General features: G+C 68.7%; 96 protein-coding genes (2 of these 96 cut by a window edge). 25 read left to right on the top strand and 71 right to left on the bottom strand.

Features of this window, described 5'->3' with window-relative positions; translation table 11 throughout:
- The 6 genes in view from sufD to KF684_07380 are tightly spaced (at most 35 nt apart) and all read left to right on the top strand, a layout consistent with a single transcriptional unit that may run on beyond the window.
- Nucleotides 1-5, top strand: the 3' end of a protein-coding gene (gene sufD, locus KF684_07405; GenBank protein MBX3352746.1) for a Fe-S cluster assembly protein SufD. It extends 1366 nt beyond the left edge of the window; the window shows 5 of its 1371 coding nt (coding positions 1367-1371); its start codon lies beyond the left edge, outside the window; it ends in the stop codon at nt 3-5.
- A 20-nt stretch (nt 6-25) separates the two neighbouring features.
- On the top strand, nt 26-898 hold the full coding sequence (locus tag KF684_07400) for a sulfurtransferase (protein ID MBX3352745.1): 873 nt from the start codon (nt 26-28) through the stop codon (nt 896-898).
- Between the two features lie 8 nt (nt 899-906).
- Complete coding sequence (locus KF684_07395; GenBank protein MBX3352744.1) at nt 907-1362, top strand: SufE family protein; 456 nt, start codon at nt 907-909, stop codon at nt 1360-1362.
- A 35-nt stretch (nt 1363-1397) separates the two neighbouring features.
- The gene (locus KF684_07390) at nt 1398-2618 is read left to right on the top strand and encodes a cysteine desulfurase (protein ID MBX3352743.1); all 1221 of its coding nucleotides are present in this window, start codon (nt 1398-1400) and stop codon (nt 2616-2618) included.
- The gene (locus KF684_07385; protein MBX3352742.1) at nt 2615-3064 is read left to right on the top strand and encodes an SUF system NifU family Fe-S cluster assembly protein; all 450 of its coding nucleotides are present in this window, start codon (nt 2615-2617) and stop codon (nt 3062-3064) included. The genes KF684_07390 and KF684_07385 overlap by 4 nt, the downstream gene beginning before the upstream one ends.
- A complete protein-coding gene (locus KF684_07380; protein MBX3352741.1) occupies nt 3061-3453 on the top strand; it encodes a DUF59 domain-containing protein in 393 nt (130 codons plus the stop codon). The genes KF684_07385 and KF684_07380 overlap by 4 nt, the downstream gene beginning before the upstream one ends.
- Here KF684_07380 and KF684_07375 read toward each other — a convergent pair whose 3' ends face one another.
- Both KF684_07375 and KF684_07370 read right to left on the bottom strand, forming a co-directional pair.
- The gene (locus tag KF684_07375; protein ID MBX3352740.1) at nt 3454-6666 is read right to left on the bottom strand and encodes a protein kinase; all 3213 of its coding nucleotides are present in this window, start codon (nt 6664-6666) and stop codon (nt 3454-3456) included.
- Nucleotides 6663-7283 (bottom strand): sigma-70 family RNA polymerase sigma factor, encoded by a 621-nt coding sequence (locus KF684_07370; GenBank protein MBX3352739.1) that lies wholly within the window; start codon nt 7281-7283, stop codon nt 6663-6665. Before KF684_07370 ends, KF684_07375 begins: the two co-directional genes overlap by 4 nt.
- A gap of 154 nt (nt 7284-7437) precedes the next feature.
- On the opposite strand from KF684_07370, the gene KF684_07365 reads away from it, so the two are divergent.
- The 3 genes from KF684_07365 to KF684_07355 all read left to right on the top strand — a co-directional run bounded on the left by KF684_07365 (nt 7438) and on the right by KF684_07355 (nt 11007).
- Entirely contained in the window at nt 7438-7890 is a 453-nt protein-coding gene (locus tag KF684_07365) for a hypothetical protein (protein MBX3352738.1), read from the top strand.
- A 265-nt stretch (nt 7891-8155) separates the two neighbouring features.
- Nucleotides 8156-10222 carry a hypothetical protein gene (locus KF684_07360; protein ID MBX3352737.1) on the top strand — a complete coding sequence of 689 codons (2067 nt, stop codon included), beginning with the start codon at nt 8156-8158 and terminating at the stop codon, nt 10220-10222.
- A 128-nt stretch (nt 10223-10350) separates the two neighbouring features.
- Nucleotides 10351-11007, top strand: a complete 657-nt coding sequence (locus tag KF684_07355) for a hypothetical protein (GenBank protein ID MBX3352736.1) — start codon at nt 10351-10353, stop codon at nt 11005-11007.
- Here KF684_07355 and KF684_07350 read toward each other — a convergent pair.
- Together KF684_07350 and KF684_07345 are read right to left on the bottom strand one after the other, a co-directional pair.
- Nucleotides 10976-11935 (bottom strand): hypothetical protein, encoded by a 960-nt coding sequence (locus tag KF684_07350; GenBank protein ID MBX3352735.1) that lies wholly within the window; start codon nt 11933-11935, stop codon nt 10976-10978. The genes KF684_07355 and KF684_07350 overlap by 32 nt on opposite strands.
- A complete protein-coding gene (locus KF684_07345; GenBank protein ID MBX3352734.1) occupies nt 11932-12681 on the bottom strand; it encodes a hypothetical protein in 750 nt (249 codons plus the stop codon). The genes KF684_07350 and KF684_07345 overlap by 4 nt, the downstream gene beginning before the upstream one ends.
- 82 nt (nt 12682-12763) lie before the next feature.
- Here KF684_07345 and KF684_07340 point away from each other — a divergent pair, with 82 nt between their 5' ends.
- The gene (locus KF684_07340) at nt 12764-13738 is read left to right on the top strand and encodes an MBL fold metallo-hydrolase (protein MBX3352733.1); all 975 of its coding nucleotides are present in this window, start codon (nt 12764-12766) and stop codon (nt 13736-13738) included.
- 1 nt (nt 13739) lies between these two features.
- Here the strand turns inward: KF684_07340 and cls are convergent, their stop codons facing one another.
- The 10 genes from cls to KF684_07290 all read right to left on the bottom strand — a co-directional run bounded on the left by cls (nt 13740) and on the right by KF684_07290 (nt 25496).
- Nucleotides 13740-15191, bottom strand: coding sequence for a cardiolipin synthase (gene cls, locus KF684_07335; GenBank protein ID MBX3352732.1), 1452 nt, complete (start codon nt 15189-15191; stop codon nt 13740-13742).
- 57 nt (nt 15192-15248) lie between these two features.
- Entirely contained in the window at nt 15249-16400 is a 1152-nt protein-coding gene (locus KF684_07330) for an SDR family oxidoreductase (GenBank protein ID MBX3352731.1), read from the bottom strand.
- On the bottom strand, nt 16397-17692 hold the full coding sequence (locus KF684_07325; protein MBX3352730.1) for a hypothetical protein: 1296 nt from the start codon (nt 17690-17692) through the stop codon (nt 16397-16399). The genes KF684_07330 and KF684_07325 overlap by 4 nt, the downstream gene beginning before the upstream one ends.
- Before the next feature lie 301 nt (nt 17693-17993).
- Nucleotides 17994-19220: a bifunctional glutamate N-acetyltransferase/amino-acid acetyltransferase ArgJ gene (argJ, locus tag KF684_07320; protein ID MBX3352729.1), complete on the bottom strand. Its 1227-nt coding sequence runs from the start codon at nt 19218-19220 to the stop codon at nt 17994-17996.
- Nucleotides 19221-19222: 2 nt separating this feature from the next.
- On the bottom strand, nt 19223-20617 hold the full coding sequence (gene argH, locus KF684_07315) for an argininosuccinate lyase (GenBank protein ID MBX3352728.1): 1395 nt from the start codon (nt 20615-20617) through the stop codon (nt 19223-19225).
- A gap of 2 nt (nt 20618-20619) precedes the next feature.
- Nucleotides 20620-21819 (bottom strand): argininosuccinate synthase, encoded by a 1200-nt coding sequence (locus KF684_07310; protein MBX3352727.1) that lies wholly within the window; start codon nt 21817-21819, stop codon nt 20620-20622.
- Between the two features lie 87 nt (nt 21820-21906).
- Nucleotides 21907-22866, bottom strand: coding sequence for an ornithine carbamoyltransferase (locus tag KF684_07305; GenBank protein MBX3352726.1), 960 nt, complete (start codon nt 22864-22866; stop codon nt 21907-21909).
- Nucleotides 22867-22965: 99 nt separating this feature from the next.
- Nucleotides 22966-23835, bottom strand: a complete 870-nt coding sequence (argB, locus tag KF684_07300; GenBank protein ID MBX3352725.1) for an acetylglutamate kinase — start codon at nt 23833-23835, stop codon at nt 22966-22968.
- Entirely contained in the window at nt 23832-24917 is a 1086-nt protein-coding gene (gene argC, locus KF684_07295; protein ID MBX3352724.1) for an N-acetyl-gamma-glutamyl-phosphate reductase, read from the bottom strand. Before argC ends, argB begins: the two co-directional genes overlap by 4 nt.
- A gap of 111 nt (nt 24918-25028) precedes the next feature.
- Complete coding sequence (locus KF684_07290; protein ID MBX3352723.1) at nt 25029-25496, bottom strand: hypothetical protein; 468 nt, start codon at nt 25494-25496, stop codon at nt 25029-25031.
- 255 nt (nt 25497-25751) lie between these two features.
- Here KF684_07290 and KF684_07285 point away from each other — a divergent pair, with 255 nt between their 5' ends.
- A complete protein-coding gene (locus KF684_07285) occupies nt 25752-25955 on the top strand; it encodes a CsbD family protein (GenBank protein MBX3352722.1) in 204 nt (67 codons plus the stop codon).
- Nucleotides 25956-26195: 240 nt separating this feature from the next.
- Here KF684_07285 and KF684_07280 read toward each other — a convergent pair whose 3' ends face one another.
- Nucleotides 26196-29594 carry a PD40 domain-containing protein gene (locus tag KF684_07280; protein ID MBX3352721.1) on the bottom strand — a complete coding sequence of 1133 codons (3399 nt, stop codon included), beginning with the start codon at nt 29592-29594 and terminating at the stop codon, nt 26196-26198.
- 142 nt (nt 29595-29736) lie between these two features.
- On the opposite strand from KF684_07280, the gene KF684_07275 reads away from it, so the two are divergent.
- Nucleotides 29737-31473, top strand: a complete 1737-nt coding sequence (locus KF684_07275) for an AbgT family transporter (GenBank protein MBX3352720.1) — start codon at nt 29737-29739, stop codon at nt 31471-31473.
- Here the strand turns inward: KF684_07275 and KF684_07270 are convergent.
- Complete coding sequence (locus KF684_07270; protein MBX3352719.1) at nt 31440-32243, bottom strand: TVP38/TMEM64 family protein; 804 nt, start codon at nt 32241-32243, stop codon at nt 31440-31442. The genes KF684_07275 and KF684_07270 overlap by 34 nt on opposite strands.
- A 29-nt stretch (nt 32244-32272) precedes the next feature.
- Complete coding sequence (locus tag KF684_07265; protein ID MBX3352718.1) at nt 32273-33589, bottom strand: aminoacetone oxidase family FAD-binding enzyme; 1317 nt, start codon at nt 33587-33589, stop codon at nt 32273-32275.
- A gap of 164 nt (nt 33590-33753) precedes the next feature.
- Between KF684_07265 and KF684_07260 the strand changes: the two genes are divergently transcribed.
- Entirely contained in the window at nt 33754-34830 is a 1077-nt protein-coding gene (locus KF684_07260; GenBank protein MBX3352717.1) for a cobalamin-dependent protein, read from the top strand.
- On the opposite strand, the gene treY is transcribed toward KF684_07260, so the two are convergent.
- The 8 genes from treY to KF684_07220 all read right to left on the bottom strand — a co-directional run bounded on the left by treY (nt 34811) and on the right by KF684_07220 (nt 50265).
- Nucleotides 34811-37375 carry a malto-oligosyltrehalose synthase gene (gene treY, locus KF684_07255; protein MBX3352716.1) on the bottom strand — a complete coding sequence of 855 codons (2565 nt, stop codon included), beginning with the start codon at nt 37373-37375 and terminating at the stop codon, nt 34811-34813. The genes KF684_07260 and treY overlap by 20 nt on opposite strands.
- 4 nt (nt 37376-37379) lie before the next feature.
- Nucleotides 37380-39797: a DUF3536 domain-containing protein gene (locus KF684_07250; protein ID MBX3352715.1), complete on the bottom strand. Its 2418-nt coding sequence runs from the start codon at nt 39795-39797 to the stop codon at nt 37380-37382.
- Nucleotides 39798-39908: 111 nt separating this feature from the next.
- The gene (gene glgB / locus KF684_07245; protein MBX3352714.1) at nt 39909-41906 is read right to left on the bottom strand and encodes a 1,4-alpha-glucan branching protein GlgB; all 1998 of its coding nucleotides are present in this window, start codon (nt 41904-41906) and stop codon (nt 39909-39911) included.
- Nucleotides 41899-44025, bottom strand: coding sequence for a 4-alpha-glucanotransferase (locus KF684_07240; protein ID MBX3352713.1), 2127 nt, complete (start codon nt 44023-44025; stop codon nt 41899-41901). The genes glgB and KF684_07240 overlap by 8 nt, the downstream gene beginning before the upstream one ends.
- The gene (gene treS / locus KF684_07235; GenBank protein ID MBX3352712.1) at nt 44022-47366 is read right to left on the bottom strand and encodes a maltose alpha-D-glucosyltransferase; all 3345 of its coding nucleotides are present in this window, start codon (nt 47364-47366) and stop codon (nt 44022-44024) included. The genes KF684_07240 and treS overlap by 4 nt, the downstream gene beginning before the upstream one ends.
- Nucleotides 47367-47416: 50 nt before the next feature.
- Nucleotides 47417-49549 (bottom strand): alpha-1,4-glucan--maltose-1-phosphate maltosyltransferase, encoded by a 2133-nt coding sequence (locus KF684_07230; protein MBX3352711.1) that lies wholly within the window; start codon nt 49547-49549, stop codon nt 47417-47419.
- Between the two features lie 85 nt (nt 49550-49634).
- Nucleotides 49635-49922, bottom strand: a complete 288-nt coding sequence (locus KF684_07225; protein MBX3352710.1) for a peptidylprolyl isomerase — start codon at nt 49920-49922, stop codon at nt 49635-49637.
- Nucleotides 49923-50109: 187 nt separating this feature from the next.
- Nucleotides 50110-50265 carry a hypothetical protein gene (locus tag KF684_07220; GenBank protein ID MBX3352709.1) on the bottom strand — a complete coding sequence of 52 codons (156 nt, stop codon included), beginning with the start codon at nt 50263-50265 and terminating at the stop codon, nt 50110-50112.
- An 89-nt stretch (nt 50266-50354) separates the two neighbouring features.
- On the opposite strand from KF684_07220, the gene hisG reads away from it, so the two are divergent.
- The 8 genes from hisG to KF684_07180 are packed head-to-tail and all read left to right on the top strand — an operon-like array spanning nt 50355 to nt 58300.
- Nucleotides 50355-51242 (top strand): ATP phosphoribosyltransferase, encoded by an 888-nt coding sequence (hisG, locus tag KF684_07215; GenBank protein MBX3352708.1) that lies wholly within the window; start codon nt 50355-50357, stop codon nt 51240-51242.
- Nucleotides 51243-51250: 8 nt separating this feature from the next.
- A complete protein-coding gene (locus tag KF684_07210) occupies nt 51251-53014 on the top strand; it encodes a TIGR01548 family HAD-type hydrolase (GenBank protein ID MBX3352707.1) in 1764 nt (587 codons plus the stop codon).
- Nucleotides 53011-53598 (top strand): imidazoleglycerol-phosphate dehydratase HisB, encoded by a 588-nt coding sequence (gene hisB / locus KF684_07205; protein ID MBX3352706.1) that lies wholly within the window; start codon nt 53011-53013, stop codon nt 53596-53598. Before KF684_07210 ends, hisB begins: the two co-directional genes overlap by 4 nt.
- A complete protein-coding gene (gene hisH / locus KF684_07200; protein ID MBX3352705.1) occupies nt 53598-54236 on the top strand; it encodes an imidazole glycerol phosphate synthase subunit HisH in 639 nt (212 codons plus the stop codon). The genes hisB and hisH overlap by 1 nt, the downstream gene beginning before the upstream one ends.
- A complete protein-coding gene (gene hisF / locus KF684_07195) occupies nt 54233-55000 on the top strand; it encodes an imidazole glycerol phosphate synthase subunit HisF (GenBank protein ID MBX3352704.1) in 768 nt (255 codons plus the stop codon). The genes hisH and hisF overlap by 4 nt, the downstream gene beginning before the upstream one ends.
- Nucleotides 54994-56286, top strand: coding sequence for a phosphoribosyl-ATP diphosphatase (gene hisE / locus KF684_07190; GenBank protein MBX3352703.1), 1293 nt, complete (start codon nt 54994-54996; stop codon nt 56284-56286). The genes hisF and hisE overlap by 7 nt, the downstream gene beginning before the upstream one ends.
- A complete protein-coding gene (gene hisD, locus KF684_07185; protein ID MBX3352702.1) occupies nt 56283-57572 on the top strand; it encodes a histidinol dehydrogenase in 1290 nt (429 codons plus the stop codon). Before hisE ends, hisD begins: the two co-directional genes overlap by 4 nt.
- Before the next feature lie 35 nt (nt 57573-57607).
- Entirely contained in the window at nt 57608-58300 is a 693-nt protein-coding gene (locus KF684_07180) for a CPBP family intramembrane metalloprotease (GenBank protein MBX3352701.1), read from the top strand.
- Nucleotides 58301-58304: 4 nt separating this feature from the next.
- On the opposite strand, the gene KF684_07175 is transcribed toward KF684_07180, so the two are convergent.
- On the bottom strand, nt 58305-58943 hold the full coding sequence (locus tag KF684_07175; protein ID MBX3352700.1) for a hypothetical protein: 639 nt from the start codon (nt 58941-58943) through the stop codon (nt 58305-58307).
- A gap of 79 nt (nt 58944-59022) precedes the next feature.
- Here KF684_07175 and KF684_07170 point away from each other — a divergent pair, with 79 nt between their 5' ends.
- Nucleotides 59023-60213: a DNA polymerase IV gene (locus KF684_07170; protein MBX3352699.1), complete on the top strand. Its 1191-nt coding sequence runs from the start codon at nt 59023-59025 to the stop codon at nt 60211-60213.
- Here the strand turns inward: KF684_07170 and KF684_07165 are convergent.
- The 6 genes from KF684_07165 to KF684_07140 all read right to left on the bottom strand — a co-directional run bounded on the left by KF684_07165 (nt 60173) and on the right by KF684_07140 (nt 67994).
- Entirely contained in the window at nt 60173-61234 is a 1062-nt protein-coding gene (locus KF684_07165) for a glycoside hydrolase family 3 protein (protein MBX3352698.1), read from the bottom strand. The two genes, KF684_07170 and KF684_07165, sit on opposite strands and share 41 nt — an antisense overlap.
- Nucleotides 61235-61238: 4 nt before the next feature.
- Nucleotides 61239-62783 (bottom strand): hypothetical protein, encoded by a 1545-nt coding sequence (locus tag KF684_07160; protein MBX3352697.1) that lies wholly within the window; start codon nt 62781-62783, stop codon nt 61239-61241.
- Entirely contained in the window at nt 62780-63703 is a 924-nt protein-coding gene (murQ, locus tag KF684_07155) for an N-acetylmuramic acid 6-phosphate etherase (GenBank protein ID MBX3352696.1), read from the bottom strand. The genes KF684_07160 and murQ overlap by 4 nt, the downstream gene beginning before the upstream one ends.
- The gene (locus KF684_07150) at nt 63700-64815 is read right to left on the bottom strand and encodes an anhydro-N-acetylmuramic acid kinase (protein MBX3352695.1); all 1116 of its coding nucleotides are present in this window, start codon (nt 64813-64815) and stop codon (nt 63700-63702) included. Before KF684_07150 ends, murQ begins: the two co-directional genes overlap by 4 nt.
- A gap of 39 nt (nt 64816-64854) precedes the next feature.
- Entirely contained in the window at nt 64855-66858 is a 2004-nt protein-coding gene (locus KF684_07145; protein ID MBX3352694.1) for an ABC transporter ATP-binding protein, read from the bottom strand.
- Nucleotides 66859-66923: 65 nt separating this feature from the next.
- Entirely contained in the window at nt 66924-67994 is a 1071-nt protein-coding gene (locus KF684_07140; protein MBX3352693.1) for a hypothetical protein, read from the bottom strand.
- 205 nt (nt 67995-68199) lie between these two features.
- Between KF684_07140 and KF684_07135 the strand changes: the two genes are divergently transcribed.
- The 3 genes from KF684_07135 (at nt 68200) to rfbB (ending at nt 71180) form a co-directional block, all read left to right on the top strand.
- Nucleotides 68200-69117, top strand: coding sequence for a hypothetical protein (locus tag KF684_07135; GenBank protein ID MBX3352692.1), 918 nt, complete (start codon nt 68200-68202; stop codon nt 69115-69117).
- A 70-nt stretch (nt 69118-69187) separates the two neighbouring features.
- On the top strand, nt 69188-70063 hold the full coding sequence (rfbD, locus tag KF684_07130) for a dTDP-4-dehydrorhamnose reductase (protein ID MBX3352691.1): 876 nt from the start codon (nt 69188-69190) through the stop codon (nt 70061-70063).
- Nucleotides 70064-70163: 100 nt separating this feature from the next.
- The gene (rfbB, locus tag KF684_07125) at nt 70164-71180 is read left to right on the top strand and encodes a dTDP-glucose 4,6-dehydratase (GenBank protein MBX3352690.1); all 1017 of its coding nucleotides are present in this window, start codon (nt 70164-70166) and stop codon (nt 71178-71180) included.
- Between the two features lie 65 nt (nt 71181-71245).
- Here rfbB and KF684_07120 read toward each other — a convergent pair whose 3' ends face one another.
- The 39 genes from KF684_07120 to KF684_06930 all read right to left on the bottom strand — a co-directional run.
- Nucleotides 71246-71935 (bottom strand): hypothetical protein, encoded by a 690-nt coding sequence (locus tag KF684_07120; protein ID MBX3352689.1) that lies wholly within the window; start codon nt 71933-71935, stop codon nt 71246-71248.
- 238 nt (nt 71936-72173) lie between these two features.
- Entirely contained in the window at nt 72174-72806 is a 633-nt protein-coding gene (locus KF684_07115) for a hypothetical protein (protein ID MBX3352688.1), read from the bottom strand.
- Nucleotides 72807-73105: 299 nt separating this feature from the next.
- Complete coding sequence (locus KF684_07110) at nt 73106-73768, bottom strand: hypothetical protein (protein MBX3352687.1); 663 nt, start codon at nt 73766-73768, stop codon at nt 73106-73108.
- Nucleotides 73769-74199: 431 nt separating this feature from the next.
- The gene (locus tag KF684_07105; protein ID MBX3352686.1) at nt 74200-74943 is read right to left on the bottom strand and encodes a hypothetical protein; all 744 of its coding nucleotides are present in this window, start codon (nt 74941-74943) and stop codon (nt 74200-74202) included.
- 300 nt (nt 74944-75243) lie between these two features.
- Nucleotides 75244-76017: a DUF4114 domain-containing protein gene (locus KF684_07100; protein ID MBX3352685.1), complete on the bottom strand. Its 774-nt coding sequence runs from the start codon at nt 76015-76017 to the stop codon at nt 75244-75246.
- A gap of 325 nt (nt 76018-76342) precedes the next feature.
- The gene (locus KF684_07095; GenBank protein ID MBX3352684.1) at nt 76343-76975 is read right to left on the bottom strand and encodes a hypothetical protein; all 633 of its coding nucleotides are present in this window, start codon (nt 76973-76975) and stop codon (nt 76343-76345) included.
- Between the two features lie 266 nt (nt 76976-77241).
- Nucleotides 77242-77886 carry a hypothetical protein gene (locus tag KF684_07090; protein ID MBX3352683.1) on the bottom strand — a complete coding sequence of 215 codons (645 nt, stop codon included), beginning with the start codon at nt 77884-77886 and terminating at the stop codon, nt 77242-77244.
- Between the two features lie 309 nt (nt 77887-78195).
- Nucleotides 78196-78666: a hypothetical protein gene (locus tag KF684_07085; GenBank protein ID MBX3352682.1), complete on the bottom strand. Its 471-nt coding sequence runs from the start codon at nt 78664-78666 to the stop codon at nt 78196-78198.
- A gap of 494 nt (nt 78667-79160) precedes the next feature.
- A complete protein-coding gene (locus KF684_07080) occupies nt 79161-79805 on the bottom strand; it encodes a hypothetical protein (protein MBX3352681.1) in 645 nt (214 codons plus the stop codon).
- Between the two features lie 255 nt (nt 79806-80060).
- Nucleotides 80061-80828 (bottom strand): NTP transferase domain-containing protein, encoded by a 768-nt coding sequence (locus KF684_07075; GenBank protein ID MBX3352680.1) that lies wholly within the window; start codon nt 80826-80828, stop codon nt 80061-80063.
- A gap of 43 nt (nt 80829-80871) precedes the next feature.
- A complete protein-coding gene (locus tag KF684_07070) occupies nt 80872-85119 on the bottom strand; it encodes a hypothetical protein (protein MBX3352679.1) in 4248 nt (1415 codons plus the stop codon).
- Nucleotides 85120-85129: 10 nt separating this feature from the next.
- A complete protein-coding gene (locus KF684_07065) occupies nt 85130-86569 on the bottom strand; it encodes a sugar transferase (GenBank protein ID MBX3352678.1) in 1440 nt (479 codons plus the stop codon).
- 3 nt (nt 86570-86572) lie between these two features.
- Nucleotides 86573-88849, bottom strand: coding sequence for a hypothetical protein (locus KF684_07060; GenBank protein MBX3352677.1), 2277 nt, complete (start codon nt 88847-88849; stop codon nt 86573-86575).
- Nucleotides 88842-89537: an exosortase-associated EpsI family protein gene (locus KF684_07055; protein ID MBX3352676.1), complete on the bottom strand. Its 696-nt coding sequence runs from the start codon at nt 89535-89537 to the stop codon at nt 88842-88844. The genes KF684_07060 and KF684_07055 overlap by 8 nt, the downstream gene beginning before the upstream one ends.
- A gap of 5 nt (nt 89538-89542) precedes the next feature.
- The gene (locus KF684_07050) at nt 89543-90409 is read right to left on the bottom strand and encodes an exosortase/archaeosortase family protein (protein ID MBX3352675.1); all 867 of its coding nucleotides are present in this window, start codon (nt 90407-90409) and stop codon (nt 89543-89545) included.
- Nucleotides 90406-91386, bottom strand: a complete 981-nt coding sequence (locus KF684_07045) for a hypothetical protein (protein ID MBX3352674.1) — start codon at nt 91384-91386, stop codon at nt 90406-90408. Before KF684_07045 ends, KF684_07050 begins: the two co-directional genes overlap by 4 nt.
- A 45-nt stretch (nt 91387-91431) precedes the next feature.
- A complete protein-coding gene (locus tag KF684_07040; protein ID MBX3352673.1) occupies nt 91432-91800 on the bottom strand; it encodes a dTDP-4-dehydrorhamnose 3,5-epimerase family protein in 369 nt (122 codons plus the stop codon).
- 166 nt (nt 91801-91966) lie between these two features.
- Entirely contained in the window at nt 91967-92869 is a 903-nt protein-coding gene (locus tag KF684_07035; GenBank protein ID MBX3352672.1) for a class I SAM-dependent methyltransferase, read from the bottom strand.
- On the bottom strand, nt 92866-94209 hold the full coding sequence (locus KF684_07030; protein ID MBX3352671.1) for a nucleotide sugar dehydrogenase: 1344 nt from the start codon (nt 94207-94209) through the stop codon (nt 92866-92868). Before KF684_07030 ends, KF684_07035 begins: the two co-directional genes overlap by 4 nt.
- A 28-nt stretch (nt 94210-94237) precedes the next feature.
- Nucleotides 94238-94765: a hypothetical protein gene (locus KF684_07025; GenBank protein MBX3352670.1), complete on the bottom strand. Its 528-nt coding sequence runs from the start codon at nt 94763-94765 to the stop codon at nt 94238-94240.
- A complete protein-coding gene (locus tag KF684_07020; GenBank protein MBX3352669.1) occupies nt 94762-95241 on the bottom strand; it encodes a hypothetical protein in 480 nt (159 codons plus the stop codon). Before KF684_07020 ends, KF684_07025 begins: the two co-directional genes overlap by 4 nt.
- A complete protein-coding gene (locus KF684_07015) occupies nt 95231-96100 on the bottom strand; it encodes a glycosyltransferase family 2 protein (protein MBX3352668.1) in 870 nt (289 codons plus the stop codon). The genes KF684_07020 and KF684_07015 overlap by 11 nt, the downstream gene beginning before the upstream one ends.
- Nucleotides 96097-96981 carry a GNAT family N-acetyltransferase gene (locus KF684_07010; protein ID MBX3352667.1) on the bottom strand — a complete coding sequence of 295 codons (885 nt, stop codon included), beginning with the start codon at nt 96979-96981 and terminating at the stop codon, nt 96097-96099. The genes KF684_07015 and KF684_07010 overlap by 4 nt, the downstream gene beginning before the upstream one ends.
- 182 nt (nt 96982-97163) lie before the next feature.
- A complete protein-coding gene (locus KF684_07005; GenBank protein ID MBX3352666.1) occupies nt 97164-97877 on the bottom strand; it encodes a polysaccharide deacetylase family protein in 714 nt (237 codons plus the stop codon).
- A gap of 110 nt (nt 97878-97987) precedes the next feature.
- Nucleotides 97988-98965 (bottom strand): sulfotransferase, encoded by a 978-nt coding sequence (locus KF684_07000; protein ID MBX3352665.1) that lies wholly within the window; start codon nt 98963-98965, stop codon nt 97988-97990.
- Entirely contained in the window at nt 98962-99912 is a 951-nt protein-coding gene (locus KF684_06995; protein MBX3352664.1) for a glycosyltransferase family 2 protein, read from the bottom strand. The genes KF684_07000 and KF684_06995 overlap by 4 nt, the downstream gene beginning before the upstream one ends.
- A complete protein-coding gene (locus KF684_06990) occupies nt 99909-101339 on the bottom strand; it encodes a hypothetical protein (GenBank protein ID MBX3352663.1) in 1431 nt (476 codons plus the stop codon). Before KF684_06990 ends, KF684_06995 begins: the two co-directional genes overlap by 4 nt.
- The gene (locus KF684_06985; protein ID MBX3352662.1) at nt 101336-102679 is read right to left on the bottom strand and encodes a Coenzyme F420 hydrogenase/dehydrogenase, beta subunit C-terminal domain; all 1344 of its coding nucleotides are present in this window, start codon (nt 102677-102679) and stop codon (nt 101336-101338) included. Before KF684_06985 ends, KF684_06990 begins: the two co-directional genes overlap by 4 nt.
- A gap of 16 nt (nt 102680-102695) precedes the next feature.
- The gene (locus tag KF684_06980; protein MBX3352661.1) at nt 102696-103625 is read right to left on the bottom strand and encodes a sulfotransferase domain-containing protein; all 930 of its coding nucleotides are present in this window, start codon (nt 103623-103625) and stop codon (nt 102696-102698) included.
- On the bottom strand, nt 103622-104251 hold the full coding sequence (locus tag KF684_06975) for a CatB-related O-acetyltransferase (GenBank protein ID MBX3352660.1): 630 nt from the start codon (nt 104249-104251) through the stop codon (nt 103622-103624). Before KF684_06975 ends, KF684_06980 begins: the two co-directional genes overlap by 4 nt.
- Before the next feature lie 137 nt (nt 104252-104388).
- Nucleotides 104389-105864: an oligosaccharide flippase family protein gene (locus KF684_06970; GenBank protein MBX3352659.1), complete on the bottom strand. Its 1476-nt coding sequence runs from the start codon at nt 105862-105864 to the stop codon at nt 104389-104391.
- Nucleotides 105861-107171 (bottom strand): polysaccharide pyruvyl transferase family protein, encoded by a 1311-nt coding sequence (locus tag KF684_06965; protein ID MBX3352658.1) that lies wholly within the window; start codon nt 107169-107171, stop codon nt 105861-105863. Before KF684_06965 ends, KF684_06970 begins: the two co-directional genes overlap by 4 nt.
- Before the next feature lie 15 nt (nt 107172-107186).
- Nucleotides 107187-109325, bottom strand: a complete 2139-nt coding sequence (locus KF684_06960) for a dockerin type I repeat-containing protein (GenBank protein MBX3352657.1) — start codon at nt 109323-109325, stop codon at nt 107187-107189.
- A gap of 501 nt (nt 109326-109826) precedes the next feature.
- Entirely contained in the window at nt 109827-110444 is a 618-nt protein-coding gene (locus tag KF684_06955; GenBank protein ID MBX3352656.1) for a UpxY family transcription antiterminator, read from the bottom strand.
- A gap of 217 nt (nt 110445-110661) precedes the next feature.
- A complete protein-coding gene (locus KF684_06950; protein ID MBX3352655.1) occupies nt 110662-111357 on the bottom strand; it encodes a prepilin-type N-terminal cleavage/methylation domain-containing protein in 696 nt (231 codons plus the stop codon).
- 116 nt (nt 111358-111473) lie between these two features.
- Complete coding sequence (locus KF684_06945; protein ID MBX3352654.1) at nt 111474-112076, bottom strand: nitroreductase family protein; 603 nt, start codon at nt 112074-112076, stop codon at nt 111474-111476.
- A 30-nt stretch (nt 112077-112106) separates the two neighbouring features.
- Entirely contained in the window at nt 112107-113780 is a 1674-nt protein-coding gene (locus KF684_06940) for a M14 family metallopeptidase (protein MBX3352653.1), read from the bottom strand.
- Nucleotides 113777-114406, bottom strand: coding sequence for a penicillin-binding protein activator LpoB (locus KF684_06935; protein MBX3352652.1), 630 nt, complete (start codon nt 114404-114406; stop codon nt 113777-113779). Before KF684_06935 ends, KF684_06940 begins: the two co-directional genes overlap by 4 nt.
- Nucleotides 114407-114501: 95 nt before the next feature.
- Nucleotides 114502-115343, bottom strand: partial view of a hypothetical protein gene (locus KF684_06930; GenBank protein MBX3352651.1) — the 3' portion only. The gene runs 574 nt beyond the window's last position; the window shows 842 of its 1416 coding nt (coding positions 575-1416); its start codon lies beyond the right edge, outside the window; it ends in the stop codon at nt 114502-114504.

The following is a 115343-nucleotide window of genomic DNA, read 5'->3' as shown; positions in this document are numbered from 1 at the left end:
CCTGACACACCAACGGAAGGACTGCATGAGCCGCGACTACGCCACCCCCGAGGTCCTGGTCTCCACGCAGTGGGTCGACGACCATCGCGCCGACACGAAGAACATCCGCATCGTCGAGTCGGACGAGGATGTGCTTCTCTACGACACCGGGCACATCCCCGAGGCGGTGAAGATCGACTGGCACAACGACCTGCAGCACCCGGTCAAACGCGACTACATCGAGCCGGAGGCGTTCGCGGCGATGTGCACGCGTCTGGGGATCTCGAACGACACCACGGTCGTGTTCTACGGCGACAAGTCGAACTGGTGGGCGTGCTACGCGTTCTGGGCGTTCAAGATGTACGGGCACCGTGACTGTCGCCTGATGAACGGCGGGCGCACGAAGTGGATGGCGGAACGGCGCGCGACCTCGACGGAGAAGCCGTCGTACCCGCCCGCGATGTATGTCGCGCCGAAGGCGCCCGACCTGCGCTACCGCGCGTTCCGCGACGATGCGCTGCGCCAGTCGCAGGCGGGGCTGCCGCTCATCGATGTGCGTTCGCCGGGCGAGTACACGGGCAAGACGCTGCACATGCCCGACTATCCCCAGGAGGGCGCGCTGCGCGGCGGGCACATCCCCGGCGCGAAGAGCGTGCCCTGGGCGAGGGCGGCGCGCGACGACGGGACCTTCAAGAGCCGCGACGACCTCGAGAAGATCTATTTCGAGGAAGCGGGGCTGACGCCCAAGGACGAGGTGATCGCGTACTGCCGCATCGGCGAGCGCTCGAGCCACACCTGGTTCGTGCTGCACTACCTGCTTGGGATGCGGAATGTGCGGAACTACGACGGGTCGTGGACGGAGTGGGGCAACCTGGTGGGCATGCCCATCGAGACGGGCGAGGGCCCGAGTCGAACCTAAGATCCCGCATGGCGCGCAGCATCGACGACATCGCGGCGGACTTCGCATCGGTCGACGAGGAACTGCGTCTGGCGATGCTGCTGGACTTCGCAAAGAAACTGCCGGCGCTGCCCGAGGAGCTCGCGTCGGCGCGCGACCGCGAGGCGCACCGCGTGCCCGAGTGCATGACGCCGGTGTTCCTGTGGGTGAAGCCCGACGACGAGAAGCCGGGGTCGGTGCGTCTGCTGCTGGACGTCGCTGAAGAGGCGCCCACGGTGAAGGGGATGCTCTCGATCATCGCGCACGCGTACGACCGGAAGACGCCCGGGGAGATCGCGCAGATCCCGTCGGACCTGCTGTCGCGCCTGGGGCTGACGGGGTGCATCCGCATGAACCGCGCGGTGGGGCTGAACGCGATCATCGGGCGCATCAAGCGCGAGGCGGCGCGCGTGGCGCCGGGGGCGCCTGGGGCGGGTCCGGCGTGATGGGCGCAGCGACGGACCATCCCGAGCACGGAGCGATGCTCGATGTCGCTCGCGTGCGCGACGATTTCCCGATCCTGGCGCGACGGGTCAACGGTCGCCCACTGGTGTACCTCGACAACGCCGCGACGACGCAGAAGCCAACGAGCGTGCTCGACGCGATGTCCGAGTACTACCTCGAGAGCAACGCGAACGCGCACCGGGGGGTGCACGCTCTCGGGCACGAGGCCACCCTGGCGCTCGAGCAGGCGCGGTCGCGCGTCGCCCGCTTTGTGGGCGCCGGATCTGCGGACGAGATCGTCTTCACGGGCGGCGCGACGCACGCGCTGAATATGATGGCGCACTCGATGGGCTCGCTGCTGCTGCTGCGCGAAGGTGATGAGATTCTGCTGACCGAGATGGAGCACCACGCGAACATCGTGCCTTGGCAGATGGCGGCGCAGCGCGCAGAGGCGCTGGTCCGCGCCGTCCCGGTGCTCGACGACGGGCGGCTGGACATGGACGCGCTCGCGTCGATGCTCAACGAGCGGACGAAGATCGTCTCGGTGGCGCACATCTCGAATGTGCTTGGCACGGTGAACCCGGTGGCGGAGATTGCGCGTCTGGCGCACGGCGTCGGCGCGGAGGTCGTCGTCGACGGGTGCCAGGCGGTGAGCCATACGCCGGTTGATGTCGCGGCGCTGGGGTGCGACGCGTACTGCTTCGGCGCGCACAAGGTATACGGGCCGATGGGGATCGGCGCGACGTGGCGCCGCGGGGACCTGCTGCGCGCGATGCCCCCCTATCAGACCGGCGGCGGGATGATCCGACGCGTGTCCTTCGAGGGCACGACCTTCGCCGAACCCCCCGCTCGGTTCGAGCCGGGGACGCCCAACATCGCGGGCGCTGTCGGCCTGGCGGCGGCGATCGACTACCTCGAATCGCTCGGCGTCGATCGCATCGCGGCGCACGAGCGCACGCTGCACGCGCGGATGGTCGAGGGTCTTCGCGCGATCCCGGGCGTGACGCTGATGGGCGACCACAACGGGCGGGCGCCGCTGCAGAGTTTCACCGTCGGGGGAGCGCACCCGCACGACCTGGCGACGGTGCTCGACATGTCGGGCGTCGCGGTGCGCGCTGGCCACCACTGCGCGCAGCCGCTCATGGACCGTTTCGGAGTGAACTCGACGCTGCGAGCGTCGATCGGCGTGTATAACACTGAAACGGAGATCGACGCGTTCCTGAGCGCGCTGCGCGACGCGGCGGAGGCGCTCCGATGAACCCCGAACTCCGCGAGTTGTACAGCGAGATCCTGCTCGACCACGGGCGCAAGCCACGCAACCATCGCGCACAGCCCTGCCCGCCGGCGTGCATGGTGGAAGGCGACAACCCGCTCTGCGGCGACCGGGTGCGCTTCTTCATCACCATCGACAACGGCTCGATCGCCGACGCGAGTTTCGAGGGCAGCGGGTGCGCGATCTCGATCGCGTCGGCGTCGCTCGCGACCGTCGCGGTGCGCGGGCTTCCGGTGGAGGACGCGCTTGCACGCGTCCACGGGTTCGTGCGTGCGATGACCTCGCCCGATTCGCCCGAACTTCCCGAGGATCTCGCGGCGCTGTCGGGCGTGCGCGGGTTCCCGATGCGCGTGAAGTGCGCCACCCTCGCGTGGCACGCGATGCGAGAAGCGGTCGAATCGTCCAGATCGCACCAGGAGAGCGCGAGATGACCACGAGTGACCTGCGAGCCCGTGTGATCAAGGCCCTTCGCACGGTGCGCGACCCGGAACTTCCGGTGAATCTCTACGACCTCGGCCTGATGTACTCGATCGACCTCGACGACGCCGGCGGCGTGCGCATCGTGATGACGCTGACGGCGCCGAACTGCCCGGTGGCGGACCAGATCCCCCGCGATGTCGAGAAGGCGGTGCGGGGCGTCGAGGGCGTTGAGGATGTATCCGTGACGCTCACTTTCGATCCGCCCTGGACGACGGACATGATGTCTGAGGAAGCGCAGATCGAGCTGGAAGCGCTGGGGATCGACCCGCGCCGGCCGAACGATCATTCGGGCGGGCGCGGCGCGCGCCTGACCATCGGGCGCAAGCCGACGAAGCCGTGATCAGCGACCCGGGGCGTGCGCCGCGCTCCAGACGAACACCTTGCCATCGGCGGCGCTCGCGGCGAGGCGCTCCCCGCTCTCGCTGAACGCGACATCGAAGAGCGACGCGCCGGCGCCCGAGAGCTGCAGCACCTCTTCCCCGAGTCGTGTGTCCCACAGGCGCAGGCGGCCGTCGTAGCCGACGCTGGCGAGGCGGAGCCCGTCGGGATTGAAGGCGAGGCCGAAGACCGGGCCCGAGTGCCCGACGAGGGTGTGCGTGTCGCCGGTCCGCGCGTCGAGAAGGAAGATGCGGGCGTCCTCGCCTCCCGCGGCGACGAACGCGCCGTCGGCCGACGCCGCGACCTCGTAGAGCGACGAGCCGGCGAATTTCCATTCGCGGACCAGTTCGAGCGTGTCGCCGATCGCCCAGCGGCGCAGCGCACTGTCCGTGCCGCAGGTCCAGACAGTCTTTCCGCTCGCGTCCCACGCGGCGCCTACGGCCTGGCCCTCGTGCGCGCGCGTGCGCATGATCGGCGCGCCGGATCGCGCGTCGACGATGTGCAGCTCTCCGCGATCGTCGACGCAGGCGAGCAGCGCGCCATCGGGCGACAGCGGCGCCTTGGCGACGCGCGCCTCGCTGACCCTGAATGTCCGCGCGGAAGCGGGGTCGGCGAGTGATCGGAGATCGACCGCGCCGTCCGCGAACGAGCGAGCGAGCGTTCCGGTGGGCGCGTTCGTGTGCGACCTCCAGACGCCGGCCCGCGCGGCGCCCGTCGAGAAGTGGGCGAGGGAGTCGTCGTCGACGTTGACGATTTCGCCGTTGAACGCCCCGACATAGAAGCGTTCACCGACGGCGCCGATGCCCATGGCCGCGGCGCTCGTCGCGTGATGGACATGCTCCGACGCGCGTGACGCGCTGCGCAGCGACCACCATCGCGTTTCACCGTCGCGCCCGGTGGTGACCGCTCGGTCGCCCCCGAGCGGCACGAGCGAGGTGACCGGGGCGGTGTGGCCGCGGATCTGCGTGAAAGCGCCGCTCGTGTGGTCGAAGAGACAGAGCATGCCGGTCGACGCGCCGACCACGAGCGTTCGCGGGTCGTCTGTCCATGCGAGGAACGACGCGCGCGCGAGGGGCGCTCTGGCCTGTGAGACAGCGTCCCCCGTTGTCGCGTTGAAGAGCATGACCTCGCCTGTGACCGAGACCGCCGCGACGAGGTCGCCCGCGGGGCTGAACGAGACGCCGCGGATGTCCGCGGCGGGCGTGGGGGCTTCCCACAGGGTCGCGCCGGAGTGCGCGTCCACCGCGCGGAGGACGCTCTGGCGCCCTGCCAGCACGATCGCGCCGGCGTCGGCGCTGGCCGCGATGACCGCGGCATCGAACCCCGTGTGGCGCCAGCGCCGCTGCTCGTCGGCGCCGATGCGGGCGACAGCGCCGGCGCCGTCGATGCGGAACGCGTCACGTGTTCCGTCGCGTGCGGCGATGAGCGAGCGCAGGCCCGCGCCCCCATCGTCGAGCGTGACACGAGCCAGTTCGGCGCCCGTTGCGTCGTCGATGTGCACGAGATCGACGCGACCGCCGCCTGCGCCGAGGAACACCGCCCCGCCGCCGGGCGGCACGGCGACACGGAATACGCCGCCGGGCATCGGCAGCGCAGCGCGCTCTTCGCCGGTCGCGAGGGACCGTACCTGCGCGTCCAGTCCGATCAGGAGCGTGACGAGCAGATCGCTCGACGGATCGGCGGCGAGGTAGGCCTGACCCGGCGCCTGTGTGGTGACGCTGCGATCGCTCTGGTCGCTTGCGGCGCGGAGGTACCGATGCTCCCAGCCGGCGAGATCTTCAGGGCAGGCGTCGAGGAGCTGGCGGACGCGCGCGATGTCGGCGTTGATCAATGCCGCGTGCGCGTGGCCGATGTTGCTGGAATAGAGGCGTTCGCGCAGGCGGCGTGCTTCGTCGTCGGCCCGGGCGCGCTCGCGCCGGGCGGTTTCGAGCATGCTCTCGGCGCTGCGTCGGGCGTCGAGCTCTTTCGCGGCCAGTGCGGAGTTTCGCCACGCCAGCGACGCCGCGCCTGCGCCGGCGATCGCGAGCGCCACGAGCACGGCGGCGCCGGCGCGGAGGGCGACGGTGTTTCGCTGGGCGGTGCGTCCGAGCGCGTCGAGAAGGCTGTCGCGGCGCGCGAGGATGGGCTCGCCTTCGAGCCAGCGGCGCAGGTCATCGGCGAGTTCGCCTGCGGAGCGGTACCGGCGATCGGGTTCGCGGTCGAGGGCCTTGCCCACGACGGCGTCGAGGTCGCCCTTCATCTCGGGGTTGACGGCGCTGAGCCGAGGCGCGCCCTGCTCCGAGATGACGCGGATCGCTTCGGTGAGGGTCATCTCGCGCACGAGGTGGGGAGTCCTCCCGGCGAGGAGTTCGAAGAGCACGGCGCCGAGCGCGTAGACGTCGGATCGCACGCCGGCCTGCGATGAATCGCCGAGCTGCTCGGGCGCGATGTAGGCGAGCGTGCCGAGGACGCCGCCGGTGGCGGTCGCGTTGCCGGCGTCGTCGAGGGCGCGTCCGATGCCGAAGTCGAGGACCTTCGGGTTGCCGTGGGTGTCGACGAAGATGTTGCCGGGCTTGATGTCGCGATGGATGACGCCTCGCTGGTGGGCGTGCTCGACGGCGTCGCAGACCTGGGCCATGAGCGCGACGCGCTGGCGGGTGTCGAGGGACGCCTTGCGCGCGTGGACGGTGATGGGCTCGCCCTCGATGCGCTCCATGGCGATGAAGGGTCGTGGGCCGAAGCCGTAGTCGGCGACGCCCGCTTCGTAGATGTGCGTGATGCCCGGGTGCTGGAGGCGCCCGAGGAGTTCGGCCTCGCGCTCGAAGCGGGCGAGGGAGGAGTCGCGCACGAAGGCGCCGGCGATGACCTTGAGGGCGACCTGTCGGCGGGGCTTCTCTTGCTCGGCGAGGTAGACGACGCCCATGCCGCCGCTGCCGAGCGTGCCGAGGACTGTGTAGCGTCCGATGCGTGCTGCGACGGGCAGCATGCCCTCGAGGGCGAGGCCCGCGCGTTCGGACGCGAAGCGGTCCGGGTCGAGGAACTCGTCGTCGAGGTGCTCGAGGAGCGCGAAGACCTCGCCGGCGAGGGATGGGTCGTCGCTGGCGGCGTCGCGCACGGCGCGCGTTCGCTCGGAAGGCGGGAGCGCCGAGGCGAGGGCGAAGAGTTCCTCGATGCGAGCCTCGCGCGTGTCCCTCACGCACCGCCTCCGGACGTGGCGTCGGGGTCGCGCGCGCCGACCATCGCACGACGGAGCCAGGCGCGGGCGAAGGCCCACTCGGTTTTGACTGTGGCCGGTGAGAGACCCATCGCGGCGGCGGTTTCTTCGATGGAGAGGCCGCCGAAGAAGCGGAGACTGACGATCTGCGCTTTGCGATCGTCGTAGAGCTCGAGTTTCTTGAGGGCGGCGTCGAGCTCGATGAGGTCGATCTGCTCCTCGGAGTCGACGCGGACGGCGTGCTCGCCGAGGTCTTCGCGGTCGCGCCCGCCGCCGTGCTTCAGGCGTTTGGCGTGGCGGGCGCGTTCGACGAGGATCCTGCGCATGGCGAGGGCGGCGGCGGCGAAGAAGTGGCCGCGATGGTCCCAGGGCTGGTCTTTGGCGGAGCCGATGACGCGGAGGTAGGCCTCGTGGACGAGAGCGGTGGGTTCGAGGGTGAGCCCGGCGCGTTCTTTGGACATGCGCGAGCGCGCGAGCCGGCGCAGCTCGTCGTAGACGGCGGGGAGGAGACGGTCGGCGGCCTGCGCGTCGCCCCCGGCGATCTCGCGGAGCAGCATCGTCACATGCTCTTCGGGCAGGTCCATGCCGGCGGCGCTCATGGCAGATCTCCGGGGGCCGTTTCGATTCTCCCGCCTGATCGGGGCGAGAGCAACACGGTCTCGCGGGCGGGTCGAAGATTCTCTATCCATGCGACAACCGGACGACGCATGGATGGGTATCGGGTCACTTTCCGCACTTCCGACCGAGAGTCTCATGAACCACACGCAGGCGACGATCCTCCGAGAGCACGCGAGACGGCTCGAGCCGGGCATGGCCGGGGCTGTCGAGCACTTCTATCGGACGCTGTTCGAGCGATACCCGGCTGTTCGGTCTTTGTTCCCGGCGGACATGACTCGACAGCGCGGGCATCTGCTCGCGACCGTGGCGCTGGTGGCCAAGAACGCCGACCGTCTGGACACACTGGAGGAGCCCCTCATGGACCTTGGAGCGCACCACGCGTCGATCGGCGCGATGGCGGAGCACTACCCGCTGGTGCTGGAGGGGCTGCTCGAGTCGCTGCGCGTGGCGGACTCCGGGGCGTGGACGGACGAGGTCGAGGGGGCGTGGCGGGCGGCGCTGTCGCGCGTCGCGGAGCTGATGCTCAAGGGCGCCGCGAGAGCGGCGCAGTCGGCGGCGGACCGGATCGCTGCCGGCGTGAAGGGCTGATCGAAAATCTTTCGGGATCGTCAGCCACCCGTTCCTGGCGTGTCGCATGACTGACCGGACAGGGAGATGACGAGGAGACGGCCCCGGCGGCGAAAGCCGAAGGGCGCCGATTCGGAGTGGCCCGCGGTCGCGCACGGATGCGACCGGGGCGTCCCGACGCGAGTGAGTGATTCACCATGGACATCGTCCACGCCGGTTGTCGGCGCGGCACGCGCTGTCGGTGCGCTCGCGTTCTCTCACGCACGACACCTCACGAGGAAACGCCATGAACCGCACGAAGATCGCCGCTCTCACCCTGCTCGCCGGCACGCTCGCCGGGGTCGCGTCCGCCCAGTCCATCAACATCGAGGTGAACTCGACCTCGACGACCGTGGGCGTGCCCTCGGTCATCTTCGCGGGCGCCGCGGCCGAGCCGGGGAGCTGGAACATCGTGCACTCGGGGTCGAACAGCTACACGCTGCGCGACCGCTTCGGCAACAACACGCCGGCGACGCTGACGGTCTCGGGGCAGGGCGTAATCACGACCTCTCCGACGCCGGGGCTGTCGAGCAACCTCGCGCTGCTGATGAACGACTTCCACCGGGCGAGCACCGGTCAGATCACCTACGAGATCAACAACCTGCAGTACGGCCGGTACGCGATCTATACCTACGCGGCGCACCCGAACGACGCGGCGAACCGGGCGCAGGTGAAGGTCTACGCCGACGGCTGGCAGAACACGCAGGTCGTGGGCGGCGCGCTGAGCGGCGTGCAGGTCGATCCTGAGAACCTCTACAGCGTGCACGTCGTGAACCTGCAGCTGAGCAACTCGATGACGATCCGCGTGGAGCCCTTCACGGGCGCGGCGGTCTGCGCGGGCATTCAGATCAAGAAGCTGCCCGACGACCAGCCCCGGATGCGGATCTACGTGAACGACAACGCGGAGGGCGAGCCGCTGGGCTTCTCGTGGGTGGGCGCGCTGCGCGACCTGCAGATCGCGCTGCGGACCGCGAAGATGGCGGGCGGCGAAAAGTGCGAGATCTGGGTCGCGCAGGGCATCTATAAGCCCACCACGGGCACGGACCGCGGCGCGACGTTCCGCGTCCCCAGCGGGCTGAAGCTCTACGGCGGGTTCGCGGCGAACGAGACCACGCTGGCGCAGCGGACCTTCCCCGAGTTCTACATCACGAACCTGTCGGGCGCGATCGGGACCTCCGCCCAGAACGACAACTCGTACACGGTCGTGACGGTCGAGAACGCGTCGAACCAGACGCTCATCGACGGGTTCACGATCTCTCGCGGCTCGAACGACGTGCTGGGAATCGACGCCAACGGCGGCGGCGTGCGGGTGATCAACTCGTCCCCGACCTTCCGCAAGACCAAGTTCATCAGCAACTACGCGACGATCGACGGCGCCGGCGTCTATGTGAAGAGCGGCGAGGCGCGCTTCGCCGAGTGCCTGTTCTACACCAACACCACGGGCCTCGGCGCCGGCGCGGCGCTGGCCTCGACCGGCAACGCCACGGTCGTCGCGCACAACACCCGCTTCCAGCGCAACGACGCGGCGAGCCACGGCGGGGCGCTCAACATCGGCGGCGGGGCGCGGTTCGTGAACTGCCTGTTCTCGGGCAACACCGCGGTGAACAACGGCGGCGCGGCGCTCGTCAGCGCGACCAGCGGCGTCCGTGAGTTCATCAACTGCACCTTCGCCGGCAACACCTCCGGCGGGACGAGCGGCGCGGTGCACATGATGAACAGCGTGCAGATGGCGGTCCGCAACACCATCATGTGGGACAACGCCGACACCGCCGCCGCCCCCTCGGTGGGCGGGGCGACAGGGCAGCTCGCGGTCGAGCGCAGCACGCTGCAGGGCTTCTTCTTCCCGATCGGCTCGACCAACAGCAACGCCGACCCGATGTTCGCCAACCCGCGCGGGGCGAACAACGTCTACGGCGACTTCGACGATGACTTCCGCCTGCGGCGCGGCTCCCCGGCGATCGACTCGGGTGAGAACGCGTTCCTCGTCGCCGACATCTTCGATCTCAACAGCAACAACAACACCTCGGAGACGGTGCCCGTCGACCTCAACGGCGTCGCCCGCGCCGTCCGCACCCCCTACGCCCCTGCCGGCGTGCACCCCAGCCCGGTCGACATGGGCGCCTTCGAGCATCAGCCCACCTGCGCCGCGGACCTCAACGGCGACGGGGTCGTGAACTTCGCCGACCTCAACATCGTGCTCTCGAACTTCGGCGACGCGTTCCCCCCTGCCGACACCAACGCCGACGGCGTGGTGAACTTCGCCGACCTCAACGCGGTTCTGACCGCCTTCGGCGCGAACTGCCCGGCGAACTGACGCGATCTTGCCACACCCCCTGACCCACGACGCCCCGGCGGGCCACGCCGGGGCGTTCGTCTTTCCCCCAGCCCGGGATGGGACGGTACCATTCCCGTCGCCCAGATCCCTTTGCGAAAGGTCATGCCATGAAACGATTCGTCGCGATGCTCGCTCCTCTGTTCCTCCTCGGCGCGCTCGGGCTGACCGCGGCGCCTCAGGACGCGCAGACCCGCCTTGGGGACCCCTACCCGCTCGAGACCTGCATCGTGTCCGGCGTTCGGCTGACCCAGATGGGCAACCCGGTGGTGTTCATGCACAACCGTCGCGAGCTGCGGTTCTGCTGCGACGCGTGCGTCGAGACCTTCGAGAAAGGCCCGGAGAAGCACCTCGCGGCGCTCGACAAGGCGATCATCCGCCAGCAGATCGGCTCGTACCCCCTCACGCACTGCGTGGTGAAGCCCGAGGACCCTCTCGAGATCGAGGGCGCGCACGACGTGTCGATGACGCTCGTGTGGAACAACCGGCTGGTTCGGCTGTGCTGCCCGGGCTGCGAGGAGAAGTTCCTCGCCGATCCTGAGAAGTTCATCCGGGTGCAGAACGACGCGGTGATCGCTGCGCAGAAGGACTCGTACCCGATGAACACGTGCGTGATCTCGGGCGGGAAGCTCGGGTCGATGGGGCATGTCGTTGACTATGTCTTCGCGAACCGGCTGGTGCGGTTCTGCTGCGCCCCGTGCATCGAGGACTTCGAGAAGGAGCCCCTGAAGTACCTCAGGCAGATCGACGCGGCGGCGGCGCGCTGACCGGCGGCCCGGCGCTGGGCGGGGCTTTCCCGTCGCAGATCCACAGCGCCGCGAGCCCGACGCGCAGACGCGGCGGCGTGAAGGCGTTCGCGAGCCATCGCAGGAAGGGGCGCCCGACCTGCAGGGCCAAGGCCAGAACGACGAGCCCGAGCCCGACGCCGATCGCGGTCAGGGGCCTCGCGAGGCGTTCAGCCGCGAATTGTTGCGCCGACACCCAGCTGCCCCAATACAAGAAGACCTGGGACTGTCGCAGGACGAACCACGCGATCAAGGCCGCGACGGCGCCCCACGCGAGCGCCGGCAGCAGAAGCCGTCTGCCCCGAAGGTGCGGTACGAGCCCTGCCAGCAGCACGCCGCAGACCGTGGCCGTGAGCGCGATGCCGAAGAGGTGCATGGTCACGTCGCGCAGCATCGCGGGGTAACCCCCTGCGCGAGCGAAGAGCTCGTCCTTGCGGTCGAACGCTCTCCACCACGCGTCGTCGATGGGCGTCCATGGGTTCGGCGTGAGGTGCTGCGGCGCGACGGCGCCGGCCCCGCCGTACCGGGTGGTCACATGCTCTCTGCCGGCCTCCGTGCCCAGGAACTCGCGGGAGATTTCCTTCCCGTAGGTGGTCGAAGCCGAGTCGACCATCGCGGAGCTGATCGCGTTGACGATGATCGAGCTGGCGAGCACGAGGACGAGGATCCCGACGATCCAGGTGGCGACGAGCGCCGAGGCCCACCGGCGCGCCCACACGCCCAGCGCCGGGTATTCCTGGATCGCGACGCAGGTCGCGCACTCCGGGCATCGCACGATGAGCATCTGGTAGACGGGCTCGCGGAGGATCGGCTGGCCGTGCAGGTTGAACCCGCAGGAGATGCAGCACCGATCGCCGGTGATGATCGAGACGCGCTGCATGGTCACGGCGTTGTCGCCCGGGCTGGTCATGCGAAACCCCTTCGTCGTGCGCGGGACCTTCGGAGGAGCGATCGTCGCCGGGCGCCGAGGGAGCGCGCGTGGGTTCGCCGGAAAAGCGATCTGACAGGCGATGCGGCGAGGATCGTGAGCGTGGACAGCGAGACAACGACAAGCGAGAGGATCACGGTCTGTTCGAAGACGCGGATCGGATCGGATCGCGGCGTGTGCGGGGCTCGGCTCGCCTCGATCGCGTGCACGACAAGGAAGCACGCGAGGACGATCGCGAGGATCGCGAGCCAGTCGCCCCACGCGCGGAGCGTGCGCCGGTGGACGCACGCGATGGAAGACCACCCGGCGATGCACGCCGAGACGAATCCAAGCACGATGACGCCCCCGACCGGGAAGCGTCGCCCGGCGATGACGAGCCACGAATCGGTGACGGAGACGTGCTGATCGAACCAGCGATCGTCGTGTTCCAGGCCGAAGAGGCGAGGCGACGGCCCGGCTTCGACGGCGCCGCGCGCGAGCGAGTGCGACATGGCGACGCAGACGAGGGCGAGGATGACCACCAGGACGGTCTGCCCGACGAGCGCCGCGGCGGCGCAGACGGTGCGCCGAGCGTTGCGGAACGCGTTGCGCTGGGCGCGTGGAGCGCGGGCCCAGCCGGAGGCGCAGCGGGGGCAGACGACCACGGGCTGCGCGACGACGCTGCCGAGCCGGGCCGGGATTCCCGAGAGTTCCTGGCCGCAGCGTGGGCAGATATGCGAGCGAGCCATGGCGATACCTTACCGCAGACGGGTGGACGAGCGTCGTTCAGGAACCTCCGGGGGCGCCGGCTCGTCCATAGGCTGTACGCGTATGCAGAGCCGGTCGATCCCCGAAAGAGTGAGACTCGCCGCCGCCGCGACCCGGTCGGGCGTTCGCCGGTACCCGGGCGTGATCGCCCGATCGCTGCGCGAGATGGCCGGTGGCGCGGCCGGCCCCGCCAGCCCCCCCGACGCCGCGGCGTCCCGGGCGGAGTTCCTCGGTGTGTACGACCTTGAGAACGCGGCGGCGTGGCTCGGTCACGCGTCGGTGCTGCTGCGGTTCGATCGGCGCACGGCGCTCGTCGATCCGGTGCTGTCGTCGCGGATCGGCCCGCGCATCGCGGGGAGGGTGATCGGTCCGAGCCGGCTGACGCCCTGCCCGGTGCGGGCCGAGGACCTCCGCGCCTCGGAAGCCGTGCTGATCACGCACGCGCACTTTGATCACCTGGATCGGCCGACGCTGGAGGCGATCGCGTCGGCCAGGACGGTGGCGATCGTGGCGCGCGGGCTGCGATCGTTGATGCCTCGCGGGTTCCGGGAGGTGATCGAGCTGGACTGGGGCGGTCGGTTCGAGCTGGACGGGTTCGCGGTGCGCGCCGTCGAGCCGGCGCACTGGGGCGCGCGAACGGCGTTCGATCGGGGGCGCGGTTTCAACGCGTACGTGATCGAGTCGGACGCCGGGCTGTCGCTGGCGGCGGGCGATACGGCGCACACGCGCGTCTTCGACGCGCTGGACCCAATCGACCTGGCGATCTTCGGGATCGGCGCGTACGACCCGTGGGAGCATCAGCACGCGACGCCGGAGCAGGTGTGGGACATGTTCACCGCGATCGGCGGGGTCGCGTCGCGCAACGGGCTGCTGCTGCCGGTGCACCACTCGACGTTCGAGCTCTCGGACGAGCCGGTGGAGGAACCGATGCGCCGTCTGCTCGAGGCGGCGGGCGATCGCTCGGATCATGTGCTGCGCGCGCGGCCGGGGGATGTGTTCGAGCTGCGGGCGCGGGGTCCGGCGGCTGACGATCGGTGAGTCAGAGCAGCGGGCCGAAGAGGCGCGCGACGTGCTCGACCGCCTTCTCGGCGAAGGGCCTGCGGCGCCATTCTTCCTGGGTGAGCGAGTCGGACTCTTCGATGTAGCCGGTCTGGAGCCAGCGGAGCTGGCTGGCGAAGTCGTCGTCGTAGACGAAGAGCGTCGCCTCGAAGTTCAGCCAGAAGGATCGCATATCGATGTTGACGGAGCCGATCATGCCGAACCGCCGGTCGACGGTGATGGTCTTGGCGTGGAGGAGGCCTCGCCGATGGAGCCGGATGCGCACCCCGGAGGCGAGCAGCCCCCCGAACTCTGACTTGCCCGCGAAGCCGACGAGCGGGGAGTTGACCTTCTTGGGGACGACGAGTGTGACCTGGACGCCGCGCATCGCGGCGGCCTGGAGGGCGAGGCGCGTGGGGTCGTCCGGGACGAAGTAGGGCGTCGTGATGATGAGCTCTTCGCGCGCCGAATAGATCGCGGTCAGGATCGACTGCTGGATCGCGAGAGGGCCGGACTGCGGGCCGGACGGCGCGAGCTGGACCACGCCACCCTCGGCGATCTCGAATTCGGGGAGGTATTCGGTGTCTGGCCCGATCCTGTGCCGCGCGTCCATGTCCCAGTCGCGGATGAACATGACGCTGACTGCCTGCGCAGCGGGGCCTTCCATGCGCACGGTCGCATCGATCCAGGGGCCCGGGCCTCCGGAGCCCTTCACATTGAACGCTGAGTCGTTGAGGTTCTGACTCCCGATGTAGGCGACTCGTCCGTCGATGACGGCGGCCTTGCGGTGGTTGCGCAGGTCGACGCGTGCGAAGAGCGCGCGGAACGGGTTGGCCGGGAGCGCGGCGACGATCTGCACGCCCGCCTTGCGCATCGACGACGCGAGGGGCGATCGGAGGAAGTCGGCGCTGCCGACGGCGTCGACGAGGACTCGCGCGTTGATCCCTCGCTGCGCAGCGCCGATGAGCGCTTCGCCCACCTTGCGAGGGCCTTGGCCCTGCGTGGACCAGATGTAGTACATGAGGTGGGCGTGATGCTTCGCGGTCTCGATGTCCCGGACGAGGGAGTCGAGGAGTTCGTCGCTGTCGCTGATGAGCGAGAGGCGGTTGCCCTTGAGGGGCGGGAGGCCCGAGACGGCGCCGCAGAGCCGGGCGACGTGATCGAAGGGTTCGCTCTCGTGGGTCCAGTCGGTCGCGCCGCCCTTCCACGCGCCGATCGCGCGTTCTTCGAGGTCTGCGTCGACCTGGCTGTGGAGGCGGCTGCGTTTCAGGCCCAGGCGGTTCTCGCCGATGAGCAGGTAGAGCGGGACGCCGAACAGCGGGAGGAAGAGGAGGATGAACGACCACGCGAGCGTGGTCGACACATTGAGTTTGCGGACGAGCACTCGCGCGATCAGGCCGATCCGCAGCGCGTAGTCCGCGAGGAAGATGGCGAGTGGGACCCACGAGAGCATGGGGGAAGGGTACCCGGACGCTCGCCGGCCCGCGCTGTGTGCGATCGGGTGGTGCGGTCAGCCGGCGTCGCGCGCCCGCCACGCTTCGAGGGCCTTTGCCTCTCGCTCGGGCGTGAGCCCGGCGCGCATGGTCTTGCGCCGTTCCTCGGGCTGCTGCTTCCACCACTCGAGGGTGTCGCGGACGGTGTCGAGCATGGGGCGGGGCTTGAGCCCGTTGGCGAGCGCCTTGGCGCTGCTGACCTGCCCGAAGGCGGCGAAGGCGCCCTCGGCGGGCGCGTAGCAGGGCATGTCCTGCCAGGGGCGGATGCCCTGCTCTGTAAGGAAGGCGAGGGGCACATAGACGAACTTCGCGTCGGAGTTGCTGGCGGTCTTGCAGGCGTCGAGGAGGCCCTTGATGGTGCGCTCGCGCATCGCGGAGTCGGCGTTGTAGACGCCCACGATGCGCCTTTCTGCGCAGTGGACGATCCACGCGCCCAGGTCGCGGACATCCATGTGCTGGATGTAGTTGGAGCCGTCGCCGGGGGCGAGGACCTCGCCGCCGCGCGCGACGCGCGCGGGCCAGTAGGTGAAGCGGTCGGTGGTGTCGCCGGGGCCGACGATGAGGCCGGGCCGGATGTTGGTGGCGCGCCCGGGCATCTGCGCTTCGGCGGCCTGCTCGCAGAGGGCCTTGAGCGGGCCGTAGGTTGCGCCGGTGACCTGTTCGATCGTTTCGTCCTCGATCGTGCCGACGGGCGAGGTCTCGTCCATGCCCGGCGTCGGGTACGACGCGTACACGGAGATGGTGGAGATCATGATGTACTGTCCGACGCGGTCTTTGAGTATGCCGGCTGCGTCGCGGACCTGTCGCGGGTAATAGGCGCTGGTGTCGATGACGCAGTCCCAGTCGCGGCCCTTGAGTTTGTCGAGGTCGGCGTTGCGGTCGCCCTGGATCTTCTCGAGTTCGGGGAAGAGGTCGGCGTTGGTGCGCCCTCGGTTGAAGAGGGTGACCTCGTGGCCGTTGGCCATCGCGGCGCGGACGGTGTGCGGCCCGAGGAAGCCGGTGCCTCCGAGGAAGAGGATCTTGAGTTTGCGGTCGCCGGTGGCGCCTGCGCGCTGCTGGAGCATGGCGGCGTTGGCGATCGCGCCCGCGCCGCCCATGGCGGCGAGCGCGCTCACTGCGGCGGCGGACTTGAGGAACAGGCGGCGGGCTTCGGACTGGGGGTGGTTCATAGCGGCTCTCCTCGGGGCGACCGGGCGGCGCCCGCGACGGGCGTGGCCGCTAGATCAACCGGCTCGATCGGGCCGGGATGCAGGGTGTTTTCGCGGTTTGTCGCGTGCGCGAGGCGGCGCTGTCGCGCCCCGAGGAAGATGGCCGTGGCGCCCCAGAGGGTGGTGATGGGCAGCGCGATCCACACGATGCCGAACTCAGCGCCTTTGACGGCCTTGTCGGCGACGGCGCCGATCGCGTCGCCGCCGCGATAGATGAAGGTGTCGACGAAGCCCTTGGCCTTGTATTTTTCGTTGCGCGGGATGACGGTGAAGAGCGTTTCTCTCGCGGGTTTGGAGAGGGCGAAGTTCGAGGCGCGCGTCGCGACGAGGACGACGACCATGGTGGTGAGGAGCGCTTCGTCGGGCGCGAGTTCGAGGGCGAGGAAGCCGAGGGTGAAGATGATGGGCAAGAGCAGGAGTGTCGGGCCGACGCCGAGCGCGCGGATCACTCGCCCCGTGAGGAAGATCTGCACGACGATGGTGAGGATGTTCGTCCAGAGGTTGATGCTGGCGAAGAGCTGTGTCTGCGCCGCGCGCCCGTCGACGAAGCGGTCGACGATGCGCGCCTGCTGGAAGTAGAAGAAACTCCCGGTGATGGTCTGGCAGAGCATGAAGACCGCGATGCCCAGGAGGTAGGGCGACCGCGCGGTCATGGTGACGCCCTCGACGAGAGACTTCCACGAGAAGGGCGAGGGGGCCGGGTCGGTGGCGGGTTCGTTTCGCTTCGCGTGTGCGCGGGCTGAGGCGCGTTCGGCCTGAAGGAGGACGACGATCGCGCCGACGAGGAACGCGGCGGACGCGAGGGGGAGGTGCTCCTGCCCGATGTGGCGCGTGAGCGTGGCGGTGATGGTCGACCCGAGGATCGCGCCGGCGGTCCCCCCCACTGCTATGCCCCCGAAGACGCGTTTGGCCTGTTCGAGGGTCCAGACATCGGCCATCAGCGAGGTGAACGCGGCCATGACGAAGAGGTTGAACGCGCTGGCCCAGACATAGAAGAGTCGCGCCGTCCATGGGCCGACCTCGGGCTGCGCGCGCAGGACGAAGGTGAACGCGATGAGGTTGATCGCGAGGAACGAATAGAGCGCGACGAGGATGACGCGGCGGGGGGCGAGATGGACCAGGGCGCCGTAGACAGGCGTGAAGAGCAGGGTGGCGGCGAGGGTGCCGAGGAAGAGGTAGTTGAGGTCTTCGACGCCGGCCTGCACGCCCATCTGCTCGCGGACTGGGCGGATGATGTACCACGCGGCGAGCACGAGAAAGTAGCCGGCGGCGGACCACGCGACGGGCGCGGCCTCGCCCTCGCGGATGTTGAAGAGGGATCGGATGGGCGAGGGCGGGGAGATGGGATGCTCCGTGTCGTCGTGGGCGGCGCGTCGTGCGCCGTGACGCTTACCGCCTGTCCGGCAGCGGGATGCGGGCGGAGCGCGGCGTGCGGAGGGGAATGAAAAGACGCGGCCCGCCCCGGAGGACGAGCCGCGTGCGCGTGTTGCTCGCGCCGCTGACGGCGTGGTCAGCGACGAAGAACGAGAGTTCTATCGGTTGAGGATGGTCGCGTCAGGTGGTGTAGTCAGCATTAATGCGGATGTAGCCCTCGGTGAGGTCGCACGTGAAAAATGTCGCCTCTTCGCCTCCCGTGTTCAGGCGAATCTCGATGTCGACATCGGGTCCGGCGAAGGCGCGTTTGAGCACGTCGCGCGCCGTATCTGCTGGCGCACCATGGACAAAGAGCGAGGCGCCGCCCACGAGGACCTCGATGCGGTCGAGGTCGAAGGGAGCGCCGGCGCGTCCGACGGCGGCGACGATGCGCCCCCAGTTGGGGTCGCCCCCCGCGATCGCGGTGCGCACAAGCAACGACGAGGCGACGGTCTGGGCGACCTTCTCGGCGTCGGTTTCGGTGTCGGCGTCGGTGACGCGGACGCGGACGACCTTCTTGGCGCCCTCGCCGTCGCGGACGATGAGGAGGGAGAGTTCGGCGCAGACGCGCTCGAGCGCTTCCTGGAGCATCTCGCGCGGGAACTCGCCGGCGGCGCCGGAGGCCATGGCGAAGACGCAGTCGTTGGTGGAGGTGTCGCCGTCGACGGTGACGCGGTTGAAGGTGCGCTTCGTCGCGGTGCGCAGCATGTCGGCGAGGTCGTTTGATTCGATCGCGGCGTCGGTCATGACGACGCCCAGCATGGTGGCCATGTTGGGGTGGATCATGCCCGAGCCCTTGGCGACGCCGACGAAGCGCGCGGTGCGCCCGCCGAAGTGCACGCGGGCTTCCGCGTACTTCTCGCAGGTGTCGGTGGTGAGGATGGCGGCGGCGGCGTCGTCGAGGCGGTCTGGCGCGAGGGCGTTGATGAGGGGGTTGTAGGCCTCGATCATCTTCTGGTCGGGCATCTGCATGCCGATGACGCCGGTGGAGGCGAGCAGGATCTCTTCGCGTGCGCAGCCGAGGGTGGAGGCGAGTTTCTCGGCGGTGCGCTGGGCGCGCGCGAAGCCCTCGGCGCCGGTGCACGCGTTGGCCATGCCGGAGTTGATGAGCACGGCGCGGGCCTTGCCCCCGGTTGCCTTGAGGTGGTCCTCGGAGATGGTGACCGGCGCGGCGCGCACGACATTCATCGTGAACACGCCGGCGGCGGAGGCGCCCTCTCGGCAGAGGAAGAGCGCGAGGTCGCGTCGCCCGCTCTTGCGCAGGCCGACCGCGAGGCCGGCGGCCTCGAACCCCGTGGGGCAGCGGAGCGACGAAAGGTCGAGCGTCGCCATCTCGATGCCGTTGTCGTGGAGCGAACTCATGATCACCTTCACGACCTCCTTTCCTGCGCCGAGAGACGCTTCGAGGCGCTCTCGATTGCTTCGCGAACCCGGGTCGGCGACGCGCCGCCCGGGACATCCCGGCGCGACAGGGCCGCGCCGACCGTCAGAGATTCGTACACGCCCTGGGTGATCGTCGGGACCACCGAGCGCAGTTGTTCGAGAGAGAGGCCCTGCAGTTCCACGCCTTGCTCGATGGCGAGTCGCACGAGCACGCCGACGGCGTGGTGCGCGTCGCGGAAGGGCATGCCCTCGCGGACGAGGAAGTCGGCGAGCTCCGTCGCGTTGGCGTAGCCGGCGATGGACGCCGCGGCGGCGCGTTCGCGGTGGAGCGTGAGGCCGTTGAACACCTCGGGCACGAGGCGCAGACAGATCGAGAGGTGCGCCATCGCGTCGAAGAGGGGTTCCTTGTCTTCCTGCAGGTCCTTGTTGTACGCGAGGGGAAGGCCCTTGAGCGTGACGACGAGGGCGGTGTGCGCGCCGATGATCCGACCGGCTTTGCCGCGGAGGAGTTCGAGCGCGTCTGGGTTCTTCTTCTGGGGCATGAGCGACGAACCGCTGGTGACGGCGTCGCTGAGGGAGACATACGCGAACTCGGCGCTGGAGTAGATGATGAGGTCTTCGGCGAGGCGCGAGAGGTGCGTGGCGCAGAGGGCGGCGGCGGCGAGGGCCTCAACGACGAAGTCGCGGTCGCTGACGGCGTCGAGGGAGTTGGCGGTCGGGCGATCGAAGCCGAGTTCGCGCGCGAGGGCTTCACGGTCGATGGGGTAGGCGGTCCCGGCGAGGGCCGCGGAGCCGAGGGGGCACTCGTTGGCGCGCCGTGCGGCGTCCTCGAAGCGCGACGCGTCGCGTGCGAGGGCCTCGACATGGGCCATGCACCAGTGGCCGAAGGTGACGGGCTGGGCGCGCTGGAGATGGGTGTAGGCGGGGAACGGGGAGTCGCACTCGCGGGCGGCGACCGCGAGGATGGCGTATTGGGCGGCGCGGAGTTCTTCGACGCGCGCCGCCAGCGCGTCGCGCACCCAGAGTCGCAGGTCGGTGGCCACCTGGTCGTTGCGGCTGCGCCCGGTGTGGAGTTTCTTTCCCGTCGCGCCGATCTTCGTGGTCAGGCGCGCCTCGACCCAGGAGTGGACATCCTCTTCGGCGCTGGCGAGGACGCTGGCAGGGTCTGCCATGCCTTCGTCGAGGACCTCGCGCAGGCCGTTGACGAGCGCGTCGCGTTCGTCGTCGGTGATAACGGCTGCGCGCGCGAGGGCGTTGGCCCAGGCGATGGAGCCGCGGACATCCTGTTCGAGGAGCGCGATGTCGAAGGGCAGCGAGTCGTTGATCGCGCGGAAGAGTTCGGCGCGCGATCCCTCGAAGCGTCCGCCCCAGAGGGTGGCCATCGTCAGACCTTCGCCTTCTTCTTGAGGGCGGCGATGCGCTGGGGCAGGGAGTGCAGGCGGATGAAGCCCTCGGCGTGCTTGTGGTCGTAGACGGCGTCTTCGCCGAAGGTGGCGAACTGTTCGGAGTAGAGCGACTCGGGGGAGCGGCGCTGGGTGGCGGTGGCCTTGCCCTTGTGCAGGCGGACGACGACCTCGCCGGTCATCGGCTTGGCGATGGATTCGGCGGCGGCCCAGAGGGCCTCGCGCAGCGGGGTGAACCACTTGCCGTCGTAGACGAGGCGCGAGAACTTGAGGCCGAGTTCCTCGCGGTAGAAGCGGGTGTCGCGGTCGAGCACGAGTTCTTCGAGGGCGCGGAGGGCCTCGACGATGACGGTGCCGCCGGGGGTCTCGTAGCAGCCGCGCGACTTCATGCCGACGCAGCGGTTCTCGACGAGGTCGATGCGCCCGACGCCGTGCTTGCCGGCGATGGTGTTGAGTTCGGCGAGGAGGTCGTCGGCGGCCATGGCGACGCCGTTGAGTGCGATGGGGTAGCCCTCCTCGAAGGTGAGGTGCACATCTTCGGGGGAGTTGGGCGCGTCGGCGGGCGACACGCTCATGAGCCAGACATCCTCGGGGGGCGCGTTCCAGGGGTCTTCGAGGGCGCCGCCCTCGTGGGAGACGTGCCAGAGGTTGCGGTCGCGGCTATAGATCTTCTCGCGGCTCGCTGCGCAGGGGATCTTGCGCTCTTCGAGGTAGTTGAGGAGCGACTCGCGCGAGCGGAGGTTCCACTCGCGCCAGGGGGCGATGACTTTCAGCTCTGGCGCGAGGGCGGCGTAGGCGCCCTCGAAGCGGACCTGATCGTTGCCCTTGCCGGTGCAGCCGTGGGAGATGGCGTCGCAGCCGGTCTGGAGGGCGACCTCGACCTGGGCCTTGGCGAGGATGGGGCGCGCGATGGCGGTGCCGAGGAGGTACTTCCCGTCGTAGATGGAGCCCGCGATCATCGTGGGCATGACGTAGTCCTCGACGAACTCGCGCTTGAGGTCGACGACGTAGCAGGCGCTCGCGCCGCTGTTCTTCGCCTTGTCCTCGACGCCGTGGAGTTCGTCGGCGCCCTGGCCGACATCGCCGACGACGGCGATCACTTCGCAGTGGTAGTTCTCGATGAGCCAGGGAACGATGGCGGAGGTGTCGAGACCGCCGGAGTAGGCAAGGGCGACTTTCATGGATCTCTCTCTCTTTCGGCGGCGTGCGTGCCGCGCGTCTCTCTGTGCGTGGGCCGGAAGGGGCCGGGCGGCGGGCGTCGTTGGATCTTACGGGGCGAGGAGGTGGAGCAGGAGCGCGTTCTGGGCGTGCATGCGGTTCTCTGCCTGGCGGAGGACGATGGAGCGGGGCCCGTCGATGACTTCGGGGGCGACCTCTTCGCCGCGATGGGCGGGGAGGCAGTGCATGAAGAGGGCGTCGTCGCCCGCGATGTTCATGAGGTGTTCGTTGACCTGGTAGGGCGCGAAGGTCTTGACGCGCTGGGCCTGCTCGGACTCCTGGCCCATGCTGGTCCATGTGTCGGTGTAGACGGCGTCGTTGCCGTAGACGGCTTCGATCTCGTCGGTGATGGTGAGCGTGCCGCCGCTGTCTTTGAGGAGTTTGCCGGCCGCCTTGACGGTCTGCTCGTCGGGCTCGTAGCCGGGGGGGCAGACGGCGGTGAAGCCCATGCCGAGGGTGGCAGCGCCGAGCATGAGGGAGTTGCACACATTGTTGCCGTCGCCGACGAAGGCGAGCTTGGCGCCCTTGAGATCGCCGAGTTTCTCCTTAAGAGAGAGCAGATCGGCGAGGGCCTGGCAGGGGTGATAGAGGTCGGAGAGCGCGTTGATGACGGGGACGGTGGAGTGCTTCGCGAGGTTCTCGATGACGGAGTGCTGGAAGACGCGCGCGACGACGCAGTCGGTCCAGAGGGACAGGTTGCTGCCGTAGTCGGCGACGGGCTCGCGCTGGCCGATGCGGGAGGAGGAGTGGTCGAAGTAGACGACCTTGGCGCCGAGTTTGGCGGCGCCGATTTCGAAGGAGACGCGTGTGCGCAGCGAGGGCTTCTCGAAGAGCATGACGAGGGACTTGCCTCGCAGGGCGTCTTCGTAGGCGAGGGGCTCGGCCTTGACGCGGATCGCGGTGTCGAGCAGGGCGTTGAGTTCAGTCGCCGAGAGTTCGCCGACGGAGAGGATGTCGGTGGCGGCGAGCGGGGAGATGGTCGTCTTCATGTCCGGGGCGGCGATGATCATGGCAGCCTCCTGAGCGCCGAATGGGAGCGCGGCGCGCGCGGATGCGGGTCGGTGGGGAGCGTCGTGACGCGATGATGGGGCCGGAGCGCGGCGGGTTGCTTACACGCCGAGCGTGAGTTCGGCGTGCTCGGCTCTTCGGACGCCGGGCAGGATGCGCGTGCCGACGAGTTCGCCCTCGGCGATGCGCTGGAGGTTGTGCGCGTCCTTCCACGACGCGATGACGGTGGGCGCGCCGGAGGCGTTGGCGGCGTGCACGGCGCCGCGGGCCTTGGGGATCATCCCGTTGCCGATGACGCCGGAGTCGATCATGTGCTCGACCTGATCGGCGCGCATGGAAGCGACGAGGGCGCCGCGCTGGTCGAGGATGCCCTCGACATCGGTGAGAAGGACGAGGCCCCGAGCGCCGACGATCCAGGCGACGGCGGCGGCGGCTTCGTCGGCGTTGACGTTGAGGGCTCCGCCCTGATCGTCGAAGCCGATCGAGGAGAAGACGGGGAGGAAGCCGGTGCGGATGAGGGAGAGGGGGAGGCGCGGATCGCCGCCCACGACCTCGCCGACGCGACCGGGGTCGAAGGAGAACTTGGTGGACTTGACGCAGCGGGCGAACATGCCGTCGGCGAGGGTGAGGCCGACGGCGGGGACGCCTCGGACCTGGAGCTGGGCAACGACGCCGGTGTTGATGACGCCGTTGAGGGTTGCGACGACCTCGCCGATGTGCTCGTCGGGGGTGATGCGAATGCCTTCCTTGCGGTCGGACTTCATGCCGAGCGCGGCGAGGCGCCGGTCGATGGCGGTCCCGCCGCCGTGGACGAGGATGATCCCGCGCGACTGGGTCTGGTGGAGGCGCGCGATGGCGTCCCACAGGGCGGACCCGGCGTCCGGATTGTCGACGGCGGCGCCGCCGAGTTTCACGACGAGGGGGCCGTTCGCGTGGGCGAGGGGGTTGTCCATATCGAAGGAGATCATCATGGGCGGTTGACGCGCGGCGTCAAGCCCGCGCCCTCCGGCTGGTTGGTGCGGATGTTCATGCACTGCACGGCCTGGCCGGCGGCGCCCTTGACGAGGTTGTCGATGGCGCTGACGACGATCAGGTGGCGGCTCGCGTCGTCGCTGGCGAGCGCGAGGTCGCAGAAGTTGGTGTGGGCGACGGCGTTGATAGTGGGCCACTCGCCCTGAGGGAGGAGCCGGACGAAGGGCTCGTTGGCGTAGAGAGAGTCGTAGAGGTCGCGGACCCTGGCGCCGGTCCAGCCCGGGGCGAGGTCGACGTGGATGGTGGACAGGATGCCGCGATCGAACTGGCCCAGGTGGGGCGTGAAGATGGTTTTCGTGTTGGCGTAGGCGTCGATCTCGGGCTGGTGGCGGTGAGAGAGGACGGCGTAGGGCTGGAGGGAGAGCTCGCAGAAGGAGGTCTTGAGGGAGGCGGCGCGTCCGGCGCCGCTGACGCCGCTGGTGGAGTCGATGATGGGCGCCCGGCCCTTCTCGATCGCGCCGGCCTTGACGAGGGGCGCGAGGGGGATGATCGAGGAGGTGGGGTAGCAGCCGGCGCAGGCGATGAGCTGGGCCTTGGCGAGGTGAGCGCGGTGGAGTTCGGGCAGGCCGTAGACGGCGCGCTCAAGCCAGTTCAGGGCGGGGTGGGGCTGTGCGTAGTGGGCCTCGAAGATCGCGGGGTCCTTGAGGCGGAAGGCGGCGGCGATGTCGATGACGACGGGGGCGCCGGGGGCGCCGGGGGCGCCGGGGGCGTCGAGGAGAGATGGGGCGAGGGTGAGACTGGCGGGGACGGGGGTGGCGAGGAAGACGACATCGGGGCGGGTGGCGAGGATGGCGTCGGGGGTTCCGGCGACGATGGGGAGCGTGATGAGGCCGCGGAACTGGGGGAAGAGCTGGTGGTAGTGCTGGGCGTCGCCTGCGGACTCGCTGCCGCGCTTGTCGGAGCCGAAGAGGCCGACGAGTTCGACCGAAGGGTGCGCGAGGAGGATGCGCACGAGTTCTCGCCCGCTGTAGCCGGAGGCGCCGACGACGGCGACGCGGATTGTGGAGGGGGAGTTGGTCATCGGACAAACGGGCGGGTCATGGGTCGCGGCTGACGCGACGCGTGGCGAGGGTGACGCGAAAGGAATGATTCGGAGGGGGCCCGGACGCGTTTCAACGCGTCGATTCGCGGGTCACTCGAGACCGGCGAAGACGCGGAAACGGTGCACGATCGATCTGGCTCGCTCGCCGCTGCGGCAGGCGAGGAAGAGGGTGTCGTCGCCGGCGATGGTTCCGACGACGCCGTCGATGCCGGCGCCGTCGAGGACGACGGCGAGGGCCTGCGCGTGGCCCGGGGCGGTCTTGAGGACGACGAGGTTGCCGGCCTGCTCGGCCTCGATGAGGTGCTGGCGGATGGCGCGTTCAACGGCCTGCTGGCGGTCGGTGCGGGCGAGGGCGGGCTGCGCGCCGGGTTCGGGGAGGACATAGCCCTCGGGGCCTTTGGCGACGCCCAGATCGCGGAGGTCGCGCGAGAGGGTGGCCTGGGTGACATCGACGCCCTCGGCGCGGAGCAACTCGCGGAGCTGCTCCTGCGAGTGCACGCCGCCGTGGGCGATGATGTCCGAGATGAGGCGCCCTCGACGGGCTTTCTGCGCGACCATGTGCATCATTATACATCGGCATGAATAGTCATGTCAATGAGCGGTGCGCGCGGATTTTTCGGGCCTGCGCTGGCTGGGCGTTCGGAACTGCGAGGCCTGGCCCGGGGAGCGGCACGCGGGACCAGGCGGAATGAGGGTGGATTCACCGCATATTCACCGGATGACCACGCGCCGGGGCGAAGATCCTGCTGTGAGACACGGGACACGGGGCGACGAGCCCCCTCCCCCACTGCCGGACAACTTTGGAGACGAGCCATGCCGAATAAACAGCAGACCAAAGGGACCGTGAACAAGGCCAAGGGCAAGGTCAAAGAGGCCGCGGGTCGCGCCACTGGCAGCGAGAAACTGCAGGCCGAGGGCAAGGCCGACCGCGCCAAGGGTCACTTCGAGAAGAAGGTCGGGGACGCGCGCGAGGGCGTCGAGAAGACCACCAAGCGAGCGGCCGACAGGATGACCTGACCGTTGCATTCACCGCGCTGCCACGGGACAGCGAGAACGAACTGCCACTCCCGATCTCCCGCCGCGGCGGCACAGGGTCGCGGCGGGATTCACCGAATCGCCTCATTCGTTGCCCGCGCGTTCACTCGCGAGGGCGGGATCGCCGCGAGCCGGCGCATCCCGATGCGGCACGACCGGACCCTGAGAGAGATCCGGTCGTGCCGTTTTTTGCTCGTGGATGTCGCGGTCGAGCGGGGTTGGTCAGGGCTGCATGAGCGACGCGCCCAGGCCGGGGCGCCCGCAGCCGGCGCAGGCGCCGTGCATGATGGCGTCGGCCGGGAGCGGCGCGCTGAGGGTGTCGGCGCCGGCGATCTCGAAGTAGAAGGGTTTGCGTGCGCGTTCGACGGGGGCGACGATGTTGAGGTTGCTCGCGTCGTAGACGAGCCCGTTGGCGACGGTGTACTGGATGAATTCCGAATCGCGGATGTCGGCGGTTGGGTCCTTGCCCTTCTGGATGACGATGATGTCGGCGAGTTTGCCGACCTCGAGGGAGCCGATGTCCTTGTCGAGGCCGAGGTACCTCGCGCCGTGCATGGTGCCGGAGCGGAGCGCTTCCATGGGGGTCATGCCGCCCTGCTCGAACATCCACATCTCCCAGTGGGTGCAGATGCCGGGGAGCTGGCCGTGGCCGCCGGCGTGGACGGTCTCGCCGATGTCGTAGATCTGCTTGGCGAGGGCGGCCTGCCGGATGTGGTTGTAGTCCTCGTCGGGGGCGGTGGTGCGCCGGCGAGCGCGCGGCTCGACGATGTGCATGGGGATGAAGTTGGTGACGCGCTCGTTGCGCCAGACCTCGGTCTTGTCGTACCAGTAGTTCTCGCCGCCCAGGCCGCCGTAGGCGACGCAGAGGGTTGGCGTGTAGCCGACCTGCGCGCCCTTCCACATATCGAGGACGTCTTTGTAGACGCGTTCGACGGGGAGGGTGTGCTCGACGCCGGTGTGGCCGTCGACGATCATGGTCATGTTGTGCATGAAGGTGGAGCCGCCCTCGGGGACGACCATCATGCCGAGTTCGCGCGCGCCGGCGAGGACCTGCTGGCGCTGGTCGCGCCGGGGCTGGTTGTAGCTCTTGACGCTCCACGCGCCGATGGCCTGCATGCGCCGGAGGTGGAACTTCGCGTCGTCGAGGGAGTCGACCTCTGCCTTGAACGAGCCGGCGGCGCCGTAGAGGATCGTGCCGGTGCTGAAGGTGCGCGGGCCGGGGACGAGGCCGGCCTTCACCATCTCGCTGCTGGCGAAGATGGTGTTGGTGTCGTTGCTGGGATCGTGGATGGTGGTGACGCCCATCGCGAGCTGCGCGGTGTTGACCCAGTTCTGCTGGGGGATGATGCCGGCGACGCCCTGGCTGCCGTGCGCGTGTGTGTCGACGAAGCCGGGGAGGATGACCTGCCCGTCCACATCGATGATCTTCGCGCCGCGCGGGGTGATGATGTCGGACGCCTTGCCGACCTGCGTGATGCGGTTGCCCTCGATGACGACGGCGCCGTTCTCGATGACGTCGTTGTTGTCGTTCATCGTGACGACGCGCCCGCCGGTCAGAACGACCGCGGGGCCCTGGGGTTTCGCGTGCGCCTGCTTGAAGCCGATGGCAGTCGTGGTGACGGGCTCGTCGGGGATCTTGCGGTTCTCGTTGAGGAACGCGAAGGTGTCGGAGAGGCGGCGCGAGGAGAGCGTGGGCCCGAGGGACCAGTGGAGCGTTTTGGAGTCGCCCGAGAAGTGGATCCACTCGCCGGCGTCGGTGGTGACCTTGGCCATGGGCGTGGACGATCCGGAGGGGCCGACCTTCACGGTCTTGCCGGTCTGGACGAAGGGCGCGACGTGCACGTTGAAACGCTCGATGAAGGCGACCCACGCGCCGTTGGGAGACACCGCGTAGCGCGTGGCCCAGTCGCTGGTGAAGTGGGTGCGCTCCTCGCTGCCGTCGAGGTTCATGGAGACCAGCGTGCGGTTGTCGGCGTCGCGCCCGCCGGAGGCGCGCTCGACGAAGACGCGGTCGGAGCGATCGGCGAACTGGGGTCGCGACCCGCTGCGCGTGACGAGGGTGGGTTCGGAGCCCTCGGAGGAAACGCGGAAGACGCCGGTGTCGTGGCTGTGGAGTGGCGAGGTGAGCCAGCCGCCGCCGACCTTGGAGAAGACGACGGTCTTGCCATCGGGCGAGAACACGGGGTCGATGTAGTGGCCGGGGGTTCGGGTCAGGGTGCGCGGGAGCGGCGCGTTGGCGCCGGTGACCACGGGCGCGACGCGCACGGAGCCCATGGTTTCGTCGTTCCAGGTCGTGTAGACGATGGAGCGCCCGTCGCGCGAGAACGACGGGTACATCTCGAAGTGGTCGTTCTGCGTCGTCAGGCGCCGGGGCTGGCCGCTGGGGAGGTCCTTGATGTAGATCTTGCCGAGCGCCTGGAAGGCGACCTTGTCGCCCATGGGGGAGACATTCGTCCAGCGGATGGCGCGGACGTCGAACTGCTCGGGCGCGACCTCGATGGGGAAGCGGACGGCTTCGGCCATGGTGCGTGTGTCGCGGACGCGGAAGGGGATCTCTTCGGCGCGCCCCGAGGCGACATCGACCTTGCGGATCTTGCCGCGGGCCCAGATGACGATGGACTTCGCGTCGGGCGTCCACGCGAACGCGGGGTAGACGCCGTGGATGGCCCAGGCCTCCTGCATATCGCGCTCGAGGTCGTCGTAGAGGCGGGTGATCCTGCCGGTCTGGGTGTCGAAGAGGTGGAGGGTGCTCTTGCCGTCGTGTCGACGGACGAAGGCGATGGTCTTGCCGTCGGGCGAGGGCGTGGGTCTCGCCGCGCCGCCGGGTCCGGTGATGTATCGCTCGCTGCGTCCGGTCTCGAGCTCGAGGCGGTTGACGACGTAGATCTGGCTGTTGGAGTCCTTGTCGTACTCGAAGTTGGAGCCCGGCGCGACATCCTCGGAGAAGTAGAGGTATTTCCCGTCGGGGGAGAAGATGGGCTCGTTGACGTCTTTCTGATCGGTGGGCTTCTCGGTGAGTTGGAGCCCGCCGGCGCCGCCGCCCTCGACGCCGCTGATGTGGTAGAGCCACATCTCGCCCGCGCCGAGCGAGCGCCTGCTTGTGAAGTGCTTGCGCGCGACGATGTACTCGCCGGAGGGGTGCCAGTTCGGGCCGTTGAGAAGGCGGAAGGTTTCCTGGGTGATCTGGCGGAGGGACTCGGGGTCGGCGTCGCGTTTGATGATCCAGATGTTGTCGCCGCCCTTGCCGTTCTTGCCGGTGCGGTCGGAGGTGAAGGCGACCCACTCTCCGTTGGGCGAGAAGCGTGGCTGCATGTCCCAGGCGACGCCCGAGGTGAGTTTGCGGGGCTCGGCGCCGGGGGCGCCGGTGATGGGCATGATGTAGAGGTCGCCCAGCATGTCGAAGACGATGTCGCGCCCGTCGGGAGAGACATCCAGGGACATCCAGGTGCCCTCGGTGGTGTCGATGCGCTGCTCGCGCGTCTTGCCGGTGAGGCCCTTGTCGACATCCCACTTCTTGGCGTCCTTGTCGTCGGACGCGAGGGCGGGGTGGACGAGGAGCGAGAGGCCGGCGAGGGCGACGAGCGTGCGGAGCGTGGCGGAGATCGGGCGTGAGCGCGGCATGGAGGTCCTCGCGAAAGACGGAACAGGACGAAACGGCGGACGCCAAGCGTACCGCCGAATCGGCGGTCGGGTCGCGTTCGGAGCGGGATTCCGGCGTCGGACTCCCCCTGCGCGGCGTGCGCGACGCTATGTTGCTCTCGCCATGACCGAACGCCCCAAACCGCCGCACACGCCCGTTCCCGAGGTCCCGGACGCACCCGCCCCCCCGAAGAAGCGGAATGTCTTCGACCGCTTCCTGAGCGGGATCGAGTGGGTGGGGAACAAGCTGCCGAACCCGGTGACGCTGTTCGCGCTGTTCGCGCTGGGTGTGATCGTGATCAGCGCGATCGCGGCGCACTTCGGCGTGGCGGTCGCGGACCCGCGCCCCAACGCGCCGGACGGCGCGCAGATGGTCGCGCGGAGTCTGCTGACGGCGGAGGGCGTCCGCTGGATGAGCGAGAGCATGGTCAAGATCTTCGTCGAGTTCGTGCCCCTGGGCACGGTGCTCGTCGCGCTGCTGGGCGTGGGGGTTGCGGACAAGTCGGGTCTGTTGTCGGCGGCGATCCGCGCGCTGGTGCTGTCGGCGCCGAAGAACCTCGTCACGCTGGTCATCGTGTTCGCCGGCATCCTGAGCAACACGGCGAGCGAGATGGGGTACGTGGTGCTCATCCCGCTCGCGATGGTGATCTTCCACTCGCTGGGCAGGCACCCGTTCGCCGGGATGGCTGCGGCGTTCGCGGGCGTCTCGGGCGGGTACTCGGCGAACCTGCTGATCGGCACGATCGACCCGCTGCTGGCGGGCATCACGCAGGAAGCAGCGCGCCTGATCGACCCCGATTACGAGGTGCACGCCGCGGTCAACTGGTACTTCATGATCGCGAGCACCTTCCTGATCACGATCGCCGGGTGGCTGGTGACGGCGAAGATCGTGGAGCCGCGTCTTGGCAAGTACGATGTCAACAACGCCGACGAAACGGTGGATCGCACGCCGAAACTCGGTCGTCTGAGCGCGCAGGAGCGCAAGGGGCTGATCTGGGCGGCGGTGAGCGTGGCGCTGGTGACGCTGCTGACGGTGGTGCTCGCCGGGCCGCAGGCGTCGTGGCTGGCGTCGTGGATGCAACACATCCCCGGCTACGGCGTGCTGCGCAACCCGAACCCGGCGGCGACGGGCGCCGACGCGTTCAAGCCCCTGCTCAACAGCGTGGTGGCGCTGATCCTGATCTTCTTCCTGATCCCCGGCGTGGTGTACGGGAAGATCGTCGGGACGATGAAGAACGACGTGGACGTGATCAACGCGATGGCGGACGCGATGAAGAGCATGGGGCTCTACATCGTGCTGGTGTTCTTCGCGGCGCAGTTCGTGGCGTACTTCAACTATTCGGGCCTGGGGACGATCCTCGCGGTGCTGGGGGCCGACGCGCTGATCGCGATGCGCCTGGACAACCCTGTGATCTTCGTGCCCTTCATCCTGCTGTGCGCCGCGGTGAACCTGGTGATCGGCTCGGCGAGCGCGAAGTGGGCGGTGACGGCGCCGATCTTCGTGCCGATGCTGATGCAGATCGGGTACAGCCCGGAGGTCATCCAGACCGCGTATCGCGTGGGCGACAGCACGACGAACATCATCACCCCGATGATGTCGTACTTCGGGCTGATCCTCGCGATGGCGACCCGCTACGACAAGAAGCTGGGCATCGGCACGATGGTGAGCACCATGCTGCCCTACACGATCGTGTTCCTGATCGGGTGGACGATCCTGTTCTATGTCTGGATCTTCGGGTTCGGGCTGCCGGTCGGGCCCGGCGCTCCGACGCGTTACCCGTCGGAGCTGGCGCCGAAGGAGGTCATCGACGGCGCGGTGTCGGCGGTTCAGGCGGCGGGGTTGCTCGTCGCGGGGCGCTGACCCTTGCCGTTGGTCACGCGGTCGAGGGCCTTGTTCGCGATGTAGCCGATGATGCCCAGCACGATGAACGCGGTGACGAGCCCGACGACGATCGTCATCATGCCGCGGTCCTTGACGGCTTCCTGGATGTTCTTGGCGCCCTGGGATGACCAGTGGTTGGCGAGGATGACGGCGGCGGAGGTGCGCGGCGTCATGCCGACGACGGTGCCGATGAAGTACGGGAGGAGCTTCACGCCGCTGGACGCGAGCACGCCGTTGGTGAGCGCGAAGGGCGAGTTGGGGGGCACGCGAACGAGCGTGACGATGCCGAGGGTCTTCCAGAAGCCCTGACCGATGAGCGCGTCGCGCACGGCGCGGGCCTTGATGTTCTCTTCGATGACGCGCTCGACGCGCCCTCTCGAGACGGTGCGCGCGATCGCGTAGCCGATGAGGGATGCGCCGCCGAAACCGGCGAGGGCGGCGGGGATTCCGATCCAGATTCCGAAGACCCATCCCGCGAGGATGGACTGCGCGTAGGTCGGCAGGAAGCCGAGCCCGGCGCTGACGATGAAGATCGAGACATAGACGAAGACGGACATCGCCAGCCCGTGCGTCTGGAGCCACTCGCTGGCGTAGTCGATGCGCGCGAGCAGGAAGATGCCTCCCAGCGCCGGGGCGACCGTCCACAGCAGCCCGAGCAGGCCGGCGGGCCCGAGTCGCTGGAGGAGCGAGCGCTTCTCGGCCGGCAGGGGCTTGGGATACTCGGGGGTCGTGGGCTGGTCGGTGGTCATGGGGGCGATGCTAGGGGCGCCCCGACGCGTCACGCGCCGCCCGGGAGCGCGGGAGCCGGCGGGGCGGCGACGCCCGCCGCCGCGGCGGATCCGGCGACGAACCCGCTCGCCCAGGCCCACTGGAAGTTGAAGCCACCGATGCGCCCGTCGACGTCGCAGATCTCGCCGCAGAGGTGCAGCCCGGGCACGATTCGGGACTCCATGGTCTCGAGGCGGATCTCGCTCAGCGGCACGCCCCCGGCGGTGACCTCGGCGTAGTTCCAGCCCCTGTCGCCGGTAACAGGCAGGCGGAGTGCGCAGAGGGCGTTGGCGAGCGACTTCCGCGCGTCGCGCGAGAGCGATGCGCCGGTGGACGAGGGATCGACGCGCGCCAGGTCGCAAAGCGTGCGCGCGAGGCGCTCGGGCAACTCGTCGCGCAGGAACGAAGCGACGGTCGATTTCCCGAGCGCGAGGAGTGATTCCTCGACCTGCTGCTCGCGGCGCTCGGGCAGGAAGCTGGCGACGAGCGAGGACGACTGGTCGTCGCGGAGCGCGTCGGTGTAGTAGCGGCTGATGTTCATCGCGCAGGGGCCGGACAGCCCGAAGTGCGTGAACAACAGCGAGTCGGTGAACGACTCGAGTCGCTTGCCGGCGCCTGATCGCACCTCGAGCGTCGCGCGCACCGACAGCCCCGACAGCGCGCACAGCGGGTGGTCCTTGGGCATCGTCAGAGGCACGAGCGACGGGAACACGCGCTTCGTGATCGTGTGCCCCAGCGAGCGCGCCACCTCGTGGCCCAGCCCGTCCGAGCCGCTGCGCGGCAGCGAACGCCCCCCGGTCGCGAGGATCACGCGTCGCGCGAGGATGCCCCCCCACCCCTTCCCGTGCTCGGCGCCCGGGTCCTCGTCGACGCCGAACCAGCCCTCGTCGAGCACGCGCACGCCCCCGACGCGCCGGGGGTGGAGCACCTCGACGCCGGCGTCTCGGGCCGCGCCCAGCAGCGCGTCGAGCACGGTCCGCGCGCTGTCGGTCGTGGGGAAGAGCTTCCCGGTGTCCTCGAGTTTGAGGTGCACGCCGAGCTCGCGGAAGAACCCGACCGTCCGCTCGACCGGGTAGCGGAGCAGCACCTTGCGGATCGCGTTGCGGCTGGAGCCGGCGTAGTCGCCCTCGGAGACGGTGTGGTGGGTCACATTGCAGCGCCCACCCCCTGCGACGAGGATTTTGGCCCCCAGAGATCTGGCGCCGTCGAGCGCGACGATCCGGGGGCGAGCCCCGGCGCCGCGGGCGGCCCGGCCCGCCCAGATCGCCGCCATCAGACCGGCGGCCCCGGCCCCGACGACCACGATGTCGGCTCGCGCCTCGCTCATGGCCCCCAGCGTAGGCCGGGAGGGGGCGGAATCGACCCAGAAGCCCCGGTCCGGCGTCGGCGCGTCTTTCCCGGCATCCAGCGAAGCGCGACCCGCGAAAGCCCGAACAAATCCTCACGACCTCGCGCTCCGTGCGACAAAATCGGGTAACAATGTCCGTTAGAATGCCCCCCAGTCCGTTCCTTGCGCAGATCCTCGACGCCTCGGCGTCCGGCTACGCCGTCCTGGCGACGGAACGCCTGATGCTGCGCCGGCCCGAGGTCGCGCACCGCTTCGCGCCGCACCCGCGCCTGGCGTGGAAAGAGAATCTGACTGGCCGGCTGTACGACCTGTCGGACGCGATCCAGCAGGGTCGCCCGAGTCTCTTCATCGATCAGGTGCTGTGGGGCAAGATCGCCTTCGCGGCGCGCGGCGTGCCCCTGGGCGACCTGCGTGAGAGTCTCGTCGCGCTGCGTGAGGTGCTCACCGACGAGCTCCCCGAAGCGGAGCGCGCCAAGCCGCTGCAGATCATCCAGATGTCGCTCGACGCGCTCGAGGCGGCGCCCGACGAAGCGCCCTCGGCGCTGTCGGTCGACACGCCGCACGGGCGCCTGGCCGCGAAGTACGTGCTCGCGCTGCTCGAAGGCGACCGCCGCGCCGCGAGCGCGATGGTGCTCGACGCCGTGGACGCCAACCGGGTCTCGCTGCACGACGCCTACCTGAGCGTGCTCGTTCCTGCGCAGCAGGAGCTTGGGCGGATGTGGCACATGAACGAGATCTCCGTCGCCGAGGAGCACTTCGTCACCGCGACGTCGAAGATGATCATGTCGCAGCTCCTGGCCCGGGCGCCCAAGTCGCCAGCCAACGGCAGGACGGTCATCGCGTCCGCCGTCGAAGGCGACACGCACGACGTCGGCCTGCGCGTCGCGTCGGACTTCCTCGACATCGACGGGTGGCGCGTGATCTACCTCGGCAACAACATGCCCGCGACCGACCTCGTCCAGGCGGTTTCCGACTTCCGCGCAGACCTGCTCGCGCTCTCCGCCACGCTTCCCTCGCAGCGCCGCAACGTCGCCAAGGCGATCCGCATGCTGCGCGAACGCCCCGAGATCGCTCGCGTGCCCGTGCTGGTGGGCGGGCGCGCGTTCTGCAACGACGAGACCGCGTGGAAGGACGCCGGCGCCGACGCCATCGCCTGCGACGCCCACGACGCGGTCCGCGTCGCGCGCTCGCTCGTCGGGCTCAGCGCCCCGGTCCTCTGACAAACGCCGCGACCGGGAACACATCGAGCAGGTCGCGCAGCGCCGCGCGCCCCCCGAGCGCCCGCTCACGCCCGGTGAACACCTCGCGCCACGCGCCGCCGTTCCCGCCCTCGATCTCGACCGACGCGTCGCCCCACGCCGCCCCGACCATCGGGCACGCCGGGCCCCACCCGCGCGACGCGACGACCACGGCGCATCGCTCGCCAAGGCGGCGCTCGAACGCCACGAACGGATCGCCCTGGCGCGACAGCGCCACGACGCCGCCCCTCGTGAACAGCCCGGGCGAAGCCCGGCGCGCACGCAGCGCCTCGCGCACGACGAACTGCTTCACGCGCCCGTCGAGCCACGACGACAGCAGTTCGCGCGCCGTCTCGACGCTCGCGCCGCCGACCGTCGCGAGCGACTGGCCGGCGGCGCCGAAGTCGACGGGCCGCCGGTTGTCCGGGTCGACCAGACTGAAGTCCCAGCGGTCGTTCCCCCAATAGATGTCCGGCGCGCCCGGGGCGAACGCCTTGAGCACGCACTGCGTCAGCGAGTTCTCCATCCCGCGCAGCGCGACCCGCTCGCGCAGCGCGTGGAAGCCGTCCCTGAACTCCCTCGCCGCCCCCGGCGCGCACACACGCTCCACGAATCGCTCCCACGCCGCCTCATACTCGCCGTTCGGCGTGATCCAGTTGCTGTGACGACCCGACTCCCGCGCCGCCTTCACCACGTACCGACGCACGCGCTGGACGAACTCGGGCAACTCATCCCCGTGCAGCGGCCACGCCCCCAGCAGCGTCTGGTAGGTGAACAACTCGTCAATCGCGTCGGGCGCCGGAACGCCCCCGACGCGATCCTTCAGCGACGCGTTCGCCTCGGCCCATTCATCGGCGAGCGCAACCCATTCCGCGCCGAGCGTCGTCAGCGCGAACAGACGCGCCCGCACATCCTCGCTCCGCTTCGTGTCGTGCGTCGAGGTCGTGGTCATCGCCAGCGGGTGATCGCCGACGCGCCGCCCGTTGGCGTCGTGGAAGTCCCCCACCGTGCAGCCGCCCTCCCACGCGCGCGCCTCCACGCCGATCTCGTTGAGCGCCAGGCACCTCGCGTCGTTGTAGAGCGTCGCGTCCTCGAACCCCTTCGCCGCCAGGGGCACCGTCATCCGCTGCCACATCGTCACGAACGCCCAGCGCAGACGCTCGCGCCCCGCGTCGTCGCCCGGGCGGGACGGCCCGACCAGCGCGTCGCGCACGAACTCCAACGCGCGCAGCGCGTCGGAGTCGCCCAGGATCTGCGCCGCCGCGTCGCAGGCGGCGTGCGCCGCGCGGACATCGTCGTCGCTCGCGTGATCGGGCGTCAGATAGGTCCTCACCACGGGGCAGCGCGCCGCGGACGCGATCACCGCCCGGCGCACGTCGCTGGGCCGGATGTCGCGCGTCGAGGGCGACGCCCACGCCAGCACGACCGCCGCGTCCACCAGCTCATCGGTCTCGCCGCGGAACAGCCGCTCGCTCACCTCGAGCTTCTTCGCGAGTGCGGCGTTCTCGAGGTCGGGGGTCGAGCCCGTCGCGCGCGCGTACCAGCTCCCGATGGTCGCGAGCCCGCCCGGGTCCGCCAGCACGCCGGTCAGCGACGAGAGCAGGTCGTAGCCGGTCGTCCCGTCCACGGGCCAGTCGCGCGGCAGACGCTCGCCCTCGCCGAGCGTTTTCTCGACATAGATCAACGCCGCGCCCTCGCGCGAGCCGCGCGAATAGGCGTCTCTCAGCAGCCCCCGAAGGCGGCGCGTGTACTCCGCCGGGTCCGCCAGCCCGTCGATGTGGTCGACGCGCACGCCGTCGATCAGGCCCTCCGACGCCAGATCGCCCACCAGCGCGTGCGTCTCGCGGAAGACTTCCTCGTCGTCCATGCGCAGCGCGACCAGATCGCCGATGTCGAAGTACCGCCGGTACGCCACCAGCTCGCGCGCCAGTTCCCAGTGCACCAGCGCGTAGTGCTGGGACTCGAGCAGCTCGTCGAGCTCGTCGGACGCGTGCGCCGGGTCGTCGCGCAGCGGCAGGCGCCTGCCGTGCGCCTCGATCGCGACCGACGCCCCGTCTCGAACCACGCGCACCTGGCCCTCCTCCACGGCGCGTCGGAGCGGCGCGCCGAGGATCGGGAGCAGAAGACGCCGATGACCCGCCGCCCCGAACGGTCGCCAGCGCAGGTCGAACCACTTCGCGAACCGCGAGGACTCGCCCCGCGCGAGAACGTCGCGCCACTGCGGGCCGTGCTCGCTGCTGGCCATGTGGTTCGGCACGATGTCGATCAGCACCCCGAGCCCGCGCTCGCGGCAGGCGCGCACGAAACGCTCGAACCCCTCGCGCCCACCGAACTCGGAGCGCACGCGCGTCGGGTCCGTCACGTCGTACCCGTGCCGGCTGCCCGGGACCGCCTCGAAGATCGGTGAAAGGTACGCGTGCGAACACCCCAGCCCGGCGATCAGATCCAGCGTGCGCGCGGCGTGCTCAAAGCCGAAGTCGGGCGTCAGCTGAAGCCGGTAGAACGCGATCGGATCGGTCGAGCCCATCCCGTCAGCCCACCCTGATGCGCAGGCGCGTGCACATCTCGCGGAACTTGTGCGTCCACTTCTGCGACGCCTCGTCTCCCCTCGCCTGCTGCTGCGGGTAATGGGTCCGCAGCAGCGTGTAGAACACGTTCTGCGTCGTCCACAGACTCGCGTCGAAGGGCATCCGCTCCGCGACCGCGAGTATGCGGTCACAGTCTCGCAGCAGCGAGAAGTTGTCGGGCTTATCCAGGAACGCGAACGCGCGCCGCTCGATGGCGCGCTGGCTCGCGAAACTCAGCGCCGGCTTGTCCAGCTCGAGCGCGTAGTCCCGAGCCGCGCCGATCATCCGGTCCAGCGACGGCTCGTCCAGCTCGTCGATCTCGAGAAGCCGGCGCAGTTCGATGTTGACGACGAACTCCGCCGCCAGACGCAGCGCGCGGGGCATCGGCACGCCTGAGTCGAGCAGGAACCGCATGAGCGGCGCGTGGTCGTCGAACATCCTCCGGTACGACGCCTCCACCTGCGACAGCGTCGCGTCGAGGATCTCGTCGAGGATCCGGCGCTGCTCGTCCTGGAAGAGCAGCTTCACCGAGCATCGCTCTTCCTGGAAATGCTTGTCGAGCGAGCGGATCGTGTCCGCGAAGTCCGCCCGCGAGAACGCGCCGGACAGGTCGTGCAGCATCTCCTTGTACGCGACCTCGCCCTGGTAGCGCCGCACCGACGCCGTGAGGTTCTGATCGCCCAGGTGCAGCACGCCGAACGAGATGATCTCGCTCTCCTCGACGATCGTCGACGCGATCCGGACACGCCCGACCGCGAGCTTCGACCGCCCGGCGACGAACCCCTGGTAGTCTTCCACCTCCACCGAATAGCAGTAAAGACTGTCCCGCTGCGCGTACTCCTCGAAGAGCGAGCTCATCGCGAAGTGCGCCCCCACCGTGTGCAGATCGATCTTCGCCGGGCGCACGAACCGGTCGTACACCTCGCGCCCGTCGCCGTTCTCGGGGACATTGCTCACGGCCGCCGACACGCGGTCCAGGAACTCGGGCTCGAAGTCCTTCCCCCCGACATCGCTGGCGAGCTGCATCGCGCGACAGGCGTAGCGCATCACCTGCGTGGTCTCGATCCGCGACAGGTCGTCGAAGAACCAGCCGCAGCTCGTGAACATCAGCATCGACTGGCGCGCCATCTCGAGCAGCTTGAGCGCCTTGATCCGCCGGTCGCCGACGACATCACCCACCCCGTGCTCGGTGAGGAACGCGCCGATGGTCGCCTCGTTGCGATCGAGCACCACCGCGATGTAGGCGTCGCGCGCCGCCCAGCAGTCGCGCAGCAGCCCGCCGCTCTCGCGCTCGAAGACCTCGCCGAGGCGGTCTCGCAGCCAGTCGAGCGCCTGGCGCAGGGGCGCGCGCCACTTCTGGTTCCACCCGGGCAGCCCCCCCGTCGTGCAGCCGCAGTCGCTCCGCCAGCGCTCCACGCCGTGCGCGCAGCTCCAGGCCGTGTTCTCGAAGACCTCCACCTCCATCTCGGGGGGGAAGCGCTCGAGATACTCCGCGTAGTTCGTCAGTCTCGCGGACCCGGTGCGCTCGATGTACTCCAGCGCGTACGACAGCGCCATCTCGCCGTGCTTGTGGTGATGCCCGTAGGTCTCGCCGTCGGCGGCGATGTGCATCAGCTGCGCCCAAGGGCGAGAGTCGTTGAACCCGCTCATCAGGCGCTCGGCGAACCGCTCGCCCTGCTTCAGGATGCCCTCGAACGCCACGGCCCGCGACACCGGCCCGTCGTAGAAGAACAGCGCGATGCTCCGCCCCGAGGGCAGACGCTGCAGGTACGGACGCGTCGGGTCGATCCGCCCGCCGCTCACGTCGTGCCACAGGTTCTCACCAACGGCTCGCACGCGCGCCGCCTGCTGCGGCGCCAGCACCGTGAACGCGATCCCCTGCTCCGCCATGAAATCCAGCGTCTCGACGTCCACCGCCGTCTCCGCCAGCCACATCCCCTCCGGGCGACGCCCGAACCGCTTCACGAAGTCCGCGACGCCCCACAGCACCTGCGTCCGCTTGTCGCGCGAGTTCGCCAGCGGCGCGATGATGTGGTTGTAGGTCTGCGCGATCGCGCTGCCGTGCCCGGAGAACCGCTTCTGGCTCCTCTTGTCCGCCTCGACGATCGCCGCGAGCGTCGCCGGCGCGTGGCGCTCCATCCACGACAGCAGCGTCGGCCCGAAGTTGAAGCTCGTCTTCTCGTAGTTGCTGACGATCTCGCGGATCAGCCCCTCGTCGTCGAGCAGACGCGACGCCGCGTTCGGCGCGTAGCACTCCGCCGTGATGCGTTCGTTCCAGTCGTGGTAGGGGTACGCGCTGTCCTGGAGCTCGACCTCCTCCAGCCACGGGTTCTCCCTCGGGGGCTGGTAGAAGTGGCCGTGGATGCAGACGAATCGATCCATATGGATGACCGGGGCGCGACGGGAAAGGTGCGGGTCGGGCGGACGCTCGGGCGTGCGGGAAGATACCTCATCGGCCCGCGACGGGCGCGCGCCCAGCAAACCGGGGCGCGATCAGCCGTTCCCCTCCCGCTTGAGGAACACCACGCCCAGCGGGGGCAGCGTCAGACTGACCGAATGGGGACGCCCGTGCCACGGGGTCGGCGAGCTCGCCGCGCCGCCCATGCTCCCCCACCCGGCGCCGGCGTACTCCTTCGCGTCGCTGTTGACGATCTCGCGCCAGAACCCGGCAGTTGGCACGCCGACACGATAACTCTCGCGCGGGATCGGCGTGAAGTTGCACACCACCACCACGTCGTCCTTCGGGTCGCCGCTGCGACGAAGGAACGACAGGACGCTGTTCGCGGCGTCGCCCCCGTCGATCCACTCGTACCCGGAAGGGTCGCAGTCGCGCGCGTGCAGCGCCGGCTCGCTCCGGTAGACCTCGTTCAGTCGCGACAACAGGTCGCGCACCCCCCTGTGCAGCGGGAACTGCAGCAGGTGCCAGTCCACGCTCGACTCGTGGTTCCACTCGTCCCACTGCGCCACCTCGGCCCCCTGGAAGAGCAGCTTCTTCCCGGGCTGCGCGAACATGTACGCGTACAGCAGGCGCAGATTCGCGAATTTCTGCCAGTCGTCGCCCGGCATCTTGCGCAGCAGCGAACCCTTGCCGTGCACCACCTCGTCGTGCGAGAGAGGCATCACGAAGTTCTCGTTGAACGCGTAGATCATCCGGAAGGTGATCTCGTTGTGGTGGTGACGCCGGTGGATCGGGTCGCGCGACATGTACACCAGCGTGTCGTGCATCCACCCCATGTCCCACTTGAACCCGAAGCCGAGCCCCCCGCTGCTCGTCGGGCGGCTCACCATGGGCCACGCCGTCGATTCCTCCGCGATCGTCTGCGCGCCGGGGACCTCGCGGTACACCGCCTCGTTCAGCGTGCGCAGGAAGCGGATCGAATCGAGGTTCTCCCGACCGCCGTGCTCGTTGGGGACCCACTCCCCGTGCTTGCGCGAGTAGTCCAGATACAGCATCGACGCCACCGCGTCCACGCGCAGCCCGTCGATGTGGTACTTCTTCAGCCACAGCATCGCGCTGCTGAGAAGGAACGACTTCACCTCGTTGCGCCCGAGATTGAAGATGTAACTCTTCCAGTCCGGATGGATCCGCTGGCTCTCCTCCGCGTGCTCGTACAGGTGCGTCCCGTCGAAATACGCCAGCCCGTGCCCGTCGCTGGGGAAGTGCGAGGGCGACCAGTCCAGGATCACCCCGATCCCTCTCTGGTGCAGCGTGTCGACCAGGAACATGAAGTCCTGCGGCGTGCCGAACCGGCTCGTCGGCGCGAAGAACCCCGTCGCCTGATACCCCCACGACCCGCCGAACGGGTGCTCCATCACCGGAAGAAACTCCACGTGCGTGAAGCCCAGCTTCTCGAGGTGATCCGCCAGTCGCGGCGCCAGCTCGCGGTAGGTCAGCGACCGGTTCCCCTCCTCCGGCACGCGCATCCACGAACCCAGATGACACTCGTAGATCGACATCGGTTCGCGCAGCGCGTGCCTGCCCGCACGCTCGCGCATCCACGAATCATCGCCCCAGTCGTACTCAAGATCCCACACCACGCTCGCCGTCTTGGGCGGGATCTCGTGAAGCAACCCCATCGGATCGGAACGCTCTGATTCATAGCCGTTGTGGCGCGAACGCACGAGATACTTGTACACAGCGCCCTTCTCGAGCCCCGGAACAAAGCCCCACCACACGCCGCTCTCGCCAAGCGATCGCAGCGGCACGCCGGGGCGCGTCCAGCCGTTGAAGTCCCCGATGACCGCCACACGCTCCGCGTTCGGCGCCCACACCCCGAACGCGACGCCGCGCTCGCCGTCCAGAGTCACCGGGTGCGCCCCCAGGCATCCGTGCAACTCGAGATTGCTCCCCTCGTTGAACAGCCACAGGTCGTCCCGGCTCGGCCCGGCCCCGGGGGGCACACTGAACGCCGCGTTCGCGGCGGCAACGGCGCGATCCGCGTCGACGGTCTTCGGCGCTCGCGGCGCGACGGCTCGCTTCTGGTCAGCCATGGGCGATCCTCCTGCGCGATGTGCGCTTCGTATTGTTGCGCCGCGAAACCCTGATGTCGTGAACCTCGCGCAGCGTTTCTGCGACGCGTGAATCCGCCATCATCCCCTCGAGCGTCAGCGACGCGCGCCGCCTCCAGTTGGGCAGCTCGAACGATGTCCCCGGCACGTTCTGGGGCCGAGTCTCCCCCCACAGGTCCTCCAGCGTCACCAGCAGCGCGTCCGCGTCGCCGCCCGCCAGCGCTCGCGTCACGGCGCGCATCGCCGGAAGCTCGCCCTCCACCGCTCCGGAGCCCCCCGCTCGCCTGGCCAGCCACGACGAGAGCGCCCGCGTCGTCTTCACACGACCGGCTCGCTCCGCGGCGCACTGCGCCTCGTCCATCAGCCCGAGCGAACGCCAGATATCGATGTCGGCCCCGCGCCACCACGCCGCGAAGGGCGGCACATCGTGCGTGTTCAGACTCGCCAGCGTCCCGGCCGGCGCCGGGTCCATCGCGCGACGAGCGTCTGCACGCACAGCGAACTGCGCGACATGCATCCCCAGCACGCCGCGCGTGCGCATCGTGCGCGTCACCACCGGCGGGACAGCGCCGAGGTTCTCGCCCACGACGCGGCACCGCTCGCGGTGCGACAGCAGGCACACCAGCGCGAGCTGCTCGTCCAGCGACTGCTGGATGTACAGCCCCTCCTTCGCGCCGAATCCCGCCGGCACCACGAAAAGCCGGTGCAACCCCATCACATGGTCGATCCGCACGCCGCACGACACACGCATCAGCGTCTCGAGCGACTCGCGCAGGATCGGGTAGCAACGCTCGCGCCCCACGCGAGGGCACGCCGGCGCAAAGCCCCACGACTGCCCTGCCGTGAACAGCGGGTCGGGCGGCGCGCCGACGCTCAGCCCCTCGAGCAGCTGCCCGCGGAAACGCCACGCGTCGAACCCGTCCGAGTGCACGCCCAGAGGCAGGTCCAGGTACAGCCCGCCGCGATCCTCCCCGCCGGTCAACGCGCCCATCTGGTCGCGCATCGCGAGCTGCGCGTACGCGTGCGAAAGATACGACGGGTCGCTCGGCGAGACCTGGTCCAGCACGGCCCGGTCGGACGCGTCGGGCCACGAACGCCACCCGGCGCGCCGACGCTCGACGAGCGCACGGAAACACGCGTACTGGTCGAGCAGACGGTCCTCTTCGATACGCTGCCAGAGCGCGCCCGATCCGGCGCTGGCGCGATCCATCTCGCGCGCCGCGATCGCGTCGATCTCCGCGCGCTTCCTCGCGTATACGCCGCGGTACTCCACGAGCGATCCGGTGTCGGGCGGGCCCGACCCGCGCGAACCGCCCGTGTCGAGGTACAGCTCGTTCCAGAACGCGCGCGAGACCGGCGCGTACGGGCTCGGGTCGAACGGCTCGTCCAGATACGACGCGAACAGGGGCAGCGTGCCCACGAACGACGACCCAAGCGACGACGCCCAGTCTCGCAGCGCGCGCAGGTCAGTCAGGTCCGCGATGTCGGGGCTGCGCTCGCTCGTCAGCGCGTACAGAGGCAGGAACACGCCCCACGCGTCCCACGGGCGCTCCGCGCCGAACGCCCTGCGAGGCGCCGCGATCACGCGCGACTCGGCCCGCATCGCGCCCACGCGCATCCGCAGCGTGTGCACCCCCATCGGGGCCGCGCCCTTCGGGCCAGGGCAGATGAAGAGCCGCACCGGGATCCGCGCCCCGGCGTCGACGGCCTGCCGCTCGGCGCGCGACGGGGCACGCTCTCGCAGCGCCGCCTTCCACGACACGACGCCACCGTCCTCGAGCGCCAGCTCGCAGTGCGCGTCGCGGGCGCGCTCGCCGCGAGGCAGGCGAACCGCGATGCCCGAGAGTTTCCCGCCCCACGCCAGCGTCACGGGCTCGAGAGTCCGGTCAAGTCGCTCCACCGCCAGCGCGCGCGTCGCGCGCGACAGCCCCTCGACGGTCACAGCTTCCACGCCCATCGCGCGCACCGTCGCGAGCGTCGAGTCAAGCGGCGCGCGCCGGCGCTGCCCGAGCCCGTCGGTGTACCGGTCGCGCACGCCCAGCAACGCGCAGAGTGGCGCGAGCGTCTCTCGCATCGCGTGCTCGGGCGAGGCGCGGCTCACTCGGGCGATTCCTCCGCGAGCGCCAGGATGCCGCGCACCGGGATGCCGACCCACGACGGGCGGTTGTTCAGCTCGTACCCCAGCTCATAGATCGCCTTCTCGAGCAGGAAGCAGCGCAGCATGATCGCCAGATGCGCGCGGTTGCCCGTCAGCAGCGCGCCGTCGAGCGTCGCGAGGTACGAACGCAGGAACGACGCGCTCACGTGGTGACGCCAGAACCTGGCGCCGGCCTCGTACCGCGCCGCCTCCGCCTTCGCGGCATCGCCGAAACGCTCCATGTGGCGCGCCACGCCCATGAACGCCGCGTAGTGGTACGACCGGATCATCCCGGCCACGTCGCGCAGCGGCGAACGCTTCAGCTTCCGCTCGCCGATCGGACGCGCCGGCTCGCCCTCGAAGTCGATGATCACGAAGTCCCGACCCGTGAACAGCACCTGCCCGAGGTGATAGTCCCCGTGCGTGCGGATCCGCTCCCCGGCGAAGTCCTCCGACGCGATCGCCCGGAACGCGTGCAGGATCGTGTCCTCGGCCCTCAGCAGCGCGAGCGCGTCCTTCTGCGAGTCGTCCGGCACCATCGCGATCGATCGGCGCAGCGCCTCCAGAGACTGACGCGTGATCGTGCGCATCGACTGGTACAGCGCACGCTGATAGTGCGGCGCCGCGAAGGGCTCGGGCGCGAACGCCGGGTCGTCGCGATCGCTCGACAACGCCAGGTGCATCTCCGCCGTGCGCCGGCCAAGCAGCTCCGCGAAGGTCAGATAGGTCCCGATCCGATCGATCGCGTCCTGCGGCGTGGGCGACGCCGACGCCAGCAGCGGCGAGGGATCGCGAGGCGACTCCAGCGTCGCGTTGTCGTGCCGGACAGACTCGAAGTACTGGTCCGCCGACGCGAGCGCGTGCGACCACGCGTCGCCCTCGTTCACCACGAACCGCTGCAGCACCGCCAGCGTGCGCGGCTCCTTCCTCGGCTCGGAGAGGTGCAGAGAGCCGAGCACCTCCGGCGTGTTCGGGAACTTCGCGCGCCGCGTCAGGAACTCGCTCATCTCCAGGTCGGGGTTCACGCCCTCCTGCACCTTGCGGAACAGTTTCACGATCGCCGAGTCGCCCAGCGCCACCGAGGTGTTGCTCTGCTCGACGCCCAGGGGCATCGGGTTCATGTCCCCGCCGCCAACGCCTGCGTCGCGCGCCGAATCGACCGAGAGCGGCGCGTCCACGCGCTCGCCCCTGGCCAGCACGCCGCCGATCGCCGCGTTGAACGAGGGCAGCGAGGTCGCATCGACCAGCAGGAATCGGGTGTCCGACGGGGCGTCGATCCACGCGATCGCGGCCCACGGATGATCACGCAGGAGCACGCCTGCGTCGGCCTCGGGCACGGCGCTCAGGTGCACCGCGTACTGCTCGCCCTCGCCCTCGGTGTACGCGACATCGATCAGCGCGACCCGCGCGTCGATCGCGTCGTTGAGACGCATCGTCGAAGCGACACGCACAGCGCGGACCGTGCGCGACTTGGCCCCGAACCAGCGGCGCCCGGGCATCCACGACGCGATGGCGCTCTCGACGCGCGAACGAGACTGCCCCAGCAGCGCGTCCGCCCACTCGCCCGTCCGGATCGCGACCCGCGGCAGCGACGCGCCCAGCTCGCTGCTCGTGATCGTCCCCGCCGCGCTCGTCGAGGGGCGCAGCTCCAGCCAGTAGAACGAGCTCGGGCCCAGCGTCAGGAAGTACGGACGCTCACCGATCGCCGGGAACTTCGTCATCCCGAAGAGCTCCACCGGCGTCGCGCCCAGGTCCTTGCGCAGATCGAGCTCGACCGCCTGCACGAACCGGGACAGGTTCGCCACGACCAGGATGCGCTCGTTCCCGTCGTCGCGGATGAACGCCAGCACGCGCGGGTTGTCCGGGTGCAGGAACTCCACCGTGCCGCGCCCGAACACCGGGTGACGCTGACGCAGCGCGATCAGGCGCTTCATCCACGAGAGCAGCGACTGCGGGTTCGCCTGCTGCGCCTCGACGTTGATCGTCTCGTAGTGGTACTCCGGATCGATGATCGTCGGCAGGAACAACTTCTGAGGGTTCGCCTTCGAGAAGCCGGCGTTGCGATCGGCAGACCACTGCATCGGCGTGCGCACCGCGTCGCGATCGCCCAGATAGATGTTGTCGCCCATGCCGATCTCGTCGCCGTAGTACAGCACCGGCGTGCCCGGCAGCGCGAAAAGCAGGGCGTTCATCAGCTCGATCTTGCGACGGTTGTTGCCCAGCAGCGGCGCCAGACGCCGACGGATGCCCAGATTGATCCTCGCGCGCCGGTCGTACGCGTACGCCCGGTACATGTAGTCGCGCTCCTCGTCCGTCACCATCTCGAGCGTCAGCTCGTCGTGGTTGCGCAGGAACACCGCCCACTGGCACGACTCGGGGATCGCGGGCGTCTGCTGCAGAATGTCCACGATCGGGAAGCGGTCCTCCTGGTGCATCGCCATGTACAGGCGCGGCATCACCGGGAAGTGGAACGCCATATTGCACTCGTCGCCCTTGCCGAAATACGCGACCGAGTCCTCGGGCCACATGTTCGCTTCCGCCAGCAGCATCCGCCCGGGAAACTTCGCGTCGACGTGCGCACGGAGCTTGCGCAGGAACTCGTGCCCCTCCTTCAGGTTCTCGCAGTTGGTCCCCTCGCGCTCGAAAAGGTACGGCACCGCGTCCAGACGCACGCCGTCGACGCCCATCTCGAACCACTGGTCCATCACGCCCAGCATCGCGTCCTGCACCGCGGGGTTGTCGAAGTTCAGGTCGGGCTGGTGGTGGTAGAACCGGTGCCAGTAGTACTGCCCCGCCTGGCGGTTGAAGGTCCAGTTCGAGGGCTCGAAGTCCTTGAAGATGATGCGCACATTGCGGTACTTCTCGTCGGTGTCGCTCCAGACATAGAAGTCGCGCTCGGGGGACCCCTTGGGCGCCTTGCACGCACGCTTGAACCACGGGTGCTGGTCGGAGGTGTGGTTCAACACCAGTTCCGTGATGACCCGGATATTGCGCGCGTGCGCCTCCTTCACGAAGGCCTTGAAATCCTCGAGCGTGCCGTACGAGGGGTTGATCGAGGTGTAGTCAGCGATGTCGTACCCGTCGTCGCGCAGGGGCGAGGGGTAAAAGGGCAGCAGCCAGATCGCCGTCACGCCCAGGTCCTGGAGGTAGTCCAGCTTCTGCGTCAGCCCGGGGAAGTCGCCGATGCCGTCGCCGTTGCTGTCGTGGAACGCGCGGATGTGCGCTTCGTAGATGATCGCGCTCTTGTACCAGAGCGGGTCGGTGTCGAGCGTCGAGGCCGGCGCGGCGGGCTTGGTCGTGGGCATGGCGGTGGTCGTTCGAACGGCGGGGGCGGATGCGATGGCGTCGGGGTGGTTCACACGAAGTACTCGAAATCCTGCTCGGTGCGTGCGCTCTTGCGGATCACGAAGACGTGCGCCGGCGACGAATGCGGGTGCAACTCGACGTAATTCCTCGGCCCAGCCCAGAGATACCGCGCGTCGTTGAGCGCGTCGTGCGCCTGGAAACGATCATCCCAGGCCAGCCCCAGCGACGGAAGGTCGAGGTTCACGAACCCCGACTGCGTGTGGTGCGGGTCGAGGTTCACGACGACCACCACAGCGTTCTCGCCGTCGTGCGAGCGCTTGCTGTAGCAGATGATCTGGTCGTTCTCGCAGTGGTGGAACCGCAGCGTGTCGTCGCGGCGCAGCGCCGGGTTCTCGCGACGGATCCGGTTCACGCGCTCCATCACGGGCGCCAGCGTGTCGTCGCCCCCCAGCGCCCAGTGCCGCAGCTGGTACTTCTCGGAATCGAGGTACTCCTCCGACCCCGGCTCGCGCGGCGTGACCTGCGCCAGCTCGTAGGGCGGGCCGTATACCCCGTAGTTCCCGCACAGCGTCGCCGCGAGCACCAGCCGCGCCACGCACGCCGGACGCCCGCCGTGCTGCAGGAACTCGTTGAGGATGTCCGGCGTGTTGGGCCATGGGTTGGGCCGGAAGAACCGCGAGACCGGCGGGCTCGTCACCTCGCGCAGGTACTGCTCCAGCTCCCACTTGCGGTTCTTCCACGCGAAATAGGTGTAGGACTGCGTAAAGCCCAGCTTCGCCAGCGCGTACATCACCTTCGGGCGCGTGAACGCTTCCGACAGGAAAAGCATCTCGGGGTTCGTGCGCCGTATGTCGGCGATCAGCCACTCCCAGAAGCGGAAACTCTTCGTGTGCGGGTTGTCGACGCGGAACACCGTCACGCCCTGTTCGATCCAGTGCGCCACCACGTCGCGCAGCGCCGCCCACAGGTTCCGCCAGTCGTCCGTCTCGAAATCGAACGGGTAGATGTCCTGATACTTCTTGGGCGGGTTCTCGGCGTAGCGGATCGTCCCGTCGGGCAGCGCGCGGAACCACTGGGGGTGTTCCTTCACCCACGGGTGATCGGGCGCGCACTGGAACGCGATGTCCAGCGCGACATCGATCCCCAGCGAACGCGCCGTCGCGACGAACTTCCGGAAATCCTCGGGCGTCCCCAGCTCGGGCAGGATCGCCTCGTGCCCCCCCTCCGTCGACCCGATCGCCCACGGGCTGCCCACATCGTGCGCCTCGGGCGTCAGCGTGTTGTTGCGACCCTTGCGATGCACGCGCCCGATCGGGTGGATCGGCGGCAGATACACCACGTCGAACCCGAGTTTCGCGATCCGCGGCAGCCAGCGCTCGGCGTCGGCAAAGGTCCCGTGCTCCCCGGGCGTCGCGGCGCACGATCGGGGAAAGAACTCGTACCACGCGCTGAACGCCGCCCGCTCGCGATCCGCGAACATCCGCAGCACCCGCGGATACTCGACCGCGTGCGCGCGCTCGGCGTGGAGACGCATCAGCTCGATGATCTCGACGCTCGTCGCCGCGTCGACCTGCGCCCCCTGCTTCTCGGTCGCACGCTTCTCGCGCAGCTCCTTCGCCAACCCGCTGAGCGTCTTCGCGACCGGGGCGGCCCCCTTCAAGCCCCGGGCGGCCCGCTCGAGGTGGTCTGCGCCGATCAGCAGCTCGATCGCGACATCCTGGCGCGCCTCGGCGCGCTTGCGCAGGTCGCGCGCCCACGAACCGTAGCGATCCACGAACCCCACCACGGTGTACTCGAAGAACCCGAGCCGATCCGGCGTGAACGACGCGTGAAAGCGATCGTTGCCGACCGGCTCCATGCGCGTCTCGGACCAGACGCTCTCGCCCTCGCGACGGTGCAGCAGGACCGCGCCCACCAGGTCGTGCCCGTCGGCGAAGACATCCGCCTCGACGACGAACGCGTCGCCCTCGACGCCCTTGGCCGCGAAACGACCCGCGTCGATGTCCGGCTGCACGTTCTCGACGAACACGCGCGCACGCCCGTCGGCGTCGCCGGGGGGAAGGGCGCCGCCCGCGCGTCCGGCGGGCTGTGTCTTCGGGGGTTTCGGCTCGGCCATCTGCTCCGTGGCCTTCTGCTTCGTGCCGCCGGGCGACCGGCGTGGGGCGGGTGTCTTCTGAGTCATCGGCAGTCATCGCTCCCGTCATGAGGGAGGACCGAGAACCTTTCACAACAGCGCGCGCCGGAACACGACGCGGCCCGCTCGGCGCTCAGCCCAGCCGACGATCCACGCGCACAAGGTGATACCCGAACTGCGTCTTGACCGGCTCCGACACCGCGCCGACCGCCAGGTCGCCGAACACCACACGGTCGAACTCGGGAACCATGTCCCCTCGACCGAACTCCCCGAGACTCCCGCCAGACTTGCCCGAGGGACACTTCGAGTGCTTCTTCGCCAACGCCGCGAAGTCAGCGCCCTGTTCTTCAACCTGCTTCTTCAGGTCGAGGGCTTCGGCTTCCGTCTTGACCAGGATGTGACTCGCAGTGGCGCGTGCCATAGGGCTGCCTTTCTCGCTCGCGGCGGCGTGGGGGATGGGTGGGCTCGTCGCCCGTCCGAAGACTCTACACCCCCCGATCGGGACCCGGCAGTCCGCAAGACCACGCTTGTGCGGCTGAATCCGCGCACTCCGCCCCTCCGAACACGACTCCGCCACTCCCTTGACCGGGTTCGCTCGCCGGATAGTCTCAGCACCAATGACCCGCACGCCGACCAATCACGCCCACCGCCACCATCTGCATCATCACGATGCGGCCGGCGATGGCGTGAACGCGCGGGGCTGAACCCCTACCTGCGAGCACGAACCAACCAACGCCGGCCCTCGGGCCGGCGTTGTCGTTCATGGGGTACCTCCCTTTCCCCCTGAACGACCGGACACCGCGCCGCCCGAGAGGCCGGCTTTGCACCACACACGCAAAGCGAGACCTCCCGAATGTCACCCACCCAAGACACCTCCACGCTCCGCCTCGCGATCCCCAAGGGACGCATGCAGGACAACGTCCTCGCCCTCCTCGCCCAGGCAGGCGTGCGCGTCACCATGACCTCGCGCGACTACCGCCCCATCGTCTCCCTCGAAGGCGTCCAGGCGAAAGTCCTCAAACCCCAGAGCGTCGTCGAGATGCTCCACGCCGGAGCACGCGACCTCGGCTTCGCCGGCGCCGACTGGGTCGCCGAACTCGGCGTCGATGTCGTCGAGATCCTCGACACAGGCCTCGACCGAGTCCGCCTCGTCGCCGCCGCACCCGCCACCGTGCTCGTCGACGGCGAACTCCCGCCCACCGTCGCCGGGCGCCCCCTCGTCGTCGCCAGCGAATACACACGCCTCACGAAGCGCTGGATCGAATCGCGCGACATCGAAGCACGCTTCCTGCGCAGCTACGGCGCCACCGAGGTCTATCCGCCCGACGACGCCGACTGCATCGTCGACAACACCGCCACCGGCGCGACCCTCGTCGCCAACGGGCTCGTCATCCTCGACGAACTGATGATCTCCTCCACGCGCCTCTACGCCAGCCGCGACGCGATGGACGACCCCGCCCGGCGTGCGCGCATCGAAGACCTCGCCACGCTGCTGCGCTCCGTGCTCGAAGCGCGCCGGCGCGTCATGCTCGAAGTGAACGTCGACGCCGCCCGCCTCGAAGCCGTCGTCGCCGCACTCCCCTGCATGCGCGAGCCCACCATCTCGACCCTCCACGCCAGCGCCGGCTTCGCCGTCAAGGCCGCCGTCCCGCGCGAGAACCTCCCCCGGATCATCCTCGAGCTCCGCGCCCGCGGCGGCACCGACATCGTCGTCACCCCGCCCTCCCAGATCGTCCTCTGAGCGCGACCATGCCAACCACACTCACCACAGCACGCGCCGCGACCCCACCTCGCATCCTCGAGCGCATCGCCGCCATCTCGCCCTACGAGGTCGATCGCCCGCCCCAGCCCATCGACCTCTGGCTCGACGCCAACGAGGGATCGTCCTCCGACACCGCGGCCCTCGACGCGATCCGAACCATCGACGCCGACGCGCTGCGCCGCTACCCCGACGCGTCCGAACTCGAATCGCTCCTCGCGCGCCAGTTGGGCGTCGACGCAGACCGCGTCCTCGCGACCGCCGGGGGCGACGACGCGATCGACCGCCTCTGCCGCGCCACGCTCGACGAGTCTCGCACGCTCGTCACGCACACGCCCGGGTTCTCGATGATCCCAATCAGCGCACGCAAGGCCGGCGCGCGCGTCGTGGGCGTCCGCTGGGAACGCGGCCCCTTCCCGACCGACGCGTTCCTGGCGTCGATCACCGACGACACCGGCCTTGTCGCCCTCGTCACGCCCAACAACCCGACGGGATCGTCGATCCCGTTCGACGATGTCCGCGCCGTCGCAGATCGCTGCGCACAGGTCGGCGCCCTGCTCCTCCTCGATCTCGCCTACACGGAGTTCGGAGAGCGAGATTTCACGCCCGACGCGCTCACGCTCCCCAACACCGCGATCGTGCGCACGCTCTCGAAGGCGTGGGGCATGGCGGGGTGCCGCGTCGGGTTTCTCCTCGCCAACCCGCCCGTCGTCCGCGCGTGCCGCGCCGCCGGCAACCCGTTCAGCGTGAGCGCGCCGAGCGTCGCCGCCGCGTCCGCGGCCCTTCGCGACCGCCCGATCACCACCACAGACCACCCCGCCGCAGCGCTCGTGAAACTCGAACGGCGCACGATCACCGAAGCACTCGCGTCGCTACGCGTCGACGCCCTCGAGTCCGACGCCAACTTCGTCCTCGCGCGCACGCCACGCTCGCTGTGGGTCCGCGATGCGCTCCGCTCCGCAGGCATCGCCGTGCGCGCCTGGCCCGGCTCGCGCGACCTCACCGACGCGCTGCGCATCACCTGCCCGGGCAGCGACGACGCCCTGCGCCGACTCACCCGCGCGCTCGCCGCCGCCCTCTCCCCCCAGGCGCTCCTCCTCGACATGGACGGCGTCATCGCCGATGTCTCCCGCTCGTACCGCGCCGCGATCCTCGCCACCTGCGCCTCCTTCGGCGTCGAAGCGACGCCCGCCGATGTCGCCGCCATCAAGGCCCGCGGCGACGCCAACAACGACTGGCGCGTCACCCACGAGATCCTCGCCTCTCGCGACGTCGATGTCCCCTACGAACTAGTCGTCGAACGATTCGAAGCAATCTATCAGGGAACGCCGCAGCGACCCGGCCTGCGCGAGACCGAAGCACTGATCGGGAGCGCCGACACCCTCCGCGCCCTCGCAGAGCGCGTCCCCCTCGCGATCGTCACAGGGCGCCCACGCGCCGACGCAGAGCGATTCCTCGACCGCTTCGGGCTGACGCCGCTCTTCCCCGTTGTCGTCTGCATGGAAGACGGCCCAAGCAAGCCCGACCCGGCGATCCTCGACCTCGCGACGCAGCGTCTCGGCGTCGAGCGCGCCTGGATGGTCGGAGACACCGTCGACGACATCCGCGCCGCGAAGCGCGCGAGTCGCACCGTCATCCCCATCGGCGTCGTGGCGCCGCAGGACGACCCCGCCCCCACCGCCGCGTCCCTCCTGCGATCCGGCGCGTCGCGCGTCGTCGACTCCCTCGCCGATCTCTCGGAGATTCTCCCGTGAACCAGCGCACCGCTGAACGCACACGCGTGACCCGCGAAACCAGCATCCGCCTCAGCGTCAACCTCGACGGCGTGGGCGAATCATCCATCTCCACCGGCCTGGGCTTCCTCGACCACATGCTCGCTTCCCTCGCCCTCCACTCGCGGATCGACCTCTCGCTCGCCTGCGAGGGCGACCTGCGCGTCGACGACCACCACACCGTCGAGGACTGCGCGCTCACGCTGGGCGACGCGATCAACGAGGCCCTCGCCGATCGCGCCGGCATCACGCGCTTCGCCCACGCCTACGCGCCCCTCGACGAGGCCCTCGCGCGCGTCGTCGTCGATCTCTCGGGACGCCCCAGCGCGTGCGTGAACCTGTCGCTCGTCCGCGAGCGCCTGGGCGATGTCGCCACCGAGAACCTGACCCACTTCTTCGTGTCGCTCGCCACCACGCTCCGCGCGTCGCTGCATGTCGATGTGCTCCGCGGCGAGAACGATCACCACAAGGCCGAAGCCGCCTTCAAGGCCCTCGCCCTCGCCCTGCGCGCCGCGATCGCGCGCGACGGGACATCGCTTGTCCCCAGCGCCAAAGGGGTGCTGTGATGCCCGCCGTCTCCATCGTCGACACGCGCCTCGCGAACATCGCGTCCATCCTCGCCGCGATGGAGCGCCTTGGGCTCGACGCGCGCATCGTGGACGCACCGGCGCAGATCGCCAGCGCCGATCGGCTCATCCTCCCGGGCGTCGGCTCCTTCGGCGCCGCGATGGAGCGTCTGCGCGCGCTGGGCGTCGTCGACGCGCTGCGCGAACGCATCGAGTCCGACCGCCCCACGCTCTGCGTGTGCCTCGGCATGCAACTGCTGTTCGAGTCGAGCGAGGAATCACCGGGCGTCGAAGGGCTGAGCGTCGTCCCCGGCGCGATCCGGCGCTTCCGATCGCCCCCACGACGCACGCACTTCGGCTGGAGCGCCGTCACGCTCGGCGACGAGCGCACGATCGTGCAACCGGGCTACGCCTACTTCGCGCACTCGTACTGCGCAACCGACGCGCCCGCCGACTGGTCCACATCCCGCGCCGCCTTCGGCGAGCCCTTCATCGCCTCGATACAACGCGGCACAACCCTCGCCTGCCAGTTCCACCCCGAACTCTCCGGCGCATGGGGCCTGTCGCTCCTCGCGCGATGGGCCGGCGTCCAAGCACCTCTCACCACTCAGACTCTCCTCGCGGAGTCCGACGCATGAACACGCTCTCCACCACACGCCGACTGATCCCATGCCTCGATGTGCGCGACGGGCGCGTCGTGAAAGGCGTGCGCTTCGCCTCGCTGCGCGACGCCGGCGACCCCGCGCAGCGCGCCGCGATCTACGAAGCGCAGGACGCCGACGAGATCGTCATGCTCGATGTCTCCGCGACGCTCGAAGGGCGACCCGCCCTCCTCGAGACCGTGCGCGCCGTCCGGCGCGTGCTCTCCATACCCCTCACCGTCGGAGGCGGCGTCCGCACCATCGACGACGCGCAGGCCCTGCTGAACGCCGGCGCCGACAAGGTCTCCGTCAACTCCGCCGCCGTGCGAGGGCCCTCGCTGCTCGCCCGCCTCTCCGACCGCTTCGGCGCGCAGTGCGTCGTCCTCGCGATCGACGCCGTCGCAACCGGCGACTCCTGGCGCGTCGCGACGCGCTCGGGCAGCACGCTCGAAACGCTCGACGCCGCCGACTGGGCGTCTCAGGGCGAAGCACTCGGCGCCGGAGAGATCCTCCTCACCAGTTTCGACCGCGACGGCACCCGCAGCGGCTACGACCTCGGCCTTCTCCGGACAGTCTGCGCACGCGTCGGAATCCCCGTCATCGCGTCGGGCGGCGCATCGAGCGCTGAACACATCGCGCAGGCCTTCGACGCCGGCGCCGACGCCGCGCTCGCCGCCTCCATCTTCCACGACAACGACACATCCATCCGCGAAGTCAAACGCCTGCTCGCCGCCCGCGGCATCGAGGTGCGACCGTGCTGATCCCCTCCATCGACCTCCTCAACGCCAACGCCGTCCAACTCGTGGGCGGGCGCGATCTCAAGATCGACGCCGGCGACCCGCGCCCCATCGCGCAGCGCTTCGCCCTCGCCGGCGAGATCGCCGTCGTCGACCTCGACGCCGCCCTCGGGCGCGGCGACAACACGGACACCATCCGCGACCTCCTCGCCATCGCCCCCTGCCGCGTCGGGGGCGGCATCCGTGACGCCGACAGCGCGCTCCGCTGGCTCGACGCCGGCGCGACCAAGGTGGTGCTGGGCACCGCCGCGACGCCCGAGGTGCTCTCGCGCCTGCCGCGCGAGCGGACGATCGCCGCCCTCGACTGCGTCAACGGCGAGGTCGTCGTCGACGGCTGGCGCACGAAGACCGGCGCCGGCGTGCTCGAGCGCCTCCGCGAACTGCGCGAGTTCGTGGGCGGATTCCTCGTCACCTTCGTCGAGCGCGAGGGGCGCATGGTCGGTCTCGAGCGCGAACGCATCGAGGCGATCGTCGACGCCGCGGGCGACGCACGCGTCACCGTCGCCGGGGGCGTCCGCGACGCGTCGGACATCGCGCTGGCCGACTCGCTCGGCGCCGACGCGCAGGTGGGCATGGCGCTCTACTCCGGTTCGCTCGACCTCGCCGACGCACTCGCCGCCCCGCTCACCACCGACCGTCCCGACGGGCTCTGGCCCACCATCGTCTGCGACGAACGCGGCGTCGCCCTCGGGCTCGCCTACTCCAGCGCCGCGAGTCTCCGCGAAGCAGTCGCCACGCGCACCGGCGTCTACTGGTCGCGCTCGCGCAACGCCCTCTGGCGCAAGGGCGCCACCAGCGGCGCCACGCAGCAACTCCTGCGCATCGACCTCGACTGCGACCGCGACGCCCTCCGCTTCACCGTTCGCCAGACCGGCGCCGGCTTCTGCCACACCGGCACACGCACCTGCTTCGGAGACGCACGCGGACTCGACGCCCTCGCCTCCGCCGTCGCGCAGCGCGCCGCACAGCCCGTCGCCGGCTCCTATGTCGCGCGCCTCCTCGCCGACCCCGCCCTGCTCCGCGCGAAACTCCTCGAAGAAGCGTGCGAACTCGCCGACGCGCCCACGCGCGAGAACGCCTCCGACGAAGCCGCAGACCTGCTCTTCTTCGCGATGGTCGCCATGCAGCGCCGGGGCGTCACACTCGCCGACGCGGAGCGCACCCTCGACCGGCGCGCTCTCAACATCTCCCGACGCCCAGGGAACGCGAAACCCGCCGATCTCGCGCCCTCAGCAGGAGCGCCGCAGTGAACGCCCTCACACTCGCACGCCTGACACCCGATCGCATCACCTCACTCCGCCCCGACGCGCTCGACGCGGCCACACTTGCCGGAGCGCGAGAGATCGTCGACGCCGTGCGCCGCGAGGGCGCCGATGCGCTACGCCGCTACGCCGTCCGCTTCGGCGAGCGCTCCGAGTCAGACCCGCTGCTGCTCGACCGCGAAGCGATGACCGCCGCGCTCGACCGCCTCGACGCGCCGACGCGCGCCGTGCTCGAGCGCACCGCGTCGCGCATCCGCGCGTTCGCCCTCGCGCAGCGCGCGTCGATCAACGATTTGGACATACCCGTGCCCGGCGGGCGCGCGGGCCACACCATCGAGCCGATGTCCAGCGCAGGCTGCTACGCGCCGGGCGGGCGCTACCCGCTGCCCTCGAGCGTGCTGATGACCGCCATCACCGCGCGTGCCGCGGGCGTGGGGCGCGTCGTGGTGTGCTCGCCCAACGCGAGCGATGCCATGCTCGCCGCCGCCGCGCTCGCCGACGCCGACGCGTTCCTCGTGGCCGGGGGCGCGCACGCGATCGGCGCGCTCGCCTACGGCTTCGACGGATTTGACCCGTGCGACATCGTCGTCGGCCCCGGCAACCGCTGGGTCACCGCCGCCAAGCAACTCGTCAGCGCCGACATCGCGATCGACATGCTCGCGGGCCCCTCCGAACTGATCGTGATCGCCGACGACGCCGCCGATCCGGTCGTCGTCGCGGCCGATCTGCTCGCGCAGGCCGAGCACGACCCCGACGCGAGCGCCGGGCTCATCACCACGGATGAAACCCTCGCGCGCAAGGTCGAGCGCGAACTCGCGCGCCAACTCGAAACCCTCCCCACGCGAGACACCGCCGAGGCGTCGCTGCGTGAACACGGGTTCATCTGCGTGGTCGACTCTCTCGACGCGGCCGCCGCGACCAGCGACCGATTCGCGCCCGAACACCTCCAACTCTGCGTGCGCGAACCCGATGCGCTCGCGCGACGGATCCGCCACACAGGCGCGGTGTTCCTCGGTGAACGCACCGCCGAGGTCTTCGGCGACTACGGCGTGGGCCCGAACCACACCCTGCCAACCGGGGGCCTCGCCCGGCGCACGGGCGGGCTCAGCGTCCTGCACTTCCTCCGTGTCAGAACCTGGATCCGGATGGACGCGTCCGACGAACGCAGGGATGATGGTGTCGCGACCGACGCCGCCTCGTTGGCGCGTCTGGAGGGGCTTGAAGCCCACGCGAGGGCCGCCGAGGCCAGACTGCGCGTCGCGCCCGCGCGATGAAATCGGAGCACGGAGTGACGCAACAATCGGCAGCAGTGACGACCCTCCCCCTGACAACCCCGGGCGTGCGTGAACGCCGCGCCCTCACCGACACACTCACGCCTGTCGCGCGCGCCGCCGAACTGGTGGCGCTCTTCTACCTCGTCCCCACGATCTACTGGCTGCGCCTCATCGACTGGCCCTTCTTCACGCTCCTCCTGCGAGGCGCGCTCGTCACCTTCGCGTTGCTGCTCGTCACCCGCGTCTTCGACTGGGCGTGCCTCTGGCGCATCCGCGCCGCGCTCCGCGAGTTCCCACGCATCATCGCAACGTTCGCGCTCGGCGCCATCGCCATGATGGCGATGGTCCTCGCGTTCCTCCCCGACGCCTACTTCGCATTCCCACGCCAGCGACCCGACATCTGGATCATGGTGATGATCTTCTACCCGCTGGTCAGCGTGTACCCCCAGGAACTCATCTTCCGCGGCTTCTTCTTCGACCGCTACCGCGACCTTTTCCCCACCCGCTGGGGCATGATCCTCGCCAGCGGCGTCACCTTCGGCTATGTCCACATCATCTTCGAGAGCTGGGCCAGCGTCGGCCTCACCGTGATCGGCGGGATCCTCTTCGCGTGGACCTACGACCGCACCCGCTCGGTGCTGGCCGCGTCGTTCGAGCACGCGCTCTTCGGCTGTTTCGCGTTCACCGTCGGGCTCGGCGCCCTGTTCTATACGGGCGCCGTGCGCTGAGCGATCAGCGACCCGTGAAGAACCGCTTCATGACATCCCCGGCGCTCAGCGCGCGGAGTTCGTCGCGGGTCTTCTGATCGAGTTCCTCGAAGTCGCGCACCTTCGGCGCCGCCACGAGTTCGATGTCGTCGACCTCCCCCACCCGACGCAGCCCCATCGCGCCGCTGCCAGAGACCGTGACCACCCAGCGCCCCTCGCTGAAGCGCCGATACACCGTCTGCCCGCGCTCGAGCGACGGGTCATCCCAGTCCACCTGGATCAATTCCGCGTCGATCACCAGCCCGCGCTCGGGGGGCGTGCGATCGTCGAACAACCGCCGGATCAGCACGCGCCCGTCCTTCACGACATAGTCGATGAACACCTCGCGCGTCGGGTCGAGCGTGGTCGGGATCTCTCGCAGCGCACCCGCCGGCGTGCGCACGCGCACGCTCATCGAGTCGCCCTTCACCAGCAGTTCCGTGACCGCCGCTCTGCGCACGGCGTCATTGAACTGCGATCGCAGCGACTCGTACTCCCCCGCCAGCGCCGCCAGGCGCTCGCGATAGACCGCCGCCTCGACATCGGCGCGCACGAACCGGTACCCCGCCAGCGTGGCCAGCAGCGTCAACGCGCCCACAACAACCGTCAGCAGCACTCTCGTCATCGGTGACTCTCCCTTCGGCTTACCGCGGGTCAACGCTGGAGTTCCGAACAGCCCCCGACCCTCGCTACCATCCCCCTGCATGAGCGACCGACCCTGGGAAGGACGCGCGATCCTCCATGTCGACATGGACGCGTTTTTCACGTCCGTCGAGCAGCGCGACGACCCGGCGCTCCGAGGAAAGCCCGTCCTCGTCGGGCACGACGGCCCGCGCGGCGTCGTCGCCGCCGCCAGTTACGAGGCCCGGAAGTTCGGTTGCCGCTCCGCGATGCCCATGGCCGTCGCCAAACGCCTCTGCCCCCAGGCCATCATCGTCCGCGGCAAGGGCGACGCCTATCGCGAAGCCAGCGACAGCGTTATGGAGATCCTCGAATCCTTTTCCCCCCTCGTCCAGCCCCTCAGCATCGACGAGGCCTTCCTCGATGTCACCGGAAGCGTCCGCCTGCTGGGCCACCCGATCGAGATGGCGCGCGAGATCAAGCGCCGGGTTCGTGAGACGACGCGCCTCACCTGCTCCGTCGGTGTCGCGTCGTGCAAGTTCGTCGCCAAGATCGCCAGCGACCTCAACAAACCCGACGGCCTCGCCGTCATCGAATCGGACCGCGTGCGCGAGGTCCTCTGGCCCCTCGACGCGAGCGTCATCCCCGGGCTGGGCCCGGCGTCGCAGTCGCGCCTCTCCCGGCTGGGCATCCGGACCGTCGGAGAGATCGCGCAGACCAGCGTCGCGACGCTCGAGCGCGCCTTCGGCTCCTACGGCGAGCGCCTGCACGCCCTCGCCAACGGGATCGACGACCGCCCCGTCACGCCCGATCGCGAAGCGAAATCCGTCGGGCACGAGCAGACCTTCGGCGAAGACCTAACCGACCCGGACGCCGTGCGCGCCGTGCTGCTGGCGCAGGTCGAGGATGTGGCGCGCCGCCTGCGCCGGAAAGGGCTGAAGGGTCGCACCGTCACGCTCAAGATCCGCTTCGGCGACTTCCAGACCATCACGCGCGCAGCGTCGATGGACTCGCCGACCGATCAGACCGAAACCATCTGGCAGATCGCCAGTTCGCTCTTCGAATCCTGGACGACGAAGGAAGGGTTCCGCCCCGTACGCCTGATCGGCGCCAGCGTGGGCAACATCGGCGAGCAGACGCAACTGGGCCTGTTCGCCGTCGAAGAACAGACCAGGCGCAGCGGCGTCGACAAGGCCACCGACGCGATCGTCGAGAAGTTCGGGAAGGGCGCCATCAGGCGCGCGTCGGCGGCGGACCGTCGGAAGCGCGAGTGAACGCGACGAGCGCATCGACCCGCGCCGCCGCCTCGCGCAGGCGCTCTTCGGGAATCGTCCCGTCCTCCACCGCCCGCGCGATCGCCCCGGCCATCTCGGGCGCTGGGCACGCGCGAACCGCTCCGGGCATGTTGTTCGCATCGAGCGCGAGGTCCGCTCCCGCGCCGATCGCCCTCGCCGCGGCCTCCCCAGCCGGGAACCGATCCGTGACGGCGCGCATGTCGAGCGAGTCCGTCACGACCACGCCATCAAACCCCAGCCGCTCGCGCAGCACCCCGGTCGTCCACACGCGCGAGAGCGACGCCGGTAAGTCCGCGTCCACGCCCCGGTGCAGCAGGTGCGCCGTCATCATCGCGAGATTCTCCTCGTGCGCGAGCGCGACGAAGGGCGCCAGTTCGCGAGACTCGCGCCACGCCTCGGTGATATCCGGCAGGCCCAGGTGGCTGTCGGACGACGCGCTGCCGTGGCCGGGGAAATGCTTCGCGCACGCGACGACCCGCGCCTCCCGGTGCGCCTCGATCGATTCCAGCGCGAGCGCCAGCACGCGCGCCGGCTCGCTCGCGAACGACCGTCCCTTGGCCGCGATGATCGGCGACGCGGAATCGATCGCGAGATCGACGCACGGCGCGAAGTTCATCCCGATGCCCAGATCGCGGAGCTGCGCCACCGTCGCGCGATGGTGCTCGGCACGCTCGTGGAGCGACATCATGGCCAGATCGGCCGCCGAGGGGGACTCGACGAACCCGCGCTCCGCCCTGAGTCGCTGGACCGACCCGCCCTCCTGATCGATCGCGACCAGCAGGTCGTCGCCCAACGCCTCGCGAAGGAACGCGATGAGGTCTCTCACCTGCGAAGGCGACTCGATGTTTCTCGCCCCCCCGGACGGGACATCCCTGTCGAACAGAACCACGGCGCGGCACCCGGCTTCGCGGCACGCGTCGACATCACGCTTCAGCGCGTCGTCTCGCGCAGAGGCGCCGCGCACGCCGACCATGATCGTTCTTCCCGCGAGTTGACGCATCGAGTCACGCCGCACGCGCCGGCGCCTTTCCGACAAGACAGACCGCGAACGACAGCGCAAACCCGATCGCCATGCGCCACCCGAGCGAGAAACGGGGGAGATCCTGCGCGACACCCCTCGCCTCGAGCATCGCCGGCCCGAACTGCAGGGCCGCGACGCTGAGCACGCCCACACCGAACGCCGCGAAGCACGACGCGTTCGACCCGCGCTTCGTGAAGAGGCCCGTCACATACACCGCGAGCAATCCCGTGTAGGCGTACATCATGACGCCCAGCGCGAAGGGCAGCACGCCCTCGCCGCTCGCGCGCTGCAGGGGCACGCACAGGCACGCGAAGCCCGCGACGGCGACCGCCGCGAGCACGACGCCCAGCCGCGCCAGGCGCGTCGCGTTGCGCTCGCTGAGCGAAGGCCGCGCCGGCTTCACGAGGTCGCGCACGAACGACGCCGACATCGCGTTGAGCGCCGAATCGAGCGACGCCATCGCCGCGGCGAACAGCCCGGCGAGCGCGAGCCCTCGCAGACCCGCCGGCATGTCGCGCAGCAGGAACTCGAGGAACACATCCGACGCCTTCTCAGGCGCCGGCACGCCGGCGGTTTGGTGATACACAAAGAGCAGCAACCCCACGATCAGGAAGCAACTCGACACCATCGCGCCCAGCACGATCGCCAGCAGCAGTGACGACGAGCCCTTGAACGCCGACTTGCAGGTGAGCGTCCGCTGCACCAGGTCGTGGTCGGTGCCGTACGCGGCCGCATTGAACAGCGTGAACCCGATCAAGGCGCTCCAGATCGTGAAGGGCAGCGCCGGGTCGGTCCGCGTGTCGAGCAGCGTGAGTTTCGATGACCCGTCGGCAGCGGTCGACTCTCGCAGCAGGCCCACGATCTCGCCGGACGACAGAGGGATGGCGTTGAGCAGCACGATCGCGCTGGCGGTGATCGCGACGACGAGGATGAGCACCTGCGCGCAGTCCGTCCAGATCACGGCGCGGATGCCGCCCGCCACGGTGTACGCCGTCGCGACGAGCGTGACGATGCCCACCGACAGCAGGAGGTTGTGGGCCGAAGTATCCCCGAAGACCAGCAGCGAGACGGGCATCGCCGCGAGGAACAGGCGCACCCCGTTGGCGAGCATGCGCCCGACGAGGAACATCGCGCTGGCGCCGCGCTGCGTGGGCGCGCCGAAGCGCTGGCCCAGCAGTTCGTAGATACTCGTCACCTGCGCGCGATAGAACGCTGGGATGAAGAACAGCGCGACGATGAGCGCGCCCAGGATCGCGCCGAGGTTGAGCGAGAGGTAGGTCAGATTGCCCGCGAACGAGTCGGCCGGCCCGCCGATGAAGGTCACCGCCGAGAGCGAGGTCGCGATGACAGACACCGCCGCCGCCAGCACGGGCACGCGCCGCGACGCGAGAAAGAAGTCCGACGATGTCTCGCGCTTTCGCGACGCGAGCACGCCCACGATTGCGACGAACACGAAGTACCCGCCGATCACGAGAATATCGGGGATCGCAAGCCGACCGGACTGCGCGAGCGTGGCGAGGCCCGTCATGCGTTCCCGCCCAGCGCCGCGCGCAGCGACCCGTCGTGCGACGCGAGCGCACGCTCGGCCGCTTCGCGCGTCAGCCCAGTGCGCCGCATCAGGATCGCGGTCTTCGCGCTCCCCCCCGCCTCGTCGAGCAGCATGAAGCACTCCTCGCGCGCCAGGCCCGTGAGTTCCGCGACGATCCGCGCCGCCCGGTCGCGCAGTTTCGCGTTCGTGGCGCGGACATCCACCATCAGATTCTCGTACACCTTGCCGCAGCGCACGAAGAGCGTGGTGGTGATCGTGTTCAGGACGAGCTTGGTCGCAGTCCCGGCCTTCATTCGCGTCGATCCTGTGACAACCTCGGGCCCGGTGTCGACGACGAGAAGGTGATCGACGGCACGCACGCTCGCGAGCACCGGCGCGCAGGTCAGCAGCCCCGTCACCGTGCCGCTCGTCTTCGCGTGCGCCACGCCGCCCAGGACGAAGGGCGTCGTCCCGCCCGCCGCGATGCCGAGCACCGCGTCGTGGCTCGTCAGCGCGAGCGCGTCGAGCGCGTCGTGCGCACCGTTCGGATCGTCTTCCATGCCCTCCGACGACTTCCGCAGCGCCGCGTCGCCCCCGGCGATGATCCCGACAACCCGCCCCGGCTCGGCGCAGAATGTCGGGGGGCACTCGCTCGCGTCGAGCACGCCCAGGCGCCCCGAGGTCCCGGCCCCTAGGTACACCAGCCGCCCCCCGGCGCGGAAACCCGGCTCGATCGCGTCGATGAAGGCCCCGATCGCCCCGCCGGCCCTCCCGACTGCGCCGGCGACCGTCGCGTCCTCCTCGTTGATCAGTCGGACGCACTCCGCGACCGACAGGGCGTCCAGCGACGATGATCGCGGGTTGCGCCGCTCGGTCGAGACGCGCGAACGGTCGGGCGGGATGTCGCGTGCGCCGCTCATCGCTGGTTGGGCCTGGGATCGATCCACGCACCAGAGATCGGCGCGTCGCCCCTCGCGCCGGTAACGGAAGCCAGCGTGATCGGCACGCGATCAGCACAGAGCGCGCCGAGCACCGCGAAACCCGCCGCCTCGCGGTGCGCCGCCGGGACGCCCAGCGCGTCGGTCGTGACGACGGGCGTCTCCGGGCACGCGCGGGCGATCTCCCTCACGAGGGCGGCATTCCTGGCGGACCCCCCGGCCAGCAGAACGCGCCCAGGAACGGGCGAAAGCGCTCGAAGGGATTCCCCGATCACCATCCCGACGGCGCGCGTGACAGAGGCGACCAGATCGTCCCCGGCGCACGAGCGCGCCGCCGCCGCGATCATCGCTGTCGCCTCGTCGCCGCTGCCGAGCGACCGACCCTGCCCGCGCTGCGCGCCCAGCGCGTCGAGGACCGCACTCACGACCGAGTCGACCGGGCGCCCGCGCAGCGCGCCGGCGCCGCCCTCGTCGAACGGTCGCCCCAGCGCGAGGCGCGCCGCGGCGTTGAGCACATGGTTGCAGGCGCAGACATCGAACCCGCGCACGCGCTCGGGGCCGCCACCCGCCGGGAGCAGCGTGAGGTTGCAGAACCCGCCGAGATTGACGACGGCGCGAGTCTCGCCCGCGGCACGAAAGAGCACCCAATCGGCGATGGGCGTGATCGGCGCGCCCTGCCCGCCGCACGCGAGATCGGAGCCGCGCAGGTCGTACACCACAGGGCGCCCGACGGCGAGCGCGAGCGGCCAGGGGTTGAAAAGCTGCAGCGAATCGGGCGGCGCGTGGTGCACCGTCTGCCCGTGCGCGCAGACAAGATCGGGAAGGCGCGCCCGGGCGATGAGGTCTCGCGCCGCGATCGCGTGCAATACGCCCAGCTCGCGCGCCGCCCCGACCGCGCGGGCGATGGGCAAGGGCGCCCCGGATGAAAGCTCGCCCAGCGTCGCGCGCAGCGGCTCGGGCAGGCCGATCGAGACGGTCGCGTCGATGGAGACGAGGCGCATCGCCAGACCGTCGCCCTCGAGGCGCGCCGCGGCCCCGTCGAGCGCGTCGAGCGAGGTGCCGGTCATGAAGCCGAAGACTGTCCGCGTGGTCACGCCGGGATCATCGCATGAAGTGCGTCCGCCTGCACGCGCTCACCGGGTCGTCGGGCCGACGCCCTCGCGGACCTTCTCTCGCTGCTCGCCCTCGTCGAGCTGGATCTTGACCAGCTCGGCGTAGCGCCCGTCCTTGGCGAGCAACTCCTCGTGCGAGCCGACCTCGGTGATGCGCCCCCCTTCGAGGACCACGATGCGGTCCGCGTTGCGGATCGTCGAGAGCCGGTGGGCGATGACGAAGCAGGTCCTGCCCTGCATGAGCCGTGTGAGCGAGCGCTGGATCAGCCGCTCGGACTCGGTGTCGAGGTTGGAGGTCGCCTCGTCGAGGATGAGAATGCGCGGCTTGGCGAGCAGGGCGCGGGCGATCGCGAGGCGCTGCTTCTGCCCGCCCGAGAGGCGCACGCCCCGCTCGCCGATCAGCGTGTCGTACCCCATCTCGAGCTTGGCGATGAAATCGTGGGCGTTGGCGGCGCGCGCGGCGTCGACGATGTCGCTCTGCGGCGCGTCGGGGTTGGCGTACGCGATGTTCTGGCCGATCGTGCCGTCGAAGAGGAACACGTCCTGCTCGACGATGCCCAGGAGCCGGCGGTAGGAATCGACCTCGATCTCGCGCAGCTCCTCGCCGTCGAGCAACACGCGCCCGACGGTCGGGTCGTAGAACCGCGCGACGAGGTTGCACAGCGTGGTCTTGCCGGCGCCCGAGGGGCCCACGAGCGCGATGACCTCGCCCGGCCGGACATCGAGATCGATGTCGGACAGCACCGGCTCGTCCTGCCCGGGGTAGGCGAAGGTGATGCCCTCGAGCGTCACGCCGCCTCGGACCTGCGCCGGGTCGAGGCGCCTGCCCTCGGGCTGATCGGCGAACTCGCGCGGCTCGCGGAAAAGGTCGAGCAGCCGGTCGAAACCCGCGAGGTTCGTCTGGATCTGCGTCGCGGTCGACGCCAGCGTCTCGAGCGGGCCAAGCAGCATGAGCAGGTACGCCGAGAACATCATCACATCGCCGATGGTGAGACGCCCCTGCAGGACCTGCCAGCCGCCGTAGAGCAGCACGCCCGACGACGCGAGCGGGATGATGAGCGACCACGCGATGTCGATGGCGCGAGACCACCACCACGCGAGGATCTCCTGGCGGACCATGAAGTGGTTGCCGGTGACGAAATCCGACGACTCCCGCCGCTCGCGCGAGAACCCTCGCACGATGCGCATGCCCCCGAACGCTTCGGTCGTGCGCGCGTCGATGCCCTGCCTCGCGAACCGGATGTCGCGGAACATCGGGCGCAGCGTGCCGATCCAGGTCTTGTGCGTCACCCAGATGATGGGCACGAGCGTGACGGCGCCCACCAGCAGACGCCAGTCGACAAAGAGCAGGATCGCGAAGGTGCCCAGCAGCTGGACGACCGCGCGCCACGGGTTGTACATCATCGAGAAGATCAGCTCGGCGGCGCCGCCGGCGTCTTCTCGCAGGATGCTCGCCACGCCGCCCGACTTCAGCGCCTGCACCCGGTGCAGGGGCAGGTGGACCGCGTGCTCGAACGCGCGCCGGCGCAGGATCACCTGCGTGCGCTTCGTCAGCTTGGTCATCTGCCAACGCCCCCACATCCCGATCGTCACGCTCACGACCGTCAGCGCCATCAGCGCGACGCAGAGGTTCACGAGCAGCGCGATCGGCTCGCGCGAGCCGGGAACCCACCCGGGCAGACCGGCCGGGCCGGGCGAATCCGTCAGGATGTAGTCGATCACGATCTTCGTCGACGCCGGGAGCGCCAGCCCGATCGCCGTGGACACCGTCAGCGTCGCCAGCGACGCATAGAGCAGGTGCCGGTTGCCATCGAGAACACCCCAGAACGCTCTGGCGAGCGCCCCGAACGAGCGGCTGCGCCGACGCTTCTTCTCGTCGTGCTCCGGGGCGCGGAGCTGGTCCATCCCCTTCCCCGGCTGCGCGTGGGCCGACTTCGACGCAGCCTTGCGAGCGGCGCGGTACTCGGCGAACCGGGTTCTGCTGGAAGGTCTCGCCGCGCTCGTGCGGCGGGGGTGGAAGGGCATCAGCCAATCCTATCGCCTTCATCAGGCCTGAAGATTCATTCAGGCCGATGTTCGGGCCGCCATTCTCACCGGGGCCAGGGGACGCGCGACCAGACCCCCCTGCTCGCGGCGGGGGCCGGGCCGGCGCAGAACCACACCTCCTCCGACGAGGGGCAGCACACCGCCGCGTAGATCGTCTTCAGATGCTTCGCGTCGCGCATCTCCACGCCCGGGTCGGCTAGGAGCGCGAACAGGTCGGTGGGCGGGTCCCACTCGTGGTGCGAGGACGCGATCGACTCCACCGCCGCCCGACGCAGGATCGTTCCCCCGGCGCGCGACCGCGCGAGGCGCTCCGGGTCGCGAGGCTGCTTCGCGCCGGGATGGTTCGTCGCGCACTGAAAGCCCAGCCCTGCGTCGTGGCGCTCGTGGCGCGACCGGGCGCACTCGAACACCGCCCTGGCGTTGGTCCTCCCCTCGACCACCATCAGGATCATCCCGCGGTCGCGATCGATGCGCCCCAGCAGCGCGTCCACCTCGTTGATGGTCGAGCAGGTCTCCAGCGCCTCACGCGCCCAGAAGAGCCACGAGAGACAGGGTTTCCCGGGATCGGGCTCGTCGGTCGCGTACATCGTGTGCACGTGCAGCCATAACCCCGCGGCGTTCATCCCGGTGTCGATGTCGATGTCCCCGGCGATCCCCAGCGCCATGGTCGGGATCCGGCCCGAGCCGGCCGGGTGGTCGTGGACCACCACGCTGTGCCCGCGGAGAAGCTGGGTTGGGTACCAGTCGCAGTTCCGGGCCACCCACGAGCGCCGATCGATCTCAACGCTGATCGCCGAGCAGGCCGCCCCGCCGCCCCCGGCGATGTCGGCGTACAGCCATGTCGCGATGTCGAGCGAACTGATCGGCCCTGCCCCCGCGCGGGTCGCCCCCAGCGCCATGCCGTCGACTTCCTCGATGACATGCACCGGGAGCGAGTCGAGCCACGCTCCCGCCCGCGCTCTCACCACCCCGGGGGAAACGCCGGTCTGGCTGGAGATCTCGTCGAGATAGCGTGCCCGGGCCGCGCGGTGCAGGATGTGCCCCAGCGCGCCGCCCAGGACAATCCCCTGGTCGCCCGGCGTGCCGCGTAATCGATGGAATGTCAGTTCTGACATACTGTTATCGGACGATAGCGCCGGACGCACCCGGTCGTAACACCGGACTTTTCGATCCGTTCGGGGAGAGTGAAGATGGGCTGATTCCCCCGAATCATGGTTGTACTCTAGTGCTTTCGAGGGTATCTTTAGACTGAGTGAATGGGCTTCGTTCGCCGCAGGGGCGCACGAAGGGAGATCGATGCGGAGAGATTCTCGTCATTTCATGTGCGATGCGCGATGCTCCTCCACGCTGCTGGCGGCGCTTGCGCTCTCGTGCGTGCCCATCGCGGCGAACGCGGCCAGCGTTCTGAGCATCCCTACGTCGCTCAACCTCGAAGACGCGTATCGCCAGAGCTCGCTGCCGCTGATGGATCTCGTCGTCGGCCCGACGCTCGCGGAAGCCGCCGGCTATGTCCGCCATGAGTCGGGCGCCGAGCCGCGCGCTTCCACCACGACGCTCAACCTCCCGGCCATGCGCAGCAGCGCCACCTTCGCGGCCCTGCAGCAGGCGCTGGTGTGGGATTCGCTGCTCTCCGAGATGCATCGCGGCGACCGCGATATGGCCGAGTACTGGCGCACCGGCTCCATCGAGCAGGGCGAATCCCAGTTCGGCGCACTCACCATGGGGCAGGACCTCCTCGAGCGAGACACGCCCCGTCGCGTACTGCGCAGCCCCGAACCCGAACGCGTGGCGTCGCTCGGAGGCATCGCCCGCGCACTTATGTTCAGCGCCACCGGCGCGAGCGGCGGCGGCGGTGGTGGTGGCGGCGGCTCCAGCGGCCGCTCGGGACTCCAGCTCCCCGTGCTCCCGCCCAGCGTTGACGGGCTCGCCCCGGTGGTCAACCCCGATCGCATCCCGCCTGCGCCCAGCCCTGCGCCCGCACCTGCGCCGCAGCCGACGCAGCCCCAGCCAGTGATCATCATCATCGATCTCGGTGATCTCGCCTGGGTTGACCCGACCTTCGCCTCGACCCCGACTCCCAGCCCCAGGCCCGACACTCACCGCCCCAATGGCCCGTTCGACAACGACGACGGGCCCGCTACGGGCAGCCCCCCGGCCATCCCTGCACCCACGGCCGGGCTCCTCGGCGGCATCGGGCTGTTCTCCCTGCTCGGCGCCCGCCGACGCCGCTCGGCCTGACACAGGCAGGCGCGAGAAACTCCGCACCCCCTCCAAACACGCGACCCCGACGCGTCGATATCCTCGCATCGTGCGCGTGTTCGAAGGCGACATCCTGTTTCTCGGCGCAGACGCGATGCTCGCACGGGCCTTCCGCGAACGCGTCGAACGGGGCGAGTCCCCGTGCCGCGAAGCGCAGACGAGATTCCTCGCCCGGGCCGAGTGCGACATCACCAGCGCAGACAGCGTCGAGCGCGCGATCGGGCCGGCGACGACCCTCGTGGTGAACTGCGCCGCCTACACCAACGTCGACGCCGCCGAGACCGACGAAGCCGCCGCGACTCTGGTCAACGGGGTCGGCGTGGGCCTCCTCGCGCGCCGGTGCGCGCAGGTCGGCGCAACGCTCGCGCATTTCAGCACCGACTACGTCTTCCCCGGCGACGCCTCCCTGCCCTACGCGATCGACGCGACGCGCGCCCCCATCGGCGCCTACGGGCGCAGCAAACTGGCCGGCGAGCGCGAGCTCGAACGGAGCGCCGCCGACTGGCTCTGCCTGCGCACCAGCTGGCTCTACGCGCCCTGGGGCAAGAACTTCGTGCTCACCATCGCGAAACTCGCGCGAGAGAAGTCGTCACTCCGTGTCGTGAACGATCAGCGAGGGCGCCCAACGAGCTGCGAAACCCTCGCCTGGATCACCGAGCGCCTGCTCGAGCACGGGTCGCGAGGCATGCGCCACGCGACCGACGGCGGCGAGTGCACCTGGTTCGAGTTCGCGTCCGACATCGCCGCGCGGGTCAACCCGGCGTGCGTTGTCGAGCCCTGCTCCTCCGCTGAGTTCCCCCGCCCCGCTCGCCGACCCGCCTACAGCGTGCTCGACCTCGCAGAGACCGAAGCCGTCACCGGGGCGATCCCCCACTGGCGCGTCGCCCTGTCACGCACCCTCGAACGCGCCGGGCACGCCCCCTGAGCACGAACCTCGCAGGGCCGGCGCTCGTCTGCAAGCGGGAAGGCCCCGAACGCCGACAGTGAGAGCAGAACGCGTCCACCCCCGGAAGGAACGACCAACGATGCATCTTCTCGTGACCGGCGGCGCCGGCTTCATCGGATCCAACTTCGTCCGCCTCGTGCTGCGCGAGAGGCCGGAGTGGCGAGTGACGAACCTCGACGCGCTCACCTACTCCGGAAACCTCGAGAACCTGCGCGATGTCGAGTCGAACCCTCGCTACCGCTTCGTCAAGGGCGACATCTGCGACGCCGCGCTCATGCGCTCGCTCGCGAGCGAGTGCGACGCGATCGCCCACTTCGCCGCCGAGAGCCACGTCGACCGCTCGATCATCGACAGCCAGCCCTTCCTCCGATCCAACGTGCTCGGGACGCAGACCCTGCTCGACGCGGCACGCGCCGCCGGCGGCAGGCGCTTCGCCCACGTCAGCACCGACGAGGTCTACGGCTCGCTGCCCCTCGAGCGCCGCGACCTGCTCTTCACCGAAGAAACCCACATCGCGCCCAACAGCCCCTACGCCGCGAGCAAGGCCGCCAGCGACATGCTCGTGCGCGCCGCGTTCCACACCTTCCACGACGATGTCGTCGTCACGCGCTGCTCCAACAACTTCGGCCCCTACCAGTTCCCGGAGAAAGTCATCCCCCTCTTCGTCACCAACCTGCTCGACGACAAGCCCGTGCCCCTCTACGGCGACGGGCTCAATGTGCGTGACTGGCTCCATGTCGAAGACCACTGCGAGGCGGTCCTCGCGGTCCTCGAGCGCGGCGTCGCCGGCGAGGTCTACAACATCGGCGGCAACAACGAGCGCTCCAACATCGAACTCACCCGCACCATCCTCTCCCTGATGGGCAAGGACGACTCGTTCATCCGGCGCGTCCAGGACCGACCCGGACACGACAGGCGATACGCCATCGACTCCAGCAAGATCCGGCGCGACCTCGGCTGGGAGCCGACGCGCAGCGCATGGCCCGACGCGCTCCGCGCCACCACCGACTGGTATCGCGACAACCGCGCGTGGTGGGAGCGCGTCAAGAGCGGCGAGTACGCCGCGTACTACGAGAAGCAGTACGGCAAGCGCTGAACAAAAAAACGCGACCCCGGGAGCAAGGGTCGCGCGTCGGACTGCAGTGATGACCGTGTCGGCGATCAGCGACGCCTGCGCGCCGCGAGCCCGAGCAGCCCGACGCACCCGAGGGAGCCCGCCAGCGGCGTGGGGATCAGGTCCGCGACGAACAGGAAGTCGCGAGTCGCGCTGTTGGACTGGCCTTCCACGCCGAGCCACCCGCGCCCGACCCAGAAACCCATGCCCTCCATGCCCGTGCCCGCCAGACGGAAGTCGTCCTGCAGAAACAGGAACGACCTGCCGCTGTTGTCCGCGACGTCGAAGAGGTTGAAGGTCTGCCCCGCCGCATCGCCGGTGACCGCCGTCAACACACCGATATTGTTTGTCACATCGGGCGTCGCGAGATACCCCGTGCCCTGGGCGGTCACGTTCATCGTGTAGCTGTAGTCGAGCTGGTACTGACCCTCTGCGTAGCCGTAGCCGACGCCGCTGTCCTCGCCGCCGTAGAGATCACCGCTGATGTGCAGCGTGAAGCCCGAGCCCGTCGTCATGACGCGCATGATCACGTCGACGAAGGAGAAGGTCGTCGCCCCCCCGGCCGCGCCGGCCTGACCCGCGAAGAGCGAGTCGAGGCGCAACCCGTAGGGAGGCGGGTTCATCGTGCCGTCGGGATGATCCCGAAGCCGGTAGGTCGCGCCAGTCGCGACCGAGGCCGCGCAGCCGAGGATGCTCAGACCCGCCGCGGCCAACGCGGCACGCTTTCCGAATGTCATCAAGCCCGCCATAGCACATGCTCCTTTGACCGTAAGCACGAGCGAAGTGCTCGACCTACAGACATCAGGATAAGCATTGCCCGGTTGAGGAATAGCCCGACAAACCACCGGTTCTAAGGGGGGCTCTTCCTCAACGACCACCGGAAGAGAACAAAACAAGCCGGTCGATGGAGGATCGACCGGCGAGAGGGGTTCACGGTTCAGAGTCAGAATGCGCCGGGGTATACCCCGGGCTGATTCAGCGCTTGCGACGCAGGATCGTCAGACCCGCGAGGCCGGCCAGCGCGGCCGAGCCGGGCGTGGGCAGGATGAACACGTCGAGGTCGGCGCGCTCGTCGAAGCCGTTGGCGTTCGGATTGAACGAGGTGACGAGGAACGAGCCAACGAGCGACTCGTTGAACGCGTTGGCGCCGAACAGCGCGGACACATCGGTGTTGCCGAAGACAAAGCCGCTGCGAGGATCAGCGACCGTCGTGCCGAACACACCGCTGAAGGTCAGGCCGTCGATCTGGAAGCCGCGGCCCGCCTGGGCGTTGACACGACCGAGCTCGCCGATGGTGGCGAAGTACGTGTCGCCGTCGCCGTCCATGACCATGAGGTAGCCCCCGGTCACGAAGCCGTTGCTCAGGAAGATCTCGCCCTCGACATTCGCGAGTGCCGCGCCGCCCTGGGAGACGCCGTCGACGAGGATGTCGAGCAGGACGCCGCCGGCCGGGTCGGTGAGGGTCAGGATGCCGGTGTGGGTCACGCCGTCGAAGGTGCGACCGGCGTTGATCTGGATGCCGTTGATATCGAGCTGCATCAGCGCAGCCTGAGACCCGGCGGTAAACGCGACGACAGCAGCCGTAGCAGCGCTCAAATGACGAATCATGTCTGACTCCCTGTCTCGGCTTTCGCCAAGTATGCCCGGGGGGAAACCCGGGGACTCCTCCAAGTGAACCTATCCCTGTGCCTTTGCGCCGGTCTGTGCATGCCGGTGGTGCAAAGGGGTCACGGCTGTGCGGGCCGCTTCCACCACAATCCTACACCATTGTCGGGGGTAACGCAAGGGTTCTTGACGCAGGAAATCGAACTTCATCCATTCGTAACGCCGGAGGCTCCTAAAAACACAGCACGGCCCCAGAAGGGCCGTGCTGGAAGGTACTTGAGTTATCGGTCCTTGAGCAGGACTTAGCGGCGACGACGAGCCGCGAGCCCGGCGAGACCAACCAGACCCATGCCCGCAGCGAGCGGGGTGGGGATCACGGGGGGCTCGTCACCAGCGGGCAGGAAGATGTCGATGTCGCTGGTCGAGCGACCCATCGCGTTGGGGGCGAAGGCGAAGTTGATGAAGGAGCCGTCGAGGGGCTGGGTGTTGAACCAGTCAGAGATGTCGACGCCCACGAAGGTGGAGCTGTTGAACAGGCCGTTGAAGGTCAGGCCGTCGATCGAGAAGCCCTGGACGCCGCCGGGCAGGACCTGGTTCACGACCACGCCGGAGCCACCGACGATGTCGGTGTTGAAGGTGCTGCCGTCGCTCATGAGGAGCGAGAAGTTGCCGCCGGTGACGCCGCCGCTGACCAGGTTGATCACGCCGGTGAAGGCGGTCACGGTCATCGTGGTGGTCGCCTGAACGACGCCGTCGATCAGCACGCCGGCGAGGGTGGTGTTGACACCCTTGCTGAGCTGGATGGTGCCGGTGTGAGTCAGGCCGCCCCAGCCGTTGTTGCCGTTGGCGCGCTTGGCCTGGGCTTCGACCTTGTTGATGTCGAGCTGGAGCTCGGTGACGGCCAGCGCGTTGCCGGCAGTCGCAAGAACGGCCGCAGCCGCAAGAATCGTCGTCTTCATACTCATGATCCCATTCTCCCGTCTTTGTATGACTCTCGCGGCGGTTGTTGTTCTCTCCGTCCGCGATCCCTCATCACTCATTGGTTCGTGCGCCGGCCTGAGCTCTGGGCACATGCCCTTACCGAACGAGACCGGTTCTCCCGCATCGAACACCGTAAAGATACCCCAACTCGGGTGCGTGTCAATGTTTTTCTCGAGACCCGCAGCCGAAATCTGGGCAATCTTTACCGTCTGAACACCTCCGGAAACATTCCCGGACTCCCGGATAAACCTCTCTGATTCAGCGGCTTACACACACCCCGCCGCAAGCCGGCCAGGGCCTCCTTTATCGGACGAACGCATCCGCCACTTGTGGGGGGCAAAAAGAAGCCGATCGTCAAGGATCGGCCGCGGCAGCACACTGGATGTCCCGACCCGTCCCTGGGTCGAGTCTCGGTTCAGCGCCGACGGCGCAGCATCAGCCCACCCATCGCCACGGAACCCATACCCGCCGCAAGAGGGGTCGGGATCACATTCACCAGCGCGATCTCGATCCACGCGTCGTTGTAGTCGAAGTCCCCGCCGGTGCGATCCTCCCACGCCAGCAGCCACCCGTAGAACACGGTGTTGTAGTACATCGCGTAGGTAACCATCATGTCCTGCCCGCTCGGGTTGTCACTCTCTCTCGACGTCAGCGACAGACTCGAGGAGGTGTCCAGACCCCAGCGGAACTGCGTGCTCAGCGCGACATTGTCAACCGTGTTGCCGACGACCGTGGGGGTGATCGCCTGGAAGCCGCTCGCCGAGGCGTCGTCGTACCAGCCGAACGTGTGCGAGTCACCCGCGACCTTCGCCGTGACGCGCACGTCGATCACCCCGTCGGCCCAGCCGGTGTCCTGGGCGCCGACGATGCCGACCCCGTTGAGGTTCAGGGGGCTCGACCCGTTGCGGTCCTGCACGCGCGCGAAAATCCAGTTCGTGCTGGAGTAGCCGATCACAGAGTTCGCCACAGGCGCCCCAGTGCCGCCGACGTCCGACGCCGTCGCGGTTCCGAACGCGCTGAACCCGCCCCCGTACACGCTGTTCAGCAGCTGCAGGTGGCTCGGCTCGCTGCCGGTGCGCACGTGCGTGTAGTCCTCCGCCGCGCCCGCCACACCGGCGAACGCGACCGCGGCGCACGCGCCGAAAGTCACTCGTCTCATAGCTCTTTCTCCTTCGTGAGACCGTCAAGGCCTCGATGTCGCCCGCAGCGCAAGACCATCCTGCGCCCGATCAACAGAAGGAGAGTAGTGGAAGACGCCTCGCGCACTCGCGAGAAAACCACTCGAAAACCACCTGTTTTCAACAGATCCCACGCTTACACCGGTGGTGGCATGCGCCCGTGAAAGCATCGGCGCACGCGCCGGCGAAATCACCGGCGCGCACGACTCACGCGCAGAAAGAAATCGCGCGAGCCCGTGTTTCGCCGGGCCCGCGCGCCATTCTCTTGCCCATCTTCACACTCAGGCGCGCCGACGACGCGCGCCGATCGCCAGCATCCCGGCGGCGCCGAGCCCCGCCGCCATCGGCGTCGGAACCGCGATCAGACGGACCTCCACGACCGCGTCGTTGTAGTCGTAGTCAGCGCCCGAGCCGTGCCGGTCCTCCCAGAACAACAGCCAGCCCAGCATCTTCGACGACGCCGTGTCGAACATCGCGTAGGTCACCAGCTGGTCGAGCCCGCCGTGGTTCGTCGTCTCGTCCGAGGTGTACGACTTCCCGGTCGTGGTGTCCTTCAGCCCCCAGCGGAACGCGGTGCTGAGCGACACCTGATCGACCGTCGTGCCCGGCGTCGTCGGCGCGATCGCCTGGAACGAGCCGTCGCCGGCGTCGTTGTGCCAGCCGAACACGTGGCTGTCGCCGGCGTACTTCGCCTCGACGCGAACATCCACCACGCCGTCCGCCCAGTTCTTGTCCTGACCCACGCCCCAGTTGATCCCGTTCAGGTGCAGGGGCGACACGCCGCCCCGGTCCTGGATGCGAACAAAGGTGAGCGCCGAGGACTGATACCCCTGCGCCGTGACGAGCGACGAGCCGTTCTTCTGGCTCGTCGAGCTCAGCGCGCCGAACGAAGTGAACGCGCCCGAGTTGGCGGCGCCCGAGTACACCAGGTTCAGGATCGACGCGTGCCCGAGCTCCCCGCCCGGCGCCGCGTGAACGAACGAGTAGTCATTCGCGCCAAGCGCCGCACCGCTCACGCCCGCCGCAGCCACAACCGCCATGGTCAGATAACGCATCTCGAGTTCTCCTTGCAATCCCTGCCGCCCGACGGTCGCTGTGCACGCCCCGTCGCGATGGGCATCGTGGCCCCGACGGGCCACACGCCTCGCCGACCAATCAGTCTGCGCCGCGACAAAGCGCTTTCAACCGCTCTCTCGCGAGCCGACGCGACGCAGCTGCGCGCCGGCCATCGCCACAAGGCATCTTCCCGGACCGCGCGCACTCGGACTGCCCCGCCTTCCCCAGCCGGCGCGGCCAGCAGTCACACGCCCGAAAACGAAAAAGAGCCCGGCGCGACACGCAGGGCCCTGAACAAAGCACATTCGATGAACACCCGGTCGCTTACGACCCGCGCCGACGCGGTCCGAACGCCAGAAGCCCGAAGGCGACCGCGGCGCCCGACCCCGGCGCCGGCACGAGGATCACGCTGAACTCCGCCCCCTCGCCGTCATCGCCGCGCAGGATGTTGAACACGAACGGGCTGATCGACGTCCCGTTCAGCGGCTGCGCGTTGAACCACTGGCTCACATTCACGCCGGCGAACGTGCTGGCATTGAAGAGACCGTTGAACACCGCCGTGTTGTCGATCACGAACCCCCCGGCCGGCGCGACGCTCACGAACCCAACCCCGCTCGCAAAGTCGCACGCGAAGGTCTCCGCGTTGGTGAGCGTGATCTGGAGATCACCACCGCTCACCACGCCGTTGGCGAGCGCGATCGACGCCGTGAATGCGCTCAACGCCATCGGGGTGATCGACTGCGACGCGCCGTTGATCGAGACATCCTGCAGCGCCGATGCGGCCCCGTTCGTGAACACGACCGTCCCCGAATGGGTCACACCCCCGAACGGCGACGGCGCGCCGGTGATGTCGAACGAATCGACCTGAAGCCCGATGACATCAATCCGCAGCTGCGCAAGGCACGCCGACCCCGACGCCAGCAAGCCCGCGCACGCGATGATCCGAGTGACGCTCATGGCTGATCCTCCGCCTCGAGACCACCGAGCCCTGTGCGGCGCGGCGTCTCCCCTCAGCGCGGCGCGCCGGACACCGCCCGGCGCGCGCGCTGCCGAAAACACCCTACCACGACGCACACCCTTCGCGCCCTTCGCGGCGCGACGCGCATCGAGATCACACGCTTCCCCGGGCCAGTGAAAGCACGGGGACGAGATCTCAAAAATGCAAAGCGCGGCGATGGACGCCGTGCTTTGCGGAGGAGATATCCGATCGGTTCAGGCCGGGCTCAGGCGCGGCGACGACGCGTGCCGAAGCCGAGCATCGCGATGCCCAGGACACCACCAGCGGCCGGGGTCGGCACGAGGAAGATGTCCAGGTCGGCGCCGGCGTCGAACCCGCTCGAGTTCGGGTTGAACCCGAAGTTGATGAACGAGCCGGCGAGGGGCTGCGCGTTGAACCACGGGGTGATGTCAGCGCCGGCAAACATGCTGCCGCTGAAGACGCCGCCGAAGGTCAGGCCGTCGATGGAGAAGCCCTGCACGCCGCCGGGCAGGATCTGGTTGGCGACCTGGCCGATGCCGCCCTGCACGCTCGTGTTGAACGTGTCGCCGTTGTTCAGCGTCATGGCGAAGCTGCCGCCGGTCACGCCGCCGTTGACCAGGTTGATCGTCCCGGTGAACGACTGGAGCTGGCCGAACGCGATGTTCTGCTGCACGCCGTCGAAGAACAGGTCGGCGAGCTGCGAGTTGACGCCGCTGCTGAGCTGCAGCGCGCCGGTGTGATTCAGGCCGCCGAAGGCGCTCGGCCCGCCGGTCGCGCCGAGTGTCTGGACGCGCAGCGCGTTCACATCAAGGTGCAAAATGCCCGCCAGCGCAGTGCTGGACACGAATGCGGTCGCGGCAACCGCGACGAACTTCAAGCCCGTGGTCATTCTCTCTCCTCCTGCATCTCGCCCGAGAACGCTGCGGCAGAGCCGCAACCCCATGTTCTCGACCGAGACTTGTTGTGGCCTCGCGGCCGGGTGACGTGTGAGAGCAGGATACACGGGCACCCCCATCTTCGGGAAGCGCAAAAACGATGCTTTTCACAAAAACACGAGAATCCCCCGGCGACGAACCGGATCGATGGATCAGGATACTTCCTGACACAAACCGATCAGGTCGTGACAAAAAAAAATGCCCCGAGATGCGACTCGGGGCCAAAGAAACCGTTGGATGTGGAAAGAGGGCCTGCGCCCGCCTCACCCGCGCCGACGACGCCCGGCCAGGCCGGCGATCGCGACACCCAGAACCCCCACCGCGCCGGGCGTGGGGATCAGGAAGATGTCGACGCTGGTGTCCCCGTCAAACCCGTTGGCATTGGGGCTGAAGGAGAAGTTCAGGAACGAGCCGTCGAGGGGCTGCGCGTTGAACCAGGGCGTGATCGCGACACCCGCGAAGGGGTCGGAGCTGAACAGCGCCGAGGTGAGCAGGCCATCGATGCGGAATCCCTGACCCGCCTGAGTGTTGACCTGACCGGCCCCATTCTGGATCTGCGTGGTGAAGGTCGCGCCGCCCACGACGGTCATCGAGAAACTCCCGCCGACAACATTGCCGCCGACGAGATTGATGATGCCGTTGAAGGACTGCAGCTGGTTCGGGGCGACATTCTGCGACACGCCGTCCAGAAGGATCTCCGCGAGACTCGTGTTCGCGTTCGACGACAGATGCACGGACCCGGTGTGGCCCACGCCACCGAACGGGCCAGCGCCGCCCGCAGGCCCAAACGCCTGCGCGGCAACCGAATTGATGTCGAGCTGGAGGATCCCTCCAGTCGCCGGAAGAGCCGTAGCGGCAAGTCCCGCCGCAATCACTGCGCACAATTTCCCAGTCATGTCTTCACCTCCTAAGAGCGATCAGAACACCGCGGCGAAGCCGCTCCCCATGTTCATGACCGCGTTCGAACCGTGATCGCAACCTCTGACCCAGTTATGGTACCATAAGTTGCCGCCGTCCCAAGACGAAAACTGGGAATTCTGTAGAACAAGGGTTTTCTAGGGGGCGTCTGGCAAAGGACTCCCGAAATCCGGGATTCCACCCACGCTTCGGCCCGTTGCTCAGACTCAACGATGGGCGCCCGTGTCCGGATCAAAAACGAAGCAGGGCCCCGCGATCACACGGGGCCCTGCAGGAAGCATTTGAACTGAAGTTCGGCTCTCCGAACGACTTACGCGCGACGACGACGGGCCGCCAGACCGAACAGGCCAAGGCCGGCCATCCCGCCCGCGAGCGGGGTGGGGATGATGCCCGTGCGGAGGAAGATGTCGACATCCGCGTCGGAGTCAAACCCGTTCGCGTTGGGGTTGAAGGCGAAGTTGATGAACGAGCCGTCCAGGGGCTGGGTGTTGAACCACGGGGCGATATTGACGCCCGCGAAGGTCGTGCTGCTGAACACGCCGTTGAAGGTCAGGCCGTCAACGCTGAAGCCCTGACCGGCCTGGGTGTTCACCTGACCGAAACCGCTCATGATGTTCGTCGTGAAGGTGTCGGTGTTATTCAGGGTCAGCGCGAAACTGCCGCCGGTGACCTGACCCAGAACCATGTTGATGGTGCCGGTGAAGGTCGCGAGCTGGCCCGACGCGATATTCTGCCCAACGCTGTTGAGGAGAACCTCGGTCAGACTCGAATTGATCGAGTGCGACAGCCGGATCGCGCCGGTGTGCGTGGTGCCTCCGAACACCGTGGTGTTGCCGCCCGAGTCCAGCGCCTGCGCGTTGAGGCTGTTGACATCGAGCTGCATGATCCCCGCGGCAGACGCGAGGCCAGCGGTCAGCGCCAGAGCGCCAGCGGTGCATACAAAGTTCTTAACCATAAAAACCCTCTTTCCGTGTATCTCTCTCATCCATCACCCGGGCTGTTCCAAAGCCCGAGGTCGTTGATTCAGGACATGCATTCGCACGCCCGATCCCGACACGATGATACCACGGATTCTGGGTGGGCCCAACTCACAACCACCCTCTCAGACAACATTTAGGGGGTTTCCCGGGTACAGCCGTCACACTGGGTAACCGGGGCGTCCTTGAACGGGGGCGCCCTGTGTCGGTCCTGCCGGCGTTCCCTTGGGCGTTCACCGGGCCGACGCCCTGGCCGGGGCCCCGGCGCCGGGGGAGGGGTGGTTCGCCCCCCCTTCCGCGACCAGACAGCTCGCGCGATGAAGACTCTCGAAGGTCCCGGCGTCGGTCCACCAACCCTCGAGGATGTCGTAGCTCAGGTCGCCGCGCTCGATGTAGTGGTTGTTGACATCGGTGATCTCCAACTCGCCGCGAGAGCTGGGCTTGAGCGTCTTAGCGATGTCGAAGACATCGTTGTCATAGAAATAGATGCCGGTCACCGCGAGGTTGCTCTTGGGCTCCTTGGGTTTCTCGACGATGCGCACGATCCGGTCGCCGTCGGTCTCCGCGACACCGAAGCGATGCGGGTCGGGGACCTCCTTGACGAGGATCTTGGCGCCGCTCCGCTGGCTGAAGAAGTCCCCGACCGCCGGGCGGATGTTCTTCTCGATGATGTTGTCGCCCAGAACGACCGCGACCTTGCCGCCCTCGGCGAAGTCCTCCGCGAGCTTGAGCGCCTCGGCGATCCCGCCCTCGCCCTCCTGATAGGTGTAGTGGAGCTCCTTGATGCCCAGGCCCTTCCCGTTGCCGAGCAGCTTGAGGAAGTCGCCGGCGTGCTCGCCCCCGGTGACGAGCAGGATCTCGTTGATCCCGGCGTTCAGCAGGCACTGGATCGGGTAATAGATCATGGGCCGGTCGTAGACCGGCAGCAGGTGCTTGTTGGTGACGAGGGTCAGGGGCCTCAGTCGAGAACCCAGACCACCAGCGAGAATGACGCCCTTCATGAAGGTCGGCTCCGTGTCCGTGGTGTGATCCGTGTGTCGTACATCATCGCGCCGAAGCCGCGAGGCGCTCTCGCGCCGCGACGATGCGGCTGCGCAGCGGGTCCGCGTCGCGACGAACCGGGCCCGAATCCTCGGCCTGCTTCAGCACGCGCTCCGCCTCCGCCGTCTTGCTCTGGGAGACCAGGCTCTCCGCCAGACCCACCATCAGCATGCGGTTCGTCGGCTCCAGCGCCAAGCCCTTCCGATACGCCGCCTCGGCTTCCGCCGAACGGCCCGCTCTCTCGAGCGCGGCGCCCAGCGAGTCGAGAAAGTTCACCCGCTGCGTGGGGAGGAACCCCTGCTGCTCGGCGAGCTCGACCGCCCGCTGCGCCAGCGACACCGCCTCGTCCAGCTTCACGCCCTGCTGCGTGAGCAGGTACGAGAGGTTGTTCATCGTGATCGGCTGGTCGGGCAGCATCCGCAGCGCCTCGCGATACGCGGCCTCCGCTTCCGTCTTGTCCCCGAGCAGCTCGTAGATCGTCGCCAGCATCAGACCGCCCGGCCCGCGCCGCTCCTCGGGCGTCATGCCTCGCAGCACGCGCACCGCCTGGCGCAGGTCGGCGTCATCCTTGGTCCGCTGGCTCAGGTCGTACCACGCCTGCACCACGGTCAGTCGACCCTGCACCGAAGACCCCACGAAGGACTCGCTCCGGGACAGCCAGTCGCGCACCACGCGAGGATCGGCCGACAGCACGCGCGCCGTGTCGGCGTGCGCCGTCGCCCACTGCTCGTCGGTCGTCGCGCGAGGCATGAGCGCCGCCTCGGCTCGTTCGGTCTGGCCGGTCTTCGCGAAGAGTCTCGCCTGAAGAGGCGCCGCGTCGAGGCCGACCAGTTTCAGGCGCTCCTCGTACGGCGCGAGAACGCGCAGCGCCTCGCGCGGGTTGTTCAGCGTCTCCAGCAACTGCGCGATCGCGAAGTCCGCGTCGAACGGGTCGGCCAGCGAACGGCTCCGCCAGTCGCGCGCCGCCGCGAGGGCCTGCTCGGCGAAGCGGGTGCTCGAGTCCGGCAGCCCCCTGCTCAGCTCGAACTGCGAGCGGGTCGCCAGCACCTCGGTCAGCAGCTGCGCCGGGGCCGCGTCGACGGGCAGCACGCGCATCGCTTCGCGCGCCTGCTCCGTGGCGCGATCGAACTCCAGACGCTCCACGTGCGCGATCGTCAGCAGGCGACGCGCCGGGAAGTACCTCGGGAAGTCCGCTATGACGCCCCGAAGGATCGTGATGTAGCCCTCGATGTTGTCGGGGTTCGTGCGAAGGGCCTGGATCGCCGCGAGCGTGCGCATCTCGGCGTTCTGCCCGCCCGACACGTCGCCGCGCTGGTCGGGACGGATCGTGCCCGACGGCTCATCGCCCCGCGCCATCGCGAGCCCGCCCGCGAGCGAGCGCAGCGTCTGGTCGTTGGGCGCGACCGCGAGGCCGCGGTCCGCCGCGGTCTTGCCTTCATCCATCATGCCGCGACGGACATAATGACGAGCGAGCGCCAGCCACACATCTCCCGTGTTCTCCGCTTCCGCGACGTCGCGGAGCTCCCGCTCGGCGCGCTCGGGCTGGCCGGCTCGCTCGAGAATATCGGCCCGGATCAGGGCTCGGCTCGCCGCCGGCTCGCTCTCGGGGATGCGATCGAGCATCGCCACGGCCCGGCCGAGCTCGCCCTTGGCGATGTAGTACTCCGCCACGCCGACGACGGAGATCGTCGTCGGGGGGTTCAGACCCTCGAGCATCGCGTAGACGCGCTCCGCGTCGGCGGCTCGTCCCTGACGCAGATACGCACGCGCCAGACGCAGCGTGTCCGCAGGCTCGCCAGAGAGCGCGATCTGCTCAAGCTCGGGAAGCGCCTGCGCCCACATCCCCTGCGCGAGCAGCAGGTCGGCGCGCGTGCGCCGGAGCTCCGGCGACAGATCTCGGATCTGGAGGAAGTCATTCAGCCGCTGCGCAGCCGCCGCCGCGTCCCCGCGCTCCTGCAGCAGCGTGATCAGACGCGGGTACAGCGTCGGCTCGCCGGGGCTCGCCGTCACCGCGGTCGACAGGACGCCGATCGCCGCGTCGCGGCTGCCAAGCAGCAGATGCGCCTCAGTGAGCAGAGCCGCGGCGTGCGCGTCCCCCGGGTCGTTGCGCACGACGCTCGCCAGCAGCTGCACCACCAGCGCCGCGTTCGCCTGCGTCGGGTCGCCGCCGCTCGCGGCGCTCGTTTCCACGGGTCGGAAGGTCAGCAGTCGACGCGCCTCGAACACGCGCCAGCTGGGCGAGGCCTCGCCCAGCGCCGCGCGGAGACGGTCGATCGCGTTCTTCACGGCAACCTCGTCGCGCCACGCGGAGTTCGATCGCAGAAGATCTCGCTGCACGTCGGGGTTCGCCTGGTTCGCGTCGCTCAGGCGCTTCAACGCCGCGAACGCGTCGGGATCACGCACCGCGTCGAGATACTGCGCGAGCGCGCGGTCATACGGCAGCGCCTCGGGCCCGCTGCGCCCCGCCAGCGCGCCTCGCAGCAGCGCCTTGCCCTCGTCCACGCGGTTGTCCGCCGCCGCCTGGATGGCCCGCGCGTAGAGCACGCCGGGGTCCTCGGCGACCTGCGGCGAGGACTGCAGCAGCGCCTCTGCGCCGCGCAGGCCGCGACGCTGCACCGCCGACGCGAGCGCGAGCGCGTCGCCCGGGGGAAGCTCCAGTTTCTCTCGCGTGATCCGGTCGACGAGCGCCTGCGCGCCCTCCAGATCACCGTCCGCCGCTTTCAGACGCGCCAGCAGCGAGAGCGTGACGCCCGGGTCGGGGGCGCCCTGGTCGAGCAGCTGCTGCATCGCGTCGATCGCCAGTCGCAGGAGCTCACGGTCTGGGGTCTCGGCGTCGGCCAGCGCCGCCGTGGCGCGCGCGAACATCCTCGCAACCACAACCCGGTCCGGCGCGAGACGCAACGCGTCGAGCGCAGAGGCCTGCGCCTCGCGGAGCTCGCCGTCATCCAGCAGCGCGCTCGTGAGCGCCAGCCGGGCCGCGAGCCACCGCGGATCCCGCTCAACGACCGATCGCCAGCGCGCGATCGCGCCGCGCCGGTCGCCGATCCGCATCTCGACCTGCCCCAGCATGAAGTCAGGCAATCCCGACCCGCGCATCAGCGAGCGCGCCTCCTCGAGCCGCTCCCGCGCCGCCGGGATGTCGTTCGCGTCCAGCGCGTTCGACGCCGCCAGCACCGCGACCCAATGCACGGACGAGTCGGTCTTCCGACGCGACAGCTCCTCGAGGCACCGCGCCGCGAGAGCGTCGTCCTCGGGCGTCCGCGTCGCGGTGAGCGCGAGCGCGCCCCAGCCGACCAGGCTGTCCCCGGCTGCGCCGAGGTCACGCCCGCCAATCGCGCGCCGCGCCAAGTCCGCGGCTTCTCTCGCACGCCCGTCTTTCCACGCGCGATCGATCGCCACCACCCGCGCGTCGTCGCCCAGGTTGTCGGCCTCGCGCTCCAGCATCCGGTCGGCCAGCGAACGCAGTTCGAGCGCGTCGAGCATCACGATGACCCGCGCAAGGGTTTCAGAATCAGGCACGCGCAGGGTCGAAGCCCTCGTCATGATCGTGGTCGCCGCCTCGCGCTGTCGCGCGAACAGCGCCGCCCGCGCCTGCTGCAGCGCCACGTTGATGTCGTCGGGCTTGCGCTCGGCGATCGCGTCGATGTACCGACGAACCACCTGCGGTGTGTCGCCGCGCCGTCGCATCACGTCCACCATCGCCGCGTGCCCGCGCCAATCGTCCGGGTGCGCCTCGGCGAACGCGCGAGCGGCCTCGAACGACGCGTCCAGCTCGCCGCGGACCGTGAACCCGGTCACTCGCGCCAGCATCGCGTCCTTGTTGCGAGGGTCGATGCGCAGCAGCCGGTCCGCGGTCTCCATGTACTCCGTGACCAGACCTCGCTCGCTGTACAGCGTGAGCAGGGCCTCGAGCGGGCGCGGGTCGTCCGGCATCGCGCTCGCCGCGTTCCTGGCCCAGTCCGTCGCGATCTGCAGGTGACGCGCGTTGGGCATCGGCACGCGCCGACGAGACTCCACGAACTTGAGGATCATCTCACCGTCGTCCCGGTTGCGCGAGATGTAGCGCCCCAGGTTGTCGGTCGCGCCGAGGTAATCGCGATTCTCGTACGCCTGCAGCCCGTCGACCAGCGCCGCCTGCGCCCGGTTCTGCTGCCTCACGGTCCGAGCGACGAACAGCCCACCCACCCCGAGCGCAAGGCCCGCGATCGCCACCACCAGAATCGCCGCTCTCTTCTTCGATCGTCGGCTCATCGCCATCGTGTCACACCTTCAATATCTGACGGATCGTCGTCCAGATGATCCAGAGGTCGAATCGAAAACTCTGCTTCTGCACGTACTCCAGGTCGTAGCGGATCCACTCCTGGAAGTCCGTCTCGGGCAGGCGCGTCCGGCGCACCTGCCACAGCCCCGTCACCCCCGGGCGAACGCTCAGACGCGCCTCACGCCACGCCGGGCAGAACTGGTTCTCCCCGTCCGGGCTCGGGCGAGGCCCCACCACGCTCATGTGCCCGAGCAGCACGTTGATGAACTGCGGCAGCTCGTCGAGCTGGAACTTGCGCAGCACCTTCCCCACCCGCAGCACGCGCGGGTCGTTCTGGATGAAGAACTGGGGACCGTCCGCCTGATTCATCTTCGAAAGCTCGAGCTTGAGCGACTCCGCGTTCTTGCGCATGGTCCGGAACTTCATGCACGGGAACTCCCGCCCGCGCAGGGTCTGCCTCCGGTGCGCAAAGAACGGAGGCCACCCGTCCTCGATGAAGATCGCCAGCATAATCAACGGATACAGCGGAGCAGTCGCCGCCAGCACACAAACACTGAAAACTATATCGAACAGACGCTTCACGCTCCGTCGTTTCCAGGTGAAACCCCGGGGAGTGCGGGCCAGCGTCCCGCGCGAGATCGCCTCCGCCCAGTCGACTTCACCCAGCGCAGGCGAAGCAGACGCGTCGTCCCTCACCATCCCCGGCCCGACGAGCGTCTGCCCCGGCGCGATCCGCGTCCCGGCCCCGATCCACAGCGGCCCGACCAGGCGCGCATCCGGAGGAACCTCGACGCTCTCGTGGATCCACACGCCGCGCTTGAACTCGTAGACGCCCTCGAACGCGTACCCGGGCGTCGCCCAGTCGCGCAGCAGCACCCGGGCGTACACCGTGCGCTGCTCCTCGCTCCTCGCGTCTAGGATCAGCGAGGGAGCCACCGCCGGCGCCGCGCCCTCCGGCCCGAGCCGCTCGCTGACCGCCGCCCATCCGAGATAGCGGTCCGGGGCCGATCTCCACACGCGCGCCAGCGCGATGTCGCCGGTGAGCGCCGCGCGGGTGGTGGCGCGCGTCGCGGAGTGATACACGCGTGACACACCCAGGAACTGCCCCTCGCGATCCGTGCGCACACGCTCGGAGTACGAGCGCTCGTCACGATCGACCAGGCGCACGCGCACCGCCTTCGTCCCGAGCCAGGTCATCCGCTTGAGCGCAGGGCCCGCGTCGAATCGCACCAGATCGTGGGCGTTGAGCAGCAGAAAGACCCGGGGTCCTTTCGGCGAGGGATCGGGCGACCGACCCGCGCAGCGCACCACCTGCACGCCGCGCATCGCCCACCAGCGATCGTGCAGCGCGAGCAGATCGGCGCCCCAGAGCGTGCCGATCCCTTCGCTCGCGATCGCGCGAGACGAGAGCCCTCCCTTGCTGACACCCACGCTGGACATCGCTCAGACCGACGCGCGTCGCGTCGAATCCTCGTCCTCCGCGCTCGAGGAGAGCGCCCTCAGCAGACCAGCGTCCGCGCCCCCGCTCCCGCTCCCGCCCGTAGACGCGTCGTCGGGGCGACGAGAGCGCACCGAGCGAACGCTCGACACGCTGCCGGCCGCGAAACTCCGTTCGAAGTCCTGGACCTCGGCCCGATTGAACACGACGCCGGCGCAGTGGACGCCGATCCGGCGAAGCCGCTGGATGCAGGCGTTGACCAGCTTGCTGTCCTGCCCGCGCGAGACCACGAGCACCACGCAGTCCGAGAGCCCGGCCACCAGATTCGCCTCGAGCGAGCCGAGCAGCGGGCCCGTGTCCACGAGCACAATCTCGAAACGCTCGCGCGCTTCGGCGATCAGTCGCGCCAGATCGCGCTTATTCAGACGCTCGGGCTCGATCGCGCCGTCGCGCCCGGCGGGCGTCGCCCACAGGTTCGCGAAGCTCGTCTCGTGCACCGCCGCGTCCAGCGAGTCGTTCTCCAGCGCCTCCGCCAGGCCGGTGACGCCCTCCATCTGGAGCGAGCGCGTGAGGCCGCGACCCAGAAGGTCCGAGTCCAGCAGCAGCGTCTTCATCCCAGACGCGGCGAACGACATGCCCAGCGAGAGCGTGAGACTGGTCTTCCCGTCGCCGGCGCCGGCGCTTGTCACCGTGTAGATCACCGGGTCGGGGTTCTCCGGAGGCGGGTGCAGCATCACCATGTTGCGCAGGTGATGCACGCTGAGCGCCGCGACCTCTTCCTGCTCCGGATCGGCGCTGCCGAGCTCCGGCAGGGCGCCCAGCAGCGGCGCCTCGAAGCCCAGCTTCTCCACCTCGTCCGTGAAGCGGAAGCTGCGATCCAGGAAAGTCAGCAGGAACACGACCGCGAACCCGGCGCCGAAACCGCCCATCGCGCCCATCGCCGCCAACGCGATACGCCGGTCCGTGCTCGGCTTGAGAGGCAGGTCGCCCTGCTGCGCGATGTTCACGCGCCCGGTGCGCCCCGCCTGCTTCTCGACGCGCAGCGCCTCGAGGCGCTGTCGCGCGCTGAGCAGATTGGAGCGGACCTCCTCCTGTTGCTCGCGGATGCGCATCAGATTGCTGACACGCGTGTTGAAGTCGGTCAGCTCGCGAGAGGCCTCCTGCTGCATCGCGAGGTAGAACTCTCTCGCGCGCCGCGCCTGGGCCAGCGACATCTGGCTGGGGACGAGCGTGAGGAGCGACATCTCGTCGCCGCCGGTCCCCTGCGGGCCCGCGCTGAGTAGAATCTCGCGCCGGTCGTTGATCTGCTGCTCGATAGCCGTGATCGCGTCGTTCATCCGGCGCATATCCCGGTGCATTGGCCCGAGGGTCTGACCGAGTCGCGCACGCTCGGTGCTCATCGCCCTTCGGCGCGACAGGAACTCCGCCATCACCGAGTCGGTCGTCGCGAGCTGCATGTTGATCACTTCGGGATCCTGCATGAGCGCCTCGTCGACGCTGGCTTCCGTCGTGACGATGCCCCCCTGCTCGCGCATCTGGATCACGACGTCGAGACTGTCGAGCTGGCGGGAGAAGAACTCGAGCTGCTGCTCCTTGGCCGCCTTGTTCCGCTGCAGACTCTCGAGGCCGCCGTGGACCTGCGCGATGCGCGCCTCGTCTTCGCGGTAGCCCTCGAGCGAGTTCGCGTAGCGGTTCACGAGATCCTGGACGAGCGTCTCTCGCGCCGTGTCCTGCGTCGCCGCCACCTCGCCGTAGAGCTCGTCGTACGCACGCAGCACCGCGTTGACCATCGCTTGGGCGACTTGGGGGCTGTCGTTCGCCGCAGACACCGAGATCAGCTGCCCACCGCGTGCGCGCCTGACGCTGATCGAAGACTGCAGATCGATGATGCCCTGCCGGCCGGGCCTGCCGCCGGCCGCGCGCAGCTGCGGGTCCTCCGCCGCGCGTTGCAACACGCGGCTGCTTCTCAGGAACTCGCCCTGCGCAGAGACGAACGCGTCGAACATCGGCGGGACCGTGTTCTGCTCCGTCTGAAAGAGCACGCGGTCCTGGGCCGGCTGTATGTTCACCAAGCCCACCGACTCAAACTTTGGTTTGGTCAGGAAGTACCCAACAACGCTGCCCGTCACCGCCAGCACGAGGGCCAGCGGGACCGCGTACTTGTACCTGCCGCGCATCCGCCTGTGGATGAACAGCAGCGGGTTCTCGGGCTTGGGCGGCGCCTGCTCGGCCGTCGACCCCTCGAGGAGGTACTCGTTGCGGGGCGGGGGAAGGTCAGTCACGGCTCACTCCCTGGGCAATGGTCTGGATCGTGGGCTCGATGGCGCGGATGAACTGCTCGACGACCGCCGCTCGTTCCGCGTCTGTCATGCTCTGTGGCGTGAGGATCTGCACCTGGGCCGCGCCCAGACCCGCAGCCAACCGACGCTGCGACGCGCGCGTGACCTCGTCCATATTGGCGACGATGTCGCGATCGCTCTCCGGGAGCACGAAGAAATTGAAGATTCGCTGGTGGGTCCTCGTGAGCGAGTCGGCCCCTCGCACGAACGAGTAGTCCTTCGCCGGCATCGTGAGCCCGCCCATCATGAAGGTCGCGTCCTCGCGTCCCTGCTCGACCCAGCCGTTGGCGGGGTAGCAGTTCGGGGGCCAGTGCCCCAGCATGTCGCGAACGTCGCCGCAGTGAACCACGAGCAGCCCGACCCGCGCGCCGGTGGCCGGGTCGATGTAGTCCCGATGCATGATCTTGTTCGGTTTCAGCAGACGCTGGGCCGCTTCCGAGGGAACCCCGTCGCGTCCAACCCAGCTCCCGATGCGGTACGGGATGCGCTCCATCGAGATGCGCACCGCCTCGAAGTACTCGTCGACGCCTGCTGTCTTCGCGGGCACGAAGCCCTTGAAGAGCGCGATGGCCACGAGCAGGCCGAAAGCGACGAAAGGTCCGAACGAATTGAGTCGCTGAAAAAGTCGCATGACGATCAACCCTTCGCCGCCGAATAGGGCTCGATGGGCGCCTCCAGCCAGCGGAGCGTGGCCAGGAAGACCCAGAGCATGCCCAGCGCGACCGCGAGCATGGCCCAGCCGCTCACGTCGTGGAAAATCTCGGCCGCGTCCTGGGTCGAATACCCGTACATCAGCGTCGTCGGGATCAGGCGCAGCACGTTGACCACCAGCGCCACCAGCGGGCTGAGCGACAGGATCAGGATGCGCACCCACAGACGCATCGGGGTCGAGAACACAAACGCGTACGAGATCAGCGCGAGCGCCGCGACCATGCGCATCCCGTTGCACGCCTCGGCGACCGCAACGTCATTCTCGTTGATCCGCAGGATGTTCCCCAAACGCTCGATCGGCGCCCCGAACAGCAGCAGCGTCTGCTCGCTGATCCATGCGCTCGCCTCCTGCAGCGGCATCGCGATGCGATGACGCACACGCCCCGGCACGGGCAGCAGGAACGCCAGCGCGCCAAACGCCGGCGCGAACTTCATCGCCGTCCGAGGACCGATCACGCTCAGACCGGCCCCGAAGAACATCACGATCGCGCCGGAATGCTCCGCGATCTGCGTCCCGCTCCGGAACCCGAACACAGCCAGCCCCCATCCCACCAGGATCACCGCCGGACCCAGCAGGTTCCACTCGGGCTTCACGAACCTCGCGCGCCCGCGCCGAACCCACGCGAGCCACACGACGACCACGGGCGCGAGGAGAATGTGGCTCGCCTCATCGTCGTTCAGAGCCGCGCGGGCGATGTCCTGCCAGATCGGCCAGCACGCGATCACAGCGAGCGCACTGAGCGCAGCCCAGAGCACCCCGTCCGAGAATCGCCATGAACGTTTCTGGATCATCGACCTGCGTGCATCCTCCGCGGCGAGGCCGACCACTCATCGGATCGTACCCCACCGGAACCTGCTACTACATCGATCAACTCGGCCTCCGGCTCGACACGGACGCCCGGAGCGACGACAGATCGGACAACGAGGGCACGCTCACCGACCTCCGACCCCGGCATAAGCACCGAATCGTGCACGATCGCCGAAGACGCAACTCTTGCGCCTTCACACACCACCGACCCGCCCCCGGCAGGCGGATCGCCCGCATTCCGGACCACCGCGTCCGTGCTGGAGCGGAACCCGCCCCCACCCGACGCGATCCTCGCCGCGTGAAGCAGATCGAGGCGCGTTCTCAGGATGGGCGCCCCCCTGCCGGACAAAGGATGCGCCATCACCCGTACTCCGGCCGCGATCGCCTTGTTCAGCCACTGCTCCTTGAGATCCATAAATCCCACCCGGTTCACGAGCTCCAGAGCCGACCCTCGCACCGCGAACACGCCGCCGGGCGACCCGTCGGGGTTGACCCCCACGGTGATCCACGAATCCCGCCTCGCATGCTCGCGCACGAACTCGGACAGATCACTCGTCATGAACCGCCCAGACTCCCCCACCACGATCGTCGCGTCGCCGGGAAGGCCTTCGCAGACATCTCGGAGCACGCCGGCCGGGCCGCGATAGGCGCTCGGCTCACGCTCGACAGTCAACTCGTCCCAGTGCTCCCGAGGAGGCGTGGTCGGCGCCGGCGCCTGCCCCCCGTAGATCACCCGGACCGGGAACGACCCTCCAGCCCCCGACCCACCGATCGCGCCGAGTCGCGCAAGCCACAGGTCCAGAACGCTCCGCGTTTCGGTGAACGATAAGTCGAGAACATTCCGCCCCGTCGACAAGACCAGCGGCGACGGGCGCAGACCGCCTGCCAGCAGCACGCAGACGCTCACCTGCGCGCCGCGACGCGTCGAGTCGCTCGGAGTCTCTCGTTCGGTCGTGGTCATCGATCGCTCGCCGACGCTGACGCTGACACGCGGCGCCAGCCCGTCTCAGCCGTGACGCGTCGCCCAGGGAAAGCCCGGGACGCTGTCGTGCGCACGGCGCTCCTCGTCGGGGTTCTTCGCGTCGTACGACTCGGTGACATAGTACAGCAACCCGGCCGGTTCGGCGCCGATCGTCGCGGCGCCGTGCCACAGCGTCGGGGGGATGATCAGCACGCCCGGGCATTTCTCGCCCAGCACCTGCAGCCACGCGAAGTCAGCCCCTTCCCGGTACACGCCCACCTTGATGTGCCCGCGCAGGCACATCCAGAAATCGGTCTGCTTCGCGTGCCTGTGCCACGCCTTGATCACGCCGGGATGCTGCACCGAGTAGTTGATCTGCCCCTTCGCCGACATCACGCCCTGCAGCTGGTTCATCACAGACCAGCCGCGATCGTCGCAGAAGTAGGACGCGGGGAGGAATAGAGGTTCGCCTGTCTCGATTGCCAACGTGTATGAGCGAGCTGGCGACTCGATCGAAGACTGCGGCTTGCGGACTGCACGGGTGGAATGGTTCATGCGTCGGGTATTTCCTTCGACTCGCTTACGCGGTCCGCTCGATCCAGATACTGCCGGGGGCGTCGCCCTCGCCCTTGTACGATGCGAAACAACGCCGCAGCGTCTCCGGGCGATCGACATGCATCCAGTGATTGGCAAAAACGACTCGGAAAGCGGAGTTAAAGGCGAGAAACGCCTGGAGCATGTATTGCTCGTTCCAGAATCGATGCCATTGCATGACCCAGCGTCTGGGATACTCGCGCGGCAAGAAGATGTCGTGCACGTGCACTAGCACGCCGGGCTTCATACGCGGCAGCACATCCAGAATCTCGAAGGTCACATCGCTCCCTATGCACGCGACATGCGATGAGTCAATAAAGAGAACGTCTCCGGCTTCCAACTCCTCAAACCGCTCGAGTTCGACGCGCTGCACGGGCAAGTCAACGATCGCGAAGTCCGCGCGACGCAGGTTGCGAACACGCTCGAAAGGGTACGGGTCAATGGTCGTCAGCGACCCCGGCCGACCCTCCGACGCATTGCGATCCAGCGCCGAGAGCATGATCAGCGTCGAGAAGCCCGACCCGACCTCAATGATCCTGCGCGGCTTACGCGATCGCACGAATGAATAGCACACCTCGGCGTCGACGGTCTCGAACCGCTTGTTCGAGAGGAAGTATCCCCCCCCGGACCCACGCTCTTCGACCGGAAACCGGTCATACTCATCGGCGTACGCCTCGCGGAAGCCCTCCGCGAGCGCGCCCATCGCGTCCAGATCCACGGTCAAACCCTCCGTGCGTCGCCCTTGGCCCCAGAGGTCGTCGCCGAGTTCTCGCGTGTCAGGGATCGGTTGATAAAAGTGCACAGGCGTGACGTGCAACCCAAGGCGCTCCCAGAACCGGAACACTTTGGGCTTCGTCAGGGCCTTCGCCAGCGTGAAACGAATGCTCACGCCCTCACCAGCCGATCCCCCATCTCGCCCTCGAACGCGCGCAGCGCGTCGCGCGTGTCGACCACCAGCGCCGCGTGCTTCGCGACCACCGACCAGTCGAACGCCGCGTGGTGCGTCGCCACGAGCACGCAGTCGTACTTCTTCAGGTTCTGCGCCGTCAGATCGACGCTGCGCATCTGGAGGTCGTGCTTGCGCACCTTCGGGGCCACCGGGATGTGCGGATCGGAGTAATCCACCGACGCGCCAAGGTCCAGCAGGTGCTCGATCAGCTCGAACGCCGGGCTCTCGCGCGAGTCGTCGACATCCGGCTTGTACGCCAGCCCCAGCACCAGCACCTTCGACCCCCGGACCGACTTGTTCCGCTGGTTCAGCGCCAGCCCCACCTGCTCGACGACCCATCGCGGCATATCGGTGTTCACCTCGCCCGCCAGCTCGATGAACTTCGTCGGGCGTCCGACCTCCTTGGCCTTCCAGGTCAGGTAGAACGGGTCGATCGGGATGCAGTGCCCGCCCAGGCCCGGGCCCGGGTAAAACGGCATGAACCCGAAGGGCTTCGTGCTCGCGGCACGGATCACCTCCCACACATCGATGTCCATCGCGCCCAGGATCACCTTCATCTCGTTGACCATCGCGATGTTCACCGCGCGGAAGATGTTCTCCAGCAGTTTGGCCGCCTCCGCGACCTCGGCGCTGCTCACCTCGACGACCTGCTTCACGCCCTTGCGGTACATCGCCGCCGCCAGAGCCGTCGACTGCTCGTCCAGCCCGCCCACGAGTTTGGGGATCGACTGCGTGTTGTGGTCCTTGCGTCCCGGGTCCTCGCGCTCGGGGCTGAACGCCACGAAGAAGTCGCGCCCGCTCTGCAGGTGCGCGCCGCGCTCGCCCGCCGCCTCGAGCATCGCTGGGACGAACTCGTCGCGCGTCGTCCGGGGATACGTCGTCGATTCGAGCGAGATCAGCTGTCCCTTGCGAAGCGTGCGCCCGATCGCCTTCGCGGAATCGATCACATAACTCAGGTCCGGCTCGCGATGACGCCCCAGCGGCGTCGGCACGCACACGATCACGACGTCGCACTCGCCCAGGCGCGAAAAGTCCTCGGTCGCGTCGAAACGATCGCTGGTCGACAGCGTCGTCGTCATCTCCGCGCCAAGGTGCTTCAGGTAGTTCTCGCCCCTCGCGAGCATCTCGATCTTCGTACGGTCGATGTCGAACCCGATCACCGGCAGCCCGCCCTCGTGGAGCGCGTGCGCCAGCGGCAGCCCGACATACCCGAGCCCGACGATCCCCACGACCGCGCGGTTGGTGTCGATCTTCTCTCTCAGTTCCGACGCGATGCTCATGCCTGCAGCCTGAGTGGCCATGCCGGTCTCATCCCTTCTTCAAGCCGCGGGCGCTCTGCCCGGGCGGGTGGTCATGATTGTCCCATATGAATCGGCGAATCGAGGCCAGGAGTTCGTCGGATGCCCACGGGCTGATCCGTTCGGACGCCCTCAGCCCCCCGATCACCTCCAGCTTCCCCGGCAGCTCCGTCTCGTCCATCGCCACATGGACCTTCCCCCGCTCCAGCAGGGCCCTGGCGGTCGCCACCTGGTGGTCGTTGCGCGTCTCCAGAAGCCTGCCGAGACGCGGCATGACGAGGATCGGCTTGCCCAGCTCCAGCGCCGTCAGGATCGAACCCATCCCGGCGTGCGCCACCAGCGCGTCGGCCCCCTCGACGCGTTCTCGGAACTCCGGAGCGCTCATCAGCCGAACCCACTCGCACGAGCGCGGCTCGTACTCGCCCCCAGCGATCTGCATGAAGACCTCGCCCCCGCGACCGGACGCCGCGGCCCACTCGTCGACGGCCTTCACCATCCGGTCGAAGGGCATCTGCCCGCCAACGGTCACGAAGATCACAGGACAGCCCCCCCGTAGCGCGGCCCGCCCTCGCGCGCCAGGTGCTCCCACTGCGTCAACCACAGGTCGCAGTGCTTCCCGATCTTCTCACCCGACATCGAGACTTCTTCCACGTTCGCGATGCTGTCAAGCCAGCACACCCTCGCGCCCATCGCCTTGCCCAGACGCAGCGCGAAGTACCCCGGCGCCGCGCCCGTCGAGATCACCACATCGGGCCTCTCGCGCAGCAGGATCTTCACGAGCTGGAATGCCTGCTGCGCCAGCCCGAACTTGTTCCACCGCGTCGCGTCGCGCACCACATAGAACCGCGAGTCCGGCACATCCGCGCGATACATGTCCGCCACGGTCACGAACGCCGCATCCGCTTCCAGCAGGGCCGGGCGCAGACGCATCAACTGCACCCAGTGCCCGCCCCCGGACGCTACCGCCAGCACGCGGGGGATCTTCTCCGTGTTCGTCTCGCGCTCAGACGCCAACCGCGTGATCCTTTCCAGACGCCACCCGCGACGACTCGTCGCGCTCCCAGACCTTCGATCCTTCCGACAGCCGCCTCGCCGCCCTGCGCTTCGCGACGAGGTTCACCGCGACATACACCGCGTAACTCGGCCACAGCAGCGGACGCGAGAGCAGCCGCTTCAACGACGCGCCCTCGCTCGCCGTCTCGTTCGCGAACAACGCGGGGTGCTTCGCACGAAGCTCCATCGTGCCCGCTTTCGAGCGCGTCTTGATCTTGAGAAGGTCGCCCAGCGTTCGCGGCGCCACCACCGTCACCGAGCACCCCTCTACCGTCTTCCGCTCGTGCGGCGCGAAGTGCAGACGCACGAACCCGTCATCGGAGATCAGTTTCGGGAACCGACCGAACCGCGCCCGTCCCTCGCGCGACAGCGCGTAGGCGCCGGCGATCCTGCCCGTATCGAAGTACGGCATCGTCGCCCACGCTCGATAGAAGGCGCGCACCGCCCACGACGCCCCGTCGAGATCGAACTCGAACCGCGGCGCCGCCGCCAGCACCCCGGGCTCGCGCAGCGCCGCACAGATCATCCTCGCCGCGTCGGTGCTGAGCGACAGATCCCCGTCGAGATAGATGCGAGGGAAGGCATCCCCGACCGCGTCATCGCCCAGATTCAGCGCCGAGGTCTTGCATCCCACGGGCGTCTCGATCACCTCGACGGACGAATCCACCCCGCGCGCGACCTCCGCCGTCCGATCCGCGCACCCGTTCGCGACGACCACGACGCGAAACTCACCGGGTGTCGCGTTGCGCAACACACCGCGTACGCACCGCTCGATCACGGCCTCCTCGTTGTGCGCCGGGATGACCACCGAAACTGTCATGCTTTCGACGCCCGCCTCTTGATCGCCTTGTAGGCCCGCTCCGAAACATCGCGGACCGCGCGACGCAGTGGCCCCGGGTCGATCTCGAACGGCCCGGCCGATTCGACATCCTCCCCGTGCGTGCCCTTCTTGAAAATGTATACCCCTGGGTTGCCCTCCGGGTCGATGCCACCCAGGTCGTATCGTGCAAGCCCCAACTCGACGGCCAGACACACGGCGTCCCACTCCAGCGAATATGCCGCGTTCGCCTTCGCACCCTCCGGCGTGGTCGCGCCCACGATGCCGGCGAGCGTGTCTCCCAGCGCGCTCACGAGGTTCATCCCAACGACCTCGCCGTTCAACTCCGCGAGTATCACCACCATCCTGTCGCGCTCCGGAAGCGTCTTCTGAAGTTCCGCGTAGAAACGCCCGTCGAGCGAAACGCCAAAGCCCTTGCGCTGCCGCAGTGTCTCGTGCAGGCGGATGACATGCCCGAAGGCGTCCTCGTCGGTCGCCCGTCGGATCGTAACCCCGTCGCGCTCTGCCCGCCGCAGGTACTTTCGCCATGTCTTGTTGAATGACGCGTTGATTTCATCCAGCGAGCGCGCAGTGTCAATCATGATCGTGCGATAACCGGGCGAGTCCTCCACGCGCGAAAACCCGCGCGACACGAGCTCGTCGGCGAGCGCGGCGTTCCACGCGCCGCCCCCGACGGGGCAAAGGGCGCGTAGCGTCAGCTTCCGCACCTCCACCAGCTCGTTGCGGAGGACGCCGATCACTTCGCGGAACGCTGCCATCGACTCCTCGTCCGTCGCTCCCTTGCGTCGGACCGCGGGCCCGCCCGACAAGTACGCAATGCCGCCCGCTCTCAACGGCAGTGTGCGTATCCGCGCCTCCGCCATGCCGATGAGCTCGCCCGATCGCGTGATCAGGCGGCGCTCGCTTCTCGCCCCGTTCATCGTCGCCAGTGCGTCAGAATATTCCCAAAGTAGCCGGTACCCAAAGTCGTTGAAGCGTAGCGACGCCTCTCGCCACTCCTCGCGCGTGGGCGTGTGCGACCCGATCTGGCGCGCGACCTGAGCCGTCACGATCGCACCCGTCGCGCCTTCCTCGCCGCGCTCCGCAGACCCCCCAACCAGGCGTACCCGCCATCGATCAGCAACCTGAACTCGATCGGGTGAATGTCCGGCGACGACGAGAACCTCGCCACAACGCCATCCTGACGACCGCGTGGCTCCATGCGATCCTCAAGTGTGAGGATCGTCGAGTACCCTGACGCTCGCGCGCGTCCGAGCACCCGGGCGTCAAAAGCCCCGTGCGGCAGTGCGATCGCGTGGGGCCGGCGCCCGATCAGACGCTCAAGATCGTTCGCACACCCATCCAGCTCGTCGGTGAGCATCGACTCTGACTGCACTGAAGGCAAGCTCGGGTGGGTTCTGGTGTGCGCCCCTACCTCCACGCCCTCGGACGTCGAGAGCGAGCGAAGCTCGTCCTCGTTCATGAGCCGTCGCTCGCGGTCGGGATGGCCTTCGGGCATCGCCCAGGCCGGCGTCTGACCCAGGAGACTGCTCACCGCGAACACCGACCACGGCGCGCCCTCGCGCTGCATCAACGGCGCCACCGTCTCGAGCAGGTTCGCGTATGCGTCATCGAACGTGTACACCACGCGCGGGCGGCCCTGCTCTCGGCTGACGCGCCGCAGATCGCCGAGGGCAATCACCCGACCGTGCGTGCGACGGACCTGGCGCGCGAACGACTCGGCCTGATCGGGGCGGACATTGTGGTAGCACAGCACCACGACCCGCCCGCGCCACAAGCGCCCCCCCAGCGTCAGCAGCCATGTGGCGGCAGCGCCCGCGAGATACGCCGCGCGGATGGGCGCGGAGAGTTTCGTAAACGACTCGTACATCAGGCGGGCACACCCACTGGCATCGGCGACGCGCGCAACCGCGATTCGACGAGGTCCACCGCGTCTCGCAGTCGGGAGGCGATGTCGTCCGAGGACTTCTCGCCGCGCCGCGCGAACGGTAAGGGCGCCGCGCCCCGCTGCTCGACGCGCACCCCGGCAGCCGCGAGCCTGGATCGGACCTCGTCGAGCCAGCCGGCTGGATCGTCACAGAACCGCTCGTATGGCACGACGATCCGCCGCGCAGGATCGATCCCCGTGCAATCCTCATTGATCTGACGTTTCAGCAGCATGTTCTGCGCCACACACTGTGTCTCCGGCGACTCTCGCGCGAACGCATGCCAGCCACGCGGCTTGACCGAGATCCACTCGTGCACGCCGGCGTCGCCTAGTTCGTCGCAGCGAGCCTTGAGCATCGAACGCGCGGTCGCCACCACATCGCGATCGACTTCGATGAAGATCGAGCGAGGAAGCACCCGCGCCAGATACGGGATCCACACGCTGTGGTTCACATTCTTGTTCAGGAACGGCCCGCCCATGACCCGGCACATCGCGCCGATCGTTCGGCACATTGCGCCCGTCGCCCCCCGCGACGGCTCGGCCGACTCAGACTCATCGTGCGCCGGGAACCAGCGCTCCCAGACCCAGCCGCCCTCGTTCGGCGCAGCCCAGCCGGAGACATGCCCCCACTTGCTCTCGTACTGGGGCTGATAATTCGACAAAATCCCGGCGCCGAGCCGGCTCGCTGCGGCCGGGACGCGGTACAACCGGTGCGCGAGGTTGGAGATGTACGCGAACCGCATCGTCCCCACCATCGCCTCGTACACCAGGGTCGTGCCCGAGCGTGGCGGCCCGACGATGAATACCGCCGGCGCCTTCTCCGCCCCGTCATCGCGGCGCAGCAGCGAACGCTCGAGGGGCCATAACGCGCCCATGACGATGTTCCTCGGAGCCGCCAGCACGAGGTGCTTCATCCTCATGGCGCGTAATCCGACTTGAACAGACTCGTGAAATGGAAACCCCACCTCGTCGCGGCCCGGGACAGCGTAACCCGCGCCGGCCTGCCCTCCGGCAACCACCACTTCAACACGCACCACGCCACCACGCGAGGCGTGTCGCGCAGAAACATCAGCGCGTTGCTCACCCACGCCAGCGGCCTACCCATAACCTTCTGAATCAGCAGCAGGTTGCTCTTCGCCATCGCGAGATTCATCTGCGATTCACAGGTCGCGGCGCTCAGCCCACCGTAATGCAGTATCGACGCACCGGGGAAATATACGATCCTCCACCCGGCGCGATGGATCCGGAAGCACCAGTCGACCTCCTCGGCGTACATGAAGAACCGGGCGTCCATCCCCCCCACGCGGTCGTAGCACTCCCGGCGCACCATCATGTAGCAACCGGCCACGACTTCGACATCGCGGATCTGGTTCAGATCTGCTCCGATATAGCGGGAACGCCCCAGCAGCCGGCTCTTGCGCATTAGCTTGTTGGGAACGACCACATTCACCACGACGTCGCGGAACCGGGGGTAGCGGAAGATCGTCGACTGCTGGCTGCCGTCCTCGTTGAAGCAGCGACAGCCGACAATCCCCGCGTCGGGGTTGGCCTCGCAGAACTCCAGCACGTCGCGGATCGATCCCTCGTTGACCACGGTGTCCGGGTTGAGGAGGAGCAGGTACCGCCCTTTGGCAACGGCGAGACCGTCGTTATTGGCGCCGGCAAAGCCCTTGTTGTCGGTGTTCGCGATGAGGACCGCGTCAGGGCACTCCGCCGCGATCGCCCCGGCCGATCCGTCGCGCGAGGCGTTGTCCACGACGATAACCTCGAACGAACACCCGCGCGTCCGCCCGAAGACCGACTTGATGCACGCGACCGTCACATCGCGCGTGTTGTAGCTCACGATGATCACGGAGACATCGATCACGCCGGCCGCTCCTTGACTGGACGCACGGGCAGTGGCGTCGGCGCGCGGCCCGTCACACCGATGGGGCGCGCGGTCGTCGAACGACGCGCCGGGACCGACGCGCGCCGTGCGTGCGACGGTTCCGGGATGCGTGAGAGCATGGCCGCGCTCGCCGCGATGGCGAGCGTCAGGTGCCACAGGATCACGATCTGGCCGAAGTACGACACCGCGAAGAAGATTATGCTGTGCGTAAAGATGGCGACGCCGATCGCCCATCCGAGCATCTGCCGTTCGCGATTGCCCTTCGTGCCTCTCAGAACCTCCCGGACCGCGACGAACGCCGTCACGACCATCGCCACAAAGAACACCAGCGGAAGGATCCCCCCTCGCACCGCCTCAAGGACGTACTGGTTCGTCACGTCGAAGAGCCCGTAACCCCAGTGCGCGGTGCTGTGCGTGCCCACGAAGAACCACTCGCCGATGCGCCGGACGAACTGGTCGAACAGGTGATATCGGTGCCAGCCGGTCGACCCGCCCACCAGGTCGATGCGCGAGATCAGGTGGTAGACCGGCTTCTGCATCAAGAGCTGTAAGCCGATCAACCCGCCAAGGATCGACCAACGGATAGTCGACATGTGGGCACGAGCGAAATACATCCCCCACCCAATGATCACTAATCCCACCGCCGCGACCGGGGTGCTGGACGAGCATGCGAAGATGATAAGCAGCGTCGATGCGACCGCCGCCACGCTCAGGATCTTGTCCTTCGCGCCGAACCACAACGCCACAAAGAAGGGGATCATGGTTGCCCAGAACGACCCGGCGAGAATCGGGTGCGCGAACGCGCCCTGACAGCGCAGACGGTCCTGCCGGATCTTGGTGAACTCACGCACACCGCCAAACGCCGAGAAGAGATTCCTCCCCGTCGACTTCTCGATAAGGAACGCCACGGCAATGGGGATCGCGATCAGAGCGGCGCCGCGGAGCAGTGTTGTGATGTCGTCCCACGATCGGATGAGTACGCGGAAGAGAAAGTACGCGCCCAGGGTGTCGATCGTCGCGCCGGCGCGCAGGACCATCGCGTCTCCGCTGGCCTGCTGGATGATGTACCCTAGAGACGCGCACACCGACCACGCGATCGTGAACTTGTCGAGAAGATGTATCCGGAATCCGCGCGTCTCTTTGCGCAGCAGCACGCGGCACCACCCCACCACGATCAGGATCCGGATGAAATCCCAGTCCATTGTCACGATCGAGATACGCTGACGCGCGACGACGCACATCAGGAAGAAGAACGGGATGATCGCGTACTTGCGCGGCGCCGCGAGGACGACCACCGCCGAAACGGCGAGCGCGGCCAGCCCGACGGGATGAACCAGCGTCTGGTTCGCCCACCCGCCCCTGGTGTAGACCGCTTCGTCCTGGAACGCGAGGAGGAGCTCGATCATTGCTCACCCCCGGCGTGCGCCACAGCGGGGGGCCGTTCACCCGATCCCCGGCGCACGCGCGACGGGGTGGGCGTGTACGGCTCCATCGCGTGGCGGCGCTTGAGCTGACGGACGCGGACCCGCTTGAGCGAGCCTGCGAACGACTTCAACATCTCACGGGCTCCGATGCGCAACAGCCAGTGCCGGAACATCGAGAACCCGCGGTAGGTCGGCCGGGGAGCACCGGCTACTCGCAGCGCGAGAAGGCGTCCCCAGATCGAGCCGCGGAGGCCGACGAAGCCGGTCTGCGACGCCGGGAGTTTCCAGTCCTCGGCTGGCGTCGCGACGAGATACCCGTCGGCGATCGCGTCGAGGATGGCGCGTCGGCCCCGCTCGGTGCGTGCGATGATGAGCGAGCGCCCGGGGTCGCCCTCGGTCACGCCCTGGTACCACGGGTCGCCCACCGAGACATCGGCGAACTCGCCGGTTCGGTCGGGGCACAGGTTGCAGCGCCACTGCTTGTTGCGCGACAGCACCTCGCCCCACGACTGCGCGTAGGTGAGTGTGCGGGAGTCCTCGGCCCCGCTCTCGGTCTCGACGACGACGGTGGCGAGTCCGGGCCAGCCGTTGCCGCGATAGCGCAGCGACTTGATGGTCGAGAGGTCGGTCACGCCCATGCGCTGCAGCATCTCGATCGTGCCGGCGACGGTGGGCGTGCCGGCGCAGAAGAACGCGATGGTGAGGCCGAGCTTCTCGTCGAGCGCGGGCCGGATGCGGCGTGCCTTGCTCACCGCGACATTGTCGCAGGGCTTGCCGATGAACACGCAGGGCGCCGGCGCGTCCTCGATCATCTGCAGGCCGTCGCAGGGGCTGGCCGGGGCGTATCGCGAGCCGGTCGCCGCGAGAATCTGCTCGCGCGTGCGGCTCATCACGGTGTGGTTCAGATAGGGCACATCCTCGCGCGCCTTGATGTGCAGCAGGCCGTGCATGCCCCCTCGCTCGATCGAGTGCAGCGCGAGCGCCGACGCCGCCGCCCCGCTCGAGCCGGCGAACCGCAGCGCGGGGTCGCCCGCGTGGCCTTCCCACATCCCGAGGATCGGTCCCCACGAGCCCATCAGATCGTGGTTGAGCGCGGGGTCCGTCGCGTCGAAGGTGTGCGACTGATCGACGCCCGGGCACACGCGCATCGCGTCGGACGAGGTGGCGTTCGCGTCGACGCCCTCGCGCAGGCGCGGGCGCCGGCCGTGGTCGAGCACATCGATCATCTCGATCGCGTCGGGCTGCGCGTACGCGCAGGCGCCGCAGCCCGTACAGAGCTGGTACTCGGCGACATCTCGGATGTTCAGGACCTTGAGCTGCATCAGACTGCCGGGGGGATCATCGGTTCCAGAAGGAGAGATCTCGACCGAGAAACTCGGCAAGGCGCCGGTTCGGTTCGATGAACGACTCGATGAGACGCGCTCGGGTCTCGGGCAGAAAGGGCGAGGGCTTGTACTCCTTCGCCTTCCGACGCCCCAGCGGGCTGCGGACATACGCGTCCCGCAGCGAGTTGCGCAGCGAGGGCGGCAGGGTTCTCGCGAGCGCGTGCGCGAAGGGCGCCCTGCGCAGCGCCGCCCCCAGACGCTGGCGGGCGTAGTCGTCGCCGCCCGCCGCCTCGGCGGTGTTGGCTTCCACCTCCGAATCGGCGGTCAGGTCCGCCGGGGTGAGGCCGAGGAACCGCTGCAGCCCCTCGAGGGTCTCGCCGGGTGATCGCTTCAGGTCGTCGAGCAGCACGCATCGCAGCGACTCGCGCGGGAAGCGATCGAGGAACTTCTCGATCTGCATGATGTAGTTGCTCGAATCGACGAACATCGCGTCGCTCGCCAGCGCCTCCTCGAAGGTCATCCGCGGCACATTCAGGCGCATCCTGTGCCGGTAATGCGAGTAGGCCCGGTCCGCCGGGTGGCGCAGCATGTACACCAGCTTGATGCTCGGCGATGCGCGATGGATGCGCTCGGGCACATCGCCGAAGTGAGGCCAGCGGCTGTAGGTCGTGGACGCCTCGCCGCAGACCTTGTCGGCGGTGGCCGCAGTAAAGAGCGATTTGTACCACTCCACGCCGCGCGAATAGATGTCGTCCTTCGCGAAGAACTCGGGCTCCTTGGGCTCGAGCATGTGGACCCGCTCGTGTCGTTGCAGATAGCGCCACAGGGTGGTGGTGCCCGCCTTGCACGCGCCGATGATCAGGAAGTCGGGCAGGCGCGCCGGCCCGAGCGGGACCTCGGGCACATGGAACCCGGCGAAACGCTGGGGGGTGAGGTCGCTCATGCGCGTCCCTCGATCAACGGGGTCAGGTCTTCGGCGGCGAGGGTTCGCACCAGCATGTCGGGATGCTTCACGAGTTCCACCACCGACCGCTCCCACCATCGGGATTCAATCACAGCACGCTCGACATCCGGTGGGTACCGACGCCGGATCACCCTCGCGGGATTGCCGGCGACGACGGTGAACGGCTCCACATTCTTCGTCACCACGGCGCCCGCCCCGACGATCGCCCCGTCGCCGATAATCTTGCACGAAGCCGTGATGACCACTTCGTGACCGATCCAACTGTCGTGACCGATGCGCAGCGGGTTATCCTCGACCGAATCAATGCTGTCGCTCGTGACCAGTCCGACCTTCTTGTGATAGAAGATCGGGCACTGGCTGAGCCGGTCGATCGGGTGGTTCCGCCGGTAAACCCGCATAAAGCTGGACACCGACGCGTAGCGCCCGACGACAGTGCCTCTCGGCAGGTAATCCGGCTTGAAGCAGCCGCCGTAGGCGTACTCGCCGATCTCGACGCCGTGATGGACGCGGAAGAAGTCACGGAGGGTCTTGGAGAAGAACTTGCCGCCTTCTCGCTTGATCGCCAGACGAACCGCGAGAGGGCGCAGGCGCTCGTAGCCGTACATCGTGATAAGCTGCGACGACCAGCGGCAGCGAGAGCCCGCTTCTTTGCGCTCAGCCCACGCTACGGCGTCGGGGCGGATGAGCGTCGCCCGATCGTGCGAGGGGTGTGGGTGAGAGTGCGTGTGCATAGGCAGCACCGTCACGCGACCGTGCCCCGTCGGGCGCCGAGACGACGAGCGAGCGCCACGCGCGCTCCTGCGAACTCTTCACGCAAGGCGGGCTGCATCGCTGTGACCCCCAACCCAAGAAGGGCGGCGATGGCCCCGCCGATCACCAGATCGACGCGCGGCCAGCCGGTGTCCAGAGGCAGCGTCACGATCCCGGCGGCGACGACGGCGGCAGCCACCACCGCGGCTGGCGGTCCGAGCATCACCATCGCCGATAGCGCCTGACGGGTCTGCAGCAGCCACGCCGAGGCGATCATCGCCAGCGTCTCGCCGATGACCGCGCACCACGCGATAACCACGAGCGACATCCCGCGTGACGCGGCCCAGAAAGCGAGCCCGACGCCGATCAGCCGCACCATGTTGGAGTAAAGGACTGCCATGTTGTCCGCGCGGGCCATCTGTGCGCCGTTCGTCAGCACGCGCATGCTCCGGATCGACGCCGCGACGCCAAGCAGCCCGATGAACGCGGCGCCCGGCCAGTATTCCTCGATGTAAAGCACCTCGAGAAGCGACGGCCCGGCAAGGATGAAACCAAGAGCGACGAACGACACCGAGGCCGCCGAGAGCTGCGAGAGACGACGGCACCGACGCTCAAAGCGCACAGGATCGTTCTTGACCTGCGAGAGCACGGGCAGCACCAGAGGGCTCACGATGCTCATCGTGAAGCGGCCCGCCATCATGGTGAGCATGAGCACATTGGCGTAGATGCCGAGCTCTTCCTTGGTGTAGTTCCGCGCCACCGCGGTGCGGTCGCCGTTGAGCACGGCGAAGTACACGAAGCCGTTGATCATGAGCGGCGTCCCGAACGCGAAGATCCGGCGTGCGTGCTCGCGGTGCATCCCGATGCGATACGGTCGCTCAGCGAGCAGGTGCGAAACGAGCGTGCCAGCAATAGCCTGCACCAGAAGCAGATAGGCCCACGCGGAATAGTCGCCCGTCGCACGAGCCAGTGGGTACGCGATCGCGGTCATCACGAGCTGGGGAACGAGCGTGTACCACAGGTACCGAGAGAAGCGCAGGGCGCGCTTGATGCGGTGGATGTCGAGATGCTCGAGGCCCTTGATAAAGGGCACGAGGGCGATGAGTTGAAAGGCCCACACCGCCTCCGAGGCCTTGAAGAACGACGCGATCGGAGCGGCGGCCGCGAACAGGATCAGGCCCGAAAGCAGCCCGCGACCGACCTCGAACGCGTGCGCGGAGCGCTGGAGGCGAGGATCGTCTCCGTCGTCCGCCTGAATGAGCAGGCGGCTGACGGCGAAATCGCTGAGCATCTCGAAGAAGGTCATCGCGATCGCGAAGGTCGCTGCGACGCCCTGGTTCTCAGCGCCGAGCGCGTTCGCGAGGATAAGGTTCCTCACGAAGATCGCGATTTGCTCGACAGTGCGCGCCACACTCATCGTGGCGGCACTGGTGGCGAACTTCTTCTTGATGCCGGCCGGCTCGCTCACGCGGTCTTCCGACCTCTCGCGCTGGCGATACGCGCCGCCGCTTCAACAACCTCGTCCATCTGCGACTCGGCGCGGGCGAGGACGCCCGGCAGCGCGTTCCGGAGGCGCGCGGCGTGCTGATCCCTCGATCGCCACGCGTTCACCGCGACTTCGATCACTTCGGGAGTGTCGCTGGTGCGCGGATCGGCGACGGCGTCGGAGGAATCGCAGGTCGCGAACACGCCCCGCGTCTTGAGGCTGTACGCGATCGACGCGGTGGGAACGCCGGAAGAGAGGCCGGCGATGGTCGCGTGCATCCGCGTGCCGCAGAACCACGCGCATCGGGAGATGATCCACTTCGCGTGGCGCGGGTCGGACATGGCGGGCGCGACCACGACGCGGTCACGGAACTCGGCGAGGCGCGACGCGATGGCCTCGCACGCCACGATGTCGGATTCCTCGTGCCCGGGCGGGGCGACGACATGCGGCACGAGGAGCAGCGGCGCGTCGGACTCACGGAGGATTGTCCGCAGGGTCTCGAGCACCGCGACGGGGTAATCGGCGCGGAAGCCGAACCGCTCTGCGGCGGCGGCGGGGTTGTTCAGACACAGCCCGCTGATGTTGAACCCGAAGGGCTTCACCGGGCCCGCGAGCACGCGCGCGGTCTCGTCGCCCAGATCACCGGGGGGCGGCGCCTCGATGGGCAGCGCGAACGCGACATCCACGCCCTGGGTGTGCCTCACGGGATCGAACTCGCCCCCGAGCAGTTGTTTCAGTCGCTCATGGCCCTCGGCGTCGCGGGCGATGGCGAGACTGGCGCGCGTCAGCACGCTCTTGGCGCCGCGCTGCGCCTCGGGAGACTTGTAGGGACCGAAGGTCTGAGGGAGGAGGATCAACCCGCCCGAATGGCCCAGGGCGAGGCGTTTTTCGAGGAGCCCGCCCCGGAAGCGGCGCATGCCGTAGAGGTCGGTAAAGCTGTCGCCCCCGGTGATGTCGAGGACGGCGTCGGCCTCTAGGAAGGTGCGTGCGGCGGGGTTGGAGAGCCCCCCGAGGGCGGAGGCGACCTGGACGGTGCGCAGGGCCTCGGGCATGTAGAGGCGTTTGGAGTTGCGCAGGCCGCAGCGATGGTATGCGAAGGGCGTGCTGTTGGTGAAGAGGGTGGCCTCACGCATCCCGATGCCGTGGTCGAAGACGGTAAGCTGCGCATCGGGGAGGCGGCGCGCGACGCCAGCGATGACGGAGAACGAAAGCGCCGAGACTCCGAGGTTTCCGGTGTCCGGCGCAGCGCCCAGGAGGGCGAGTTTCAATGGTCTGCGGCTGTTGGTCATTCGTGACGCCGAGTATCAGTCGATGTCGGGCTCGTAGGCGCCGACGGACGCGGTGGCGCCGCGCTGGACGCCCTGGGCGTCGTTACGCATGAGGGGATTCTGGACGCGGCTCTTGAGGGGCGACCCGGGGCCGGGGCGGAAGTCCTTGCTCAACGCATTGACGAACTTGGGATCGCCGGTGGTCGCGTCGAGGCCGGCGACACGCGCGCCGAAGGAGCTGGCGTCGATGAAGTGGTTGTTGCGGAACCACGAGTCGGAGATGATCGCGCTGCCCCCCGTGCCGGTGGATCCGACATTCATCTTGTGGAAGACCGAACCGCGAATGTAGATGTTGTGAAGGGCCGAGGTGCGCCACGAGAAGGTGTAGTTCGGCATGGAGACGCCGATCATAAGCAGATGATTGGTGGCGACATCCATCCACTGAGAGGCCTTGCCCGCAGTCTGGAGCTCGGGGTCGCGCTCGAGGAGAGCATTGACGAAGGCGATGTTGTCCACACGCTCAGGGCCGCGCGCGAAGATGCCCTGCGCCTTGATGGCGGTGGCTCGGAGGCCGTAGACGATGTGGTTGTCGATGTTCTCGCTGCCCTTGAACTGCAGGATGTCGGGGTGGTTGGTGGTTCCCGCGTTGTCGATGTCGTGGATGCTGGAGTTCACGACCAGAGGCGACATGCTGAACGCGTCGCAGCTGATGGCGCTGGCGTGCACATTCCGGGCGATGATGGCGTGCTGGCACGCGTCTCGAACATCGCGCACCGTGGTATCGGTCACCCACATCCCGGTCCACACATGACCGAGCAGAGGCGTGTCTGCCACCAGTCGGCCCGGCCCGACAATCTCGGTGTTGTTCACCCAGAGAAACTTGTCGGTGCTGCCCGAGGGGTTGGAAGACCGGAATACCATCCCGCCTTCGGTCCGAATGTTCTTGGCTGTGATCAGTCGGGTACGGAACCCACCGCCGGTGTAGTTGTTGAAAATAACATCATCGCGACTTACATCCGGCGCGGGTGTCACCGTCGCCCAGCGATTCAGCGTGCGCGGCAAAGGACTCGTCGCCGGACCCCAGGTGTATTCACCCGGGAGGCAATAGATGATGGCTCCGTCGCACGCGTCTGAGACGCTGTTGCCAGCGGCGCGCTGGATGCTCTGCAGGGCAAAGTACGGCGTGCGGAACGGGTTGTCGCGAGAGCCGTCGCCGGTCTCGTCGCTGCCGTTGCCCGAGACATAGCGGACCGGCGAGGGCAGCGTGCCGCCGGCGTTCATGCTCAGGAAAATGGAGTGCTCGCCGTTCTTGAGCGAGGCGCTATTGATCTCGCCGCCGAGCACTCGAGGGATCCCGGCGGTCTTGGGGTACACGACCGCGCGGATCTCGGTCAAGCCGTCCTGAAAGTCGGCGGCGTCGACGGTGACCCAGTATTCATAGACGTCGGTGCGCGGATTGAGGGTCATCTCGGTGATGTCAACCCACTCTCCTCCATTGGCGGAGAAGGAGACCCGATCGATCCCGTTCATATGGAACGCGACTACACCGACGGTGAACTGGCCGGAAATGGTCTGATACGGGACGACATCCCAGCGAGCGATCGCCTTTGCATCCGCGCCGGGACGGGCAGGGTTGCCGATCATTTCGGGCGCAAGCGTTGGGCCCCAGAAGCCGTCGCCGGGGATAAGCCGGACAAGCGGGGGCGGCGGGGGCGGGGGCGGGGGCGTGATCGGGCGGATCACGCCGGGGGAGCCGGTGGCTTCGCGCGTGCGCGAGATCGTGCCAGAGGGGATCGTCGGGGGAGGCGGCGGCGGGGGCGTGATCGTGCGACCGAAGTTCGCGATCACCTCCGAGAGGTCCGCGTGGTCGATCACCCCGTCGCCGTTGACGTCGGCGGACTGAACCCAGGCGGGGTTCGCGTGGTCCCCCCCGTTCAGGACCGCCAGCATGATCATCAGGTCCTTCATATCAACGATCTGGTTTCCATCCAGATCCGGTCCAAAGGGCTGTGCTGCGATGGTCGGGTTCGCCAGAGTCTGGGAATTGTCGGCGCCTGCCATCGCGAACGACGGCTCGGCGAGGAGGCCGGCCCCGGCTGCGCCCGTGAGGATGCCGGCGACAAGGCCGGACGTCCGGACACGGAATGGCTCGAAGCTGCTGATGCACTGATACATGGTGCGAACTCCCGATAGCCCGGCGGAAAGCCGGGACACTCGGGAGATCGACCAGTGATCAGGGCGGCTGGGGTCACGATCGCCGCCTGGGGTCCGGGGGCGTCGGTTCGTTCAGCCCAGGGAAGCGATCGCGGTCGCGAGGCGGACATCGGCGTCGATTTCGGCGTCATCGCTTGACCGGGCGGCGCGGTCGCGATGCCAGCCACGCGGGGCGCGCCTTTCCGGACGCGTCGCGGGCGCGCGCCATCGGGACAGCGTGCGGCACGCCCTTCTCGGGCATCGTGCGGGTGACAATCCATGGCTGCGTTCTCAGACACCTGACCGGCCGAGCGGGTTTCTCCGAGGGGAGTCCTTGACCGGCGAGTCGCCCTTTCAGGGGGATGTCCTCCGCCGTGCGGGCGGACTTCGTCCCTCTCGCGCGCGGGTCCGGGACGCCGGCGCTGCTGCACAACTCTCTGATTGGCCTGAGGTTCCGAGAAGCCGAGGGCTCCTCGGGCGCGCTCAGTCCAGGGGTTCGACAAGGCTCGGATCGATTTCCAGGGCTGTCGCCCTGCCGAGCGTGTGGATCTGCAGAATCAATCGGTGAGGAGATCGGCGATCTTCGATCAGACCCTCGACTCCTCGCAGCGGCCCGCCGGTCACTCGCACCGGGCGGCCCTTCTCGAGAAACGGGTAGGGGTCGAGCTCGGCGTGCCCCTCCAGCGCCAGCCGGATCTGCTGGAGTTCCCGATCGAGCCGCAGTTGGTCGGGAACGCGCACCACCCCGGCGGCCCGTTTCGTCCCGGTCGCGATGTAGGTCGCTTCGGGCGACCCCCACAGGAACAGGTACGACGGGAACAGCGGCGCCTCGACGACCCGGCGTCGGTGCCCGTAGTGCCGGACCTTTCGGACCAGCGGCAGGAAACTCTCGACCCCCGACGCCAGCAACAGCTCGCTGAGGACCTTCTCCTGGCGACTCTTCGTATGAACGACGTGCCAGCGGGGCGACTCGGGGGGGAGCGGCGCACTCTCGCCCGGGAACTCCCAGGCGACGGGATCGAACCGCCACTGACGCGCCGAAGCGGGCGCCGCCGTGCAGACCGAACCCTCGTGATGACCCTGCTGACCTCCCATCGCCATCCGAACTCCCACCGCCTCACGCCCGAGAACACAACAGTCTACGCCAACCCCATTTCACGGGGGAACGGCGCCCGTTCATCGTGTTTCGGGACCTGACGCGATGTTCATCGGTACGACATCGTCAGAACCTGAGTTCGGGGAGCACCTTCGCTCGAAGTTCACCCCCCCGGCGCGCCCGCCGCGCCGGGCAGGGCTGGCGTCGCGCAGAAATCGCGCCTCAGTCCTCCAGCGGCAGGCGCCACTGGTCCTCGACGTCGTCGTGCCGGGACGCCGACCCGTCATAGAACGCGACTTGGAAGTGCCCGTCGTCGCGGCCCTTGGAATGCACCCTGCCGATCCGCTGCGCGACATGGTCGGGGTCGCGGAAGTCGATGACGCTCGCGGTGCGCGTCGGGGGAGGCAGGTCGGGCCCGGGCAGGATCGGGGCCGAGTCGAGCATCATGGGAGACGACGCCGGGAAACGGACGCGCTCGAAGCGGACGAAGGTCGGCGCCGCGTCGAAGTCGCCGGCGTCGCCCTCGAGCCCGGAGAAACCCGTGACGTTGGCGGCGTAGGTCCTGGTCATCTCCACGCTCGGGTAGCGGCGCTGCGTCGAGGCGCAGACGAGCACGGACCTGGCGGCGGTCACCTCGTTGGCGCTGCGCGACGCGCGATCGCTGTATCGCTGCACAACCATCGCCCAGTTGGGCTCGGTCGCCCACGGGACGCCCAGCGCCGGGGATCGGCCGTTGTTGTCGATGCCGTAGAGACGCCACGCCGCCGCGCCCGAGCGAAGATTGCTGAGACACGACACATCGCGGGTCGCGGCCCGGGCGCTCGCGAGCAGCGGGAAGAGAATCCCGATCACCGCCGCCGCGATCGCGACGACGACGAGCAGCTCGAGCAGCGTGAATCCATCGCGAGTGCTTCTCATGGGCAAATCCGGGCGTCGATCGCCCGATGGGTGCAGGTCCTCCCGTTGTATGGGCGTCGGGTCGCCCCGGTTCCGCGTTCGGTGAGGATTCACGGGATCTGCGCGGGTTCGGGGGTTTACGCCGGGAACGCGCCGCGGAACGCGACCTGCTGAATCGCGTTGCGTCCGCTGGGCGTCTCGCCCTTCTGCATGCGCTCGGGCAGGACGCCGATGTCGCCCGGCTTGCCCACCGCCGCCATCGCCTCGATGCGATGATCCTTCGGCAGCCCGATCGCCTTCGCGATCTTGTCGCGATCGAAGCCCGCCATGCCGTGGGCGACGAGGTCCATCATCGACGCCTGCAGCGCGAGACTCATCCACGCGGCGCCGGTGTCGAACGAAGCGGTCTCGTTGGGCCCCTCCTTGCTCGTCATCGTCTGCTTCGAGACGAACACGAGCAGGGCCGCGGCGTTCTTCGTCCAGATCTGGTTGAACTCGACGAGCCCGGCGTAGAGCGCGTCCCACTCGGGCGTGTCGCGCTTCGCGTACACGATGCGCCATGGCTGGTCGTTGTACGCGCTAGGCGACCAGCGCGCCGCCTCGAGGAGGCGGCTGAGTTCGGAGTCGGCGATCGGCTCGCCGGACATCGCGCGGGGCGACCAGCGCCGCACGAACAGGGGTGCCACGCCGTGCGACGAGTCGCGGCTGGCCATCGGGTCGATGTTGGAGACCTTCGTCATCGCGTCGCGTTCCTTTCGGAGAAATGCTGTTCAGTTCACGACGCGCAGCACGGGGAAATCGGCCCCTTCGCGCACCGAGTCGTCGAAGAAGCGCCAGTGTGCAAGCCCGTCGTCGCTCTGGGGTTCGAGCAGATAGACCGCCAGGATTCCCAGGGGCTGCGCTGTTCGCACGACGTGCCAGCCCTCGCCGATGGGCGTCGCGGTGCGCCGGGGCGTCGCGTCGACGAGCACCGTCCGCACGCCCTGGAACTCGCGCTCGGCGCGCGTCACGGCGTCGACGGTGTAGACCTCCGCCGTCACCACCCGCGGCACGCGCACCGGCTCGACGACCAGCCCGTGGGCACGCAGGTTCTCGATGACCGCGTCGTGACCGGGCGGGATCGCGTACTCAAGCGGTCGGACCACCGAGAGCGTCGGCTCGTAGCGCCCATAGTGCTTCACCTCGACGTCCATCGGCTCGCCGAGGTCGGGGACCTCGTTCCGCAGGGCGCTCTCGACCACGGCGCGACGGTGCGCCTGCCGGTCCTCCACCGGCGCGAACGCCTTGACGGTCACCGGCCTGTCGAACGCCACGAGCCGGGAACGGATGGGAACCGTGTCCGTCTCGTCGTAGACGCGACCCTTCTCGACCACGGCCCTGCGCGCGCGCTCGTTCATGAAGCGGATGTCGTCGGAACGCTCGGCAGCGAACAGCAGCGCGTCGCGCGTGAACTCGAGCGTCGAGAGCACCCGGTCCCTGTACGACGCGTACGAATACGCCTCGAGCAGCACCGACATGTGCCCGCGCAGCCCGTGGTAATTCCCGCCGAACCGCGGCAGCGCGTCGTAGGTCTCCCACGCGGTGCGATCGCGGTTGAAGTTCCCGTAGAAGAATGTGTCGTAGCCCGCGCGATCCAGCACGCGCCTCCCGACCTCGGGCAGCATCGTGTCGCGCACGAAGAGCATCGGGTCGTGAGGCGAGGCCGGGTTCTGCGGCGCCCCGTAGGTCAGCGTGTACCGGATGTACGAGCCGTTTGTCGTGTGCGAGTCGAACACGATGTCGGGGTCCCAGTCCGTGAGCAGCCGGAGCATCGCGCGCGTCTCGGGGGCGCGTGCCTTCATGTAGTCGCGGTTGAGGTCGAGCCCCTGCGCGTTGGCCCTCTGGCCCATGCCTTCGACCGGGCCGAGCTGCCCGGGCCGGTTCGTCGGGCTGAATCGCTCGTTGCCGTCGGCGTTGTAGATCGGCAGCACCAGCAGGGTCATCCGGTCGAGGATCGCGCGGTTCCGCTCGGCGCGTGGGTTCAGCACGATGTCGCGCACGAGCATCGGGAACGCCTCTTTGCCGCAGACCTCGCCCGCGTGGATGTTCGCGAAGAGCAGCGCGACGATCTTCCCGCCGCGCCGGGCCTGCTGCGCCGTGGCGTGGGGCCTGTCGCCCACGATGAGCATGGGGATGCGCCGCCCCTCGTGCGTCGTCCCGATGAACCTCAGCGTGACAAGATCGCTGCGTCGTTCCAGCTCGGCGCACAGCGCGATCGTCTCGTCGTAGGTCGCGGTGGCGCGCCAGTCGGATCGCTCGGCGACCGTGAGCAGCGCCGTCGGCACGGGCGCCTCGCTCGCGTCGGTCTGGGCCATGGGCTCGACCCCGGGTCTGGTGGCGCAGCCGGCGAGCGCCGCCACGGCGCACGCGCAGGCCGCGAGGAGTGAGTGGACTTTGGTGTTCATCCTCGGTCTCGCACGCGCTTCTCGATCTGGGTCTCGCCGATCCAGACCTTCTCGTTGCTCTCCATGTCGATCATCTCGAGGTTGACCTGGTAGTAGACGATGCGCTGTCGTCCGTCGCGCGACCGCTCGATGTTCTCGCCGACGCGCCCGATCATCATGAAGTCGGCGCCAAGCTCATAGGCCTGCTGCTTCACGGTCTCCGGGCGCGACCAGTCGAGCCCCTGCCGGCGTTCGTCGCGGATCTCGCCCCGCTCGTCGCGGGCCGCGACAATCCGGACCCGGCCAGAGTTGATCAGCGCCCGCTCGATCTGCTTCGTGAACAGTTTGCTGTCGAGGTAGTCGCTCGTCTCGTTGCGGACCGTGCCGACGATCATGATCGGGCGCTGGTCGTGCCTGGCCATCCAGTTGTCGATCCAGCCCTGCGACAGCGCGTCGCGGATCATCGTGTTGGCGGTCTCGCGCGCGTCGTCCTCGTCGAACCGGTAATCGAGGTCGCGGACATCCGTGGGGTCCACGCGCGTGACGGTGCGGCTCTTGCAGCCCGACGACGCGACCAGCGTCAGCGCCCCCGCCGCGACCAACGCGCACCCGATGCTGTATCGCAAACGACGCTCCTGTCCGTGCATGACGAAACTCCCGCCGCTCGCGCGGCCGCTTAGCGTTCACTCACAGCGTACCCGACGCGGGCCACCCGGGCCGGTTCCGAGCCCTGAACGATTCCCTACCGGGCAGACCGCGCGATCACCGCCCGGAACTGGCCCTCGCGCTCCACCCGCACGGTGAACACCCGGGACTCGTCCACCACGCGCCCCCCGGCGCCGACCCATTCCAGTCGCACCGTGTGCTCGCCCGGCGGAAGCCCGACCAGCGCGCCGTGCGCCTGCCCGGGCAGCGTCTCCCACGCGCGAAGGTCAGCGCGCTCCGTCAGCACGGGAACCAGCAGCCCGGCGAGGTTCACCCCCAAACGGACCCAGTCGTCGTCGTTGCGCCGCTCGACGTGCTTCACCGCCGCCCGGGTCGCGATCGCTTTCGTCGCCGCCCGGGCGATCGTGCGGATGTAGGTCAGCGCGAGCGCGCGCCGGTGGTTCTCCTCCGCGACCTGGCCCAGGTCCTCGACGAGCGCCAGATCGATCACGCGGGTGTTGTTCACGATCGCGCGCGCCGACGACGCGGCGCTCGGCACGCGACGGACGATCGGCAACTCGAAGTAGATCGGCGCGCCGTCGATGATCAGCGGCGGGAAGCGGAACGCGGTCTTCGTCGGCCCGAGCCCGGACGTCGCGACCAGCAGCAGGTTGTGCTCGCGGGCCTCGGCGCTCGCGAGCGGCGCGAAGGGCGCCGGGTCGACCCCCTGCATCAACTCGCGATGGAGGTCGATGGTCTGCACCAGACGCTCGGCGGCGACGCGCTGGTTGCCGGCCTCCCCGAAGTGCATCCACATCGCCGTCGTCAGGAACAGCCCGAGGGTGGACTCGATGAACTCGCCCTGCCGGTTCTCGGCGATCACGCCGCCCACGCTGGGGGGGACATCCAGCGAGTATCGCGGGACATACGACTCCGAGC

The organism is Phycisphaeraceae bacterium (assembly GCA_019636675.1).
Classification (GTDB): domain Bacteria; phylum Planctomycetota; class Phycisphaerae; order Phycisphaerales; family UBA1924; genus JAHBXC01.
The sequence above is the reverse complement of the archived record's forward strand: the minus strand, read 5'-3'. Positions and strand labels throughout refer to the sequence as shown.

Bases quoted from the DNA above. Each gene is read 5' to 3' on its own strand.
- KF684_07400 (MBX3352745.1), top strand. From the start codon at position 26: ATGAGCCGCGACTACGCCACCCCCGAGGTCCTGGTCTCCACGCAGTGG.
- KF684_07395 (MBX3352744.1), top strand. From the start codon at position 907: ATGGCGCGCAGCATCGACGACATCGCGGCGGACTTCGCATCGGTCGAC.
- KF684_07390 (MBX3352743.1), top strand. From the start codon at position 1,398: ATGCTCGATGTCGCTCGCGTGCGCGACGATTTCCCGATCCTGGCGCGA.
- KF684_07385 (MBX3352742.1), top strand. From the start codon at position 2,615: ATGAACCCCGAACTCCGCGAGTTGTACAGCGAGATCCTGCTCGACCAC.
- KF684_07380 (MBX3352741.1), top strand. From the start codon at position 3,061: ATGACCACGAGTGACCTGCGAGCCCGTGTGATCAAGGCCCTTCGCACG.
- KF684_07370 (MBX3352739.1), bottom strand. From the start codon at position 7,283: ATGAGCGCCGCCGGCATGGACCTGCCCGAAGAGCATGTGACGATGCTG.
- KF684_07365 (MBX3352738.1), top strand. From the start codon at position 7,438: ATGAACCACACGCAGGCGACGATCCTCCGAGAGCACGCGAGACGGCTC.
- KF684_07360 (MBX3352737.1), top strand. From the start codon at position 8,156: ATGAACCGCACGAAGATCGCCGCTCTCACCCTGCTCGCCGGCACGCTC.
- KF684_07355 (MBX3352736.1), top strand. From the start codon at position 10,351: ATGAAACGATTCGTCGCGATGCTCGCTCCTCTGTTCCTCCTCGGCGCG.
- KF684_07350 (MBX3352735.1), bottom strand. From the start codon at position 11,935: ATGACCAGCCCGGGCGACAACGCCGTGACCATGCAGCGCGTCTCGATC.
- KF684_07345 (MBX3352734.1), bottom strand. From the start codon at position 12,681: ATGGCTCGCTCGCATATCTGCCCACGCTGCGGCCAGGAACTCTCGGGA.
- KF684_07340 (MBX3352733.1), top strand. From the start codon at position 12,764: ATGCAGAGCCGGTCGATCCCCGAAAGAGTGAGACTCGCCGCCGCCGCG.
- cls (MBX3352732.1), bottom strand. From the start codon at position 15,191: ATGCTCTCGTGGGTCCCACTCGCCATCTTCCTCGCGGACTACGCGCTG.
- KF684_07330 (MBX3352731.1), bottom strand. From the start codon at position 16,400: ATGAACCACCCCCAGTCCGAAGCCCGCCGCCTGTTCCTCAAGTCCGCC.
- argH (MBX3352728.1), bottom strand. From the start codon at position 20,617: ATGGCCACCCTCTGGGGCGGACGCTTCGAGGGATCGCGCGCCGAACTC.
- KF684_07310 (MBX3352727.1), bottom strand. From the start codon at position 21,819: ATGAAAGTCGCCCTTGCCTACTCCGGCGGTCTCGACACCTCCGCCATC.
- KF684_07305 (MBX3352726.1), bottom strand. From the start codon at position 22,866: ATGATCATCGCCGCCCCGGACATGAAGACGACCATCTCCCCGCTCGCC.
- argB (MBX3352725.1), bottom strand. From the start codon at position 23,835: ATGATGATCTCCTTCGATATGGACAACCCCCTCGCCCACGCGAACGGC.
- argC (MBX3352724.1), bottom strand. From the start codon at position 24,917: ATGACCAACTCCCCCTCCACAATCCGCGTCGCCGTCGTCGGCGCCTCC.
- KF684_07290 (MBX3352723.1), bottom strand. From the start codon at position 25,496: ATGGTCGCGCAGAAAGCCCGTCGAGGGCGCCTCATCTCGGACATCATC.
- KF684_07285 (MBX3352722.1), top strand. From the start codon at position 25,752: ATGCCGAATAAACAGCAGACCAAAGGGACCGTGAACAAGGCCAAGGGC.
- KF684_07280 (MBX3352721.1), bottom strand. From the start codon at position 29,594: ATGCCGCGCTCACGCCCGATCTCCGCCACGCTCCGCACGCTCGTCGCC.
- KF684_07275 (MBX3352720.1), top strand. From the start codon at position 29,737: ATGACCGAACGCCCCAAACCGCCGCACACGCCCGTTCCCGAGGTCCCG.
- KF684_07270 (MBX3352719.1), bottom strand. From the start codon at position 32,243: ATGACCACCGACCAGCCCACGACCCCCGAGTATCCCAAGCCCCTGCCG.
- KF684_07265 (MBX3352718.1), bottom strand. From the start codon at position 33,589: ATGAGCGAGGCGCGAGCCGACATCGTGGTCGTCGGGGCCGGGGCCGCC.
- KF684_07260 (MBX3352717.1), top strand. From the start codon at position 33,754: ATGCCCCCCAGTCCGTTCCTTGCGCAGATCCTCGACGCCTCGGCGTCC.
- treY (MBX3352716.1), bottom strand. From the start codon at position 37,375: ATGGGCTCGACCGATCCGATCGCGTTCTACCGGCTTCAGCTGACGCCC.
- KF684_07250 (MBX3352715.1), bottom strand. From the start codon at position 39,797: ATGGATCGATTCGTCTGCATCCACGGCCACTTCTACCAGCCCCCGAGG.
- glgB (MBX3352714.1), bottom strand. From the start codon at position 41,906: ATGGCTGACCAGAAGCGAGCCGTCGCGCCGCGAGCGCCGAAGACCGTC.
- treS (MBX3352712.1), bottom strand. From the start codon at position 47,366: ATGCCCACGACCAAGCCCGCCGCGCCGGCCTCGACGCTCGACACCGAC.
- KF684_07230 (MBX3352711.1), bottom strand. From the start codon at position 49,549: ATGACTCAGAAGACACCCGCCCCACGCCGGTCGCCCGGCGGCACGAAG.
- KF684_07225 (MBX3352710.1), bottom strand. From the start codon at position 49,922: ATGGCACGCGCCACTGCGAGTCACATCCTGGTCAAGACGGAAGCCGAA.
- KF684_07220 (MBX3352709.1), bottom strand. From the start codon at position 50,265: ATGAACGACAACGCCGGCCCGAGGGCCGGCGTTGGTTGGTTCGTGCTC.
- hisG (MBX3352708.1), top strand. From the start codon at position 50,355: ATGTCACCCACCCAAGACACCTCCACGCTCCGCCTCGCGATCCCCAAG.
- KF684_07210 (MBX3352707.1), top strand. From the start codon at position 51,251: ATGCCAACCACACTCACCACAGCACGCGCCGCGACCCCACCTCGCATC.
- hisH (MBX3352705.1), top strand. From the start codon at position 53,598: ATGCCCGCCGTCTCCATCGTCGACACGCGCCTCGCGAACATCGCGTCC.
- hisF (MBX3352704.1), top strand. From the start codon at position 54,233: ATGAACACGCTCTCCACCACACGCCGACTGATCCCATGCCTCGATGTG.
- KF684_07175 (MBX3352700.1), bottom strand. From the start codon at position 58,943: ATGACGAGAGTGCTGCTGACGGTTGTTGTGGGCGCGTTGACGCTGCTG.
- KF684_07170 (MBX3352699.1), top strand. From the start codon at position 59,023: ATGAGCGACCGACCCTGGGAAGGACGCGCGATCCTCCATGTCGACATG.
- KF684_07165 (MBX3352698.1), bottom strand. From the start codon at position 61,234: ATGCGTCAACTCGCGGGAAGAACGATCATGGTCGGCGTGCGCGGCGCC.
- KF684_07160 (MBX3352697.1), bottom strand. From the start codon at position 62,783: ATGACGGGCCTCGCCACGCTCGCGCAGTCCGGTCGGCTTGCGATCCCC.
- murQ (MBX3352696.1), bottom strand. From the start codon at position 63,703: ATGAGCGGCGCACGCGACATCCCGCCCGACCGTTCGCGCGTCTCGACC.
- KF684_07145 (MBX3352694.1), bottom strand. From the start codon at position 66,858: ATGCCCTTCCACCCCCGCCGCACGAGCGCGGCGAGACCTTCCAGCAGA.
- KF684_07140 (MBX3352693.1), bottom strand. From the start codon at position 67,994: ATGTCAGAACTGACATTCCATCGATTACGCGGCACGCCGGGCGACCAG.
- KF684_07135 (MBX3352692.1), top strand. From the start codon at position 68,200: ATGTGCGATGCGCGATGCTCCTCCACGCTGCTGGCGGCGCTTGCGCTC.
- rfbB (MBX3352690.1), top strand. From the start codon at position 70,164: ATGCATCTTCTCGTGACCGGCGGCGCCGGCTTCATCGGATCCAACTTC.
- KF684_07120 (MBX3352689.1), bottom strand. From the start codon at position 71,935: ATGACATTCGGAAAGCGTGCCGCGTTGGCCGCGGCGGGTCTGAGCATC.
- KF684_07115 (MBX3352688.1), bottom strand. From the start codon at position 72,806: ATGATTCGTCATTTGAGCGCTGCTACGGCTGCTGTCGTCGCGTTTACC.
- KF684_07110 (MBX3352687.1), bottom strand. From the start codon at position 73,768: ATGAGTATGAAGACGACGATTCTTGCGGCTGCGGCCGTTCTTGCGACT.
- KF684_07105 (MBX3352686.1), bottom strand. From the start codon at position 74,943: ATGAGACGAGTGACTTTCGGCGCGTGCGCCGCGGTCGCGTTCGCCGGT.
- KF684_07100 (MBX3352685.1), bottom strand. From the start codon at position 76,017: ATGCGTTATCTGACCATGGCGGTTGTGGCTGCGGCGGGCGTGAGCGGT.
- KF684_07095 (MBX3352684.1), bottom strand. From the start codon at position 76,975: ATGAGCGTCACTCGGATCATCGCGTGCGCGGGCTTGCTGGCGTCGGGG.
- KF684_07090 (MBX3352683.1), bottom strand. From the start codon at position 77,886: ATGACCACGGGCTTGAAGTTCGTCGCGGTTGCCGCGACCGCATTCGTG.
- KF684_07080 (MBX3352681.1), bottom strand. From the start codon at position 79,805: ATGGTTAAGAACTTTGTATGCACCGCTGGCGCTCTGGCGCTGACCGCT.
- KF684_07075 (MBX3352680.1), bottom strand. From the start codon at position 80,828: ATGAAGGGCGTCATTCTCGCTGGTGGTCTGGGTTCTCGACTGAGGCCC.
- KF684_07070 (MBX3352679.1), bottom strand. From the start codon at position 85,119: ATGAGCCGACGATCGAAGAAGAGAGCGGCGATTCTGGTGGTGGCGATC.
- KF684_07065 (MBX3352678.1), bottom strand. From the start codon at position 86,569: ATGTCCAGCGTGGGTGTCAGCAAGGGAGGGCTCTCGTCTCGCGCGATC.
- KF684_07055 (MBX3352676.1), bottom strand. From the start codon at position 89,537: ATGCGACTTTTTCAGCGACTCAATTCGTTCGGACCTTTCGTCGCTTTC.
- KF684_07050 (MBX3352675.1), bottom strand. From the start codon at position 90,409: ATGATCCAGAAACGTTCATGGCGATTCTCGGACGGGGTGCTCTGGGCT.
- KF684_07045 (MBX3352674.1), bottom strand. From the start codon at position 91,386: ATGACCACGACCGAACGAGAGACTCCGAGCGACTCGACGCGTCGCGGC.
- KF684_07040 (MBX3352673.1), bottom strand. From the start codon at position 91,800: ATGAACCAGCTGCAGGGCGTGATGTCGGCGAAGGGGCAGATCAACTAC.
- KF684_07030 (MBX3352671.1), bottom strand. From the start codon at position 94,209: ATGAGCATCGCGTCGGAACTGAGAGAGAAGATCGACACCAACCGCGCG.
- KF684_07015 (MBX3352668.1), bottom strand. From the start codon at position 96,100: ATGACAGTTTCGGTGGTCATCCCGGCGCACAACGAGGAGGCCGTGATC.
- KF684_07010 (MBX3352667.1), bottom strand. From the start codon at position 96,981: ATGGCGGAGGCGCGGATACGCACACTGCCGTTGAGAGCGGGCGGCATT.
- KF684_07000 (MBX3352665.1), bottom strand. From the start codon at position 98,965: ATGAGGATGAAGCACCTCGTGCTGGCGGCTCCGAGGAACATCGTCATG.
- KF684_06990 (MBX3352663.1), bottom strand. From the start codon at position 101,339: ATGATCGAGCTCCTCCTCGCGTTCCAGGACGAAGCGGTCTACACCAGG.
- KF684_06985 (MBX3352662.1), bottom strand. From the start codon at position 102,679: ATGCAGCTCAAGGTCCTGAACATCCGAGATGTCGCCGAGTACCAGCTC.
- KF684_06980 (MBX3352661.1), bottom strand. From the start codon at position 103,625: ATGAGCGACCTCACCCCCCAGCGTTTCGCCGGGTTCCATGTGCCCGAG.
- KF684_06975 (MBX3352660.1), bottom strand. From the start codon at position 104,251: ATGTACGGCTACGAGCGCCTGCGCCCTCTCGCGGTTCGTCTGGCGATC.
- KF684_06965 (MBX3352658.1), bottom strand. From the start codon at position 107,171: ATGACCAACAGCCGCAGACCATTGAAACTCGCCCTCCTGGGCGCTGCG.
- KF684_06960 (MBX3352657.1), bottom strand. From the start codon at position 109,325: ATGTATCAGTGCATCAGCAGCTTCGAGCCATTCCGTGTCCGGACGTCC.
- KF684_06955 (MBX3352656.1), bottom strand. From the start codon at position 110,444: ATGGCGATGGGAGGTCAGCAGGGTCATCACGAGGGTTCGGTCTGCACG.
- KF684_06950 (MBX3352655.1), bottom strand. From the start codon at position 111,357: ATGAGAAGCACTCGCGATGGATTCACGCTGCTCGAGCTGCTCGTCGTC.
- KF684_06945 (MBX3352654.1), bottom strand. From the start codon at position 112,076: ATGACGAAGGTCTCCAACATCGACCCGATGGCCAGCCGCGACTCGTCG.
- KF684_06940 (MBX3352653.1), bottom strand. From the start codon at position 113,780: ATGAACACCAAAGTCCACTCACTCCTCGCGGCCTGCGCGTGCGCCGTG.
- KF684_06935 (MBX3352652.1), bottom strand. From the start codon at position 114,406: ATGCACGGACAGGAGCGTCGTTTGCGATACAGCATCGGGTGCGCGTTG.